Here is a 115,343-nt window from a genome sequence, read left to right as displayed (position 1 = left end):
ATTTTCAAAATTTTCACTGGTAGTTTTAAAATTAGATTTATTTAAAATATGGGTAAACATCTCTATCTCTTTTTTTTCTGTGTTATTTATTTTATTATCCTGACCTTGGCATGATATATTTAAAAAAATCAATAAAATATAAGTATACTTATTGAGCGTCATTTTTTTTGTTTTTTCTATTTATAAATTCCCTCGGCTAACAAAAGCATTACGTTTTTGCTAGCCGGGGCTTTTCTTTTCAATATGTCAAGGAGCTTAAATTATTAATAGACTTATAATTTATTCTTCACATTTTTTTAGAACTATTGGATTTTTTCCAGCATTTTCTTTAAGCATTACAAAATCATCTACAAAATCCCTCTTCTTTGTTTTATCATTATATAATCCATTCCAATAAAACAGAATATTATTATCCTTTAAAACAAGCCTACCTATATTTTGTGTTTTAGATATTTCACTGTCAACTGTATTCTTTTTATCCTCGTAATATTTTTGTTGAGATTCAGTTCCTTTGAATCTCACATAATATTCATTTAGTTTGTTCTCAATACCTACTAATTCCACATTAATAAAAATTGCATTATCAGAATATAATGACATATAACCCTCCATTCCAGAAATTTCAAATGTTGTTAAAGAATTTTCACAATTCAACCTCCAAATACCAGAAAGGTCAATTTTACTAGTAATTTGAGTTTCTTTAGATATACTTTTTCTTTCATTTAACTTATAAGTCTTAAATGATTTGCTATTTAATAGTACTTCAATATATATTTGATTATTATCTGTAGATATTTTAAAATCCTTTTTTTTTACTCCCGTTTTTTCTACGTTAGGTTGGCTGATAATAAAATTTCCTAAATAATATAAATTCTTATTTTCAAATAAATAGGCGAATATTGTAGAACTATAGTAATCATCTCCCTCAAATAAAAAGATCTTTTTAGCACTACATTTATAATAATAAAGATTTAAATCTGCACTTTCTAGAGTTAAATTTGAAAGATATTTTTCTCCATTAATCACGAAATCATTTGTAGAATTTTTACCAGATACAACTTCAACTATTTCATTTTGAAATTCATAAACAAAACCATTCAGATCATTTTTATTAATACATTTTTGATCAACAAAACATGAAGCATCACTATTGCTAATTTTCGCATCACTTTTTAAATCGTTCGCGACAAACTCTTCTTTATTGTTTCCCTTACAACAAAAAAGAGTATATAATAAACAGACAAAAAATATTTTTTTCCTATTAAACACTTCAATTAATTCCATTCTATTTCTTTTAAATTATTTTGAAATTCTATTTCTTTTTGTGACAATTCATCTTCAGTTTTGAAATTGAAATAAACAGATGGATTACATTTTCCATTTTTTTATCCCTCAGCTAACAAAAGTCTATAACTTCTGCTAGCTGGGGCTTTTCTTTTCAATATGTCAAGGAGCTTAAATATATATTCACTTAAAAACTATTCTTCACATTTTTTTAAACGATTGGATTTTATCATCGCTTTATAATTTTTCCATCATTTTTAATAGTAAAATTTTGCAATGCAGAAGAATTTCCTGTTTCAGTTTTAACAATCAAATTATAATCTTTATCAATTGAAAAAGTAGTCGTCTCTTTGTTTTCTTCATCTTCGGGTTCGTACCATTCTCCTTCTACATATAGATTATCAATTACCCTATTGTTCTTTATTGTGAGTAAATAATATCTATAATCAAAATCTCCACAATCTTGGGGCACTAAAACAACGTTCACGTCTTCTCTATTAGGTAATGAGATATATCTAAGTTTTTCAGAATTACAATTATATTTTTCAATTCCACTTATAGAATTACAATCGAGAAGATTATATTTCAAAATCTTGGTATCTCTAAATATATAAGGTAATTTAATTTTACTTTCTTTAAAACAGATTTCAGAAGACTTTATCTCTAAATTTTTATCCTTAATTAAATCAATACTAAATTTTTTAAAAGATTCTTGTGCATCGGGCAAAAGATTCTCTAAAACATTTTCATTTTTGCCTTCAGGTTGTATTTTTATTATATTATTTGAAGTATCATATTTAAAAACATAAACTTCATAATATGTGTCAGATACTTTTTCATTTAAATACATCTCAACCTTGAACTTAACTTTTATTGTAGGAGCTTCTGACTGAATACTTTCTGCTGTATAAGTCATAGCACATCCTGATCCACAACTTATAACAAAAGACTTATTTATGGTATTCTTTGTTTCCTTTGTATCAGATAGAATTTTGGAATTATTAACCTTAAGAGTATCTACTAAATTCTTAGAATCGTGTTTTGATGTATTCTCTTTGCATCCTAAAATTAAGATCAATAAGAGACCTAATACTAGATTTTTACTTATTTTCATTTTTTATTGATTGATTAACTTCTAACTTAATTTCTTTTGCTTGAGAATTGTATACACTAAAGCTTTACAATAAAAACCGTTAAAAATAGCATTTGTAAAATTTTCATAATTTTTTATTTTAAAATTCCCTCAGCTAACAAAAGCATTGCGCTTTTGCTAGCTAGGGCTTTTCTTTTCAATATATCAAAGAGCTTTATATCTATTTTTTGAATAAAATAATTTTTGAATCTAAACTAAAAATATTTACCAAATCTTATTTAATATTTTCTAAATGCGAATAGGTATTTTTCCATTTCCCGTTTGATTGAATCTGAAACTTAGATGTTTGAAACTGGCAACACCCCGAAGGATAAATTATTGTTAATATTTTTTTACCTTTATTAATTTCAGATGGAAAAAATCTAACATTTTCTGTTAGATATGAATCCAATACAAATTGCTTATTTGCTTTTTGAACATAATAAGCATATTGAGGTCCTCCATTACTTCCCTGATAATTTATTATTGCAAAATCTTCTAACCCATCAAAATTTACATCTAAAGCTATCAACATATGACCGCCTTCTATTTCTTGATAACTTTTTATAATTGATTGTTCTTTACCAAAATATGATATACTATTTGCTGAGCTTCCATCAAATTGTGTTACTAATAATTTAGGAGTGAAATCTATTACCTGAATTTTATTTGTTTCCTTGTTTTTAAGGTTTATTTTAACTTTTTGTATTTCGTTTCCATCTTCATTTTCAATTTTAGATATTGAGAACTCAAAAATAAAGTTTCTTAATAAAGTTATATTTTCTGTTTCACTAATATTCTTGTTATCATTTAATCTCAAATCTTTTTTTAAAGAAAATAATTCTGGAAACTGTTTGCTGAAAAAATCACGTTTTCCAATTAATGGTGCATTTGTTTGTGTTTTTTTTAGAAATTTCCATTTATTCTCTAATGCATCATATAGATAAAAATATAACTCTGTATTATTTTTAAAAAACATTGCCTCTTCTGATACTCCATTTGATATATCCAAATATTTTTTAGGTATATAAACTGCAAAAATGTTATATGAACTCAAATCTTTATTGATTATTTTTTCAATTGTTGAACTTTGTGTCGCTTCATTTGAGCTCGAACCCTGAAGATAGCTTGACCAGTATTTGTGTAAAGAAATGTTTTTTGGCACATAACTTATAGCAAACCACTGTATCTCTTTATTTTCATAATTATAATAATAGCGATATGGATGTTCTGATATATCTTCATCTCCAAAGGAAATCTTATAACCATTGAAATATTTTTGGTCAAAAAAATCAACAGGCGGCTGTTCTTTTATATTTTTAGTTTGTTCTTTATCCTCATTTAAAACCTGATTTTTCTTATTTGAAACTTGCCCATTACATGAAATAATCAATAAAAAGATTAGAATTACTTCTATAATTTGTTTTAGTTTACTATATTTTCTCACCATCAATATCAAATTTAGTTTTCATATAATCCTCAGGATTTACTCTTGAAGAAGCAACATTTTTAAAAGTAGCAGTCCCAGCAACATAGCTGGTTGAAGCCTCGATATGAATATGATAATTTTCTGGAGAAATACCATGTATCAATTTTCCATTTTCATACACTGAACCAGCATTACCTGTAGAGCCCGAAATCCCTATTACATCGTTATGCTTAACTTTATCATTCTTAGCTACTTTTACAGAGTCTAGATGACAATACATTATATAAACTACTTCATCATTTTTATCTTTCGATTTTACAACAACTAAATTACCTAGACTAGTTGAGTTGTATTCATTTGTAGCAAATGAGGTCACTGTAAAGACTACTTCACCACAAAGTAAAGAATGAACATCAACTTTATTATCTCCAGTATAAATATCGACACCTCTATGTGGGTTTTTCCTTCCTCCTGCTGAGTTAAATCTATTGTTTTTCTTTCCTCCATTATCAGTACTTATTTGAGGATTTGGAACTACATCAGCATACTGAGTACATTTTTCTTCAGTACAATCGCCTAAATCACAACTACATTTAATATCAAAATCTTTCAAAAACCCTTGTTTGATATGTAGATTACTTTTTCCTGCCAATTCATCTTTTAAAAACTCTTCATAATAATCCAATGTCTCTTGCATTTTTGCAGTGGGTTGTCCAGCTGTTGCTCCAGGAAGACTCACCCATATTCCGCTTGATTTTGAAATTGCTTCCTTAATATCTTTTTTTTGAAGAGCATTTATTACTTTGGCATCATCTTTTAATATAGCAACACACAACTTATCTTGTGCCTCTTTAGAAAATCCTTTTGCATCGTATTTTTTAGCTTTATCATACTTTTCAATATATTCTTCAGGGAGTTTTTTTTGAAAATATCCATCCTTAAATACTAATGTATATCCATTTAGGTTATCATATTTCCAACTCATAATTTGATAAGCACCAGCAGCTGATGATCTTATCGTATTTGTACTATTGCTGTTTATTACTCGTGGATGATCATCTGATAAAGTAAAGTTATTTCCAGCCCCACTAAACCAAGTTGTATATCCTAATTCGGGGTCTCTTGCTTGTTTAGTTCCTTTTATATATTCTCCTGTTCCTTCTGCAATGCGTATTACCCTCATGAATGCTCTTATTCTTGCTTCACACTCACACTTTTTCCCAATTATAAAATAAGCCCCATCCCTTTTCAAAAATTCCTTTTCGTGTTTTACTGACTCGCCTTGACATTCGGCTTTTAACCAAAGGCTTTCGGCTTGTGTTTTATAGGTATCAAAACTAATTTTGGTACCACTGCTGTAGGTTTGGCTTTCCAATACTTTTTCTACATCGTCTGCATAAGCCGTTTTTCCGGTTGCTATCTTTGTATTGCCATGTTTTCCTTCTTTTGCATTGTTTAGTATTATTGCTGCAAATTGCTTTTTGTTGTCATCACTAATTGCAGTTTCACTTTTAAATGTATACGTATAAGATTCTTCTTTTTTTCCTTTAAGCAATTTTTGTTTCCATTCTTTTAAATCTTCATCTGCTTTCGGGCGAAGCTTTATTTTTACTTTTGCCAAGCCTTTTTCAACCGTTGCTTTTAGTGTCGTAAGTTCTGCTCCATCTTCTTTAGCTTCCAAAACAGGTACGTTTGCATCTGCATCTATCAGAATGGTCTCTTTTTCTTTTATTGTAATAGATACTTCTTTGCCGTCCAATAAAAATGTTTTTGCTACGACATATACTTCCTCTTCCAAAGGAGCACTGTTTATTTTTATATAGTTTGCTCCTAACTTGTACAAATTGAAAGAAATAGAAGCCCCCTTTTCATAAGTCCTCTCTGTAAGCGCATTTTTAATATCATCAAGTTTGGCATATTTTTTATCTGCTTTTACTTGTGGGTCTACATTTTTCTTAATAATGGCAGCAATCTTGTCTTTGTCAATATTGGCATTTCTATTTTTAAATTTATATTCGAATTGGTCAGCAACCTCTGCTGTTTCCAACGAAAATTCTTCTTTAGCAAAATATGCCGTAATAATACCTTCTGTTTTTACTTCTTCCTCTTTAGGAGTGTTATCAACTGTTAAAGGAGTTGTATTTGTTGGTGGCTCAAATACAGGCATTACTCTCTTATTTTTTATAGTAAAAGAAACTATTTTATCATTCCCGCTTTCAGTTTTAAGGTACTCTCCTGTGATATCAAGTACTTTTATATAAAAATTTTCTAAATCGCTAGGCAAACCTGGAACTGCCATAAAACAAGACATTGTTGTAAACTTAGCCTTAAGTGATCCACTTATGCATTTTACATTTACAGTTTGTATAGGTGTTGCTGTTTTTTTTGCACTATATGATTCCAATGTTAATGTATCACCATTTACACCTTCAGTTTCTAATGAAATAAATAAATCATGTCCATAATTTATCTCGCTATTATCTGCTGTATTTTCTTTTTTACTCCAAGAAGAAGAAGTTATTTTTTTTTCACATTTTCCATATACATGCAGTCCAGTATTTGCATTGCGGTCATGGCTTCCATATAAACTGGCCTCCAGATAAAAAGCATACGAACCACATAGCTTTTTAGGCAAGTTGACACCGAAAGGAGTACCAGCAGATCTTATTTCTTTCTTGAAAATCTTTTTCTTTTTCTGATCCATCCATAGCCATGTGATGTTTCTTCTTTTTTCTTCCTCTGTGGTTTCACTATACCATTCGTCAACCATAAATGGAGCTGTTTGGTTTGGTTTTATGCAAAGTATTTTATTCTGCAAACTAAAATCTCTTAGCGCACCACTTTGACCAACCCACTTTATTTTTTTTACTCCCTTTGCCATTTTTATACTTTTAGAAAATAATGAAACTATTTCTTAACTATATATTATTCCTTCGTCTGTATGCTCAATTGCGAATAGCTCCTTTATATCTACCATTGGATTTATTTGCTTTAGAACTTCAGATTTAGCATTCTTCAAATTCTGTCTGTTCAATTCTGCTTTTTGCCCATGTTTATCCACTTCTATACAGTCAGTCCCACCAATAGGACAAGTTCCTTTACTATCTTCCAATAAAATTTTTCCTTTGTTAGATAATGTAACTTTTTCGTAAAAACCACTCCATTTAGTAATTACTGCTTGACATGGCAAGTAATCTCCACTTCCGTTAGGTTGCATTTTACATTTTCCAAAAGTATTTTTCTCAAGTGTCTGACCAATTTCTTTATCGGTTGCTATAAGTTTACTTTCAGCACCTTTATCATTAGCATAATGCTTACTATGCGTTTTAACCTTAAGCGTATCTAATTTAGGCTCTACGCTAAACTTACATTTTAAAGTTGCTCCTTGTACTACTACATGTTTTTCACTCATAACTTTACTTCATTTAATGTCAAACAATCCCTGATATTCCTTAATTTTTAAACTATTATCTTCCTTATCATTCTAAAAGCTCAATCTCAATAGTATTTTTTATATGCTCATCTGATAAAATATTGCATTCTACATTCATTTTCTCAATTGTATAAGTTTCCGAATTCAAGAAGTAAATAGCGCTATAATTCACTTTTGAAGGAGTATATCCATATAAAAAACCTAAACCCGAATCCATATAAGAACCTTTTTGATCTACTTTAATAAAACCATCATCCTCTAGAAGAGGAGTGATTTTTTGCATAACTTCAAAAATAGCTTCTACTTCTTCCTCTAAAGGGAAAGAAACTTCATTTTTAAAGGAATAATCTGCTGTATAACCAACATAAATTCCATTAAAAAATGTCCTGAAAAAATAATCTGAACGAAGCGATCTTAATAAAGTATCTGAATTTGTTAAGTTTTTTTCCGCATGATCAATATAAGCTTCCGTTAATTCGCCTTCGTAATAATCCAGAATTTCATTTTTTAAATTTTCCCACCGACTTTCAATTTCATCATAATTATAAATATCAACCCATTTACCAAATTTGTCTACCACAATTTTTAGAGGATAAAGCATTTCTGCGTTTTTTGCTCCAAGTTTTTCAATCAAAGATTGAGGAGGCAAACCATTGATATGAACAATTTTACTTCTGTTAATTTCAAAAAGATGGTATCTGTTTTTATCTGTGGCAAGCCATTTTACATTTATTGCCATTTCTGTGACATCTACCTGGTCTCCAACCTCAAATGTATATTTTACCTTATATCTTCCATTTAATCTTTCTGCTAAAAAGGGTAGCCCATAATCACTTCCCAAACTTATTTTTTGTCCCTTTTTCTCTTCTTTTTCTTTTCTTTCTTCAATATATTTTTCCGGAGCCAGAATCAAAAACTGAGAATAGCTTTTAAAATCAGCTTCAATTAAATCCTGAATCTCACAATACATATTATGATACCACCTAAGCTCATCAGCCTCAACACCAAGATCTTTGGCTACGCTTGCAAGTGTATCTCCTTTTTTGATCTTATAAGTACGGAACTTGTCGTATGTTGACTCTTCAGGTTTATCTATATGATACATATTGTCTCAAAAAATGTTAAACTTCAACCTCTTTTTCTTTATTTTCCATCTTAGGTTCAAACATAAAGTCTTTGCCTTTTTCTTCTTTTTTTGTTTGAGTAATTTCTTTTACTCTTTGTCTTTTACAAATAATTACTGAATTTTCAGTGATGCCATTCATCCCTAAAGTATATTTCGCATCGACATATTTCGCTGTCTGATACCATTTGGGCTGTAAAAAGAAAACCCAATTGTAATTTTCTCCATTATGCTTTAAATCAATTTTACTTTCTGCATTATGCTCATTATATCCTGAAACGGTATGATAAAATAGAGCCCCAAAATCAATTCTAACCGGACCTTTTGATCTAATTGAGGTATATTTTGTATCGCTTTCTTTTTTCTGAATCAATAATGTTATCAGTAATAAATCCTTCATTTGAACGTTTTCTATCTCAGGAAAAGGATTTTTTCTTTCTGGTATTCTCCAAGTAACATACTCTTTAGGAGGTATCTGCATCATATAGTTAAATACCGCATAAACTCCTGTTGGAACGATAAATACCAAGAAGTGAGAACACATTAAAAAAGTCAAGGCAATGCCGTTTAATGCCGTGTAGATAATGACAAATAATACGCTTGAGTAAAGTGTTATTAGTAAAGAAAACAACAATTCTATACCAACAGATCCTTTTTTATTGAATTCATTAAAGTACCATCTGTACAGGTAAACATTAAGGATTCCGAACAAAAGTGATGCTATTTGATAAAATCGAAATTCGTCTGATAACTCTGTGAATAATTTGTTATAACCCAAAAACCCAACAAGGGCGTATATCAATACAAATGAGAAAACATAGATGTAAAATTTTCTTTTATACTGTACTGCAAATTCTTTTATCTTATCGCTGAATACCATCGTAAGTATAAAACTCACTGCTATAATCGCTACTAAAAATACAATAAGCCTAATATCAATAAGGGCTAATAAATGCTTTTTTACCATTACTAAATTCGTGTTGTGTACCCTAACACAGGTTCTTTACTAAAATTAAACTCTTCGGTTTCTTCATTAATCAATAAAACTGTTTTTACTTCTACTTCCATCGGAAAGAAATGTTCGCAAAAACAATCTATAAATATTTTTATCTCGCCGTTTTTAAGATAATGCTGATACGGTTTATTCGCTATCGGACCTATTTTTATGGTTAAATTCATCGAATAATCCATGTAATTTTTCCCGGTAATAAAATCAACTCCTAATCTATTTTCACCTAACTTAATCTGCTCTCCTTCTTCACTGTATTCTTTCGAAGTAGTCGTTGTATAAGTTACTTTTTCTTCAATAATACTAGACAAACAATGACAAGCCAAGTCTATATCTCCCACTATTTTATACGCATAGGGTAAAAGCTGAATAAACTTTGAAACTAAAATTTCTGGATAAATGTGCGACAGTCCCCAAAAATCATAGAAAAACTCCAATGGCTTACTTCCGTTCAGCTGATACAGAAAATTTCTTTCAACACTTTCAATTTTAGTTCGATAATGAAAAATCTCATTTTCAAAAGGAGTAAAAAAAACACGAGCTTCTGCTTCTTGCTTTTTCTGGTGTTTATGCTCCTTAATCATCTGTTTTACAGATTTATCCGCATTATTTTCAGTCAAACTATGAACGAAACCCTCAGGTAACGCATCATACATACTATCTCGCGACAGCCTAATATTAAGATATTCCTGTTTGTCGTAATTATCGTCCTGAATTCCCGCTCCTAGAATATCACTTCTGTATGCTCGTGAAAACTGGCCATGGTTCGAAATCGTGATTTCGTCTTGTGCCACGGCTTTATTTTCAAGAAGTTCATTAGCAACAACTTCTGCCCTTATATCATAGGAAATACTCTCTATTTCGTATGCAAGCTCCTCAAGACTTTTTTTACTTTTTCTTTCCATCTTCGTTGATTCGTCCTGCGCCTATATATCGTAACTGAAAGTATTCATCATTGAAATTATATATTGCCAAACCCTTGTCTGTACAAGCCAGAATTCGGTCATTATGCAGATACAAGCCAACATCAGATATTGGATGATCTTTATCGTACCTAAAGAAAACTAGATCGCCTTCGGCAAGAAAACTCCTCCCTGTAAAAATCTGGATCGATTTAGATTTCCACATTCCAGCAGGATCTTTAGGAAGAGTAACCTTGTAAACATCACTGTATAGAGACTGTAGAAAATAAGAGCAATCGATTCCTTTTTTAGAAAAGCTTTTCTCTTTATACGGCGTGTTCAACCAAGGATCTATGTAGGAGTATAATTTGTAATTGGTGATTTTATTTGGCATTACAGCCAGAATAATAGAGTATTTCTCTTTGAGAGCCAATACTTCGTCGCTTAAATTCTCGGAGTTATCATTTACGACTGTTTTATTCTTTAAACCTGTTTCGGTCATTTGAGACTGTTTTTTTAACAGCTCCAGAGAATAATCATATTTGAAGGGAATTTGGGAAATATATTTTTGAGCATGGCATTCTGTAAATAAATGCATCATAAGAATCATTATAACAATTTGCCTCATAAAAAATAATATTAATACGCTCTTTTTAGATAATTAAAAAATAATTGACTTCCCAAAATGGGTCTTTTTTAAAATTTCAGCAACATTAAAAACAAACTTATCGCTCATTTTTCCTTTTTCAACCTTGAGAAAATTCTCATTTTTGGACGTAACTCGTTTATTATGAATTTATTTACATTTTGGAACGAGGTGGTTACAAACCTAACAAAATATTCTGTAAGAATACAAATCTTTTTTGTAAAATTTATAGTATAAAATATAAGTTTTTTAAAATAATAAAAACTACATTTGCTTCCGTTTTTTGTTAAAATTATCTTACATAGTAAAATATTCCAAAATTTAAAAATGAATCAAAAAAATATCGATATTAGGATTGTATTTTTTTTTACCATCCTGTTATTAGCTGGAATCATTGCCTTTATAGTTCAATTTTTTAATCATGTCGATTGTGAAGACGCAAAATTTTACATCTTTTCGGACCAATCGCAATCAGAAGAATCTATAGAATTTTATGACAAAACTCCTAATGCAAAATCATGGGTTTGGGACTTTGGAGACGGATCAGAAAAAGATGTCAGAAAACATACTTTTCACATTTACAAAAACCCAGGGAAATACTATGTAACACTAACAATAAACGGGGGTTGCACCCATACAAAAGAGCTGGTTATAAAAGACAAATTTGCTGCCGATAAAATAGGCACACCAAAGATTATTGTACCTAAAACGATCACCGTTGGACAGCCTGCCTATTTTAAGTCAATTTCTGAAGATGCTAAGACTTGGGAGTGGGCATTTGGTGAAAATAAAGGCATCGATGAGACTTCTTCAAACCCAGTCTACAACTTCATTACTCCTGGTGAAAAAACAATTACGCTGGTCATAAATGGCGATTTCAGCCGTGTCGCAAAAAAGATAATTTATGTGCATCCAAGAGTTATAAAAAAGACCAATCCGTTGGATGTTAGTTCGTATGAATTTGAGAAAAAAGCAGAAGCTTTTGCGCTTCCTCGCGGTTCTGTAAAAAAAGATCCTTTGGAAGAAATGTTGCAGTACGTACCAGTTGCTCCTAAAGCAAAAACAATAAAAGACAGCACTGCCACAGTCAAAAAAGCACCTAAAATGTCTGAAGATCAGTTTGAGATTTTATTTAAAAAAGTGGCAGAAGGCAGTAAAGCAAAAGATGATTTTGCCGAATTTTTATGTGACGATCTTGATATTCCAGTTGTAAAAAATGACGCAGATTTATTGACTTTTGCACAATTATGTGCCTCTGTTAAAGGGAAGAAGATTAAAATCGAATCAATACGCTTAAACAAAGACAAACAAACTAACTGCATTAAAGGACTAAATATCAGCTACAAAGTAAAAAAGTATTTGATATGGTCTAAAGATTAAATTGGGTATGGAAGAAGAAAAAAACATTTTCAGTACAGAGCTGTTAAGCGCATTAGAAATTGCTAAAAAGATTGCTAAAACCAATTCAAACAAGTATTACTCGGCTCCACATTTGCTAAAAGCCATTTTAAATAGAGATTTATCACTTTTAAAACGACTTGAAGCTATGGGTAAAGATGTGTATTATCTTGATGAATGGGCAGAAGTTCGAATTGAAGAAGAACCTAAAACTACTAATGTTTTTGATGCTGAACCACACGATCTCATTGACGAAATTATAAAGGAAGCCGAATCTGTTCGAATAGCATTAAATGAGGACGAAATTAGCCTTTATGGTGTTGTAATTGCCATCAGTTCGCCTGGTGTAGCTTTCAATTTTGACCAGATGAAATCTTATCCAATTTCTAGAAATGAATTATTGGAGGATCAGATTGTTATTCCACAAAATAATAACGCGGTCAAACAAGAAGTTAAAAAAGGCTTTTTGGGCAAATACAGCATTCATAAAAATCTTGAAAAGAACAAGAAAAGAATACCTGCAATAGGCCGTGAAGCCGAATTAAATACTATTAAAGAAATTTTATGCCGTTTCTCTAAACCCAATGTATTGCTAATTGGTGATCGTGGCATTGGAAAAACCATTTTAATTGATGCTCTGGTCGAAAATGTCATTAATAATAAAATTCCAGATGTATTAGACAAAGTGCAGTTATTCGAACTGGATTTATCTTCTTTAATTGCCGGCGCTTCGTACAAAGGAGAAATTGAAGACCGTTTAAAAAATTGTATTCAGGAGTTAAAACAGTATCCAAAAGCAATTTTAATTATAGAAGAAATACATACTCTTTTAGATAAAAATGGTGGAGATTCAGGAGTTTCAAATGTCTTAAAAGGTGAATTGGCAAAAGGTTTAAACATTATTGCAACTTCGACAATTGATGAATTTACAAAAAGAATCGAAAAAGAGCAAGGGCTTTCGGGCATGTTTGAAATTGTGAAACTGGAAGAATCGGATGATGAAACCTTGTTTCGAATGATTCGCGAATCAATAAAAACATATCAGGAACATCATAAAATACAAATTGATGACGAAACGATTTCTGAATCTATTCGATTATCTAAAAGGTATTTAAAAGAAAAAAGTCTACCCGAATCAGCTATAAATCTGATTGACCATACAATGTCTGTTCTAAAAACTTCTGGTGAAACTTTTCTAAAAGAAAAAGCTGCGCTTATTAGTAAATTGGAAGCTCTTAAACAAAATGAAAAGGGTTTATCTGAAGAACAATTAATTAAAGAATGTAATTGGTTTTTAACCGATTTAGCAAACAAAACTGCTTTTTTAATGATTGCTGATGAGGAGAATAATTCAAAAACATTTGAATCTTCTGATGCTATCGTCACTCATATTGAAAACCTCTTGCAAATAATCGAAAAGAGAGCTTTAGACAAACGTGTTCATATTGAGGCTTTTGATTTGTCTCTTATAATTGCACAAAAAACAGGAATTCCGGCAGGCAAGCTAAATGAAGAAGAAAAAAATAAACTTAACACAATTGAAGAGGTTTTAAGCAAAAGAGTGATCGGGCAAGATCATTGCATTGCCACGGTTGCTGGTTCCATCTTAGAATCAAGATCAGGTTTAAGCAAAGCAGGTCAGCCCATTGCATCTTTTTTCTTCTTAGGTCCAACAGGAACTGGAAAAACAGAATTAGCCAAAAGTTTAGCTGAATTTCTTTTTCAAGATGAAAATGCAATTATTAGATTTGACATGTCTGAATTTAAAGAGGAACATTCTGCTGCTCTTCTATACGGTGCGCCTCCAGGATATGTGGGCTATGAAGAAGGCGGTTTGCTAGTCAATAAAATTAGACAGAAGCCCTACTCTATTGTTTTATTTGATGAAATTGAAAAAGCGCATCCATCTGTTTTTGATGTCTTCCTGCAAGTTATGGACGAAGGTAAACTTCACGATCGTTTAGGAAAAGAAGGTGATTTTTCGAATGCTATTATACTCTTCACATCCAATATTGGAGCAGATCACATTGTAGAAACCTTTAACAGCGGCGAAATTCCGAGTTCGACTTCTTTAATGGAAATTATGGCAAATTATTTCAGACCTGAGTTTTTAGGAAGATTAACTGAAATTATTCCTTTTGCCCCACTTAGTAAAGAAAATGCTCTTAAAATATTTGAAATACATCTTAAAAAAGAATTTACTGACTTATTGAAAAACATCAATGTCGAAGTCGAAATTCCGATTGAGACTAAAACTTATCTCGCCGAAAACGGATTTAATGCTAAATATGGAGCAAGACCAATTAAAAGCATTATTAGAAGCCACTTGAGAAGACCTTTGGCAAAGAAGCTAATTTCTGGAGAAGTCAAAGATGGCGATATCGTTACGGTAATTATTGAGAATAACGAAGTCAAATGGATTAAAGAAGAAATTGTTCCCGTTGAAAATTAATCGAAGAATCCATCTATAAAAAAACGCTAAGAAATGAATCTTAGCGTTTTTTTTTATTCTAAAACCAAGCCTATCTGGCCATCGTCATCTAATTCTGTTTCGACTGGATCGTCTTCTGAAATTTCTGGTCTTTCAGGAACTTCTTCAATAGGTTCTTCATAAGGAAGCGGGTCTAATAAGTTTACCTGCTTTAGTTTATCTGTTGTCAATTGATTTCCTAAAGCTTTAAAACCTTTTACGGCTATAAAGTCTTCTACATCAATGTGTAAATCATCTTTTTGAACACCTTTTATTTTAGCAAAAACCAATTGTGCAACCGGACGATAATCTGTAGAAACAATCTCTAACTGCGAATTCGGGTGATCGGTAATAAAGCTTTCTTCCTTACCTTCATTTTCTACAAGGAAACGTTTCAAGAAATAACGTTCTTTTTCTCCATCATAATAAATTGCAGAAATTGGTTTTTTAGGTTTCCATTTTTCCAAAACGATCATATCTTCATCAAAATGAGTCGATAATTCAGGAATAATAACCTTCAATTTACCCGATTGACTAATTACCAATATTTTATCACTTGGTTTAAATTCGCCTAATAATTCTCCTCTTGCATCAACATTTAAACGTTTTACCGTATCATCAAACCAAACTTTTCTTGGCAGTAAAGTCGAAATTCCTTTTTCTTTTAATTCGATTTTCTTGATTGGATATTTGGTAACCAAGTTTCCTTTAGAACCACGTCCTTTAATCGCTAAATTAGCAAAATCAATATCGAATTTCAATTTCTTAATCGTTCCAACCTGACGAAGCAAAATAGTCACAACCTCAGCTTCTCCATTTGGATTATGTGAAAAATAAACCACCTGAGAACCGTTTGTTCCATTAGTTAAATCGTAAGCTTTATCACGTGTTACACCCGTAACATTAAAACGTTTTATATAAGACGGCCCCGATTTACCATCGCGGTACATCATATTATAAATGGTGCGTTTATCGTTTTTATCAAAAACTGCGGCGTGTATAATGTCTTTTCCTATAAATGTTTTGGCATCTACTTTTGTGATCATCAATGTTCCGTCTCTTAAAAACACGATAACATCATCAATATCAGAACAATCGCCCACATATTCGTCTTTCTTTAAACTCGTTCCTACGAAACCTTCTTCACGATTTACGTAAAGTTTTGTGTTTCTTAAAACAACTTTTGTAGCTTCAACGTTATCAAAAACACGAAGTTCTGTTTGGCGCTCACGGCCTTTTCCGTATTTCTCTTTTAATTTCGTAAAATAAGCAATGGCAAAATCTGTTAAATGTTCTAGATTATGCTCAACCTCTTTCATCTCATCTTCTAGCTTAGCGATTAAATCATCCGCTTTATCAGAGTCAAAACGCGTAATACGAATCATCGGAATTTGAGTCAGTCTTTGTAAATCGTCATCATTGATTTCTCTAACGAATGATTTTTTGAAAGGCTCAAAACGATCATATAAATATTTATAAAGTGATTCTCTATCTCCATATAATTTGAAGTCAATATACATTTCTTCACGAATGAAGATTTTCTCCAAAGTAGAAAAGTGCCACTTATTTTTTAATTCTTCTAACTGAATTTCTAATTCCTGACGAAGTAAATCGACTGTTCTTTCTGTTGAAATTTTCAACATTTGAGAAACACCGATAAACAACGGTTTATTATCTTCAATAACACACCCTAAAGGCGCTACAGATGTTTCACAAGCGGTAAAGGCAAATAAAGCGTCAATAGTTTTATCTGGCGAAACGCCTGGGAAAAGGTGAATTAAAATCTCAACATCAGCAGCTGTATTGTCTTCGATTTTCTTGATTTTGATTTTACCTTTTTCATTGGCTTTCAAAATACTATCAATTAAACTAGATGTATTGGTCGAAAACGGAATCTGTGTAATCACCAATGTATTTTTATCTAATTGCGAAATTTTAGCACGCACACGCACACGTCCGCCACGCATTCCGTCGTTGTAATTGGAAACGTCGGCAATACCTTGCGTCATAAAATCAGGATAAAGCGTAAACGGTTTTCCTTTTAAGATTTTAATCGAAGCATCAATTAACTCGTTGAAGTTATGAGGCAAAACTTTTGTTGATAAACCAACTGCGATACCTTCTGCTCCCTGCGCTAAAAGCAATGGAAATTTTACCGGAAGATTGTTGGGTTCTGCACGACGACCATCATACGAAACTCCCCAATCGGTAATTTTTGGAGAATATAAAACCTCCAAAGCAAATTTAGATAAACGTGCCTCAATATAACGCGAAGCTGCTGCTCCATCGCCTGTTAAAATATTACCCCAGTTTCCTTGACAGTCAATTAATAAATCTTTCTGACCAATTTGCACCATTGCATCACCAATACTCGCATCTCCGTGTGGGTGATACTGCATGGTGTGACCAACAACATTGGCAACTTTATTATAACGACCATCGTCCAACTCTTTTAAAGAGTGCATAATACGACGCTGAACAGGTTTGAATCCGTCCTCGATAGCAGGAACTGCACGTTCCAAAATTACATACGAAGCGTAATCCAAGAACCAGTCTTTATACATTCCGGTTACTTTTGTAATAACGTCTTCGCCTTCTTCATCCTGATTTTCGTAAAAATGCTGTCCTTCAAAATGTTTAGCATCTACGTCAATAATCTCATCATCATCTCCATTTTGATTGTCATCAATTTGGTTTTCATCCTGATTATTCTCGTCGTCGTTTGGAATTATGTTATCGTCTTCTTCGTCTTTCATATATTTTGTTCAGTATAAAACTACTAAAAAATTCTTCTTCTTTAATCTTAAACCTCCTCCAACTCATCAATTTCCACTTTCAAATTCTTGATAATAAACTCTTGTCTGTCTGGTGTATTTTTACCCATGTAGAAAGACAATAACTGCTCGATTGAAGTGTGTTTATCCATCATAACCGGATCAAGGCGAATGGTGTCTCCAATGAAGTTTTTAAACTCATCTGGCGAAATCTCTCCCAAACCTTTAAATCGAGTAATTTCTGGCTTTGGTTTCAGTTTCTCAATAGCATCTTTTCTTTCTTCCTCAGAATAACAATAAATCGTTTCTTTTTTATTACGAACCCTGAAAAGCGGTGTTTGTAAAATGTACAAATGCCCTTCTTTGATTAATTCTGGGAAAAATTGTAAAAAGAACGTAATTAAAAGCAAACGAATGTGCATTCCGTCGACATCGGCATCGGTTGCGATTACGATGTTGTTGTAACGTAATTTTTCTAATCCGTCCTCAATATCTAATGCTGCTTGCAGTAAATTGAATTCTTCGTTTTCATACACAATCTTTTTCGTCATTCCGTATGAATTCAAAGGCTTACCACGCAAACTGAAAACCGCTTGTGTATTCACGTCACGCGACTTTGTAATCGATCCAGAAGCCGAATCTCCCTCGGTAATAAAAAGCGTACTTTCTAAGTTTCTTGGGTTTTTTGTATCTGGAAGATGCGCACGGCAATCTCTTAATTTTTTATTGTGAAGATTGGCTTTTTTAGCACGATCTGTTGCCAGTTTTCTAATTCCAGATAATTCTTTACGCTCACGTTCTGCCTGAAGAATTTTACGCAATAAAGCTTCGGCAGTTGTTGGATTTTTATGAAGGTAATTATCCAGTTTCGTTTTAATAAAATCGTTAACGAAAGTACGAACAGAAACTGCTGGAGTTCCATCATCAGAACCCATATCGGTAGAACCTAATTTTGTTTTGGTCTGAGACTCAAAAACAGGTTCCATTACTTTAATACTAATCGCACTTACAATAGATTTACGAACATCTGATGCTTCGAAATTCTTGTTGTAAAACTCACGAATCGTTTTTACAACCGCTTCACGGTAAGCCGCTAAGTGCGTTCCTCCTTGTGTTGTATTCTGACCGTTTACAAAAGAATGATATTCTTCGCTGTATTGCGTTTTACTGTGTGTAAGCGCAACCTCGATATCATGCTCTTTTAAATGAATAATTGGGTATTCTAAATCGTCTTCATTGATCGTTTCTTCTAATAAATCACGAAGTCCGTTCTCTGAATAGTATTTTTCTCCGTTGAAAATAATAGTCAAACCATTGTTCAAATAACAATAGTTTTTGACCATTTTGATTACATATTCTAAACGGAATTTATAGTTTTTGAAAATCGTTTCGTCTGGCGTAAAAATTACTTTTGTTCCTTTACGTTTTGTTGTATCGATAACGTCTTCTTCTAGAACCAAATTTCCAGCAGAGAATTCAGCTGCTTTTTGTTTGTCATCACGAACCGATTCTACACGGAAATAATTAGACAAAGCATTTACCGCTTTTGTTCCGACACCATTCAAACCAACCGATTTCTGGAAAGCTTTAGAATCGTACTTTCCACCAGTATTCATTTTCGAAACTACATCGACCACTTTACCCAATGGAATTCCACGTCCGTAATCACGAACAGAAACTGTTTTGTCTTTAATACTTACCTCGATAGTTTTTCCGGCACCCATGACGAACTCATCGATACAGTTGTCTAAAACCTCTTTTAAAAGAATATAAATACCATCATCTGGTGATGATCCGTCCCCTAATTTCCCGATGTACATACCCGGACGCATACGAATATGTTCCTTCCAATCGAGTGAACGAATATTATCTTCGTTGTATTGATTTTGCTCTAGCATAAATGAATTTAGGATTTTTGGCTAATGTACCATTTATCGGTAAAAAATAAAAGCGTATTTCTTTTTTGTTATGAATAATAACAGTTTAAAATCTATTTAAATTGATTTTAAAATAAAACGAACACTAAAAATATAAAAAAACTGCTTTTTCAGCAAAAAAATACTATTTGATTCCCAGCACTTGTTTTGCCAACGCAATCATTTCGGGCGTTCCGGTGTTTTTATTTTTTTCGTCTGAAAGTTTTACAACTCCTTGCCAATGCGTATTATCGGGTTTTGTATCGGTCAATTTTATGACCATATTCATTGCAGGAAGACCAACATCGTTTGTAAAATTGGTTCCAATCCCGAATGACATTTTTATCTTGTCCTGACAGAAATCTACAATCGTTTTTACTTTTTCATAATTCAATGAATCTGAAAAAACAATGGCTTTAGATTTAGGGTCTATTCCCATTTTAGTATAGTGCGAAATTACTTTTTGAGCAAATTCTATCGGGTCACCACTATCATGTCGAACGCCGTCAAAAAGTTTAGAATATTTTTTATCAAATTGATTGAAAAATATTTCTGTAGTATAAGTATCGGTTAAAGCAATTCCGAGATCTCCACTATAAACTTGCGTCCAATGTTCGAGACTTATCGAATTAGCCATTTTAAAACCATATTGCGCGGCATGAAACATGAACCATTCGTGCGCATGTGTTCCTAAAGGACGCTTATTATTGACCATTGCAAAATGTACATTGCTTGTCCCAATAAAACTTTGTCCACCATAAGTGCTCAAGGTTTTATTTACTAAATCATGAACTTCGTAAGAATGGCGACGTCTGGTTCCAAATTCTAAAACTGAAACTCCTAGTTTATTATAGCTTTCAATTTTTTCTTTCGTAAGATTCTTTATGGCTTCATCATTTAAGCGAATGAGATGGCTCGCTTTATAAAACAATTCTGAAATCAATGCCATTAGTGGCACTTCCCACAAAATTGTTCGATACCAGAATCCTTCTACGGTAACACTGATTTCTGAGCCTTCTTGACTGATTTGCACCTCGGAAGGATCAAAACTATATCCTTGGAGAAAATCTAAATAAGTAGGGTCCAAATAAGGGCAATAATGGGCCAGATAATTTTTTTCTTCTTTTGTTAAACGAAGATCTGCCATTGCATCTACAGAAACGCGAAGTAGATCTGCAAAACCTTCTGGAAAAATATGTTTACCACGATTTATGAATCCGTAACGGACTTTTGCCTTTGGAAAAAGCTTTATTACAGCATGCTGCATTGTAAATTTGTAGAAATCATTATCTAAAATTGATTTCAAAAAAGTTGTTTCCATAGCATCAAATTCTTTTCATTTCCCGCTAAGATACGGCAATTTCAGAAAACATAAAATATTGATGAACTCTTATTTTCTAGACAATTTTAAAAGACACAATACTATCGGTGTCAACAAAAATCGTGATATAATTACCTACGTTGCTGTCAACAAGAATTTGAAACTCTAAACCTCCTCTTTTTTCCTTTGGATTTTGAACTTTAACCGGCTGATTCTTTTTGTTTAAATAAAAAACCTGATTGGATTTGGAAACATTTTTAATTTCGACAGTTATTTTATCTCCATTTTTTACTTCCATTATTCCTGAACTTGGCGTTTTGATTTTATAATCATTTTCGATCGTTTTATTATAAATCAATGGACCGTTTAAGAAATCATCTTTGCTTAATCGATCTCCTAAAAACGATCCAGAATCTGGAAAATGTTTGGCAAAAAAGTAGTCAGGATCGGTATCAAAATAAATCGGATTAAAATCATTAACCATTCTTCCTTTATTACTATCATAATAACCTTGACCCCAAGTAACATCGATCAAGCGCCATTTTTTGTTAATCAAAACCATATTCCAAGCATGGTTTGACGAAGTGTTTTTTCTTCCAATGTCAGCCAGTCTTGTTTTAGAATCTCCTTTAACAATTTCGCATTTCAAACCAACTTGTTCAGCCAAATTCTGATACAAAGCAGTAAAACCTTCACAAACCGCTTTTTTTGAGTTAAAAGTTTTTTGAATCAGATTGTCATTCAATTGTTTTATTTTTCGCTGTTTTTCGGCTTCGGTAGAATAACTGAAACCCTGCACTCTTGGCGGATTCAAATAGGCGTTGTAATCATATCTTATATTAAAAGCAATCCAGCTATAAATAGCGCGTGCACGCTCAGCATCCGAATCAAAATCTTTCTCGATTCTGTCGGCTAACTTTTCGGTGCTGTCAAAATTTTTTGGATATTTTGCAACTATTTTATCGACTTCGCTAATCTTTTGAGCGAAAGTAAAATTGATAGAAAAAATATTTAGTAAAAGGAAAATAAGGGCAATCTTTTTTTGTGGCATTTAGAAATTTGATTTAATAATGTTTTTCAGTTCATTATCTAACTCAACGTTAGAGATTTTATTTTCCTGTAAATCAAAATTCGAGCCAAATGCTGGTAATGAGAAACTTCCCTTAATTTCTGCGCCATAACGCGGGAAAAGATTCTGGGCAATTCCTAAAACAGATGCACCTCCTCTTCCTCCTGGAGAAGTTGCCAATAGTAACATTGGTTTATGCTGAAAAACATCTTTTTCAATTCTAGAACTCCAATCGAAAACATTTTTGAAAGCAACAGAATAGTTCCCGTTATTTTCTGCCATTGAAACAACCAGAATATCAGCTTCTTTAAGCTTATTTAGAAATGCTTGTGCCACATCATGCTGCCCAATTTCTTTTTCAAGATCTACACTAAATACAGGCATTGCAAAATCGTTAAGATCTAAAACCTCAACGTCTGCATTTTCAAACAAACTTGACGCGTAAGTCGCTAAATGTTTATTGATTGACTGTTTGCTGTTACTTCCTCCAAAGGCTATAATTTTCATGGTTTCTCGTTTAGTAATTTTTCTTCAATTAGTTCTTTTTTGGGTCCGTCGATTTCATAAATCTCTTTTGCAATTTCTACAGAATATTCGTTAGGATAAATTTTTCCTCCGTAGGATTTTGCATAGACCTTAGTAAATTCTGCTCCAAAATACAGAATTATTGCCGAATAATAAACCCAAACCAGAATAATAATCACAGAACCAGCTGCACCATATACAGAAGCTACTGTCGAACTACCTAAATAAAATCCAATGGCAAATTTACCAATCATAAAAAGTATTGCCGTAACTCCTGATCCTATAAAAGCATCTTTCCATTTTATTTTTCCATCTGGTAACGTTCTAAAAATTATGGCAAAGAGAAGTGTAATACTGGCTAAAACAATGACCACGTTCACAATGTAAAATAAGTAGACTGTACTTTCTGGAAAATAGACTTTTAAACGTGCACTAAGCAAATCTAAAGTTGTACTTATAAAAAGACTGACCAGCATTAAAAAACCAACTGAAGCAATCATCGAGAATGACATTAGGCGGTTTTGAATAAATTTCTTAATTCCTTTATCTGGTTTTGCACGAAGTCCCCAAATAAAATTAATAGAACTTTGTATTTCGGCAAAAACTCCTGAGGCTCCAATTAACAGCATTACGATTCCAAATACGGTTGCAAAAACATTATCGCCAGATAATTGCACATTTTTAATAGCTTCCTGAATTTGAGTTGCAGCGCCATTACCTACCAAACCATTAATTTGTCCGTATAATTCTCCAGTCACTGCTTCTTCTCCAAAAAAGAAACCACAAATTGTGATAATAATAATCAATAAAGGTGGTAACGCAAATATGGTATAGTACGCCAATGCAGCGCTTAACTTAATTGCATTATCATCGTTAAATTCTAAAAAGGTATTCTTTAAGAGAAACCAAGTTTTGGAGAATATATTTTTGATTTTCATGTGCTGCTTATTTGATATTCTCTCAAATTTAAGCAATCTTGAAAAATTTTAAATTCTTGCTTTTTAGCAGAATTTTATATTTTTACCATGTTTATTTTGAAACTTTTTTATATTCCTGATCATATCCTAGATTTCTAATTTTTAAAATATTTTTAAATTCTTTCTTTGTTGGTTTGATTAAATAAGAAAGTGAATCTAACATTTTTGATTTTATGACAGTAACCGAGTCGAATTTCTTCAAGTCTTCCGGTAAATAAATATTTTTAATTTTAAGAATATCCTTTTCTAACGTAATCGTTTTTATGTTCCAAAAAATAGAATCTCTTGTACTTAAAACCAACTGCCTATTAATACGCTTTAATTTCTGACTGTATGACAATCTGAATAATGTATCCGTATCTCTTTGAGACAATTCAATAGAATCACCTTTTTTAAGCACATCAAATTTATCCTTTCTATCTTTAGTAATTAATTTCCCATCGATGAGGTCATATTCAGATTTTAAAGAATCTAATTTTTGTCTGTGAACCTTGAATTTAAAATAATACTCTCTAAAGATTCCATTATCGTCAATTCTTAAAAAAGTAGAATCTGGATTCATATATAGCCCTCTAAATTTAGAAGGAAAGCTATTTAGTTCAGAATCATCAATCGGTTGAGGATTCTCAAAATAAAATGTCAAACCACCAGATTCTGCAACTGCATCAGCCTTTTTGCAGGAAACAATTAATACAGCTATTGCTATAACTAAAACTGCTTTCTTCATCCAAAGATCATTTATAATGACAAAAAATCCCCTTATCGTAAACCGTCCACAAACTTGCTTTTTGATTGGCCGCTTTTAAAGCATTATTTGCCCAAGTGTTGCAAGTATAGAAAAGGCTATAACTTCCTTTTGCTTCATAAAAAGCGTCTTTTTTGCCATAACTGTGGCCTTCAATCCATTGTGGACGAACTGGATCGCTGAAACTATTTGAAATATAGTAGACTAATTTTTGATAATTTTCTTTAGAAATCAAAATACGTTTGCAGTCGTCTCCTTCTCTTAATTGCTTAAAAAATGTAGCATGCACGGCAGATGAACTGATTCCGAAAGCGGCTTTGAAGGCTGTGCTGGCTTTTAAATCTGACCATTCTGGCGTTTCGAGATAAAATCCTTTATCGCCCCAGCCAAAAGCAATATAATTCATTAACGAATCTTTTGATTGAGTTTGATTAAACTGAATTTCGTTTCGCCAATCTTTAACTTCGTTTTTAATTGGAACTACAATATCGGTATGAACTCCGTTTGAAAGAATGTAAATTGGAATAGCATTTTGTTCTTCGACTTTTGCTATATCGGAGTTGACTGTAATTTTAGAAATAATAAAAACAGAAGTAATGTACAGAGCAAGAAAACTGAAAATTCCGAAAAGTGTCCAGCCTAGAATTTTAAATGATTTTTTTATCATTTTGATTGATTGATTTTAGATTAGTAATTGGTTAATTTTTCTCTAACCAATTTTTAAGCCAAAAATTTTGTTTCCTGAAAACGGTACACAGATTTTACGGATTCGCTTTCGCGAAAGCGCAGATTTAAACTGATTTTTTATTCTTGTTTTTGTCATCCTGAGTGCAATCGAAGGACACACAAAAAGCTCCGCAAAGTATAAGACAATCTTTGCGTGGGCTTCGACTTCGCTCTGCCTGACAAAACAGAACTTTGATTTTGAGTATAAAAAAAACTGCTGAATCTCTCCAGCAGTTTTAATCTATTCTTTTTATTCTTTACTCTATTTTCTAAAGAAAAAAAAATTAAACGTTAAAACGGAAATGCATTACATCACCATCTTTTACAATATATTCTTTTCCTTCAACTTTGAATTTTCCAGCTTCTTTTGCTTTTGCTTCAGAACCGTATTGAACGTAATCATCATATGAAATAACTTCGGCACGGATAAAACCTTTTTCGAAATCTGTGTGGATAACTCCAGCAGCTTGCGGTGCTGTAGCTCCGATATTGATTGTCCAAGCACGAACTTCTTTTACACCAGCTGTAAAGTAAGTCTGTTGTTTTAATAATTTGTAAGCTGCACGAATTAAAACAGAAGCTCCTGGCTCAGTTAATCCCATATCTTCTAAGAAAACTTGGCGTTCTTCGTAGCTTTCCAATTCTGTAATATCAGCCTCTGCTCCTACTGAAAGAATAATAACTTCAGCTTCTTCGTCTTTTACTAATTCACGAACCTGATCTACATATTTGTTTCCGTTTACTGCAGAACTTTCGTCTACGTTACAAACATATAAAACTGGTTTTGCTGTAATCAATTGGAAGCTTTCTAATAAAACTTCTTCATCATTATTTTGAGGAACAATTGTTCTTGCAGATTTTGCCTGTAATAAAGCCTCTCTAATTCTATTTAATAAAGCTTCTTCTGTTTGAGCTTCTTTATTTCCTGTTTTTGCAGCACGTTTTACTTTTTCTAAACGTTTTTCAACAGTTTCTAAATCTTTTAACTGCAATTCGATATCGATAGTTTCTTTATCACGAATTGGATTTACGTTTCCATCAACGTGTACGATATTATCATTATCAAAACAACGTAAAACGTGAATAATAGCATTACACTCTCTAATGTTTCCTAAAAACTGGTTTCCAAGACCCTCACCTTTACTTGCTCCTTTTACCAAACCTGCAATATCTACGATATCTACAGTTGCCATTTGAACGCGTTCTGGTTTTACCAATTCTTCCAATTTGTTGATTCTTGGATCTGGAACGTTTACAACACCAATATTTGGCTCGATTGTACAAAACGGAAAGTTAGCACTCTGCGCTTTTGCATTAGATAAACAATTAAATAATGTTGATTTTCCAACATTTGGCAATCCTACAATTCCTGCTTTCATCTGTTTGTTTCTATTTATTTATTCGACCTCTTAAAAAGGTCTTCAACATTAAACCCTGTTATTTAATGCATTATGATTTACGTGTTTTTCTTCATTTCTGCCAAAATGATATTTTTTGGCTTTAAAATTTTGCAAATATAAGATTTAATAGCTCTTGCACGAAGTAAAAATGTTCAATAATATAATTTTAGACCTAATCTTAAAAATTTTTAAACATTTCATTAATTTTTTGTTAAAAAAAATTACTTTTATAAGACTAATCAACAAAAAAACAAACCAAAAAACCAAATACCATGAAAAAGATTGCATTATTACTATTTCTGCTGAGTTCAGCGTTTCTTTTTGCACAAAAAGAAGTCTCAGGTGTTGTAAAAGACAAATCTGGCGCACCGCTTCCTGGTGTAAATATTGTCGAAAAAGGAACTTCAAATGGTGTTTCTACCGATTTTGAAGGTAGTTATAAAATAAAAGTAAAAGAAGGCGCTACTTTAATTTTCAGTTATGTAGGGTTCGGAACAGTCGAAAAACAAGCTTCTGCCGACAAGATAAACGTTGTTTTAGGCGAAAGTGAAGGTCAAGTTTTAAGTGACGTTGTTGTTACAGGATCCAGAAGCACCAAGAGAACTGTTGTAAATTCTGCTGTTCCCATTGATGTTATTAGTATAAAAGATGTTACAACTCAAAGTGGTAAAATTGAAATTAATCAATTACTTCAATATGTTGCTCCGTCTTTTAATGCCAACAAACAATCGGGCTCTGATGGTGCCGATCACGTAGATCCAGCTTCATTAAGAGGTATGGGACCTGACCAGACTTTGGTTTTAATAAACGGAAAAAGAAGGCATCAATCGTCTTTAATTAACTTATTTGGAACAAGAGGCCGTGGAAACACAGGAACAGATTTGAACGCAATTCCGGCTGCTTCTATTAAAAGGATCGAGATTTTGCGCGACGGCGCTTCGGCACAATACGGTTCTGATGCCATTGCAGGAGTAATCAATATCATTACAAACGATAATGTAAACGAATTAACGGGATCTGTAACCTACGGTGCTTTCAACACAAAGGCGAAAGGCGATTTTCTTCCTGGAACACCAAATACAAAAGGTTTTAGATTAGATCAAGATGGAAACGGAAATTCATACGGAAAAGATCAGGATTTTGATGGTGGTTCTGTGAGAGTTGCAGCCAATTATGGAGTTGCATTAGGCACCAAAGGTGGTTATGTAAACTTTACAGGTGAGTTTTTGAACAAAAATAAAACCTTAAGACCTGCTTATGATTTTAGAAAAGGTTTTGGTGACGCAAGTATGCATGGAGTAAATTTATTTGCCAATCTTTCTATTCCGATTGCAGACAAAACAGAATTCTACGCTTTTGGAGGAAGTAATTTCAGAGATACAGATGCTTATGCTTTTACCAGAAATGATGGCGAAAGAGTGGTAGAATCAGTTTATCCTGGAGGTTACACACCAAGAATTACATCAAAGATTAATGATAATTCAGTTGCTGCCGGAATCAAAACAGAATCTACTGGAGGATGGAAATTTGATTTGAGTAATACTTTCGGAAAAAATAAATTTCAATACGATATTAAAGGAACAATAAATGCTTCCCTAGAAGAAAAATCCCCTCTTGCGTTTGATGCTGGAGGACATAGTTTGCTTCAAAACACTACTAATTTTGATATTTCTAAAAGTTATGACAGTGTTTTAGAAGGCTTTAATATTGCTTTTGGAACCGAATTTAGAGTAGAAAAATTTGAAATCTTTGCTGGTGAAGAAGGATCATATACTACTTACGACACCAACGGGCAACCTATTACAGATCCTACCACCCAAAGTGCGCCAATTGATCCTATTTCGGGAAATCCTAGACCGGGAAGCTCTCAAGGTTTTCCCGGTTATAGCCCTGCGAATGAAGTAAATGAAAGCCGTACCAACTTCTCTTTATATGCTGATGGCGAATTGGATATAACCAAAGATTTGATGGTAAATGCAGCCATCCGTTTTGAAAACTATAGTGATTTTGGTAGTACTGTAAATGGAAAATTGGCCTCTAGATTAAAACTCGGCGATCACTTTAATTTAAGAGGTTCTGTAAGTACAGGTTTCCGTGCACCATCATTAGCACAGATTTATTACAATTTACGTTTCACCAACTTTAATGCAAGCGGTGCAACCGAAGTTTTATTAGCGCCAAACGACAGCGAAATCACAAGAGCTTTTGGAATTGGTAAATTAAACGAAGAAAAAGCAGTAAATGCATCTTTAGGTTTTACTGCATCTTTTGGAGATTTCACTGCAACAATTGACGGTTACTATATTCAGGTAAAAGATCGTATTGTACTTACTGGATATTTTGATGCAAGCGCTTTAAACCTTGGTGTTTCTGAAGCACAGTTTTTTGCCAATGGTGTAGACACGAGTACACATGGTCTTGATGTGGTTTTCTCTTGGAAAAAAGGATACGATTTTGGTCAGCTTAGCGCCACTTTGGTTGGAAATATCAACGATATGAAAATTGACAAAGTAAAAAACGGCACTCTTGATGAAGCTACTTTCTTCGGAAAACGTGAAAAAGCCTTTTTATTGGCTTCTGCTCCAGACAACAAATTCAGTTTAAACCTAAACTATGCTAAAAATAAATTTGACGCTGGACTAGCTTTTACTCGTTTCAGCAAAGTTGTTTTGGTAGATTATGCAGACGAAGATGATGTTTACAATCCGAGAGTGGTAACCGATTTAACTGCTGGATATCAATTTACTAAAAGTTTAAAACTAACTATCGGAAGCAACAACTTATTTAACGTATATCCGTCCAAACAAGATGAGCAAGGAAACACAGAAGCTGGAGGATATTGGGATGCTGTACAAATGGGATTCAGCGGTGCTTATTACTATGCAAGACTTGGTTTTACTTTTTAATAATTAACGTGGGGCTTCGACTCCGCTCAGCCTGACAATTGAATGAGTTCTTTTTTTGTCTTCCTGAGCGAAGTCGAAGGACACGCAAGAAACTCTACAAAGCAGATCAAAAATCATAATGGACTTCGACTTCACTCAGCCTGAAATAAAACAAAAAATCCTGAGCATAACGTTCAGGATTTTTCTTTTCTATTTATTTAATTACAATTTAAACTCTAATGATGCAATAATAGCTTTTTCTTGCTCTGTTGCTGTAAATCCCGAAATATCCCAATAATTGGTCAGGATTTTGTTTTTCTTATTAAAAAGCGATTTTTCTTTAAAAACATCACTTTCACTATAAGTGAAATTCTGTTTATTGAAACCTGTTGTCACAAAACTATTTCTTACCTGAACATTTTTAGTTTTATCTTTTAAAACAACATTATAGCCAATTTCTTCATTTGAACTCAATAAATAATAATCCGTGCCGTCCCATCTATAATCTACTTTGACAAACGATTTTGTAATATTCTTTTCGCCCTCTTTTGTCTTTTCTTCCACTTTATCCAGTGTTCCTGGCGTTACAGAAATTGTAAATTCTACTATAATTTTTTTCTCAGGATCGTAAATAATTTCAAAATTATCAATTGCCTCTTTTGCTTTATCCAGCGGAACAACTGACATTATATAATAATCTTTATTTTTTGAATGTCCTTTTGTTGTAAAATCATATTCCTTTTTCGCTTTGGGATCCAACAATGGATCCAAATACTTAAAGTTAGAGTAATTCTCCATGATATCATTCAAATTATACCCTTTCAAATCTGCACTAACATCTGTGTCTATCAAACCGTAAGAACGATTTTGTTCTACTAATAACGTAGTTGTATTGTTTTTATTGAATTGAAAGTTAACCAATCCATCATTATAATAAGAATATTGATTGTCTAGCATAAAAAATTCACGAACATATACTTTTAGTCGATGTGCAACGCTAATTTTTTGTTTCGAATTTGAAACTACTTTCTGAAGCATTTTTTGAGGATTTTCTTTTGAGACTACAACTTCGTCTAAGTTTTCTTTTTTATTTTTAAGATAAACTACAAATCCGCTTTCTTTTAAGGCGGCCCAACGAACAGTCAGATTTTCATAATTCATTTCTGAAACCTGTATGTTTGATCCTCCGCTCAAAACAAAAGTTATTTTACCATCTGCATTAGTCATTAAAACCTGTTTCGTTTTTAAGACCATTACAGTAGCATTCTCAATAGGCTGTAGGGTTTCAATGTCTTTTACATAAATAGAATATTCATCATTTTGTGCAAAAACATTCAAATTAAATAATACGACAAATAAAAGTAGCAGTTGCTTCATAGGCGTTGTTATATTTTCAACTAAATTATTGTTTTTTTAACAATAAAGCAACACCAAAAAAATAAAACATTAGTTATCAACAAACTAACTTTTAAAAATACCTGATATCAGGGGGCAAAAAAAATCCTGAGTTTTACAACTCAGGATCCTATTTTTTATAGATGTTCAGAAATAATTATTCGTTATGTAAAAACGCTTGTCTTTCTAACAAAGTTTCTTCGTCTTCAACATGATCATCATCTGGCACACAACAGTCAACAGGACAAACAGCAGCACACTGCGGCTCATCATGGAAACCTTTACATTCTGTACACTTTCCTGGTACTATATAGTAGATTTCGTCAGAAATTGGAGTTTGAGCGTCATCTGCGTCAACTTCAGTTCCGTCAGGTAATACAATTTTTCCAGAAAGACTTGTTCCGTCTTTATATCTCCAATCATCTGCTCCTTCATATATTGCTGTATTTGGGCACTCTGGTTCGCAAGCCCCACAATTGATGCATTCGTCAGTTATAATAATTGCCATCGTTTATTAGTCTTAAAGTTAAAAGTCTTAAAGTTCTAAAGTCAAAATAAAGACAAGAATCGCTTTTGACTTTATAGCTTTTGACTTTCGACTTAATTATGCTTATTTTTGTGCAAAATTACAATCAAAACAATTCATAAGCAAACATTATGACATTAGAAACAAAAAAAAGTGTTTTTGTTGAATTAGGAAAATTTTTAAGTCAGTTTTCTGAGGGCGCTTCTGCGCAAAAATCCGACGTCTTATATAATGATATCTTTTTTGATGATTTCGAAAATCTCATTAGCCTTTCACAATCTCATAACGGATGGTATACCCCTGAGCAGGTTTATTTCTCTATACAGTCATGGGCTGAAGCTTTAACCAATGAAAACATTGACAAATGGCTTTCGGCTTACAAAATAGATCAGAAAGGCGATGCAAAAACTGTTGCTTTGATTTTAGCTGGAAATATTCCGCTAGTAGGCTTTCATGATTTTTTATCGGTTTTAATTACAGGAAACAAAGCTTTAATTAAAACTTCGTCAAACGATCAGCATTTATTGCCATTTTTAGCTAAATATTTAATTGCTGTTGATGAAAATCTAAAAGATAACATCACTTTCGTGGAAGGAAAACTAGAAAATTTTGATGCTGTAATTGCCACTGGAAGCAATAATACTGCTCGTTATTTTGAATATTATTTCAAAGATAAGCCCTCGATTATTCGTAAAAACAGAAATTCGGCCGCTATTTTAACCGGAAAAGAAACCACTGAAGAATTGGAAGCGCTTGGTGAAGATATTTTTAGATATTTTGGTTTAGGATGCCGAAATGTTTCCAAACTTTTTATTCCGAAAGAGTATTCTTTTGACACTTTTTTCCAAGCAATGTTCAAATACCAAGACGTTATTCATTACGAAAAATACGCTAATAATTATGACTATAATAAAGCGGTATTTTTAATGAGTAATTTCAAATTATTGGACAACGGATTCTTGACTTTAAAGGAAGACTCAAGTTATGCCTCTCCTATTTCGAGTGTTTTTTATGAATATTATGAAAGCTTAGAAGAACTTAAAAAACGCCTTCAGGACGACACAGACCAAATTCAATGCATTGTTAGCAATAATATAACTGCAGATAGTATAGCATTTGGAGAAACCCAAAAACCGCAATTGTGGGATTACGCAGATAATGTCGATACTATAACGTTTTTGTTAACAACAAAGTAATAAATTGTTTAATTATTTCGAATATTTTAACGCTTTTTCGGCTCTTATTACCGAAATTTGCGTCTTTAAAATTTTCGACTATTAACAACAACCATGAAAAAACACAACTACAGCGCAGGACCAAGTATTTTACCTCAGGAAGTTTTTGAGAAGGCATCAAAAGCAATTTTAAATTTTAATGATTCAGGGTTATCGATCCTTGAAATCTCGCACCGAAGCAAAGATTTCGTTGCAGTTATGGAGGAAGCTCGTTCCCTTGCTTTAGAATTATTAGGACTTCAAGGAAAAGGTTATCAGGCTTTATTTTTACAAGGCGGTGCAAGTACAGCATTCTTAATGGCACCCTATAATTTAATGAAAGAAAACGGAAAAGCTGCTTATTTAGATTCAGGAACGTGGGCAACTGCGGCGATCAAAGAAGCTAAACTTTTCGGTGAGACTGTTGTCGTAGCTTCTTCAAAAGAAGACAATTATACTTATGTTCCTAAAGGTTACGAAATTCCAGCTGATGCTGATTATTTCCACTGCACAAGTAACAATACCATCTTTGGAACTCAAATGAAAGAATTCCCAGCAACAAATGTTCCTGTTGTTTGCGATATGAGTTCTGATATTTTTTCACGTGAATTAGATTTCTCTAAATTTGATTTAATCTACGCTGGTGCTCAAAAAAATATGGGACCTGCAGGAACTACTTTAGTAGTCGTTAAAGAAGAAATCTTAGGCAAAAACGGAAAAACTATTCCAAGTATGCTAGATTATGCTAAACACATTAAAGGAGAAAGTATGTACAATACTCCACCTGTATTTGCTGTTTACGTTTCTCTTTTAACTTTACAATGGATTAAAGAAAAAGGCGGAATTGCTGCTGTTGAAAAATTAAACAACGCAAAAGCAGAATTACTTTATGCTGAAATCGACAGAAACCCATTGTTTAAAGGTGCTGCTGCGGTAGAAGACCGTTCTAACATGAACGTAACTTTCTTATTGAACAATCCTGAACACACTGAAACTTTTGATGCTTTATGGAAAGCGGCAAATATTTCTGGATTGCCAGGACACCGTTCTGTAGGTGGTTACAGAGCTTCTATTTACAACGCTATGCCTATCGAAAGTATTCAGGTTTTAGTGGATGTAATGAAAGCATTGGAGTCTAAAGTTTAGTTTTTTTTCGGTTAATCGTTAATTTGTTTAACTGTTTAATCGTCAAAAAATACTTCCTTTAAAATATCAAAAAAGAAAAATCAAATAGCTGGTTTATCGATTAAACAATTAAACGATTAACCAAATAAACAATAAATACAATGAAAGTATTAGCAAATGACGGAATTTCTAAAAGCGGAATTCTAGCCTTAGAAAAAGGTGGTTTTGAAGTTATCACAACAAAAGTAGCTCAAGAACAAGTAGCTAACTATATAAATGAAAATAACATTGACGTAATTTTAGTTCGTAGCGCAACTAAAGTTCGTAAAGATATTATCGATGCTTGTCCTGGAATCAAAGTCATCGGTCGTGGTGGTGTTGGTATGGACAATATCGATGTGGATTATGCTAAAAGCAAAGGAATCCATGTAATTAATACTCCAGCTTCATCTTCAGAATCTGTTGCTGAGTTGGTTTTTGGACACTTATTTTCTGGTGTTCGTTTTTTACATGATTCTAACCGAAATATGCCTCTTGAAGGAGATTCAAACTTTGATGGTTTGAAAAAAGCTTACGCTAACGAAACTGAATTAAGAGGAAAAACTTTAGGTATTGTTGGTATTGGTCGTATCGGACAAGCTACAGCAAAAATGGCTCTTGGTTTAGGAATGAAAGTTATCGCTGCCGACAGTTTTATCCCAGAAGTAGATGTAAAAGTTGAGTTTTTTGACGGACAGTCTATCACAACTAAAATTGTTTCTCAATCTTTAGAATCTTTATTTAAAGAAGCAGATTTCATTACACTACACGTTCCTGCACAAGACGGATACATCATTGGAGAGAAAGAATTTGAAATCTTGAAAGATGGTGTTGGAATTGTAAACTGTGCTCGTGGTGGTGTTATTGATGAAGTGGCGTTAGTAAAAGCTTTAGATTCAGGAAAAGTTGCTTTTGCTGGTTTAGACGTTTTTGAAAGCGAGCCAAAACCAGAAATGGCAATCTTAATGCACTCTAAAATCTCTTTGACTCCACACATCGGAGCAGCTACTGGAGAAGCGCAAGATAGAATTGGCACTGAATTGGCTTCACAAATTATTACTTTGTTGAGCTAGTAAAAATAGATTAAATTCGATTAAAGGGATTTACTACTTATCTGTAGTAAATCCCTTTCTTTTTTATACTTTCGCCAATACTAAAAGTATACTATGAATACAAACAAAAAAACTAAACGCAAGTGGATCGTTCGTGTGATTCTATTTATAATTGCAATTGCTTTGTTCTTCACCTCTATCTTTGGCAATATATTTTCGCTTATTATTGAGAAGGAATATTTTATTCCAAAACAATCTTCCATTTTTACTTTTAATGAAACAGTTGGCAATGAAGGCTCTAGCGATGTGTGGAGATATGGAGAAGATTACAGCAACTATTATTTCAATTTGAGCACATTTGATAATGATGTTTTGTTTTTTCCTAAAAAGAACGTTAATAATTGTCCTGGATTTAATCCTGAAGATGTTACAACCTGGTGCAAAGTAAAAACTCTAAAGCACTAAATCTTAACACTGACTTTAATTTAAGGCAATATAAATAAGTTTTATGTAGAATTTATTGAAGTTGTCGACCCTACTAAGTAAAAAATAGAGTATCTTTAAATGTATTTTTTACTAATTTGTAGTAAATACCTTTCTTTTTTTATTAATTTTGGCGTATAATTTTAAACCTTAAATATCATGTTTGAACAATTAACCCAATTAGTACAGCAATACGGAGGCAACGCTGTGGTAAACAATAACGCTGTCCCAAACGAACATAATGAAGCCGTAATAAACGAAACAAGCAGTTCTATTTTTGAAGGACTAAAAAAGATTGTTTCTGAAGGCAATACAGATCAGATTGCCGGATTATTCAACGGAAATACACCCATTGACAGCTCAAACCCTGTTGTACAGCAAATTCAACAGCAATTAAGCGGAAGTCTTGGTCAAAAATTCGGATTAAGCAGTTCCGATTCAAGCGGAGTTGCTTCCAATTTGATTCCACAGATTTTAGGCTCTTTAGTAAATAAAGCAAAAGATCCAAATGATAGCAGTTTTCAAATTTCTGATATTATAAATTCCATTTCAGGAAACAGCGGACAAGCTTCTGGAATAATGGATACTATTTCTAAATACGGAATGCAATTTGGCCTTGATCAAAACAACGACGGAAAAGTTGATGTGGCTGATGTATTAGTAGTTACCAAAAGCAAAGGAGGAATCGCAGGATTTATTGGAAAGTTGTTTGGGAGCAAGTAAAGATGTAAGACACTAAGACATTAAGATTCTAAGATGCTAAGTTTTTTATAGATATTCTAAAGTGGTTTGCTATGCAAACCACTTTTTTTTCACAAGAAAATAAAAACTTAATATCTTAGAATCTTAGCATCTTACTATCTTAACAAGTTAGAATCATGTTAAACTCCATCCTCATCTCGTCATTTATTCGTAAATTTAATTCATGAAAAAATGCATTTCCATATTAATTGTGCTACTTACCATTGTTGCATGTTCTACAGCTTCGCAGAATATTGCCAGCACTGATACTGTATCTGCATCAAACAAAAAAGTAAACGATACCGTTAGAATTGCAAACGATTCATTAGAATACGAAGTCATTATAATCGACAACGGATTCTCAACCTGGCTCGCTTCTCGAGCTTATCCACGAAACTATTACTCTTTACAATACCTTGAAAACAAAAACTATCTGTATGTAACAGAATGGAATAATCGTGTTCTACAGCCACAACGTTATAGCCCAAGATTATACGAAATGTCTATTGATTATCGCCCAGATATTCATTATGGCTACGAAGTAAATTACTTAATTTACAATTACATGATTTATTTTCAAAATACTTACAAACAAAAGCTTTGGGGCTATGTTCCCTCAAGATAATATACTATATTTGTAATCATTACAAATAGCAATGAACAGATTAAAAAAACGCTGGGGAATTACATCGAATTTACAAGCCATAATTATATTTATCGTTTTTGCCATCACAGGATCGGCATCTGCGTGGCTTTCTAAACCTTTCTGTGTTTTGCTGGGTATTACTAAAGAAGATTTTGGTGGCTGGTTTACACTCATTCGCCTTATTATTATCTTCCCTATCTATCAAGTTTTACTAGTTGCTATTGGAACTATTTTTGGACAGTTTAAATTCTTTTGGAACTTCGAAAAGAAAATGCTTAAAAATATGGGACTAGGATTTTTATTCAAAGAATAACTCCGCTTTTACCCACTTAATAAAAAAACCGTTCTGGTTAAGATCGTCTCTTAAGCTAAAATTTTATTTAATTTCATTTTTTAGACCGTTTACTATTTTTGAAACTGCAGTTTAATCAATCCCTGCATTTATCAAACATTACATATTTAAAAAATTGGCATAAAAAAAATACATAACATTTTTTTTATGCCAATTTTTTATTTAATCACTATACAGAACAGGATGGTGCAGGATAGTTATATTTTAAGTAATAACAAACTTTACAATAGTTAGAAGCATTTATTAAACTTGATAATCAAACAATTAATATTTCTAACAAAAATTATTACTTACTAACCAAACCACAATTTGACATGCTGAAAAATTACTTTAAATCCTCCCTTATGGTGGTGATGATTTGTCTCATTGCACCCGTAAACAAGGTTTTTGCTCAAAATCCGATTGTAAAAATCGACTTTGACCAATCAGGAAGACCGAAAGCCGAAGTAAATGATCCCGATTACACCGCTTGGGTAATTGCTTCTGGAAACACTAGTTCTTATACCGAAAATGGAGTTACTTTTACAATTAGTCGCACCGGAACTAATGGAGACAACTTAGGAACCAATTGGTACAAAGCAGGAATTCAAGCCCCTTATTACGCAAGATTGGTCTGTGATGGACTTACAGTAAAAGGCACAACAGCAAATCTTGGCGCTCAAATCGAACTCAAAATAAGCGGTTTAGCCACAGGAGAACATACCTTATTAGCTTTCTTCAACAATGTAGACAGCCCAACCACAAATACCTTTAGTCCAATTGATATTTCTGTAGATGGAAATGTAGTGGTCAATAATTTAATTCCAACTGTAAGAGCAACTAAAACAGCTGACGCAGCGTCTTCTTATTTAAGATTTCAAGCTACAGCAGGAACCGATGTCGTAATTTTAATCGCTGCAGAAACTTCGGGAACAGAAAATGTTAAAAACTTCATTTTTAATGGTTTTGAATTAAACACACCCAATATTTCTCATCAAGCTATAAATCCAGATCCAAAACAAAACAACGAACATGTAGAATTAACATCGGGCGGAAAATTGTTGCAATGGACTGCTGGGTCGGGAGCTGTTTCACATAATATCTATTTTGGAACAGATCCAACAGCGGTTGATAACGCAACGACAGCTTCACCAGAATATAAAGGAAATCAAGCTTTAGCCAACAATTCTTATCAGGTAAACGGATTGTATACGGGAGCAACTTATTATTGGCGTGTTGATGAAGTTTTATCAAATGGAATTGAAAAAGGAAATGTTTGGCGCTTTCGTCCCGCACAGCTTGCTTTTCCTGACGCTGAAGGATACGGCCGTTTTGCACGTGGAGGACGTGGCGGAAAAGTTGTTGCCGTTACTAATCTAAACGACAGCGGACCAGGAAGTTTTCGTGAAGCCGTTACAAACGATATTGGACCGAGAACAATTGTCTTTAATACTTCTGGTGTAATTCAATTGCAATCACGTCTGGTTTTAAGCCAGCCTTACGTAACAGTTGCCGGACAAACCGCTCCAGGAAAAGGAATCTGCATTCGTTCTGCTCCTTTTGGCGTAACAGGAAACGATGCTGTTGTACAAAATCTGCGTGTTAGAGTTGGTGCAGGACCTACTTTTGACGGAATGGGATTAACTGGCGCAGACAATAGCATTATCGACCACTGCTCTATCAGCTGGACTATTGACGAATCTTTCAGTTCTCGATCTGGAAAAAATATCACCCTTCAGAGAACACTTATTTCTGAGGCTTTAAATGCAGCAAATCATCAAAATTATCCAACAGGAACAGAACATGGATATGCTGCTACAATTGGTGGAGATATTGGAAGTTTCCATCATAATCTATTAGCCCATTGCTACGGCAGAAATTGGAGTCTTGGCGGCGGATTGGACGGAAACGGTGCTTATGCAGGAAAAATGGATATTACGAACAATGTCGTTTATAACTGGGGAGGAAGAACCACAGATGGAGGAACCAAAGAAGTTAACTTTGTAAACAACTATTACAAACCTGGGGCTGGTTCAAAAATATTTGTTGCTTTTAATCAGCAAAATGAAGGTGTTGGAACCGGAATGCAGCAATGTTATTTTAGCGGAAATGTAATGCCTGGCTATTTCGACGAAAGCAATCAGACTGCTGGAAGAAAAGCATCAGGAAATACGGTTCCTTATGATAACTTCGTAAATACACCTTTTTTCCCTTCTTATGTAACAACTCAATCGGCTAAAAATGCTTACAAAATTGTTCTTTCTGATGTTGGATGTACCCCGCCAGAATTTGACGAACATGACCAAAGAATTATTTCAGAGACATTAAATGGAACGTATTCTGCAGTTGGAAGTGTAACAGGCAAACCTGGATTTCCAGATAATGAAGCAGATGTTGGTGGTTTCGAAAACTATCCGACTGTAGTGAGAGATGCTAATTGGGATAGCGATCAAGATGGATTGCCAAACTGGTGGGAAAATATCATAGGAACCAATGTAAACTCTGCAATTGGAGATTTTTCAGATGCAAATGCCGATCCTAATTTAGATGGCTATACTCATTTAGACGAGTATTTACAATGGATGTCACTGCCACATTACGAATCTCCAGACGGAACTAAAATTGACATTAATATTCAAAAATTGTCAAGAGGATTTACAAGTGGCGTTTCTTATGCCATTTCGAATGTAGTAAACGGAAATGCAATTCTAAATACAGATGTGGTTGCATTTACACCAACTTCAAACGGATTATGCTCTTTTGAATTTAACGTAACAGATTCTGAAGGTGGTACAATGAAAAGAAAAGTGAATGTTATAAGCGGGCAAAGCTTGACATTAGGAACAGACGATAGTATTAAAGAAATTAAAAACAATGCTTTTAATGTCTGGCCAATTCCAAGCAACGGATCTTTCTCTGTTTTTATTGATAATGAAGAAGCAGAAATTTTAGATCTTAAGATCTACGATATTTATGGAAAAGAATTAGTAAAGCAAAAAATTAAAGGAGGCACACAAGAAACAATCCAATTGCATTCAAAAGGCGTTTTCTTGATTAAAGTCGTAAATCCGCAGACTAAGAAAACACAATACGTAAAAAAAATAATCATTCAATAGTTAAAACTAAAGCAATTAAAAAAGACGGCCTAAAACCGTCTTTTTTTTATTTTTTCTGAAAGAAATAAGTATAAATCCAAGTCAAGGTAAAAGACGGAATCACATCTGTAAAAGGCAGTATTTCCTCAAGAAAAGTCAAAACACCAGCAACCTTCCCTACTCTTCCTTTATACATTCTTGCCATAATTATGGCAGCGATAGGAGCCCAAACCACATCTGAAAACTCACCCAGAAACGGAATCGAAAAAGAAATCATACCAATTCCATCCAAAACCAGCCCTATAAGTAGTTTTGACATTCTGCTATCTTCTGCAACTTCTAAATCTTGCATAACACATTCATTTTTAAGTTAATCGAAATTAAAAATAATTCACGAAATTCTATTATCTCTTTTCTAAATTTAATTTCCATTATTCCCATATCAATTTATGTACCGATTTTAGATTTTAGATTTTAGATTTTAGATTTTAGATTTTAGATTTTAGATTTTAGATTTTAGATTTTAGATTTTAGATTTTAGATTTTAGATTTTAGATTTTAGATTTTAGATTTTAGATTTTAGATTTTAGATTTTAGATTTTAGATTTTAGATTTTAGATTTTCTAAAAGTCGCTTCGCTCCTTTTGGAATTGGGGTTTTGAAATTTGGAATTTGATTTTCACATATTGGAATTTGATTTTGACCATAATCTTCGTTTCTTTGTAAAAACAGTTTCACTACATGATACACGCAAAAAACATACATAAATTTTACGACAAACTTGAAGTTTTAAAAGGAGTTGATTTACATATTAAAAAAGGCGAAATTGTTTCTATCGTTGGTGCTTCGGGCGCTGGTAAAACTACATTACTGCAAATTTTAGGAACACTAGACAAACCAGATCATAATCCCGATTCATCTTTAACCATTAATGGTAAAAATGTACTCGAGTTACAAAACATTAAAAACAATAGCTCAAATCAAGAAAAAGCATTCAAAATCATCACTTGGTTAGGTTCTTTCTATATTATTCTGCTTGCAGGTTTTTTATTGTTTTTTAGAAATAAAATAGAGAATGATATTTTGGGTTATATCAATTGGGGAATATTACTTATGCCCATTATTTTACTATTAGGGTATTACAATCGTTACTTTAAAAAGAAAAGCAGACAAGACAAAATTTTATCCGATTTTAGAAACTTAAATCTTGGTTTCATTTTTCAGTTTCATCAGCTCCTACCTGAGTTTACAGCGCTAGAAAATGTATGTATTCCAGCTCATATTGCAGGCAAAAAAACCGCTGAAACCGAAGAAGAAGCAAAAAAACTGTTGAACTATCTTGGTCTTTCACACAGAATTAACCATAAACCTAGCGAACTTTCGGGCGGAGAACAACAGCGTGTAGCAGTTGCAAGAGCCTTAATCAATAAACCAGATGTCATTTTTGCCGACGAGCCTTCTGGAAATCTGGACACACATTCTGCCGAAAACCTGCACCAATTATTTTTTCAGCTTCGAGACGAGTTCGGACAGACTTTTGTCATTGTAACGCACAACGAAGAATTGGCCAATATGGCTGATAGAAAATTAGTAATGGTCGACGGACAAATTAGCAATTAAGTTAATTAGGAGCTTTTTCCTGCTGTCCTTCCAATCTTTTATGCCGAACCCCGGCATAAAAGGATTTTCCCTCCCATCAGGGCTAGGGCACTCGAACATAAAAGAATATTTCATTTAAAATGAACCAAAAAGAACTCAAAGAATTTCTAGACGAAAAAGTCATTCAATATAACAATCAGGATTTTATAGAAAGTGATCCTGTACAGATTCCGCATCTCTTTACTCAAAAAGAAGATATCGAAATTGCGGGTTTTCTTAGCGCTTCTATTGCTTGGGGAAACCGCAAAATGATTATCAAGAATTCGCATAAAATGATGGAATTAATGGGCAACACACCTTACGATTTCGTTATGTCACATTCTGACGAAGACTTGGCAAGACTAGAAACCTTTGTGCACAGAACTTTCAACGGACATGATTTTGCTGGCTTTATAAAAGGCTTAAAAAATATCTATCAAAACCATAACGGACTGGAAAATGTATTTGCTAAAAATCAGGAAAAAGACAGTTTGCAGAAAAGCATCAGCGAATTTAAAAAGATATTCTTTGAAACCGATCATTTGGCGCGAACTCAAAAACACATTTCAGATCCGTTAAACAATTCGGCCGCAAAAAGAATTAACATGTATCTACGATGGATGGTTCGTCAAGATGCAAAAGGTGTCGATTTAGGAATCTGGAAAAGCATTTCTCCTGCCGTTTTATCTTGTCCGCTAGACGTTCACTCGGGTAATGTTGCCCGCAAACTTGGCATTCTTTCGCGAAAGCAAAATGATGCTAAAGCTTTATTGGAATTAGATACCAAATTAAGAAAAATGGACGCGCAAGATCCTGTAAAATACGATTTTGCCTTGTTTGGATTAGGGGTTTTTGAAGGGTTTTAATATTGAAAATTAAACAGTTAGACTAATAAATTATTAGATGATTTTAAGAATTTGCTAAACAAACCACGAATTTAACGTACATTTGCACAAAATTAAAAGCAAATGAGCACTTTCGAAAAATTTAATCTTCCAAAATCATTACAAAAAGCAGTTGACGAATTAGGATTTGTTACGCCTACTCCTATTCAAGAAAAATCTTTTTCTGTAATCATGTCTGGACGTGATATGATGGGAATTGCACAAACCGGAACCGGTAAAACATTTGCTTATTTACTACCTCTTTTAAAGCTTTATAAATTTACTCATACCAATACGCCAAAAATTGTAATTCTAGTTCCAACTCGTGAGCTAGTGGTTCAAGTAGTTGAAGAAGTAGAAAAACTGACTACCTATATGTCGGTTAAAACGTTGGGTATTTACGGAGGCGTAAACATCAATACGCAGAAAAAGGCCGTTTACGAAGGTGTTGATATTTTAGTTGGAACGCCGGGACGTACAATGGACTTAGCACTTGATGCTGTTGTTCGTTTTGACGAAACACAAAAATTAGTGATCGACGAGTTTGACGAAATGCTGAATTTAGGTTTCAGACCGCAGCTGACTTCTCTTTTTGCGATGATGAAAACCAAACGTCAGAACATTTTGTTCTCTGCAACGATGACAGATGAAGTCGATGATTTATTAAATGATTATTTCGATTTTCCTGAAGAAGTTACATTGGCACCATCAGGAACTCCGCTTGAAAAAATTACGCAGCTTACTTATAATGTTCCGAATTTCAATACCAAAGTAAATCTTTTAAAACATTTACTGGAAAACGATGAAAGTATGAGTCGTATTTTGGTTTTCGTAAACAACAAAAAGATTTCGGATATGCTTTTCAATCGTATTGATGAGCTTTTTGAAGGACAATTTGGTGTAATTCACTCGAACAAATCTCAAAACTACCGTTTGAGCACCATGGCCGAATTTCAAGAAGGAAATCTTCGCGGCTTAATTACAACCGACGTTATGGCAAGAGGTTTGGATATTTCTAACATCACGCACGTAATTAACTTTGAACTTCCAGAAGAGCCAGAATTGTACATGCACAGAATTGGTCGTACGGGTCGTGCAGACGCAACGGGAACTGCAATTAGTTTTGTTACTCCAAGAGAAGAAGAATTCAAAATTGAAACGGAACTTTTAATGGATCAGGAGCTTAAAATCGCTGATTTCCCTGAAGAAGTCGAAATTTCAGCAAAACTGATCGAAGCTGAAAAAGACAAATTGCCAAGAAAGTTTTTAATGAAAAAACCAAAACTAGAAGGTGATGGCGCTTTCCATGAAAAATCTAAAAAGAACCAAAAAGTAAATCTTGGTGGTCCTTCAAAAACCAAAAAGAAAACTCACGGTTCTGTTAACAGAAATATGTTGAAGACAAGAAACGAGAAGAAGAAGAAAAAATAATTTTTTTAGATGCTAAGGTACTAAGTTGCTAAGGTTCTAAGTTTTTTTTATTCACAAGTAAGAGAAAAGGCTCAAAAGATTAAAATTTAATCTTTTGAGCCTTTTCTCTTAGTATCTTAGCAACTTAGAACCTTAGAACCTTTTTTCTAAATTTTCGTGAATAGAAGTCCTACTGGAGAACATAATTGGATTCTTCTTCCAGTATCTGTCAGTTTTCCTGTTGCGATATCTCTTTTAAAAATAACAATATCATTAGTATATTGATGTCCTACTAAAAGGTAATTTCCTGTTGGATCAATCGCAAAATCTCTTGGTCCTTTTCCTAAAGTGCTTTGCTGTTCAACCAATTCTAAAGCTCCTGTTTTAAGAATTTTGTAAACTGAAATTGCATTTGCGTCTACACGATCGGTAAGATATAAAAAGTTTCCGTCTGGCGAAAGCTTAATTGCCGCTGCTCCCGTTCCTCCTTTAAAGTCTTTTGGAAGAATGCTTGTTTCTGCAACTACCTTCAGACTTCCTGTTTTATCCCAGCTTAATGTTGTCAAAGTTCCATCCAATTCCTGAACTAAATACACAAATTTTCCATCTTTACTGAAAGTCAAATGTCTTGGACCACTTCCTGGTTTTACATCAACACTTCCTTTTAATGTCAAGATTTCGTTTTTAGCTGCTGGATTATATTTATAAATAAATACTTTATCTAAACCCAAATCGTTCGAAAGCACAAACTTTTTATCTGGAGAAAAAACAACCATATGGACATGCGCTTTTTCTTGACGCGCTGCGTTTGGTCCTTTTCCTTCATGCTGGATTAACTGCTGTACTTCAGTAATACTTCCGTCTGTGTTTTTCTTAAAAACCGCGATACTACCGCCAGAATAATTGGCTGCAATTACATGCTTATCATCATTTATTAAATGACACGGATCTGCTCCTAAAGCATCATTTTTATTCAACAAATTGGTCTTTCCAGATGCTGAATCATATGAAAATGAACTTACTGTACTTTGTGTTCCATTTTCGTTCACTGCGTAGATAAACTTATTATCTGCAGAGACAGATAAATAACTTGGGCTTACCACATTCTCAGAAGAACTTTTTAATTTATATTCGCCAGTAGAAGCATCAAATTCATAAACATAAATACCATTGCTTTGGCAGGTATTGGTGTAAGTTCCAACTAATAAATTGAACTTATTTTGAGCTTTAACAGCTGTTATAGATAAAGCGGAAAACAAGATTAAATATATTTTTTTCATAATTTGTTTTTTTTTGAATTAGCTAAAATAAACAATATATCTATTTGAAACAGTCTCTTTATTACAAGAAATTACAAAAGTTACATTTTTTTCATGTACATAAGAAATATAAGCTTTAGACTTTACCAATAATCTCTTAAATGAACTTATATGGTTTAATAATTTTTAATTCGTATTTTTGACCAGCATCTTCGCGAAAAACAAAACGTAGTGAAGTAAATCGAAGCCAGAATGCATTTTAAACATCCCGAAATTCTATACTTTCTGTTTTTATTGATTGTTCCAATTTTGGTTCATTTATTTCAATTAAGACGATTTAAAACTTCTTTTTTCACCAATGTTCGATTTTTAAAAGAACTTGCCATTCAGACTCGAAAGAGTTCTAAAATCAAAAAACGTCTTTTATTAGCCACACGTTTATTATTGCTTGCTTGCGCGATTATTGCGTTTGCGCAACCTTTTTTTGAAGCTGCCGACAGCAAAAATGCTTCAAACGAAATGTATATCATTTTAGATAATTCGTTTAGTATGCAGGCTAAAGGCAAAAAGGGCGAATTATTAAAAAGAGCTGTTCAGGAATTACTCGAAAATACTCCTGAAAACACTCAATTTTCGCTTTTAACAAACACAGAAAACTTTTGGAATACGGATATAAAATCATCTAAAAGCGCTTTACAAAATCTAAAATACAGTGCAACTTCTTTTGATCTTTCAGCAATTACAGCTAAAATTAAGGCACATAAATCGGCGCATAAAAAAGATATTGTCATTATTACCGATGCCGTTGGTTTAAAAGAAAAAGATATTGCAACTATAGATTTTGAAGAAAAACCTTATTTCATAGTTCCAGAAGCAGAACAGAAAAACAATGTCTCTATTGACAGCGTTTATATTAACCAGACTTTAGAAAACTTCTACGAAATTGGCATTAATTTGTCTGCTTATGGCGAAGATTTTAAACCGGTTTCTACAGCCTTATACAATCAAAATAAACTGATCGCCAAAACGATTATCAATTTTGACACGAAGAAAAAGAAAATCAATTTCACCATTCCAAAAGAAGCTTTTCATGGATATGTTGCAATTGAAGATAACGGTTTAAGTTATGACAACAAATTGTTTTTCAGCATTTCTAAAAACAAAAAAACAAACGTTATCAGCATTGGTGAACCTGAAAAAAGCAATTTCTTATCGAGAATTTATACCTCGGCAGAATTCAATTACAACAATTACCCAATTGGCTCTTTAGATTATAATAGTTTAGAAAAACAAAATACGATTATTCTAAACGAATTAATTGATATTCCGCAGGCATTGCAGACGACTTTAAAAGCTTTTGTTTCTAAAGGTGGAAATTTGGTTGTAATTCCGTCTGAGAAAACTTCTCTTTCGAGCTTAAATGCATTATTAGGGAATTTTGGAAAAATTCAATTCGGAAATTTAGAAACTATCAGCAAATTAATCACTAAAATTAATTTCGACCATCCTTTATTTTCGGGCGTTTTCGAAAACAAAATAACCAATTTTCAATATCCAAAAGTAAATAGTTCGTTTGCTGTTTCGAGTTCTTATCCAGCTGTACTTTCATTTGAAGACCAAACTGCTTTTGTAACTGCTGTTCAAAATCAAGTTTCTGGAATAACGGTTTTTACCGCGCCAATAAATAGTACAAATTCCAATTTTCAGCAATCGCCTTTAATTGTTCCGTTATTTTATAAAATCGCTCAGAACAATCAGAAAACGGGCGTAAATGCTTTAACAATAGGAAATAATCAGCCTTATTTTGTGGATGTTTTATTGACTAAAGATGCGATTTTGGAAGTTAAAGGAACAGACGATTCTTTTATTCCGATTCAGCAGATTTTAAATAATAAAGTCAAATTAACATTCAATGATTTTCCGGAAACCGCTGGAAATTATAGTGTTTTTGACAAAAAAGAATGGGTTGAAAATATCAGTTTTAATTACAAAAGAACGGAAAGCGATTTGAGTCAAGTAAACACGAATGTAGTTTCTGATTTCAAAACTGCCGATACCATTTCAACCATTTTTAATACACTACAAACAGAACGAACAGACAGCCAAATTTGGAAATGGTTTGTTATCTTTGCACTGTTATTTTTAGCATTAGAAATGGCAATTATAAAATTTGTGAAATAGAATTCGCGTTTGTTTTAAAGGCATTTTATTTTTTACAAAAATCATTTTACGACAAAAAATTATCTACATATGAAACTAATCATCAAAAGCGCCAAAATTATCGACTCAAAAAGTCCGTTTCACAATCAGACCGTTGATCTTTTAATTGCAGATGGTGTAATAGAAAAAATAGGCGTTTCTCTTCCAAATGACGATGCAGAAGTAGTACGATTTGATGATCTTCATGTTTCTCAAGGTTGGTTTGATAGCAGCGTCTCGCTGGGCGAGCCAGGTTACGAAGACAGAGAAACGATAGCAAACGGATTGAATGTTGCTGCCAAAAGCGGATTCACAGCAATTGCATTACAGCCCAACTCTTTACCAATTATTGACAATCAATCTCAGGTAAATTTTGTAAAAAATAAAGCAAATGGTTTTGCTACAGAAATTTTCCCAATCGGCGCTTTAACTAAAGCCAGCGAAGGAAAAGATATGGCAGAACTTTTTGATATGAAAAATTCTGGAGCAGTTGCTTTTGGAGATTACAATAAAAGTATCGACAATGCTAATATCCTGAAAATCGCTTTACAATATGTTCAAGATTTCGACGGATTGGTAATCGCTTATTCGCAAGATCCAAACATTAAAGGAAATGGTGTAGCAAACGAAGGGATTGTTTCAACAAGATTAGGCTTAAAAGGAATTCCGAATCTGGCAGAAGAACTGCAAATTTCAAGAAATTTATTTTTGTTGGAATATACGGGCGGAAAACTTCACATTCCAACTATTTCTACAGCAAAATCGGTTGAATTAATTAGAGAAGCTAAAGCTAAAGGTCTACAAGTAACTTGTAGCGCATCTGTACATCATTTGGTTTTAACGGATGAAAAACTGGACGGATTCGATACTCGATTTAAAGTAACGCCACCACTAAGAACAGAAGTTGACAGACAAGCTTTGCTTAACGGAGTTGCTGACGGGACTATCGACTTGATTACTTCAGACCATAATCCGATTGATATTGAATTCAAAAAAATGGAATTTGATACAGCCAAAAACGGAACCATAGGTTTAGAAAGCGCTTTTGGAGCTTTACTAACGGTTTTACCGGTAGAAACTATAGTTGCAAAACTTACTGCTGCAAGAACTGTTTTTGGTCTTGAAAACAATACAATTCAAGAAGGTGTAAAAGCTAATATTACTTTGTTTGCAACAGAAGGAAAATCAACTTTTACGAAAGAAAACATTCTTTCAAAATCTAAAAATTCTGCTTTTTTAGGAACTGAACTTAAAGGTTCTGTGTACGGAATTTTAAATCAAAATAAACTAGTTACAAAATAATACAAATGAATAATTCAGTCGAAGAAGGAAAACCAATTGCTATAACGAGTTACATTCTAATCATTGGTGTTTTGATCGCTATGAGCATGAATTCTGAAAACAAAAACAGTTTTGCTTCTTTTCATATCCGTCAAGCTTTAGGTTTGTCTTTATCTTTTATTTCTTTAGGAGCAATAATCAGTAATTTCGATAGTTTTTTTATCACTTTCCCAATGTGGATCTGTATTTCAATTCTATGGACTTTCGGAATTTTTAACGCCATTCAAGGACAAACAAGACCTATTCCGTTAGTTGGGGAATTATTTCAGAAATGGTTTAAAAAAATTGGTTAATTTTTAAAATCTCAAGTTTTAAAAATCCAAATTCCAAAACTGGAATCTGAAATTTGGAACCTTAAAAAACTTTGTCAAAGTTTGAAACTTTGACAAAGATCAAGCTGAACACTGAATACTAAAACCTGAACACTAAAAAAATGAATCTATCTTTAGAATATAAAATAAGAGAACCAAAAGTAATTTTAGATAAAAATCCGTTATTGCTTCTATTACACGGATACGGCAGCAATGAAGCCGATTTATTTTCTTTTGCTTCTGAACTTCCAGATAACTATTACATTATTTCTGCTAGAGCACCTTACGATTTACAATATGGTGCTTACGCTTGGTACGCGATTAATTTCGATGCCGATCAAAATAAATTTTCTGATAATGAACAAGCAAAAACTTCTCGTGATATAATTGCTAATTTCATTGACGAATTGGTTGCCAATTACCCAATTGATGCTAATAATGTAACTTTAATCGGATTTAGCCAAGGGTCTATTTTAAGTTATGCAACGGCACTTTCTTATCCAGAAAAAATTCAAAGAGTGGTAGCAATGAGTGGTTATTTTAATGAAGAAATCATCAAAGAAGGTTTTGAAAACAATGATTTCAAAAACTTAAAATTCTTCGCTTCACACGGAACTGTAGATCAAGTTATTCCGATTGAATGGGCGAGAAAAACTCCAGCGATTTTAGAGAAACTAGAGATCCCAGTTGTTTACAAAGAATATCCAGTTGGACATGGAGTAGCACCTCAGAATTTCTTTGATTTTAAGAATTGGCTGATTGGTTAGTGACCAGTGTTCAGTATTTTAGTTTTCAGCCAATCTAACTTTCTAAATCTAAAAAAATGAGTATTTCAAAACTTGACAATCCCGCATTGATTTTAATTGACATTCAAAAAGGATTTAACGATGTTGCCTATTGGGGCGGAGACCGAAATAATGTTGACGCAGAAGAAAAAGCGGGTGAACTTTTAAAAATTTGGAGAGCTAAAAAACTGCCTATTTTTCACGTTCAGCATTGTTCTTCAAATCCAAATTCGATTTTAAACGAAACAAATCCTGGAAATGAATTTCAGGATATTGTGAAACCTCTTGAGGGAGAAACAATAATCAAAAAGAATGTCAATAGTGCTTTTATAGGAACGAACCTAAAAGAACTAATTGACAATGCTAATATCACGAATCTTGTTATTGTTGGTTTAACTACAGATCATTGTGTTTCTACAACAACTAGAATGGCTGGTAATTTTGGTTAACAGTATATTTAGTTTCGGATGCAACCGCAACTTTCAATAAAAAAGGTCTAAACGGAGAAGAATTCTCTGCCGAATTAATACATCAGACTGCTTTAGCAAGTTTAAACGAAGAATTTGCTCGGGTTGTTGCTTCTGATTTTATTAAAGAAATTATTTAAATATGTAAAAAGTGAAATGTAAAATGATTGAACAAATTTACATTTCACTTTTTACATGTTACTTTTATTCTCCTGTATAAAGAATCTTCTCTCCTTTTTTCAGAACATATCCTTTCCAAGGAATTAACTGCCAATCGCCGTTAACCCAAGAATCACCTTCCGATTTTCTTTCCAGAATGATAGATTCTTTCTGAGTATCTAAGAAAAGTTCTGCTTTATTTCCGTCAAAAATTACATAGGAAACCGTAGAATAGGTTTTTCCATCTTCAGCATGGTTCAGTTTTGTGCTATTTTCAAAAACCCTGATACACTCTTTCTTAAGCGTTGACCAAGTATAGCCTGCTGAAGCTTTACAGCCATGCGAATCCGAATCTCCTCCAACCACAGCTTCTTTTTGTGACTCTTTTGGAGTTGCAGTAGTTGTGCTGGTATTTTCTTGAGAAACTTTCTTTCCGCAAGAAAGTGCACTTGCCATAATCAAAAACAAAAATATCTTTTTCATAATCCTAAATTTATTTAAAGGTCAAAAAAAATAGGATTATAAAATCCTATTTTTGATATAACCAAGTTTGATTTACTTCAAAGGTAATATTATCATCGTTATCAACAAAGTATTTTAACAAGACTTCTCCCCATAATTCTCCATTGCTATAATCTGCAATGATCCAACGGTGGTTTAAAATTTTTACTTTATTGATGATAAATTTGTTTGGACCTATTTGATCTTGCCCTGTATAAGGATTCCCTTTTGGATTTGCATTGAAATCTAACAGCTTTTCAGTTACAACCGGAATCAGTTTTTCATACAAAATTACTTTTCCGCCAGAAGCACTATTATCAAAGTAGTTTTGTGCATTTTCGTTATGCTCTAAAGAAAAATAATCAGCTTCTGCCAATTGAGTTTTTACTAGACTAATACTATCTCTTAGTTTCTTAGTTGTTTTATCATATCTATTCTGCGCAAATTTTACTTCACCGCTGTAGAACGCATAAGTAAAGACATTCATTAAAATGGCTAGAATAAAAAGATAAAGCATTAAGGATTTTTTCATTGTGTGGTATAATTAAATTGTAATTTCTAAATTATCGTAAGCCAAGAAAACATTTTCAGGAAGGCTTTGCTGCACTTCTTCATGAAATCCTAAAACATGGCTAATATGCGTTAAATACGCTTTTTCGGGCTTAACAAGATTAATAAAATCAAGTGCTTCTTGCAGATTGAAATGAGTATTGTGAGGTTCGACACGCAAAGCATTTACAACCAAAACTTTCAGTCCTTTTAGTTTTTCAATTTCAGCTTGTTCGATGGTTTTTACATCTGTCAGATAAGCAAAATCATCTATTCTATATCCAAAAACCTGCAAATCACCGTGCATAGCATTTATCGGAATTGCCACTTTATCGCCAACTGCAAAAGGTGCATTGTTTTGCACTTCGATTGTTTTTACACTTGGTGCGCCTGGGTATTTGTTTACCGTTTCAAAAACATAATCAAAACGACGTTTCAGATTATCTAAAACGCGTTGATGTCCATAAATTGGAATTTCTCCCTGTCTAAAATTAAATGGGCGGATATCATCTAAACCTGCAGTATGATCTGCATGTTCGTGAGTAAAGAGAATTGCATCCAATTTTTGGCATCCGCAAGAAAGCATTTGCTGTCTGAAATCGGGGCCGCAATCTATTACATAAGAATGCTCGCCCCATGTTATCCAAATGGATACACGAAGCCTTTTATCCTTAGCATCAGTGCTTTTGCAAACGGGATGATCGATTCCGATAATTGGAATACCTTGAGAAGTACCTGTACCTAAAAAATAAACCTTCAATTGAACTTAATTTTTTTACAAAAATAGGATTATTTCTCTTTCATTAGAAGCCTAATTTACTAACTTTGTAACAAATCTATTTAAAACAAAATGGGTACAGAAATAAAACTCAAGGGTGACAAGGTCATCGAACAGATTCCTTCTATAAAAGACAAAGCGTTACGCATTAATTTAAACGAAAATATTTACGGAACATTTGCTGAGATTGGTGCTGGACAAGAGACCGTTAGACACTTTTTCAGATCGGGAGGTTCGTCGGGAACTATTGCAAAAGCGATGTCTGCCTATGATAAAGATTTTAGTGATGCCATTTATGGGACTGAAAGCGACGGAAGATATGTTACTGAAGAGCGACTGAAAAAAATGCTTACACATGAAGGACAAATCATCGAAGAGCGTTTAAGTCGTGAAAAACACCCTACAAAACTTTTTTTTAGCTACGCTAATACTGTTGCCACAATAGATTTTGCCAAACAATTTAAAGGTCACGGCTGGGTCGGAATTAGATACCAAATTGAACCAGACGAAGCGTATAACGAAATTATCCTACATATTCGTTTTAAAGAAACCGACGCTAGATTACAACAGGAAACACTGGGAATTTTAGGAGTTAACTTAATTTACGGTGCTTTTTACAAATATAACGATCCAAAACGATTACTTCGTTACTTATACGATCACTTAGATAAAGATCAATTAGAGATCGACACCATTAACTTTTCTGGACCTCGTTTTGCCGATGTAGACAATCGTTTAATAAGTTTGCAATTGGTTAAAAATGGAATGACAGATGCCGTAATGTTTAACCCTGAAGGAAAAAACATTTTGCCAGCAGCTATCTTATACAAAAAGAACCTTTTAGCTTTAAGAGGAAGTTTCCGTCCAGTTACTAAAGTAAATATGGACATGTATGAGAAATCATTAGAAATGTTTCTAAAAGAAAATAAAGTTGAAAAAAATAACACTCTGGTTGTTTTCGAAATCACTCTTTCGAATTTACGTTCTGACGGTGAGATTGACGAGCGTGACTTTATGGACAGAGCCGAATTACTTTGTTCTCTTGGCCAAACAGTTATGATTTCGAATTTTCAAGAGTATTATAAAGTTGTAGAATACTTCGCCAATTACACCAAAGCTCGTATGGGATTAGCAATGGGCGTAAACAACCTGGTTGATATTTTTGACGAGAAGTATTACCGTCATTTAAGTGGTGGAATTCTAGAAGCTTTCGGTAAATTATTCTATCGTGATATGAAAGTATTCTTATATCCTATGTTAGATGAAGATGGCTCATTAATGAATTCGAACAACTTAAAGGTTCATCCTAGAATGAAAGAATTGTATAAATTCTTTAAATTCAACGGAAAAGTGGTTGATATTGAAGATTACGATCCGAATATCTTGGATGTTTTCTCTAGAGAAATCCTAAAAATGATCAATCAAGGCATACCTGGATGGGAACCAATGCTTCCTCCTGGAATTCCTGAAATTATAAAAGAACATCACCTTTTTGGATATCATCCACAGAAAGAATTAGAACAAAATACATAATAAAAAAAGTCCCTTTATTGGGACTTTTTTTTATGTTTCAAGTTTCAGGTTTCAGGTTATTGTTGGAGCGGGTATTTTTTTTACGGCAAAGTTCACAAAGTTTTTCGCAAAGCTCGCAGAGAAATTATATAAAGCTTTGTAAAAGCTTTTTAAGTTCTTAAAGTAATATAATCTATATTTCTAAGCTTTGAGGACTTAAAAAAAAACTTTAAGTCAAACTGTAAACCTTGGCGAGCTTTGCGAAAAAACTTAGCGAACTTTGCGTTAAAATTAGGTCCCAACAGGCAACTTGAAACCTGAAACTTGAAACTTGAAACAAAATCTCTATTTCAAAATCTGCGAAGCGTGTTCTTTTGTTTTTACTTTTTCGATTACTTCTTCTATAATTCCTTTTTCGTCGATTACGAAAGTTGTTCTATGAATTCCGTCGTATTCTTTTCCCATGAATTTCTTTGGTCCCCAAACTCCAAATGCATTAATAACCGATTTGTCTTCGTCTGCAAGTAAAGGAAATGGCAATTCATATTTTTCTTTGAATTTTATCTGTGCTTTCTCACTGTCGGCACTAACACCAAGAAGTTCATAATTATTTGCTTGAAAACGATGAAAATTATCTCTTAAATCGCAAGCTTCAGCCGTACAGCCTGGCGTACTTGCTTTTGGATAAAAGAAAACAACTAATTTTTTTCCAGCATAATCTGCCAGCTTATGTGTTTTTCCGTCTTGATCTGTTCCTGAAAAATTTGGCGCTTTATCTCCTGCTTTTAATGTTGTCATACCTTTTTTTTATTTTAGATTGTTGATTTTAGAATTTAGATTACTGATTCTGTAGTTTTGATTTTAGATTATTCACAAAGATAAATTATAACTTACAACTCACGGCTCATAATTTGCAACTTCTTTTTGCCCCAGATTGAAGTGAAAACCCCGGAATTATGATAGTCTACATTTTTTGTATTTAAAAAGCGACCGAAGGAAGCTCTTTTAAATACTTAAAAATGTGACTAGCATAATGAGGAGTTGAAACGGAAAGCTGGATTAGGCACATCATTAAAATTATACTATTTTTACAACATTAAAAATACGGAAATGAATAAAGAAGCTCGCGTACAATTTGTTATTGATAAATTAAAAGAACTCTACCCTACTATACCTGTTCCGCTTGATCATAAAGATCCTTATACGCTTTTGATCGCTGTTTTATTATCTGCACAATGTACCGATGTTCGTGTAAACCAAATTACACCTTTATTATTTGCAAAAGCTGATAACCCGTATGATATGGTTAAAATGTCGGTGGAAGAAATCAAAGAAATTATTCGTCCCTGCGGTTTATCCCCTATGAAATCTAAAGGCATTTATGGTTTATCTGAAATTTTAATTGAAAAGTATAATGGCGAGGTTCCACAGAGTTTTGAGGCACTTGAAGCCTTACCTGCTGTTGGACATAAAACGGCAAGTGTGGTAATGTCCCAAGCTTTTGGCGTGCCCGCTTTTCCTGTAGACACACATATTCACCGCTTGATGTACAGATGGAATTTATCTAACGGCAAAAATGTAGCGCAGACCGAAAAAGATGCTAAAAGATTATTTCCTAGAGATTTATGGAATGATTTGCACTTACAAATTATTTGGTACGGCCGAGAATATTCGCCCGCTAGAGGCTGGAATCTTGAAAAAGATATTATAACGAAAACCGTTGGTAAAAAATCTCTAATTGAAGAGATGGAAAAAAGCACAAATAAGGTTAAAAAATAAAAGGCGCAGATAAAAACATCTGCACCTTTGTTATTTTTCAACTTTATATCTTTTTAAGAAAATTACATTCCCGCTTTTAAAGCATTATATTCTGCATTCATATCAAGCGATCTGTAAACGCCCAATAATGTTTTGGTAGCATCTGGATTTTTCGGTTCAAGAACCAATACTTTTTTCAAATACGGAATTGCGCTTCGAATAATATCATCTTTCTGAGCGTTCAGTTTGTCATATTTCTTCATTTCGGCTGGAGTAGTTCCTAATGATGCTATTTCATCAGCCAAATCTTTTTTCATTTGCAATTTCAAATAAGCCAAATTAATATAGGCATCAACATAATTCGGGTCTAATTCCAGAACATAATTATAAATAGATTCTGCTCTTGGATAATCCTTTTTTTCAAGATACGCATAAGCTAGGTTATTGTTGACTTCTGTTCTTTTAGAAGGCACAGACTCTGTTCTGGGTTTTTCGTAAAGACCTTGCTGTATTGCCGACTCTCTAGCTTTTGGCGAAATAAAAACGTCTTCTTCTTTTGTTTTCTTATTTGTCGCATAGTACAAAACTCCTTTTCCTGAATAATTAATCTTTTTCAGAAGTTCGTAGTAAGTCACAGCTGCATTGAAATCTTTGGCATTTAGAGATGAAGATGCTGCATTGTATAAGTTTATGGTATCTTTTTTATCAAACAAATATACCTTATAGCTTTTTTCGGCACTTTCTTTGTATTTTTCGGCTTTAAAATCTGCCATTGCACCATTTACAAGACTAGCTTTCATGTCTTTTAAAGCCATATTAGCTTTAATGGTCCACTTAAATTTTCCTGATTCGTTCTCGTATAAGAAAACGTCTTGATACGATTGCGATGCCAATGTAAAATTGTTTGCTGCATCTATGTTTTTTACAGCCAAATCTTTTAAGACATTACCTTTTAAGAAATAGTAATCAGATTTGTCTTCATCAGAAGCATTAAGAATAAGGTATTCTGTTTTAGTTAAAATAGTCAAAGCGTCTTGACTATTTCCTTTATCAAATAAAGACTGCGCTTCCTTAATTTTGTCTTTTTGGGCAAATGCGCCAATGCTCATCAATAATAAGCACGACAACACTTTAATGTTCTCTTTCATTTTTACGGTTAAGTTTTGGTGATTAAATGATTTTTCTTAGTTCTTTTGAGGCACAGTAAAGAGATAATTAAACTGGTTTAAAAATTATCTTTATTACCATTTGTGAGTAAACATTTTCTGGTCCAAATATTTTCTCAAAAATCAAATGAGCATCAAACTTAACAAAATAAAGCAGGGTAGTTTTTCTTCATAAACGATCTGTTTTTTGGGGTTATATTTAATTTTTAATGTATTGTTTTTCTAATTCTTATCTTAATCAACTTTTCAATACGAATAACACTTTATAAAAGTATTTTATTCGAGTAAAAAGTTAGTTTTTTAACTAAAATAGAATTAAAAACCAAATAAACATATAAATTCTCATCAAATTTTTAAATTTTAACAAAACAAGAGAAAAATGATGTAAAAACCTTATGTTTTTTAAATCAGAAAAAGTAGAAATAAAAAAACTCACTACTTGTATATTAAATATACAAACAGTGAGCTCTTAAACCAAAACGACCATTTGGTTTATTTTTGATAAACATCCGACAGGAGCAGTGGGCTGTTTAGTTAGCTATAATCTCAAAATTTTTATCCTCAATCTTAACTACAGTCAAGGCTCTTGAATAATTCAATAAAAAAGAAACAACTTCTTTTTTAGGTTTAAGATTTTTAGAAGCTAATGCTTTTTTTGAGTAAATTTTCCCCATACTATCAGAATATTTTATACTAATATAACGGGCTTATTATCAAAATAGTATTAGTTGGTTAAAATAATTTGATGTTTATCTATTATTTTTCTCAAATTCATTAGCGCATAACGCATTCTTCCTAATGCTGTATTGATGCTAACGCCTGTTATTTCAGAGATTTCTTTGAAGCTCATATCTTGATACATACGCATCACCAGTACTTCCTTTTGGTCTTCTGGCAGCTCTTCTATTAGCTTTTTCAAATCAAGTTCTACTTGATCTACAATCATTTTGCCTTCAATTGTCAAGGTATCGTCTGACATAATAGAGAAAATAGAAAACTCTTCTGTCTCTCTGTACATTGGCATTTTCTTTGTTTTGCGAAAATGATCTACAATTAAATTATGAGAAATACGCATAACCCAAGGCAAAAATTTACCCTCTTCGTTGTACGAATTACTTTTTAAAGTTTTAATTACTTTAATAAATGTATCTTGAAAAATATCATTTGAAATATCTCTATCAGCTATCTTAGAATATATAAATCCATATATCTTAGACTCGTGCCTTTTTATTAATGTTGCAAGTGCAGCTTCACTACCGTCAACATAATTTTTTACTAATAGAGCGTCTGGAGTATGCAGATCAGCCATAATAACTACTTTTTTTAGTTTTAATTTTAAAATTTGGAGTATTTTCTAAAAAGTAGTTTTTTTATATAGGCGTTTCTTTTTTATAGGTTATGTTAATATTGTGACCAAATTTAACAAATTTTAGTTTTAAAAAGCAAATAAAATCATTAATAATTATTAGTAAAACTTTTATTAATGTACAATAAACATAAAATTTACGTACAAACAGCTAAAAATTCACAAAACAAAAGAGGCTTAAAAGCGTTAAAAAATACATCTAAATACCTCAATATTAACGAGATAATATTTACTTATTCATTCAAATCAAAATTCAAATTACAATTTTTTCTCGGAATAAGCAGACAATTGTTTAATATTTTTTTCGCAGAACAATTTATTTCCATGCAAAAAGCATCTTTTTTAAGTTAAAATGCAGTTCAAAAAAGAATCCTAAAAGATTAAAATAGTTAAGATTTGGAACTAAATCCTTAACTAAATCCAATTCAAAATTGATTACTTTTGTAAAAATTGACTTTTTTATGCAAATTGACCTTTCTAAAATAGATCCAAAATCAAATATTATAATTAAAGGAGCACAGGTACATAATTTAAAAAATGTAGATGTTGTAATTCCGAGAAATAAACTGGTTGTCATTACAGGTCTTTCAGGATCAGGAAAATCGAGTTTAGCTTTTGATACTTTATATGCCGAAGGACAAAGACGTTACGTAGAAAGTTTATCCTCTTATGCGCGTCAGTTTTTAGGCCGTTTAGACAAACCAAAGGTAGAATACATTAAAGGCATTGCACCTGCAATTGCTATTGAGCAAAAGGTTAACACAACCAACGCCCGTTCGACTGTAGGAACTTCTACAGAAATTTACGACTACATCAAACTTTTGTTTGCGAGAATTGGACGCACGTACTCTCCTATTTCTGGGCAGGAAGTCAAAAAAAATACCGTTACAGATGTTATTTCCGACGTTAAAAATCTTCCACTCGATAGCAGATGGTTACTTCTTGCTCCTATTCATCTTGAAGAAGGCAGACAATTAGAAGATAAACTAAAAGTGCTTTTACAGCAAGGTTTTGCCCGTATCTTGGTTGATAATGAAATGGTTCGTTTAGACGAGTTTTCTGCTTCAGATTTACATCAATTAGACAATAAAGATATTTTATTGATCATTGACCGTATTGTTGTAAAAGAGGAAGAAGAATTTTATAACCGTCTGGCTGATGCTGTACAAACTGCTTTTTTTGAAGGAAAAGGAATTTGTTATCTTCAAGAATTAAATGCCGAAAAGAGATTTTCTTATTCGAATAATTTTGAGCTTGATGGAATAACTTTTCTAGAGCCAAATGTGCATTTATTCAGTTTCAATAATCCGTATGGAGCTTGCCCTGTTTGTGAAGGTTATGGAAATATAATTGGCATTGATGCTGATCTGGTTGTTCCGAACACTTCATTATCCATTTATGAAAGCGCTATTTATCCATGGCGTGGCGAGAGCATGAGCTGGTACAAAGATGAATTGGTCAAACATGCTTATAAATTTGATTTCCCAATTCACAAACCCTATTTTCAATTAACACACGAACAGAAAGATTTAATTTGGACTGGAAATCAGTATTTTCAAGGACTTAATGATTTCTTCAGAGAATTGGAAGAAAAAAATTATAAGATTCAAAATCGTGTAATGCTTTCGCGTTACCGCGGAAAAACAAAATGTCATATTTGTAAAGGCAAACGTCTGCGCGAAGAAGCATCTTACGTAAAAATAAACGGAAAAACGGTTTCTGACTTGGTAGATTTACCAATTAAGCATTTGGTTACTTTCTTCAAAAACATTGAATTAAATCAGTACGAACAGCAGATTGCTAAACGTTTGATGGTTGAAATTAATAATCGTTTATCTTTTTTAACCGAAGTTGGATTGGATTATCTTACTTTAAATAGAAATTCTGCTACACTTTCTGGAGGAGAATCTCAGCGTATTAATCTAGCAACTTCGCTTGGAAGCAGTTTGGTTGGATCGATGTATATTTTGGATGAGCCAAGTATAGGTCTGCATCCCAAAGATTCTGAAAGACTAATTAAAGTATTGCTTTCTCTTCGTGATCTTGGCAACACCGTAATTGTGGTCGAGCATGACGAAGATATTATGAAAGCTGCCGATATGATTATTGATATTGGTCCCGAAGCTGGAACTTTTGGAGGGAAATTGGTTGCACAAGGAACTTATGATGAAATTTTGAAATCTGATTCTTTGACCGCAAAATATTTAAATGGCGATTTAGAAATTTCTGTTCCAAAGAAAAGAAGAAAATTCAAAAATCATATTGATATTATTGGCGCACGCGAAAATAACTTAAAGAATATTAATGTTACTTTTCCATTAGATGTTCTAACTGTTGTTACAGGAGTTTCTGGAAGCGGAAAAAGTACTTTAATTAAGAAGATTTTGTTTCCTGCGGTACAGAAAAAACTGGAAAGCGCCTCTGAAAAAGCAGGACAATTTACTGAAATTTCTGGATCTTTTTCGCAAATTAAGCATATTGAGTATGTAGATCAAAATCCGATTGGAAGAAGTTCAAGATCAAATCCAGTTACCTATATCAAAGCATATGATGATATTCGTGATTTGTATGCTAAAGAAAAATTATCAAAAATAAGAGGTTATCAGGCGAAACACTTCTCTTTTAATGTTGACGGAGGACGATGCGAAACTTGTAAAGGAGAAGGTTCTATCAATGTCGAAATGGTCTTTATGGCCGATGTTTCGCTACCTTGTGAAACTTGTGGTGGAAAGCGATTTAAAAAAGAAATTCTAGAGGTTACTTTTGACAATCAGAATATCAATGACATTCTTACCATGACAATTGACGATGCGATTGCCTTTTTCGAAAAAAACAAACAGGCTAAAATCACTCAAAAATTGCAGCCTCTTCAAGATGTAGGTTTAGGATATGTTCAATTAGGGCAATCTTCTTCTACACTTTCTGGTGGAGAAGCACAGCGTATTAAATTGGCTTCCTTTTTAGTTAAAGGAGCAACAAAAGATAAAGCATTATTTGTTTTTGATGAGCCTACGACTGGACTTCATTTTCATGATATTAAAAAGCTTTTGGCTTCGTTTGATGCATTAATAGATAAAGGACACTCGATCATTGTAATCGAACATAACCTAGATTTAATAAAATGCGCCGATTGGATACTCGATTTAGGTCCAGAAGGCGGAGAAAATGGAGGTCATTTATTGGCATCTGGAACCCCAGAAGATATTGTAAAAGTAAAAGAATCGGTAACGGGAGTTTACTTAAAAGACAAACTATAAATCTTACTCGTTTTTAAATAACAAAGCCATAAATGCAATTGATTAATTTGCATTTATGGCTTTATTTATTTCTCGTTTTTTAGCTTTCTTATGCTACCAAACATCTTTCCTCAAAAGGAAGACCATCTTCGTCAATAGCTACTAAAATCTTTTTTTGTTTTGAAGCTTCAAAGGTTAAGTACAGCCATGCAAATGACCATAAACCTAGAGTTAAACAAAAAATCAAAAAATTCAAACTGTGATTAACCACTTTACCACCTTTAGATAAAACTGCGAAAAGCAATTCATCATTTCTTTCTTCTAAAGTAAATCCATTATGAACTTTGGTTGATATCATATTAGAAAATACTTGCATGCTTTGTTCATGGCTGAGATGATTGTACTTCATAATTTCTAATCTACAATTAATTCTGGTTACACTTTATTCGTAATTTCCTTCAAAACTATTTAATTCCTAACAATAAATAAACACCTACATCTAGTCGTTTTATTAGAAAAAAAACTGAATTTTGAGCAAAGTACTGACAAACATTCATGATAAAGTTAATTTTTATTCAATTAATTACAAAGTATCCATGTGTTAAAGTTTTAAATTTAATTACTCGTTATCAATTATTTAACCTTTGCTTTTAATATTAAAAACGGGAGATTCATAATCTTCTTTTAAATAATTAGGCGGAATTGTTGTTGTGTTTCCATCTCGTAAAGCACTGTAATGAGGCGACATAATCTCTATACCTGCAGCATTAAAAGAATCTTGAATATTTTGATGAAGTGAAGAATAAATCCTAGGTTGTTTGGTTGGTTCTTTGGTATAAACATTTATTTGATACGAAACATAAAAATCATCTAAACTGGTTTGCAATACAAATGGTTTAGGTTCTTTTTCTGTCATTTCCGTTTTTAAAGCGGCATCAATCAAGGCGGCATAAATGTCTTTCCAAGGAACATCATATCCAATTGTCACTGTGGTATGTATTAATAATCCGTTTGTAGACTGATTTGTATTTGCCGAATAATTGGTTGAAGTACTTGACAAAACGGTAGCATTTGGAATTGTTATATCTTCAAATTTTGGTGTTCTGATTCTGGTGACCAAGGCCGTTTTTTCAATTACTTCTCCGCTTACATCACCAATTTTTATAAAATCCCCTATTTTAAACGGACGCATATAGGTAATAACCAAACCTGCAACCATATTGGCAATGGCATTAGAAGAACCAAGTGAGAATAAAACTCCGACAAATACAGAAACTCCCTTAAAAATAGGTGAATCTGAACCTGGCAAATACGGAAAAATAATCACCAGCATAAAAGCGTACATTAAAAGTCTGATCACGTTGAATGTCGGTAATGCCCAATCACTATAAAAGCCATCAATTTTAATGTTTTCTGATTTTATTTCATAAAAGAAAAACTTAATTACCTTAAGAGAGTATTTAAAAATAATGATGATTACAATTATGGTAAACAAGCTTGGCAAAAAGCTGATAAATCCCATAAAAGCCAATTTAGCTGGCGTTAAAATCCATTTGAGCAATGTTGTTGTATAGTCTTTTGTGGCAGGAAATATGCTGAACAAAACAGGAAGCGAAAGATATACGATTAAAATAAGCGTAATTATTTTTATAATCCCAAAAAATCGAAGGAACAAAAACAACTGTTTGTCTGGAGATAATATATTAATTGAATTGTAACTGACTCCTTTAAAATACCTAGCTCTATTTTTTACGATATATCTTTTTATGAAATTGAAAACTTTCAATATCAAAAATAAGACTAATCCAATTATAAGAGTTAATAATACTGTATATCCAATTCGTTTAGGAAGCTGCGAATAATTTTCATTCTGATAGATTATTGCACTTTTAATTTTAGCCAAATTGCGATTGGCAATAGCGCTTACCGTGCTGTTTTCGGCTTTTGCATCGGCTTCCAAAACAGACATAATCACCAAATCGCTTTGATATACAATATCCATAGAAACATCAGAAGGAATAACTTTTATAGAATCTTTTTCAAAAAAAGACTCATTGTACAATCTCTTAATTTTATTAGTAATGTATTGAGCCCGTTCTTTTGCAGAAAAGGAGCCAACATTATGGTAAATAAAAAAAATTGTATCATTAAAAGGCTTAACAGGATAACCTTTTAGTTTTACTGTTGCAGATTCTTTTTCTTGGTTTTTCAGATTATTATTCTGGGCGATTACCGAAAAAGAAAACAAGACAAAAAACAAAGCTAATAACCTAAGTACTTTTATTTTCATATTCTATTAGAAATAAATTAGTTATCCTTTCTAACAAATATAAAAACAAAAAAGCTACGATTTTTAAATTACTTTCTTTTTTACAGAAAAATCAGATCAAATTTTAAAACCTAATTTTTTAAAAATTGAATCTATAACATTATTGATATCTGGTGAAATCTTAAATTTATAATTCAAATACAGATATAAAATAGTTACTAATATCGATTTTAAAGCAATACTGATTAATTGAAAAAACGGGAATTCCCAAAAATAAAACAATAAAAACAATGCAAAAGTTAAGAGCATCGAATGAATAGTCTGTTTTGTAAAAGGGTATAAATGAAGTTTTTTTACCACAAAAAGCAGTTTTGCCAAACTATATAAAGTAATAGACAAAAGTGTTGCAAAGGCAGAACCAAAAATCCCGAAAATCGGAATAAATATCATGTTTAAAATTACGGTCAGAACAACAAGCATTAATCCTAAATACAATACCATACGGTAATATTTGGTATTAAAAATAATAGCATTATTATTTCCTAAAATCAAGTCAAAATACTTAGAAAGACCAATCATAAATACAACTGAAATACCTCCGCTGTATTCTTTTGGAACCAATTCATACAATTGATGAATGTTCACAAAAATACACAGCATTACAAATCCACCGACAATCTGTAAGTTAATTGACGTTTTTTTGTATAGCTGATTCAATTCGTCGTGTTTGTTTTCATGCATTAACTTTGCCGTAATCGGATACACAATCTGATGCATGGCACGACTTGGCACCGAAATAACCAAAGCGATGTAAGTAGCAACTGAATAATAAGCAATATTTTCAATCTTCATGTATTGATTCAGCATCAGCTTATCTCCATCTAGAAGCAAATTGGCAACGCTTCCTGACAAGATAATATAAAAAGTATACTCCATTACACTTTTTACATTTTGTGGTATTGTAATCTGGAAATTAGGCTTTTTTATGTAAAATGCATAAAACATGGTGACAATAAAAGCCAGAAAATAAATACCCGCCGTTACATAAACAAACTCAACCAGACTGATCCAATTGAAATACAATCCGATCAAGGCAAATGTAGAAAGCAGTCTTAAACCGACTTCTTTAATAAAGTTTCCGAAAACAGAATGCATGTGTACTCTCGCCCAAGCGTAAAATATTTCAAAATAGGCCATGCAGATTCCAATAAACGGAATAAGGAGCATAAACTCACGAACAACCGGGTTCTCTTTAGAAACAAAATCGGTTATATCGTCGTAGAAGAAGATTCCGATAAGTCCTAACGGAATACACATTAAAATGGGAAACAGTGCTGTAAAAGACAAAAACTGCTCTCTTTCTTCTTCTGTTTCATATTGCGAATAAAACTTTACAAGCGTATTCTGCATTCCGATTGCAAACAAAGGCATAATTACGTTTGCAGCAGAAGTAACGTAATTGGTTAATGCGTAATAAGTTGCCCCAAGAAATACGGGATAAAGATATAATGTATTAATGGCTCCGATACCAAAACCAATGTATGTAATTATAGTGTTTTTAAAAGACTGATTTAAGACAATACCCATTTCTTGAGTTTAGATTGTATTTTATTTTTAAATGATTATCCTCTAATCAGCTGTGCTAATTGTTTGGTTAGGTTTTTTCTCGAATATTGCTGTAAACCAATCCCATGCGATTGTAATTTCCCCTCCAAAAACTGATTAAAAAAGTCCAAAATTACACTTTTTAATTTCGCTTTCTCAGAATAATCAAAAAATACTCCTGTATTGGTCTGCGTAACGATATCGGCAAAGTCTGAACCTTGAGGCCCGATAGCGATTATCGGACGGTTTGAGACCATATATTCGAACAATTTTCCTGGAATAATGCTTTTAGTATCTTCAGAATTAATTTCTATTAAAAGTAAAACTTGAGATTTTCGTTGATGCGAAACGGCTTCTTTGTGAGAAACGTACCCCACCAAATTCAAATAATCATTTAATTGATGTTCTTGAATAGCATCTAGAACTTCTTGACTTACTGCTCCAATTAATTTTATTTCTAAATGCGTCTTAAATTCTGGAACTTCTTGCAATAATTCAACTAAAACTTCCCATAAAAATGGTGGATTTCTATCAGATAAGAATGAACCAATATGGGCTAAAGTGAATTTAGTGTCTAGCGTCTGTTTTTCGACAGTTTCAACATCGTAACCGTTTGTGATTACCGTAATTGGCTTATCAGTAATAGCCTCAAATTCAGCTTTTGTAGTTTTACTTGTTACAATGATTTCGTCTGCAGAATTAAGCACTTTGTATTCTAAGTTTTTATGCTTTTTTTCGGCATAAGAAGATAATCTAAGCGCTTTATGATATCCAATTGTTGTCCAAGGATCACGGAAATCGGCAAACCACTTCACTTTTAATTTCTGCTGTAATTCTAAACCAATTAAGTGCAAACTGTGTGGAGGTCCAGAAGTTACAATCGTATCAATATTATTTTCCTGAATGTATTTTTCTAAATAAGAAACTGATGGTTTTACCCAAAACACACGAGCATCTGGAATAAAAAGATTTCCTCGAACCCAAAGAAATGTTTTATCCAAGAAAGTCTGTTTTTTCTTTTGTGGAAAAATTCCCGAACTGATTTTCTTGGTTTTATTTTTCGAAAAAATGGAAGCCAATTGGTAAGGCTCCCAAATTTTATTCTTTAAAACAATTACTTTATCTGATATTTCACTTACCAAACCTTCATCAACAATTGGATAAGTTGGGTTCTCTGGAACATAAACTATTGGTTGTACATCAAATTCAGGCAGATATTTTACAAATTTCAGCCAACGCTGTACTCCAGGCCCTCCCGCAGGTGGAAAATAATAGGTAATTATTAAAAGTTTTTTTTGTTCCATATTTAAATTACACAGAGATTCACAAAGTCAACACTAAGTATAGCAAAGATTTTTTTAATTATTTTGAGTATCTCTGTGACTTTTTTGCGAATCTTTGCGGTAGAATTTTTCAAAATAAATCCCTCCAACTAAAAGCAACAACATTCCAATTGAACTTATTAAAGTAATTGTTCCTCCAGTTTTAATAATCTGAGGCTCAAATTTAAATTCAATAGTGTGTTTTCCAGCAGGAACTTCCATTGCTCTTAGAACATAATCAACTGGAAAATGATCTGTTAATTTACCGTCTATATAAGCGTTCCAGCCATTTTTATAATACATTTCAGAGAAAACAGCTAAACCTTCTCCGTTATTTTCAGATTTGTATTTGATATAATTTGGCTTATAAGTAACAACTTTAATTGTTCCTGTTGTGTCAAAAGCTTTCTTTAATCTCGCGTTTTGGAATTTACTTTCATGCTCGTGAACATTGAAAACTGCTACTTTTTTAGTGTCTAAAGTATTCAACGCTTTCATTACATCATCTGGTTTATTTACCAGTTTTACTGCACCCACAAACCAAGCATTTCCGTTAGCATCTGGATTAACAGCAGGAATTTGATTTCCTTCTTTATCTGCTTGAATTACATACTTAACATTAAGCATATTAAGCACTTCAAGATTATTTTTAGCAATTTGATAATCGTACAATTGCTGCATTCTTCTTGGTCTTACAGCACTATATCCACCAATTGTTTTATGGAAATAAGAAGATCTTCCTTGTAATTGTCCCTGAAGATCAAATACACGGTAAATCGATGTGTCTTTTAAAATCTGACTGTCTGCAGGTGTTTCTTGAAATGGTGCCGCAATCTGAACTGGACTCACAAAATCTTTAGCCGAAACATATTTTTTATCCACAAAGAATAAGTCAAAAATCAATAGAATACCTATTAAAACAATTCCTAGTTGATTATTTTCCTTTATAGAAATTAATCTCCAAACAAAATAAGCTAATAAAAATGAAATTAAAGGAACAAATGCTTTTATAGTCAATAAAGTTTTTTCTCCAATCACTATAAAAACAAAGAATACTCCCAACAATGCAAGTCCTAATAATAATATATAACTTAAGAGGATAATTATTTTTTCATATTTTAAAGAGCAATATAAAAGTCCGAAAGTGATTAAAATTAAAAATCCAGATCGCAATAAATCTGCATAATACATCGTAATTCTATCTTCTTTTAAAGCATCAACGAAATCTGGCCCGTAGCTTTCTAAGAAATATTGATCGCTTGTTCCTGTAAAATGGAAGAAACTTTTTGCTATTAATAAAATAACAAGTACACCTAAACCAAAAACTCCGGTCTGAACTAATGCCTTCTGCTGTAATTTTGGTTCGTCTTTAGCTTTAAAGAATGACTGTAATCCCATAACAGCTAAAACAGGGAAACATAATTCTAAAATAACTTGAATTGAAGATACCGCTCTAAATTTATCATACAACGGAACATATTCAATAAAAAAGTTCGTCAATAAAGAGAAGTTTTTACCCCAAGAAAGCACTAAAGTAAAAAGTGCTCCGGTAAGAAAAACATATTTAATTTTTCTTTCGTCTATAAATAAAGCTAAAACTGCTAAAAAGAAAACTACAGCTCCAATATAAGCTGGTGCAGAAACGATTGGCTGATCTCCCCAATACGTTGGCATTCCAGAAACAAAATCCTGAGCTTGAGATGCAGGAACTCCTTGCTCAAGCATAAATGCATACATACGGCTGTCTGTACCCACGTTTTCGTGACTTGAACCTCCAAAAATTCTTGGTGCAATTAAATTTAAACTTTCCGCAATACCATAACTATATTCTGTAATATAATCTGTCGTCATAGAAGCAGTCGTTTCATTTTTAGATCCGTCTGGATTAAAAGTCAACTCGCTTTTATCTCTGATACTGTATTTAGCATATTCGTTGGTTGCCATTAAATTACCTGCATTGGCACCTAAGGCAAAAATCCCTGCAACTAGTAAAACTCCACAAGAAATTAAAAGTCCTTTAAAATCTTTTTCTTTGATAAAATTAAAAGCAAAATAACCTGAAAGTATCAATAAGAATATCAATAAATAATAGGTCATTTGGAAGTGATTAGCACTAATTTCAAGTGCCACAGCAAACATGGTGAGCAAACCTCCCCAAATATATTTTTTCTGAAAGACGAGTATAAATCCTGCAATTACCAAAGGCATATAAGCAATAGCGTGCGCTTTGGCATTATGCCCAACCCCTAAAATAATGATCATATAAGTGGAGAAACCAAAGGCAATTGAACCTATAAAGGCTTTCAAAGGATCTGTTTTTAAAACCAATAATAAGCCATAAAAACCAAGGAAATATAAAAATAAGTAATCTGCTGGACGCGGAAGAAAACGTAGTACGTCATCGACTTTGCCTATAAAATCGTTTGGATAATTTGCTCCGAGCTGATAGGTTGGCATACCTCCAAAAGCAGAGTTTGTCCAATAAGGTTCAGCATTTTCCGTTGCTCTAAAATCGTTTTGCTCTTTTGCCATTCCGGTGTATTGAGCAATATCAGACTGGAAGATTTGTTTTCCTTGCAGAACTGGATAAAAATAAATTAACGAAACAAAAATAAAGCCCAAGATAACAAGGGCATGCGGATAGAACTTATTTACTATTTTCAATTTTGGCTAGTTTGGGTTAAAATGAATCCTAAATTTTCAGGACACAAATCTAATCTATTTCTTCGTAATCGACATACTCTCCCACTTTTTTGGTTTCGCGCGGGTTTTTAGCATTAGCGGTATTAATGATTATTTCATCATTATTACTTGTATGTTGATTGTTCTGATACGTATTGCCTTGATTATACTGCTGTTGCTGTCTTTGAAAATTTTCACTAGCATTTTCTACCGCCTTTTTAACCAATACTGGCAAAAAGATTCTAGCTAAAAATTTAAAAATGTAATAAAAAGCTATAACCCACATGATGGTCTTAAACAAACCTGAAAATGATGCTTCTTGCATAACTATATATTTTTTTCCAAAATTAATAAATCCATTCCTTAAAAATAAAATATGAATCTTAAATAAATAATAAAATATGTACATTTGAAATGCGTTATTATTTTTTAATCCAAAAAAAATTATATGTCCAAAATTAAAAACTTACTTGCCCCGGTACTTTTTTTTATTCCACAACTGTTTTTTGCACAATATACTGATGTTATTAATTCCAACCGCCCAGGAGAAACCATGTCAGCATATGCTGTCGGAAAATCTGTAATTCAAGCTGAACTTGGTGTTTATGGAATTAAAGAAAAGCACGATTTATTAGATTATGATGCCAGCGGATTTGGTACAGATTTAACCCTAAGATATGGAGCTTTTTTAGAACAACTAGAATTTATTGTTGATTTACAATACCAAACAGAAAACTTTGACACTCCGTATACTAGCTATAAAAAGAACAATTTCAGACAAACGGTTTTAGGAGCTAAATATCTTATTTATGATCCATACAAAAACTATAAGAGAGAAGTAAACATTTACAGCTATAAAGCCAATCGTAATTTTCAATGGCGCGAATTAATTCCAGCGGTTTCGGTTTTTGCTGGAGCTAATTTTGTTGGCGCAAATAATCCTTACTATTTTTCTCCAGATGGCGAAATTTCACCTAAAGTTTCATTGATCACGCAAAACTTGTTAGGAGGCGGATCTTGGGTGTTTGTAACTAATATTTTTGCAGATTATATCAGTACAGACTATCCAAGTTACGGATATATCTTAACTTTGACGCACGGATTTAATGATAGATGGTCTGGTTTTATTGAAAACCAAGGACATAAAAGTGATTTTTATAGTGATTCAATCCTTCGTGCAGGAGCTGCTTTTTTGCTGTCTTCAAATATGCAGGTTGATGCTTCTATAAGTACTAATTTCAAAAACACCCCATCTATTGTATATGGAGGCGTTGGAGTATCATGGCGTTATGACGGATGGTACAAAGAAAAACAAATTGAAAATAAAGCCGCAGATAGAGCTAAAAAGAATCCTGACAACGAGAAAAAAGTTGATTATCAGGAAAAAGAAAGAAAACGTAAAGCAAAATACGAATAAAAACATAATAACTAGATCCTTTTTAAGGACTCTCAATACCACCTAATGATTACAATTAAAGAAGCCAAAAGCAAGAAAGAATTAACCGAATACATTAAATTTCCTTTCTCATTATACAAGGATAATCCGTATTGGGTGCCACCTATCATTTCAGACGAGTTGGAATCTTTTGATAAAACTAAAAATCCTGCGTTTGATAATGCTGAAGCTTATTTTTATCTAGCATACAGAGACAATAAAATTGTTGGACGTATTACTGCCATTATTAATTGGTCTGAAGTTAATAATCAGCACAAGAGAAAAGTTCGTTTTGGATGGTTTGATGTAATTGATGATATTGAAGTTACAAAAGCACTTCTAGAAAAAGTTTATGAATTAGGAAGAAAACACAACTTAGAGCATGCTGAAGGCCCAATGGGATTCTCAAATCTAGATAAAGTTGGTGTTCTTACCGAAGGTTATGATCAGGTTGGGACTATGATTACTTGGTATAATCATCCTTATTATGTAACTCATTTTGAACAATTAGGATTTCAGGTTGAAAAACAATATATCGAAAGTATCTTCCCTTTTTCAAACGTAAAACCAGAGTTCTTTCAGAAAGCTGTGGCTTTAATCAAAAAACGTTACGAAGTAAGATCTCTAACTTTTACCAAAACAAAAGACATTATGCCTCACGTAGACAAAATGTTTGATTTGTTTAATGAATCTTACGAAAAACTTGCTTCGTTTGTAGCGATTTCTGATATACAGAAAGAATATTTCAAAAAGAAATATATCAGTTTCATCAATCCAGAATATATTAAGTTTGTTGTTGATAAAGATGATAATTTAGTCGCTTTTAGCATTGTAATGCCAAGTTTTACAGAAGCATTGCAAAAAATAAAAGGAAAATTATTTCCGTTTGGTTTTCTACAATTGTTAAAGGCTAAAAAACACAGTAAAGATGTTGTTTTTTATTTAATTGGTGTCCATCCAGATTATCAGAACAAAGGTGTAACGGCATTAATTTTTGATGAATATTACAAAACTTTTTCAGAAAAAGGAATTAGAAATTGCATTAGAACTCCAGAATTATTAGAAAATAATGCAATCCATTTGCTTTGGAAAAACTTTGACCCTACTATTCACTGTCAGAGAAAAACTTATTTGAAGGATCTTTAATTTTAGTTTTTAGTCACGGTCACAGTTTTCAGTTTTAGAAAATTAACTATAAAAAAAATCCATTCGCCCCCAAACGAATGGATTTTTCACTTTTATAAAACACATCATTATTCTACTTTGCAATCTACTTTTACCAAACTATTTTTTGCATCAAATTTCAGTTTTGATTTATCTTTAAATGAAACCTTATCATTTGCGGTTACCACATCGCCGTACCCTTCAATAAAAGTTCCGTCTTTTTGCAGAAAAGCAACCTCTCTTACAGATGAAACTCCTTCCGAATTAAATGTATAATCAGCAATTAAAGTATCGCCTTTCATGTTCCCTATTAAGGTTCCTTCATTTTTATCTTTTCCAACCAGATTATAGCTTAGCTTTCCATTTACTTCCTGATGGGAATTAACGTTAAAACTCATCTCTATAATACTTCCGTTAAGTCGCCAAGCATAACATTGATCTCCCGCAGGCTCTACAAGTTCAGCTTCTTTTGGCGGACTTGGTGTAATTTGTACCGGCTCTATCGTCGTTGTTTCTTTTTTACAAGAAGCAAAAACTGACAGGGAAAGTACAGCTATTAGTGTTAGTACTTTTTTCATAATTCTTTATTTTTATTTTGTGATTATGATATAAAGTTACCTCAAATAAAAAAAAATCCATTCGTAGAACGAATGGATTTTTTTACATAATTCCCACTTAAGGAAATCTATTTTTATGAGAATTTACGAAACGTCAACAGTTGTACGTTCAGCAATTTCTTTATAAGTTCCGTTAACCAATTTCTCACGGATCGCTTCAAATGCTGTTAAAGTCTCTTCGATATCGGCTAAAGTGTGAGAGGCAGTTGGAATCATTCTTAACAAAATAATTCCTTTTGGAATAACTGGATAAACCACAATAGAAAGGAAAATTCCGTAATTTTCTCTTAAATCGTTTACCATTACCATTGCTTCCGGAATACTTCCTTCTAAGTAAACTGGCGTAATACAAGTATTAGTATCTCCAATGTTAAATCCTTTTTCTTTAAGACCGCTTTGCAATGCATTTACGTTTTCCCAAAGTTTGTCTTTAATTGCAGAAGATTTACGCAATAACTCTAAACGTTTTAAAGAACCAATTGTTTGAATCATTGGTAAAGCTTTAGCAAACATTTGAGAACGTAAATTATATTTCAAGTAATCAATAACTGTTTTATCAGCCGCTACGAAAGCACCGATGTTAGCCATAGATTTTGCAAAAGTAGAGAAGTAAACATCAATTTGATCTTGAACTCCTTGCTCCTCACCTGCTCCAGCACCAGTTTTACCTAAAGTACCAAAACCGTGAGCATCATCTACTAATAATCTGAAATTGTATTTTTTCTTTAATTCAGCAATTTCTTTTAATTTTCCTTGCTGTCCGCGCATTCCAAAAACACCTTCAGTAATAAATAAAATACCTCCGCCTGTTTCTTCTGCCATTTTAGTAGCACGCTGCAGGTTTTTCTCCATACTTTCCAAATCATTGTGTTTGTATGTGAAACGTTTACCCATATGCAAACGAACACCATCAATGATACAAGCATGTGAATCTACATCATAAACAATAATGTCATTTTTAGTAACCAAAGCATCAATAATAGACACCATTCCTTGGTAACCAAAATTTAATAAATAAGCAGATTCTTTCATTACGAATTCTGCTAATTCATTCTCTAATTGTTCGTGGTACGTAGTGTGTCCAGACATCATACGAGCTCCCATCGGATACGCTGCACCAAATTGAATCGCTGCATCAGTATCTGCCTGACGAACTTCTGGATGATTGGCTAAACCTAAATAATCATTTAAACTCCAGTTTAAAATATTTTTTCCGTGAAATTGCATTCTAGGACCCAACTCTCCTTCTAACTTTGGGAAAACATAATAACCTTCTGCTTGAGAAGCCCATTTTCCTAAAGGTCCTTTATTGTCCTGAATTCTTTCGAATAAATCTTTTACCATAATATATGTAGTAATTTTTTTTACTTAATCAGCGAGCAAAAATAATCATTATTAATTTAAAATGAAGAGCCTCAATTATTTTTATTAAAAAATATTCGGTCACAAAAGAAATATAAGATTTTACATCTATTTATTTAATCCCCAAAAAGTCCCTTAACTCTGTAATTGTGTAAAAACATGATTAATATCATAATAAAAGACAAAGAAGTCTTTTATTTTTGTTTAGAAATTTAACGCAAAACTAAATCTAAATATATCATGAAAAGAACTATCAAAATCTGGATTAAAACGAGCTTTCTTATCTGCACGTTATTTATGTTGCTCATTTTAGGAAGCTGCAAAAAAAATGAAGACAAGTCGTATGCAAATATTATGACTGAAGGAGAAATGGATGCCGAACTTACCGCTCCTCCTCATGTTCCTAAACCAGTCGGAAGCAGAACAGCGATGAAACTGAAACTAAACATGGAAATTAAAGAACAAGAAGGAACAATGACTGATGGAGTAAAATATACGTATTGGACATTTGGAGGTTCTGTTCCAGGAAGCTTTATTAGAACTCGTGTTGGCGATGAAGTTGAATTTCACTTAAAAAACCATCCTGATAACAAATTGCCTCACAATATCGATTTACACGCTGTAACTGGTCCAGGCGGTGGAGCAACCTCATCTCTTGTAGCTCCAGGACACGAAAAAGTATTCAGCTTTAAAGTTATAAATCCTGGATTATACGTTTATCATTGTGCTACTGCTCCTGTGGGAATGCATATTGCAAATGGTATGTACGGATTAATTTTGGTTGAACCAGAAGGCGGACTTCCTCCTGTTGATAAAGAATACTATGTAATGCAGGGTGATTTTTATACTCAAGGCGAATATGGTGCAAAAGGTCTTCAGCCGTTTGACATGAACAAAGCGGTAAAAGAAACTCCTGATTATGTTGTCTTTAATGGAAAAGTTGGTGCTTTAACAAATGGTGGTGAATTAACCGCAAAAGTAGGCGAAACTGTTCGTTTGTTTGTTGGAAATGGCGGACCTAATTTAGTTTCTTCTTTTCACGTTATTGGAGAAATATTTGACAATGTGCATGTTGAAGGAGGAAGTACAGTAAATAAAAATGTTCAGACTACTTTAATTCCTGCTGGTGGTGCGGCAATTGTAGATTTTAAAGTAGAAACTCCGGGAACTTTCATTTTAGTTGATCACTCTATTTTTAGAGCATTTAATAAAGGGGCTTTGGGAATGCTTAAAGTTGAAGGAAAAGAAAATAAAAACATTTACTCAGGAACCATTCAAGAGGGTATTTACTTGCCTGAGGGCGGAACAATACAAAAAATGCCAGGAACCTCAACTGCAAAAGTTGCAGTTCCGAAACGTACCGTTGAAGAGAAAGTTAAAATTGGTAAAGAAATCTTTGGAACAACATGTTTCGCTTGCCATCAATCTGAAGGACAAGGAATTCCAAGTACTTTTCCTCCTCTAGCAAAATCAGATTATTTAAATGCTGATTCTAAACGTGCAATTAAAACAATTCTTCATGGTTTAACTGGAGAAGTAACCGTTAACGGTAAAAAATACAACAACGTAATGCCTGCTCAGAATTTATCTGATGATGAAATCGCAAATGTATTGACTTACATTTATAATAGCTGGGGTAACAATAAAACAGAAGTCACACCAGAAATGGTTAAAGCTTTAAGATAACAGTAAAACTCCTAGAATGAAAAAATACATTTTCATACTTACAATTTTCTTTTTCTCTGCGGTTAGTGTCATGAAGGCTCAGGAAAAAGGGATGGCATTCATAAAAGAGGGATCTTATGTCCCTCTTTATGGAGCTGTTTCTCAAAAACCTGTTATAGTAAAACCTTTTTACATAGACATTTATCCTGTAACCAATAGTGAGTTTTTAGAATTCGTCAAAAAAAATCCTTCTTATCAAAAATCTAAGATTAAAGGAATTTTCGCTGATAAAAGCTATTTGTCTTATTGGACAAATGATTTTCATTTTGGAAATGCCAATCCTAAATCGCCAGTAACAAGTGTATCTTGGTTTGCAGCAAAAAAGTACTGTGAATGTCAAGGAAAACGATTAGCGACAATGGATGAATGGGAATATGTAGCAATGGCCGACACCAGAAAAATCGATGCACGGACCAAAAAAGAATTCAACGAATATATTTTGTCTTGGTATGAGAAATCGAGAACGTATGAAAATGAAATTGGAAAAACTTTTAAAAATTATTGGGGAGTTTACGATATGCACGGTTTAGTTTGGGAATGGACCTCTGATTTCAATAGTATCTTTTTATCGGGAGAATCAAGAAAAGATAAAAGCACCGATAAAAATCTTTTCTGCGGAAGCGCTTCTGTAAATGCATCCGATTTAATGGATTATGCCGCATTTATGCGCTATGCATTCAGAGGAAGCTTGAAAGCACAGTATTCTACGCGAAATCTTGGATTTAGATGTGCCAGCACGACAAAACCGAAAATCTAATTTAAAATTATTTTATAATGAAAAAAATAGCAGTTGCTTTTCTTCTCTTATTCTCGCTTTACAGTTGCAAAGAGTCTGATAAAAAAGAAGTAAAAGCAGAAACAAAAAAGGAAATCAGCGATTTATCAATTTACAATCTGCCTTCTAAATGGACAACACAAGATGGAAAAGATATTGAATTAAAATCACTTAGAGGAAATGTTTTGGTAATGGTGATGATTTATACCAGTTGCAAATCGGCTTGCCCAAGATTAGTTGCCGATATGCGGGATATAGAATCAAAACTGGAGAAAAAGACGAAACAACATGTCAAATTGATTTTGGTTAGTATTGATCCGAATACAGATACACCCGAAAGATTAAAATCGTTTGCAAGTGAAAATAAAATGAATCAAGATCCTTGGATTTTCCTTCGTTCAACTGAAGAAAACACTCGTGAATTTGCAGCTGTCTTAGCAGTAAATTACAAAAAAATTTCTCCAATAGATTTTTCGCATTCAAATATTATAAGTGTCTTTAATCCAGAAGGAGAATTGGTATTTCAACAAGAAGGTTTAGGCGTAAATAATGAAAAAACAATTGAAGCAATAAATTTGGAAGCAGGAAAAATATAGACACTCAATTTTTAAACACATAGAAACATAGATTAAAAAAATACAAAAAGATGATTTAAAAAAATCTAGATTTTTAACACATAGCTATGTGTATTTATGCAAGTGAAACGCCTTTTTTTTTAGGTTTCAAAATCTATGTTTCTATGTGTTTAAATTAAAATTTCAATAGATAAATAGGTTAATTAGTAAGAAACAAGAGTACGATTTCTATGCAGAAATTGCCTCTTGTTTTTTATTTAAAAGCTAAGTTAAGCTTCGGAGAAGCGAAATGTTTATAAAAAAATCTAAATTACCTACATAGAAAGCTCCAGCGGAGCGACATATTTATACAATCATATTAGGATTATAATTTGTTAACCTGATAAATATGTCGCTCCGCTGGAGCTTTTTGTCTTAGCCAAACGTTTTCTATAAATATTTCGCTTCTCCGAATCTTTAAAAATATGTTATAAATATATTGTCCTTTCAGGGGGTTAATTACTGTGACAATATGAATATCGCTTAATTATTGAACTCATCATTAAAACCAATCCCAAAACCAAAAGAATACTAAAAATCAAAATATTTTGAAAATATCCTGGAATACTTCCTTCTCCAAAAAAGAAAAACCAGCCTTGAAGAAATAGTAACACTTCTGTCAAAATATATCCCAAAATAAAAACCTTCACTCCTATTTTTAATAGGACAGAATTGGAAGAAAGTATTTTATTCTGAAGCAGAATTCCAAACAAAAATCCAGTTATGATTCCCAAAGTTGTTAAATGAATAAATCCAATAACAAAATTTCTAATTTGATGTGAAACTTCAGCTAAGTTTGGGAAAATAGTCAGCATTTGAATTCCAACTTTCAAAAATAAAGAACACAAAGCCAAACTATAAACCATTTTAGTCGTTTTATCTAAAGTACTTTTGAAATGATTTATTTGCGGTTGCAACATTTTATAGAAATAAATAAAAGCGCACAATTGAATTATAACTCCACAAACATTAATATAACTCAAAATATCATTTTCTATAAACCAGCGAACTGGAAAACAAAGCGTTAATAGTGTAGAAGCAATCATTAGAAAGTAAAACTTCTTAAATTTTACCTCATCAATCTTTTCTTGAAATTGTTTTAAAAACAAAGCTAAAATCGCTAAAATAAACCAGCCATTGAACTGAAAATGCAGGAAAAACTGAATGGCAATCTGATAAAATGCACTCTGTTTTCCTAAAGTGCTTACCGCAGGACCAAGACACCAAACTCCGCAAGTGGATAAAATCATAAATAGAATCGAAACCAACAAAAGTCTTTGCGATGGAGATTTATCTCTTAAACTGTCTTTCCAAACCAAACGGCAGAAAATATAACTGAGTACAATATGCATTGTCGAAAATACAATCGAAAACAACGCGTAGCCCTGAATAGGAAAAGCGATCATCATTCCGATAACAGAAAATTCAGTCAGCCAAAATAACCGATTGTAAATAGGTTTCTGCCTTTTTTCTTTCGGAATAAAAAAATGAACAATCAAAACATAAACGATCAAATAAACCCAGCCTAACATAGCAACATGTGAATGTGCGTGAAGCAAAAAACTATAGTTTAAAAAATCTAAGGGAAAGAGATACATAAAGCGCATTAATAATCCGAAAACGCAGGCAATCAGAAAATTAAAAAAACAGCAAAGTATCCAGCTCTTTTGTGAATTCATAGTTTTTTATTTTTAAACACATAGAAACTTAGATTTTGCAAATGCTTAAAAGGCGTTTCACTTGCATAAATACACATAGCTATGTGTGAAAATCTAGATTTTCTAAAATCATCTTTTTTGAGTTTTATAAATCTATGCTTCTATGTGTTTAATTTGAATTAAAAATAACATTTCTCAAAATAAAAAACACCGATAACTATCATCTTTAGATATTCTATCGGTGCTTTTTCCACTATTAAAATTAACCTTTTATTCTACTTCAACAAAGTCTTTTTCTAAAGCCACAGCTTTTGGAAACAAAATATTATTTTCCAAATGAATGTGTTTATGCAAATCTGCTTCAAATTCTTTCAGCATTGCAAAAGTTACTCTGTAAGTTGTGCAAGCATCTGCTGGCGGAGTGTAATTATCTGTCAACGCAGCTATTTCTCTAAAACGCTCGCCTTCATTATCGTGTTCATGCATCATCATCGCAATCGGATTTGAAACTGTCCCGAAAGAAGGTTGAGATAAAATTCCGTCAGATTCTTTTGTTTTCACCATTCTTTTCACAAATGGAAATAAAACCAATTCTTCTTTTTTCATGTGTTGAGATAATTCTCCTGCACAGCCAATAAACAGTTCGTTTATTTTAAATAATTCTGGATGATTTGCACCGTGCACTTTGCATAATTTATCTAAAAACGGAAGTAAAACGTTTGTTTTTTCTTCTACATAACGGTGATGCGTTTTCTCAATATAATCTGCCAATAAATCTAAGGGCCATGAATTAAAATCAATTGTTCCGCTGTTTTCTGATTGTACAACTTGCAACACATTTTCCAATAAAGTATCGGCATCAATATTTTGTTTTTCGCATACTTCAGTAACTGTTCGGTTTCCTTTGCAGCAAAAATCTATTCTATATTTTGAAAATACTGCAGCCGTTCTAAAATCTTCAGCTACAAACGATCCTATTGTTTTGTTTTTTAAATTTTCCATGATAATCAATATTATATTTTGTGTATTTTATTTTTTGTTTTTTAATGTCAGTTCAAATACAAACCAAGCCATTGTAATAAATCCGATTCCGAAAATAGAATCTCCAATAGCACGAAGCCATTTTAAAGTAATCATTGTTGGCTGCTGCATTAATTCTGATGAACGAGCGTACCACATTCCGTGATTGATGCTCTCAATTGCCTGCCAAACTCCAATTGGTAATAAACTTAGAATTGCCATTAGGAATAAACCAATATTTAGAGACCAGAAAGTAATTTTTAACAGCTTATTATTCCAGCTTACATTTCGGTATAAACTTCTTAGTACAAATAGTACCAGACCTATTCCCAGCATTCCGTACACCCCAAACAATGCGGTATGTCCGTGTAAAGGCGTTGTATTTAAGCCTTGAACATAATACAATGCAATTGGCGGATTAATAATGAATCCGAAGATTCCGGCTCCAAGGAAATTCCAAAAGGCCACAGAAATCATGAAATAAATTGGCCATTTATAATCGGCAATCCATTGCGTTGATTTTGATATTTTATAGTTTTGATATGCTTCAAATCCGATTAAAGTCAACGGAACCACTTCTAAAGCACTGAATGTTGCCCCCAAAGCCATAATTGCTGTTGGTGTTCCAGAGAAATATAAGTGATGGAATGTTCCTAAAATACCTCCAGACATGAAAATAATGGTTGCAAAAAGCACATTTAAAGTCGCCGTTTTCGTTTTTAATAATCCTAAACGAACAAACAAGAAGGCGATTACAACTGTTGCAAATACTTCAAAGAATCCTTCAACCCAAAGGTGCACTACCCACCATCTCCAATATTCTGCAATTGCTAGATTGGTTTGTCTTCCCCACATTAATCCTGCTCCGTAGAACATGGCAATTGCCGAACAAGAAACTAAGAACAAAATAATTAAGTTTTTTTCTTCTGTCTTTTTCTTTAAAACCGGAATCAAAGGACGAACCATTAAAGCCAGCCACAAGAACAATCCCACTAAAAGGAAAATCTGCCAGAAACGACCTAAATCAACATATTCGTAACCTTGATGTCCGAACCAGAAGTTTTGCACTAAATTTAGTTTTTGCATTACTCCAAACCATTGTCCAGCCATTGATCCTAAAACAATAATCAATAAAGCAATAAACAGAAAGTTGATACCAAAACACTGAAATTTAGGATCTTTACCCGAAACTGCTGGCGCAATATATAATCCTGTTGCCAACCAAGCCGTTGCAATCCAGAAAATGGCCAATTGTGTGTGCCATGTACGTGTTACAGCATAAGGCAGAATTTTGTCAATCGGAATTCCGTATAAACCATTTCCTTCCACTCCGTAATGCGCGGTAATAATTCCGAAAACCATTTGTAAAACCATCAGCAGACTCACAATCCAGAAATATTTGGTTACCAATCCCATAGATTTGGTTTTGCCCTGCTTGATAAGCGGATCTTCTTTTGGCAGCGGAAATTCTTCCTCTTCACCAGATTTTGCATGATAGAAAACTAAGATTCCAACACTTAAAATCAATAAAATAATACTTACTCCAGACCAAGCTAAAAGCTCTGTAGTAGCGGTATTTCCAACCAATTCATCTGACGGCCAGTTGTGTGTGTAAGAAATATCTCCATTAGGACGATTGGTAACTGTTGCCCAAGTTGCCCAGAAGAAAAAAGCATTCATTTTATGCATTCTTTCAACATCTTTAATAGAGTTTTTCGGAATCGCATATTCTTGTCTCAACTTATCAAATTGAGGATCATTTGTAAAAAGACCTTTATAATACTCGCTTAAATACTCAATTGCCGCTAAACGGTTTTCAGAAATGGTCAGCACTCCTGTTTCAGCATTATATCTATTGGTTCTTAAATCTTTCTGAAGACGAACTTTTAGAGCCGATTGTTTTTCGGCATCCAATTCATCATATTTTTGATTAAAATCTTTCTTTGCATAGATATCCAATATAAAAACGGCTTCTCTGTGTAGCCAATCTGCGGTCCAGTCTGGGGCCACATAGGCGCCGTGCCCCCAGATAGATCCCACTTCCTGGCCTCCTATACTTTGCCAGATATTTTGTCCGTCTTTAATTTCGCTTTCGCTAAAGACAGCTTTACCAGAATCGGTTACAATTTCTTTTGGAACTGGCGGTGCCTGCTGATAAATCTCGTAACCGTAATAACCAAGCACGGCAAATGACATACTCATTACCAATGCAAAAACTATCCATAATTTTTTTTCTCTTTTCATTTCTTTTGGGGGAAATTGATTAATAAAAGATAAAAATGTCTTTTATTTGTTTTTAAAAAAACTCCAAACCTATTTACAGCATTTGGAGTTTATGTTATTTACTCAACAATTAATACACCTTTCATCATGGCTACGTGACCAGGGAAAGAGCAAATAAATGGGTATGATCCTTTTTTATCAATTGTAAACTCGATTGTATCTTCTTCTCCACCACCAATTAATTTAGTGTGTGCAATGATCGAAGCTTTTTCAGATTCTGGAATATAATCAGTTGCTTTGGCATCATTAGCTTTTAAAGCAAAAGCAGCTTGATCTGTCCCTTCTTGTAAAATCACTAAATTGTGTCCCATTGCTTCTTTCGGAATTTTACCAACATGCTTTAAAGTCAATTTGATTGGTTTTCCAGCAACAGCTTTCAATTCACTTGTATTAAACTGCATTTGGTCATTTCCTTCAATAACTAAAACATTTTCCTCTGTCGGAGCAGCTGTTGGAGCTGGTTCACCTTCGGTAGATGTTTCGGTTGTTTCTGTTGATTCAGCTGGAGCTGTTTCTTTTTTACCACAAGAAGTAACTGCTAAAAATCCCATTAGGATTAATACTGAAATTTTGGTTTTTGTATTCATTTTTAAGATATTTAATAATATTAATTGTTCGCATTTGTCGCTTTGAGAAAGAAATCTCCCGATTTTACATCAGAAGCTAGCTGTTCTAAAGTTGTATTTTTAAGCATTTCTAACAGCAATCCTCGTATTTTCTTAAACTCGTGATGAACCGGGCAAGGATGTTCTTCTGAGCATTCTTTTAATCCAATTCCGCAGCCGCTGTAAATTTTGTTTCCATCAATAGCATCTACAATCTGAATTAATTTAATCGATTTTGCTGCCTCTGGCGAAACTTCAAATCCGCCTCCTACTCCTTTTGTCGAATTAATTATGCCGTTTTTGGTTAAAATCTGCATAATCTTGGCTGTAAAGGGTTCTGGCGAATCAATCTCTTTCGCGACATCTTTTATCCCAACTCTAATCCCTTTTGAAGATTTGGTTGCAATAAATATTGAAGCCCTTATTCCATATTCACACGCTTTTGAAAACATACATCCTTAATTAATTCCTGACAAAGATAGAAAGGTTTTATATAAAAGACAAATTTATCTTTAATTAATTTCCCTAGTATTAAATATTATTTATAATGAAACTAATTAGTACTAATAATTACACATATTCATCATTGAATTCTTATAAAACCCAATTTTAATTTTAACTTTGAGAGTATTAAATTTTAAATATTTAACAAATGCCTTTAAGCAATTCAAAAGATTTAAAACTGGCAGTCCTTATTGATGCAGACAATGTGCCCTACAGCAATGTAAAAGGCATGATGGAAGAAATTGCAAAATTGGGAACGCCCACTACGAAAAGGATTTATGCCGACTGGACAAAACCTAATGCAAATGGCTGGAAAGGTGTTTTATTAGAACATGCTATTACCCCTATTCAACAATATAGTTATACCGTTGGAAAAAATTCTTCAGATTCTGCTTTGATTATTGATGCAATGGATTTGCTTTATTCTGGAAAACTAGATGGTTTCTGTATCGTTTCTAGCGACAGCGATTTTACACGTCTTGCCATTCGCCTTCGCGAATCGGGAATGAAAGTAATTGGTATAGGAGAAAAGAAAACGCCAAACTCCTTTATTGTAGCTTGCGACCGATTTATTTATATTGAAGTTTTGGATGGTGCAACTCAAAAGAAAAAACCTAAAACTGCTGCTGCAGATACCAAAAAACCAATTGAAAAACCGGCTGAAAAAGCACTTCATAAAATTGACAAACAGACTATTGAACTGATTGAAGCTACCATCGAAGATATTGAAGATGATGATGGTTGGGCATTTTTAGGAGATGTCGGAAATCTGATTGTGAAGAAAAAACCAGAATTTGATCCTCGAAATTATGGTTTCTCTAAATTGACACCAATGCTTAAATCATTAACTGATATTTTGGAAATCGACGAAAGAGAATCAGATAAAAAAGGAATCAAACACGTTTATGTACGTTTAAGATTCAACTAATTATCGCATTTATTACCTATTTAATTTTTTAAAAACATGAGAAAAAAATTCTTTATTTACGGATTCTTATTGTTTCTAATTGTTCTTGCAATTTATTATTACACTGGACGAGGTTACTTACTCGTATTTATTATTCCGCTTTTGCTAATTGTCGGAGCTTACAATGCCTCTCAGGAAAAACACGCCATTTTAAGGAACTTTCCTGTTCTGGGTTATTTCAGATATTTATTTGAAATGATCGCACCTGAGATTCAGCAATATTTTATTGAAAGATCTACAGACGGAAAACCTTTTTCTAGAAACCAGCGCTCATTAGTTTACCAAAGAGCAAAAAATATTGATTCGAGTACTCCGTTCGGAACGCAATTAAACTTAAATACAGAAAGTTATGAAGGAATAAAACACTCTATTTTCCCTGCTAAAGTAAACGAAGAATTGCCTCGTGTTTTGGTTGGAGGAAAAGATTGTAAACAGCCTTATTCGGCTTCTTTATTTAATGTTTCCGCAATGAGTTTTGGTTCATTGAGCGAACATGCAGTTCGTGCCATCAATATTGGAGCAAAAAAAGGAAATTTCTACCAAAATACCGGAGAAGGCGGATTAACCGAATTTCATCTTGCAGGCGGCGGAGATATTACCTGGCAGATTGGAACAGGTTATTTTGGCTGTCGAGACGCCGAAGGTAATTTCAGTCCTGAAAACTTCTCAGAAAAAGCCAATCTTCCAAACGTAAAAATGATCGAGATCAAACTTTCTCAAGGTGCAAAACCAGGTCACGGAGGTGTTCTTCCGGCAAAGAAAAACACCGAACAGATTGCTAAAATTAGAGGTGTTGTACCGCACACCATGATTCTTTCTCCTCCTGGTCATCATGCTTTTTCTGATGCTAACGGACTAATTCAGTTTATTAAACAGTTACGTAATCTATCTAATGGAAAGCCTATCGGATTTAAATTATGTATTGGAAATACAGCCGAATTTGAAGCTATCTGTCAGGAAATGATTAATGAAGACACTTATCCAGATTTTATAACTGTTGACGGTGCAGAAGGCGGAACTGGTGCTGCCCCACTTGAGTTTGCAGATGGTGTCGGAATGCCTTTTGAACCTGCATTAATTTTTGTAAATAAAACCTTGGTGCGTTTAGGTATTCGCGATAAAATGCGCATTATTGGAAGCGGGAAAATTATTTCTGGATATTCTATTTTACACGCGATTGCTTTGGGTGCAGATATGTGTAACAGTGCGAGAGGATTTATGTTTTCTTTAGGCTGTATTCAGGCTCTACGCTGTCATAATAATGAATGTCCAACCGGAGTAGCAACTCAAAACAAAATGCTCATGAAAGGTTTGGTTGTTACAGATAAATCAGAAAGGGTATTTCACTTTCATAAAAATACACTTCATTCTGCAAATGAGCTCTTAGCTGCCGCTGGAAAAACATCATTTGCCGATGTTGATATCAACATTTTTATGCGTGGAGATGAGTTTACCAATTTATCTGAACTCTATTTCCCTGATAATTTGAAAAACGTTACTCAATTCTCATAAAAAAAATCCTCTTCAATTGAAGAGGATTTTTTTTATATCCTATTTTGGTTATAATTTCGCTGTTTCTTTACCTGCGCTGGTATTTCCTTATAAAGCCGCTAATTCTTCTTGATCTACTACTTCTTGGGCCAAAATAGCATTATTATAAGCTAAGAAGTAGACGTCGAACTTTACACCTTCAGCAATAAGAGAAGATGAAATTTGGTCATTCTTGATCATCTCTTTTAACAAATCTGGAAAAGATTCTTTGTAGGCTAATTTGTTTGCATCATTTTCTTCCAAATTGGTTTCAATTCTAATTTCGATTTTATTGTCATTTAGAAAAGCTTTTGCAGATGTGCTCGTAATTCCACTTCCTTTTATAGAAGAAGAATTATTGTAATTACTTACATGCTCCTGGATTTTCTGCTTGGTATTTTTACAGCTTACTAAAAATAATGCAAAAGCAATTGCAAATGCGATTTGGGTAATTTTTTTCATAATTTTTTGGTTTAATAGTTGTTTTTTAACTCAAACATAATTAATTCATAACATAAAAACAACATTCAACTACAAAAAGAACACACATAATTCTTTGAATACAAACCCATTATCTCCTCAAAAGAAAAATATTTGTAAGAATAGAAACTTTCCTTTTATACTTAACTTCTAGTATTAAACATAAAAAAGTCTCTTTAAATAAATTTCAAAGAGACTTTCAATATGTAAGAATTAGAATGAGTTGTATTTTCTACAAACGTAATTTATTATTTCAATAAATATTTTAGAGATTCTCCTGTCAGCACTTCCTTACCCAAAACGGTATTATCATTTGCCAGAAAATAAACATCAAACTGAACACCTTCTTCTATTAATTGCCTTGGAATCTCATCTTTTTCAATCATCGATTTTAGCATTCTTGTAAATGCTATAGAAGTAGCAATTTTATTTTTTTCATTTTGTTCTAAATTGGTTTCAAATCGCAATTCAATTTTATCGTCATTAATGTAACCTCTTGCCGTAGTAAGCGTTACATTTTCGGCTCTAAAACTTGGAGCAATACTTTTGTTGTACGTAACAACATATTCTTGAAGTTTCTGTTTGGTATTTTTACAGCTTACAAGTGTTAATACCATCATTATTGCAAAGGCAATCTGGCTTATTTTCTTTAGCATAATATTCTATTTTAATTTTTGAAGTCTTAATAATGCCTCAAGATAGTAATAATCTGCGTAATTTATAGAACAATCTATTTCGCTTCCTGCAGGTTTATGTCCGGTTGAATGCAGTAAAAATGCCGAATTGACATCGTGACTCTGATAATCGTTTGAAAGCGAAACAATCATCTTTTTAGCTTTTGTCAAATATTCAGCTTTTAAATTCTTGTCTTTGGTGTACGAACTTAATTCTAAAAGTGCAGACGAAACAATGGCGGCTGCCGAAGCATCACGAGGTTCGTTAGGAATATTTGGCGCATTAAAATCCCAATATGGAACTAAATCTTCGGTAGTTAATTTATCTAAATAAACACGCGCCAATTTATGGGCAAAATCTAAAAACTTAGCGTCTTTTGTTTCTCTATACGTCATCGTAAAACCATAAATAGCCCAAGCCTGACCACGTGCCCACATACTGTCATCGCTATATCCTTGTGCTGTTCTTCCTTTTATCTTTTTTCCAGTTTCGAAATCGTAAATTATAACATGATACGAAGTATTATCTGGTCTAAAATGATTGGCCATTGTGGTTTCGGCATGTTTAACTGCTATATCGTATAATTTTTTACTTCCTCCATTTTTTGAAGCCCAAAACAAAAGCTCCAAATTCATCATATTATCAATAATAGTATTATGCCCTCCCATTTTGTTATGAGGCCAAGATTGAATGGTTCCCACTTTCGGATTAAAAAGCGTTGCCAATGTATCGGCAGTTCTTAAAATAATTTGTTTGTATTCTGGATTTTTAGCCAATCTATATCCGTTTCCAAAACTATTAAAAACCTGAAAACCTAAATCATGATCACCTGCTTTGCTCACAGATAATGGCGTTAAAAAACGACTGAATTTATCGGCTTCTTTTTCCCATTTTTTATCTTTAGTTGCTTCATACAAAAACCATAATTCTCCAGGCCAGAATCCGCTTGTCCAATCTTTATATCCAACAAATTTCCATTCTTTGCTTCCGTTTGGAACTGTTCGCGGAGAAGTCCCATCGTTTGGAATTACTTGTAGTGTTTTAGAAGCTTGCTCTGCGCAATAATCTAACTGTTTTTTAATATTAAACGTTTTGTCTTTCTGAGAATAACCTTGATTTCCTAGAAAAAACAAAGCTGCAATCAGAGTAAAAAATTTTGCATTCATGTGGTTGATAGTTTGTTTAATCGATAAATTTATGAAATAAAGTGAATCTAATTAGGTTTTGTATTTTTGTTCGACCTAATATGTACAATTAATACCGTAATTTCTATTTTGAACAAAACCAGAATTACCTATTTCGCTGCTTTTCTAAGCATAATTTTCTTCGGAATCCTTTCTAGAAAAATCTCTTTTATCCCCTTATGGATTGGCGATTTTCTATATGCTGTCATGATTTATTTTCTGGTTCGAATATTTCTTCCTTTCAAAAATGCTTTCGCAATTGCGTGCCTTTCTCTATTGATTTGTTATGGAATTGAATTTCTACAATTATATCAAGCGGATTGGATTGTAGCACTTAGAAAAACACTTTTTGGAAGATATGTTTTAGGCCAGGGATTTCTTTGGGAAGATATTCTGGCTTATACTTTTGGAATTCTTGTAGTTTTTGCTTTTGAAAAAATAACCTTGAATTATTTCAGTCAAAAGTCTGTGTAATTTTTTCGATGTTTAAACTGTTCGCCATTGCCATGAATATTTGATGATACGTTCCTTTATTATCATACAATTCGTCATGAGTTCCTTTTTCGACACATCTACCTTTTTCTAAAACGATAATATTAGAAGCGTCGATAATCTGGGAAATACTATGCGATATTATAATTACGGTTCTATCTTTTTTGATAGCATCCAGAGACTTTTTAATTTGTTCTGTTGCAATGGCATCCAAACTTGCTGTTGGTTCATCAAGGAAAATAATTGGCGGATTTTTGAGAAATAATCTAGCAATCGCAATACGCTGCTGTTGGCCGCCTGAAAGCAAATGCGCATCAGAATCGTAACCTTTTGGCAATTGAATAACCTGCTCGTGAATATAGGCTTGCTTTGCTGCTTCGATAACTTCATCTTTTGAAGCTTCAGGTTTTCCGTATAAAATATTCTCAGCAATTGTTCCTTTAAAAATATGATTTTTCTGAAGCACCAAACCAATATTTTTACGCAGAAAATCGGTATTGTATTCAAGCAAATCAACTCCATCCAAAAATATCTGACCAGAAGAAGGCAAGTAGAATTTATCCAGCAAATTAATAATGGTACTTTTTCCAGCACCGCTTAATCCGACCAAAGCAGTGGTTTCATTTGGTTTTACAGTAAAATTTATATCATAAAGTGCCTGAGTTCCGTTTGGATATACAAAATCTACATTTTTCACTTCTATTAATCCAACAATTTTTTCTGGGATGTAATTACCGCTAGTTTCTGTCTCATGCTCTGCTTCTAAAATATCAAAGAACCCTTCAGAATAAATTAATGCATCATTTACCTCGTCATAAATTCGGTGTAATTGTCTAATTGGCGATGAAACATTATTAAAGAGCATAATATGAAACATAATCGCACCAATTGTCATTTGATTATTCAAAACAAAATAAGCCGTTAGAATAATTATAATTACTACTCCTATCTGTTCAACAAAGCTTTTAATACTTTCAAAAATAAAACTGGTTTTTCGGGTTTGCAGCTGATTTTCGGTCATTTCAAATTGTATCTTTTCATGACGATCTGCTTCTGTAGATTCACGCACAAAAGACTTAATTACTGTTATCGATTCAATTAAACTAATGATTCCGTTGTTTTTAGTTTCACGGTAATTACGCATTCTACGTCGAAATCCGCTCAATCTTGTTGCTTGCAATTGACTGATGTAAAAATAAATCGGGATAATACACAAACTTACCAAACCCACATAAACATTGGCATAGAACATAATTACCAAAGCCACAAAAGCGTTGGCAAACAAAGGCAAAATATCAATAAAGAAATTTTGCACCAAACGCGTTAAACTGCTAATTCCGGCATCAATTCTAGTCTGAAGTTTCCCGCTTTCGTTTTCATCCGAAGTATAAAATTCCATTCTGTAACTTAGAATTTTTTCTACTATGGTTTGAGAAATATCGCGCGTAATAAAAATACGGAGTTTCTCTCCGTAGAATTTCTGTCCAAATTGAACTACAGAATTCACCAATTCTTTAGTTAACAAAACAACACTAATTATACCGAGTAAATGAAATCCTTTAGATAATGGTTCGTGAGCCACCATTAAATTGTTTATGGTATCGACAGTATATTTTAAAATTACAGCATTTACCTGTGCCGCAAAAGACCCCAAGAAAGTTAATAGTAAAGTTGCAATCACCATTTTTCTGTACGGCTTTACAAAAGGCAGGATTTTTTTATAAAGTACTGATAATTGCATTTATTTGAATTTTAGCTAACATATCAAATATAAGAATTCTAAATTTGTGTTGAAAATCATTTAAACACATAATGCTATGAAACTCGTTTTCGCTTCAAACAACAAAAATAAAATCGCAGAAATTCAAAGTATGCTTCCAGAAAGCATCAAAATATTAAGTTTAGAAGATGTTAATTGTTTTGAAGACATTCCAGAAACTGCAGATACCATTGAAGGAAATGCGATTTTAAAAGCAGATTATGTAACCCAGAAATATGGTTATGATTGTTTTGCAGATGATACAGGTCTAGAAGTAAATGCTTTAAATGGTGAACCTGGAGTATATTCTGCGCGATATGCAGGCGAGCAAAAAAATGCAGACGACAACATGAACAAGCTTTTAGATGCTTTAAAAAATGAAGAAAATCGCAACGCTCAGTTCAAAACTGTTATAACTTTAAACCTAAATGGAAAACAATATTTGTTTACTGGGATTGCAAAAGGAGAAATTACTTTAACCAAAACAGGTACAAATGGTTTTGGATACGACCCCATTTTTAAACCCGAAAATTTTAACGAGACCTTTGCAGAACTGCCTTTGGAAACCAAAAATACGATTGGTCACCGCGGAAAAGCGGTTAAGCAACTCATTGATTTTCTGAACACCACAAAATAATTGTTTAAAATACAACATTTTAGTAGCTAAATTTTACATTTTACGACGTGTTTTTTGGCATTTTTCTTCATTTGACGCAAAAATTTATTTCAACAAAAATGTAACTTTTTGATAATCAAATCTTAACAAATACATAATTCTTAAAATTGCATTAGTTTATCTGAATAATTAGCAGTAATTTTGCACCCTATTTTAAAACACATATGAATAAATTTGAACAATTAGGATTGAATGAATCGTTACTGAAGGCGATTTTAGATCTAGGATTTGAAAATCCGTCAGAGGTACAGGAAAAGGCGATTCCCCTATTATTGGAAAAAGACACGGATATGGTTGCGTTGGCTCAAACAGGGACAGGGAAAACGGCAGCTTTCGGTTTTCCGCTAATTCAAAAAATTGATGCCGACAACAGAAATACACAAGCATTAGTTTTATCGCCAACACGCGAGTTATGTTTACAGATTACTAACGAACTTAAAAACTACTCAAAATACGAAAAAGGTATTAATGTGGTAGCAGTTTACGGAGGAGCTAGTATAACAGAGCAAGCAAGAGAAATAAAGAGAGGTGCGCAAATTATTGTGGCAACTCCAGGAAGAATGCAAGACATGATTAACAGAGGTTTAGTAAACATTAAAAATATAGATTACTGTATTTTGGATGAGGCTGACGAAATGTTAAACATGGGATTCTATGAGGATATCGTATCTATTTTATCAGATACTCCAGATGAAAAAAGCACATGGTTGTTCTCTGCAACTATGCCGCAAGAGGTTGCTAGAATTGCAAAACAATTTATGAGCGAACCGGTTGAGATTACAGTTGGAGCTAAAAATTCAGGTTCATCTACAGTTTCTCACGAATTTTATTTAGTAAATGCTCGTGACCGTTACGAAGCTTTAAAACGTTTAGCTGATGCTAATCCAGACATTTTCTCTGTAGTTTTCTGTCGTACAAAAAGAGACACGCAAGCTATCGCTGAGAAATTAATTGAAGATGGATATAGCGCCGCTGCGTTACACGGAGATTTATCTCAAGCACAACGTGATGGTGTAATGAAATCGTTCCGTGGAAGACAAATTCAGATGCTTGTTGCTACTGACGTTGCCGCACGTGGTATTGACGTTGATAACGTAACACACGTTGTAAACTATCAATTACCTGACGAAATTGAAACATACAACCACCGTTCGGGCCGTACTGGTAGAGCTGGAAAATTAGGTACTTCTATTGTAATTGTTACAAAAAGCGAGTTACGTAAAATTTCTTCTATCGAGAGAATCATCAAACAGAAATTCGAAGAAAAAACGATCCCATCTGGAATTGAAATCTGCGAAATTCAGTTGTTACACTTAGCAAACAAAATTAAAGATACTGAAGTTGATCACGAAATTGACAACTATTTACCAGCAATTAACAATGTTCTTGAAGATTTATCTAAAGAAGAATTGATCAAAAAAATGGTATCAGTAGAATTTAACCGTTTCATCGCATACTACAAAAAGAACAGAGATATTTCTACTCAATCTTCAGACAGACGTGAAAGAGGCGATTCTGAACCAAGAGAATTCAGCAATAATGGAGCAGTTCGTTATTTCGTGAACATTGGTTCTAGAGACAACTTCGACTGGATGTCATTAAAAGATTACTTGAAAGAAACATTAGACTTAGGTCGTGATGATATCTTTAAAGTTGACGTAAAAGAAGGATTCTCATTCTTTAATACTGATCCTCAATTTACTGATAAAGTAATGGATGTTTTAAACAACGTTCAATTAGAAGGTCGTCGTATTAATGTTGAGATTTCTAAAAATGATGGTGGCGGAAGACGTGATCACAACAACCGTGGTGGCGGAAGACGCGATTCTGGAAGAAGAGACGGAAACTTCGCTCCAAGACGTGAAGGCGGATTTAGAAGCGATAGAAATTCTTCTAGAGACGGTGGATCACGCGAAGGCGGATCACGTGACGGAGGTTTTAGAGGTGACAGAAATTCTGCTCCAAGAAGAGAAGGCGGCTTTAGAAGCTCTGCTCCAAGAAGTGAAGGTGGTTCTGACAGAGCACCAAGACGTTCTGAAAACTTCGGCGACAGCTCAAGACCAAGAAGATCTAGAAGAGATTAATAATTTAATTTCTTAAAATACAAAATCCCAAATTCCAGACATACTTGGAAGTTGGGATTTTTTTTATATCCATAATTTTATACTTTATAAATAGTTTTACAATCCAAAACAATAGGATACAATCTTCTCTTTCCCATTTTATTTAACACAAAAAAAGCAATACTGTTGCCTTTGTTAATTTTCTTATAATTAAATTCCAAGACTGCGAGATATTTAATCCCGATTTACTACTTTTAGTGCTTTAAATCAGGATATGAAATATTTCGCAGTTTTCTTTTTTACATTTCTCGCCAACATTGGTTTTGCACAAGATACGCAAGATGCACAGCCAACAGTTCCACAAAGAGTTTCAGGTTATGTTATTAATGACGACAGCAAACAACCGCTGGCTGGCGTAAATATCATTAACACCAACAAAGTGCGTGGTGCAAAATCTGACGAAAAAGGGTATTTTGAAATTGACGTGCAAGTAAACGATACACTTCATTTTTCTATTCTAGGATTTCAATCGCTAAGAATTAGAGTTACAAATGACTGGATTAAGAATAAAGTGACTAGAATTCAGCTTACAGAAAAAGCAATTGCTTTGGAAGAAGTTGTTATTGCTCCTTTCTCTTTGACAGGATATCTTGAAATTGATTCTAAATTAATTCCAACAAAAGAAAACTATCGTTACAGTATTTCGGGACTTACACAAGGTTATGAAGCTGGAGAATATGCTCCAAATGCTTTTGGAAAAGTCCTCGGTTCGATCTTTAACCCTGCCGATATGCTCTATAATTTCTTTGGCAAGAACGGTAAAGAACTCAAGAAACTAAAGGAAATGAAAAAAGATGATACGGTAAGAACGCTCTTAGAATCAAAATACGATCGTGAAACAGTTGCCGTATTATTAGGAGTCAGCAAAGATGAAATCCCTGAAATTATGCATCGCTGTAACTATTCCGATTCTTTCATCCAGACCGCAAATGATCTTCAGATTATGGATGCGATAAGCGCTTGTTATGAACAATATAAAGTATTAAAACGTAATTAATTCTTAATACAAAAAAAGAACATCTAAATCCTCAATTTTAAAAATTGGGGATTTTTTTTGGCCTTTCAGATTTTAAAAACCTTACATTTACTTACAAAACAGTAAAATCAATATTATGGCAAAAGGTCAAGATGCTAAAAAAACAGCAAAAAAAGAACCGTTAAAAACGGCTAAAGAAAAGAAAGAAGAAAAGAGAGAAAAGAAAAATACTCCTAAGAGAGATTAAAAAAAGTGATCAATGATCAGTTTTTTTTTAGTGTTCAGTCTTTAGCATCATATTTACTGATTACTAAAAACTGAACACTGAATACTTTTATTTAACTGGAATATTAGAAAGGATTTCTAACACAAATTTCCAATATTTCTGTGCAGAAGAAATACTTGCTCTTTCGTCTGGAGAGTGCGCTCCGTGAATTGTTGGACCGAAAGAAATCATGTCCATATCAGGGTAATTTGTTCCTAAAATTCCGCATTCTAAACCTGCATGGCAAGCCACAACTTTAGGCTGTTCTCCATTTTGTTTTTCGTAGATCTCTTTTAAGACTTCTAAAATTTCCGAATTTACATTTGGTGTCCATCCTGGATAAGAACCAGAAAGCTCCACTTCACACCCTACCAATTCAAAAGCAGAACGTAAAGAATTTGCCAAATCAAATTTCGAAGATTCAACAGAAGAACGTGTTAAACATCCTACCAAGATTTCTCCATCTTTAATAACTACACGAGCAATATTATTTGAAGTTTCAACCAAATCGGCCATATCAGCGCTCATTTTGTAAACTCCATTCTGAGCTGCATAAATCGCTCTGATAATTCCTTCCTGTACACCTAAATCCATCACTTTTTCAGGCAAATCACCTTTTACGATTTCAATAGTCAAATTAGGCTCGGTTGTTTTATATTCAGCTTTGATATCAGAAATAATTTCCTGCATATCATAAACATAAGCTTCATCAAACATTTGAGAAATAACTACTTTAGCAACACTTTCTCTCGGAATTGCATTTCTAAGGCTTCCTCCGTTGATTTCTACAACCTGTAAACCAAAGTTTTCAAATGCGTCAAACAACAAACGGTTCATAATTTTATTAGCGTTTCCTAAACCTTTATGAATATCCATTCCTGAATGCCCGCCATTTAAACCTTTTACCGTAATTGTATATCCAACAGAACCTTCTGGAACCTCTTCTTCATGATAGGTTCTAGTTGCGGTTACATCAATTCCACCTGCACATCCAATATCAATTTCATCATCCTCTTCCGTATCCAAATTCAATAAAATCTGACCTTGCAAGATTCCTCCTTTTAGGTTTAAAGCACCAGTCATTCCTGTTTCTTCATCAATTGTAAATAAAGCTTCAATTGCAGGATGCGGAATGTCTTTGCTTTCAAGAATTGCCATAATAGTCGCCACTCCTAGCCCATTATCAGCTCCAAGTGTTGTGCCACGCGCGCGAACCCAGTCACCATCCACATACATGTCGATTCCTTGTGTATCAAAATCAAAAACTGTATCAGCATTTTTTTGATGCACCATATCTAAATGCCCTTGCATTACGATTGGTTTACGATTTTCCATTCCTGGAGTTGCCGGTTTTCTGATGATTACATTTCTGATTTCATCTTCGAAAGTTTCCAAACCTAAGCTGTTTCCAAAGTTCTTCATAAACTCAATTACACGTTCTTCCTTTTTAGAAGGACGCGGAACAGCATTTAAATCTGCGAATTTATTCCAAAGTGCTTTTGGCTCCAGATTTCTAATTTCTTGACTCATTATATTTTGTTTGATGTTTAACAATTAAGAGCTTCAAAGTTACAAAGTTTAATTGCTTTTTTGCCAAGAATTACACGAATTAGCACAAATTAAAACGACTCTAAAACTAGATTAAAAAAATCTAGCTTAAAAAACTTCAAAACAGATTAAAACTTTTCTAAAAAGGATATTTTGAAGGATTTAATGATGTATTAAAAACGGACAATACAAATACTTTTTTTATTTCTTCATCAAGAAAATAAAAGATGATAAAAGGAAATTTCTTAGTAGGAAGACCACGATAATCTTTATATCTAATCTCAAAAAATGGATTTCTAGATATTGTATCTAAATGTTCATCAATAACTTGATAAAAATATTCACCTAAACCAATTTGTTTAGACTCATAATAATCAATCGCATCTTGTATATCAACAAGCGCTCTTGGCTCTATTACAACTTCAAAAATCATTTTTCAGATTTAAAACGTAGCTGCTTTTTTGCTTCATTCCAAGGAAGAAAATCATCTGCTTTTGAAGTTGATCTCCTTTCGTCTAACAAATTTTTCATTTCTTCGCTTACAGAAAATTCATTAATTACGGTTTCATAATTAAATTTCTCTATCAACTGCATAAAGAATGACAATTCATTATCGGGAATATTTAAAGTGATTTGTGTCATTTTTATTGTTATTGAATAACAAATTTACAAAAAAGAAAACGAACTACTATTTTAATTATTATTTTTAACCAAAAAGTAAAACCGTGACACGAAAATATATCCTTCCTTTATTTCTCTTAGTTCAAATTATTTTTTATAAAATCCTGCCATTCTTTCCTGACTTTGTGGAGGGGTTTTATAGCAAAAATTTATTCGTTAGAATTTCTCATTTTTCAAGAACAATCTTAGGTAAAATTCCTTTTTCTGTCGGCGATATTATTTATGCTCTTTTAATGATTTCTATAATTAGTTGGTTTTGGGAAATTAGAAAAACTTGGAAAATAGATTGGAAGGATCATCTTCTTAAAATCTTAGGCAAGATCTCTGTCTTTTACTTTTTCTTTCACCTGCTTTGGGCTTTCAATTACTATCGTAAACCTCTTTTTGAAAAAATGGAAATCAAGAGAGAATATACTGATGCTGATCTTTTGGCTTTCACTAAAAGATTAATTGCAAAGACGAATGAAGCTCAGTTTCAAATTACAAAAAATGAAAGCTCTAAAATTGTTTTTCCATATTCACAGAAAGAGTCATTTAACATGATATTAAACGGTTATGATAATTTAGCAAAAGAACATCCTTATTTTAAATACAAAACATTAAGCGTAAAAAAATCACTGTTTAGCGTTCCTTTAACTTATATGGGATTTGGCGGTTATTTAAATCCATTTACAAACGAAGCGCAAATTAACGACTTATTGCCAATGTACACTTTTCCACTAACTACATCTCATGAAATGGCACATCAGATTGGTTTTGCAAGTGAAAGTGAATGTAATTTTATTGGCCTTTTAGCTTCTGTTAAAAATGACAATTTATATTATCAATATGCAGGATATAGTTTTGCATTACGCTATTGTCTAGGAATCTGGCAATTTAAAAACGAGAAAATTTTTGAAATACTAAAGAAACAAGTAAATACTGGAATTTTAAAAAACTATCAAGAAGACCAAGATTTCTGGAAAAAATATGACACCTTTATAGATAAAGGTTTTCATTTTCTATGGGATAGTTTTTTAAAAACAAATAACCAAAAAGATGGAATGAAAAGCTATAGTAAGTTTATCGATTTGACGATTAATTACTATAAAACAAGAAAATTATAATCCAACTGTAACAAAAATGATTTCATAACTACTAATACATTATGAGTGAAAATCTAGAACAGTCATTTGTTGCGCAGCTTCAGGCAAATCAGAATATAATCCACAAGATTTGTAGATTATATACTGCTGGCGAAGATGCTCATAAAGATTTGTTTCAAGAAATCACCATTCAGCTTTGGAAAGCTTATCCAAAATTTAGAGGCGACAGTAAATTTTCGACTTGGACCTATCGTGTTGCCTTAAACACAGCCATTACCTTATACCGAAAAACCAAAAGAACTATATCGACGGTAGATTATGAAAATCATCAGCATTTTGTAAAAGATGTTGACTACAATTATGAAGAAGAGGAGCAGATAAAACTGATGTATAAGGCAGTTTATCAATTAAATGACATCGAAAAGGCATTAGTTTTTATGTATTTAGAAGACAAAGATTATCAAGAAATAGCTGAAACTTTAGGAATCAGCGAAGTGAATGCGCGCGTGAAAATGAACAGAATTAAAGGGAAACTTAAAAAAATACTAAATCCTTAAAAATTATTATGAAAGAACTGGATTTACTAAAAAAAGACTGGCAAAAGAACTCTGATTCTTTTCAACAAATTTCTGAAAATGAAATCTATAAGATGATTCATAGAAAATCATCTTCAATTGTAAAATGGATTTTAATCATCAGTATTTTGGAGATTTCGTTTTGGACTTTTTCCAACTTGTTTATCAATACAGATGATGTATTGCGAAAAATGAATCATCCTGAAATAGTAATAGCTTTAGAGTTTCTAACCTACTTTAATTATGTTGTTGTATTGATTTTTGTTTACATTTTCTACAAAAACTATAGAACAATTTCGACCACAATAGCTACAAAATCATTGATGAGCGCTATTTTAAAGACCCGAAAAACAGTACAGTATTATGTTTGGTATAATCTCGGAATGATTGTAATTACAGCAATTTTAAGCTTCTTTATTGCTTTTGTCTACAATCCAGATATGGAGTTTCTTAGAGAAAAATTAGCGATGAACGGAAAAGCCATGTTTGTTACTATAGGAATATTATTCCTTGTAATTTTAGGTTTCTTTGGATTATTCTGGTGTTTTTACCGAATTATTTACGGAACACTTTTACGCAGATTATACGCTAATTACAAAGAGTTGAAGAAGATAGATTTTTGAAAAAGTTTTTAAGGTTCTGAGATGATGCTAAGGTTCTAAGTTTTTTGAATTAAAAACTCTTACGCTACGGAACAAATAGATTTGTCACCCTGAGCGAAGTCGAAGGGCACAAAGTTAGGCTTCGACTTCCCTCAGCCAGACAAAAACTTTAAACAAAAAAACTATTCTAATAATCCCAACGTCTTAATTTATTCAGTTCTTCTTGCGCTTTGATTTCTTCAGCAGGAATAACTTTTAAAAATGAAGGATGCTGTTCGATTGCGTATTCTACTTTTTCTACAATTTGTTCGATGGTATCGTTTTCATAATCAATATCAAGAGGCTCTTTTATAATGAAGGATTGTAGAATTCCTTTTTTCTTCATTCGAAGTCCTTTTTTGTCAAACGAACGACGGAAACCGTCAATTACAATAGGAATAACGATTGGTTTGTGTTGTTTGATAATATGAGCCGTTCCTTTACGAACTGGTTTAAACGATTTTGTTGTTCCTTGCGGGAAAGTAATAACCCAGCCGTCTTCTAACGCAATTCTGATGTTTTCTGTATCGTTTGGATTTACATCACGCTTTTCTGTAACATCAACACCTTTAGCACGCCAAGTTCTCTCAACGGTAATTGCGCCAACATAAGCTAAGATTCTTGGCAGTAATCCAGCCTGCATGGTTTCTTTGGCTGCTACGTAATAAATATTCATTTTGGGCTGCCACAAATAGCCAATATTCTTAATAGTGTCTTGACGCCCCGATAAACTGGCGTTAAAAACATGAAACATCGCCACAACATCTGCAAAATAAGTCTGGTGATTGGATATAAATAAAACATTAGTATCTGGGAGCGTTTTAATAATTTCAGATCCTTCAATCTGTAATTCATTAAAACCTCTATACCTCCTATGAGTCATGGCACCGAGAACTCGGATTAACCATTTCTTGATGAATAATATATGCCCAAAAGGATTTCGTTTAAACAATCCCATAACTAATTTATCTTATTTTTTTGTTAGGTCGCAAACATACAAAAATTATTCTTTTAGCAACACTTTAAAACAATTTCTCCAAATAACAGTTATCCAAATGAATATCAAATCATTAAATAAACTTTATCAAATTTCTTTTGCAATAGCGACATTCAAAACATCGCGCAATTCACTCAAAATCATTGCTGTGGCACCCCAAACAACGTGATTTTGAATATTAAAGGCAGGAACTAAAATATTTGCTCCGTAAGAAGTTGATAATCTGGCTTCAATAATTATATCATCATTTAAAAAAACAGACAAAGGCAGTTCGATAATTCCAGCCACTTCTCTTATATCGGGATAAAAAGAAAGTTCTTCTGTGGCAATTCCTAAAAAAGGATGCACCAAAAAATTACTTGGCGGAATATACATCGGAGAAAAATGTTTAATTATATTTATTTTATCTCTCGTTACTCCAACCTCTTCATGCGTTTCTCTAAGTGCAGTGGTTTCAAAATTAATATCTTCCTTTTCATATTTTCCTCCTGGAAATGCTATCTGAGCAGAATGAACGCCATCATAAGCATTTCTAACAATCAAAACCAAATGTGTTTTTTCCTGTTTTGGATAAAACAGCATCATTACTCCCGCCATTCTGGCGTTTAATGCATCAATATCAAGATTTTTTAATCCCTCTATACGCTCTTTTGGAGCCATTTTTAAGTGTGACGTCACTGCTGGTAATTCTAGCGGAATTATATTGGGAACATATTTCAAAAAGTCTTGAAAATTCATAATCAAAGCTTATTTTTGTATTTTCAAATAAAACATAAATATACTCCAGAAAACGCAGTACCGCAAGTTTTCTAATCTTAAAGCCAAAAAAAATGTACAGCAGAGAAGAATCGCAAAGAATAAAAAGAGAATTTTGGGTAGCTTTTGCCGAAAAATACCCTCGCAAATGGGTGCTTTACGACACTAAAATCAAAGATTTTTCTTTTAAATTTTATGTAGATAATAAGAAAGCGCAGGTTTTAATTGATATCGAACACAGAAGCGATGAAAAACGTATTGCCTATTTTGAAAAACTTGAGGCTTTAAAAAATATCCTAGAGGAAGAATTTATCAAAGATTTGGTTTTTGAAAAAAATTACACTCTTGAAAGTGGTAAAAATATCAGCCGAATTTGGGTAGAAAAACTTGGCGTTGGTTTCAGTAATAAAAATACTTGGGATACTATTTTTGATTTCTTTAACGAAAACATGCACGCTCTAGAAATGTTCTATTTAGAATATGATGAGTTTATTAAGGATGTAGATTCTTTGTAGTTTCTAAGGTTCTGAGATACTAAGATTCTAAGACATTGAACTTTTTTATATAGCAAACCCGACAGTTTTTAAAAATCTGTCGGGTTTATTATTTTATTTAAATCCAAAAAAATTAGCGACTTAGAATCTTAGAAACTCAGACCGTAATAATATTATAAACAATAATATGATCGTCGTAATTGATATAAAGCTGTTTTCTATAATCTTGTTTTTTTCGTGTAATAATTGACAGCTTGCATTCTTTCCCATCATTATCTTTGCACATAAAAGAATATACAATATCTGTGTCGTTTTCTTCTCTTTCAATATAATCTAAAATACTGTAAAGCTGGATTTCTTGAGAATAAACTACAATTCTATGTTTATTGGTATCTAAAACAACCGAAAGATTTACTAAATCTAGATTGGACCACTCGCCCCATTTTCCTCTTTCATTTTTTTGTAGAACGCTAAATCCTGAAGTTTTAAAATGATATGACTGACTTTTAGCTTGTTGAAGGCCTAACACTAAAAAAAGTAATAGTATATATGTGCGTATAGAATTCATAGATTATTTCTTGCAGTCAATTAAAACTCAAATGTAGTCTTTTCTTTGGATGCGACTTCAAATTCGGCTATCATTTGTCGAATAATTTCTTCAACCGGCAAAATTTCATGAATCAGACCTGCAACCTGTCCAATCTCCAATTCTCCCTCATCCAAATCCCCTTCAAACATTCCTTTTTTGGCTCTTGCGCGTCCTAAAAGATGAACCAATTCTTCTTTAGAAGGACATTTTTGATACAAATCCTGAACATCCTGATAGAACTTATTTTTTACTAATCTTACAGGAGCCAATTCTTTCAAAGTCAACTGAGTACCTCCTTCTATAGTATTAACTATCGTATCTTTAAAATTATTGTGTGCCGAAGATTCAAAAGATGCTGCAAAACGGCTTCCGACCTGAACACCATCTGCGCCTAAAACCATTGCCGCAAGCATTCCTCTTCCTGTTGCAATTCCGCCCGCTGCAATTAAAGGAATTTTTATTTTTTCTTTCACCATCGGAATCAAAGTCAAAGTAGTAGTTTCTTCGCGTCCGTTATGTCCGCCCGCTTCAAAACCTTCAGCCACTACAGCATCAACACCAGCATCTTGCGCTTTTAAAGCAAAAACACTGCTACTTACCACGTGAACAACTGTAATACCTCTTTCTTTCAAAAAAGAAGTCCAAGTTTTCGGATTTCCTGCAGAAGTAAAAACAATTTTAACACCTTCATCAACCACAATATTCATAATCTCTTCGATGTTAGGATATAACATCGGAATATTGACACCAAAAGGTTTATCTGTGGCTTTTTTACATTTTTGAATGTGTTCTCTAAGAACTTCTGGATACATAGAACCTGCACCAATAAGTCCTAAACCTCCTGCATTACTTACCGCCGAAGTCAATTTGTAGCCACTATTCCAGATCATTCCACCTTGAATGATTGGGTATTTTATATTAAAGAGTTGGGTAATTTTATTCATTAAAACTATTGCTTGATTATTTTTCCTGTCTTATGCAGATTATCACCATCAAAACTATAAATGTAAAGTCCGCTTTGAAGTGATTGCAAGGAAAGAACTGGATTTGAATTATTAATTTTTTCTTCGATTAATTTTTGCCCTAAAATAGAATAAATAGTTACCGATGCGGTATTGCTTTCATTTAAAAAAGAAAACCAAACTTCACTCTTTGCTGGATTTGGATAGACCAAAAATGAGGTTTCAGCTATAAAATCATCTACCCCTAATGCCGTACCAAAATTCGGAATTCCATATCCATAATTATTATCAGGATTCGCATATTTATCGGCAGAAGCCAAAATCATCTGTCTAATTTCTTGGTTTGTTTTTGATGGAAAAGCTTGCCACAACGAAGCCGCCATTCCTGCCATAATCGGACATGAAAATGAAGTTCCGCTTGCTGTACCAATAGTTCCATTTGCATCAGAAACCACAGTCGATGATCCTTGTGCCATTACATCAGGTTTTATACGCCCATCAGAACTTGGTCCGATCGAACTGAAACTAGATCGTACTTTGTTAGCTGTAACTGATCCAATTGCCAAAACAGATACTGCATCGGCTGGAGCACCAATGTGCTTTTCAGGTTGAGTTCCTTCATTTCCAGCAGAAGCCAAAACTAATATTCCTTTACTAAAAGCGATTTCGGCACCACGCGAAATAAAAGTGGTAATTCCGTTCATATCGCTGTATGTATGATTGTACCTAACTTCATCTCGATCAAGGAAATATCCAAGCGAAGTCGTAATAATATCTACTCCCAAAGCGTCCGCTTTCTCCGCCGCTTCAACCCAAATTGATTCTTCAAGAGGATTCTCATCAGCAACAATTTCAGTTATAAAAAGATAGTAGGAAGCGTTTGGAGCCGTCCCTATTAAAGCATTTTCTTTGTAACCGCCCATTGTAGAAAGCACTTTCGTTCCATGATCTCCTCCTGTATAGAAATTAGCATTTCGAGTGGTAAAATCGTATCCTCCTAGAATTTTATTATTATTTCTAAGATTTTCAAATGGCTGAGCGGTATTGACACCTGGAAATCCAGCATCTAAAACAGCAATAATTTTACCTTCTCCTGTGTAGTTCTGTTGATGCAAAACCTGCCCATTCAACGTCTGAATTTGATTGGCAGAATTACCATAAGCATAATCAATAGCGGTTTGTATTTGTTTTTTCGTCTGATTGATTGCAGTTTCTGAAACTTTTTTTCCCGTAGTATTTAAAGTTCTATCTGCAAATTCTACTTTCTGAACAAAAGCTAACGCTTTTAAAGCATTGATATTAGCCTGAGTTCCCTGAATATGAAGTGCATTCAGCCATTTCGACTGTGCTTTTACCGTAATTCCTGTACTTGCGGAAATTTGATTAACATACGAGGTCTCTAACGGAGCATCAGTAATATCCAAAACGATATTTTGGTTCGTTCTTCGATCCAGAGCTCTTTGCGAAAGTACAGCTTGAGGATTGTCATAAAAAGCCTGTACATTAGGTTTTCCATTAAAATAAACCCATGCATCTTCTTGTGCAAATACTGTAAACGAAAGAAGTATTAAAAGAAAAGTAAAGTTACATCTCATTCATCTATACTTTTTAGGGATCTTCTCCCAAATAAAGTATAAAGCTAAGAAATTACTCCCGAACCAACTAATTCATTTTCTAAATACCAAGCAACAAACTGTCCTTCTGTAATAGCAGACTGTGGTTCTTCAAACTCTACGTACATTCCGTCTTCAAATTGATGTAAAACAGCTTTTTGAAGAGGCTGACGGTAACGAATTCTAGCCATCACTTCCATTTTCTCACCAGCTTTCAAAGTCATATCTTCTCTAATCCAATGAACTTCAGATTTTCCAACAAAAAGTGCTTTTTTAAATAATCCAGGATGTTGGCTTGATAAACCTGTATAGATAGTATTAGTTTCTACATCGGTTGCAATTACAAATAAAGGATCTGTTGTTCCTCCTACATTTAGACCTTTTCTTTGTCCAACTGTAAAATAATGAGCCCCTTGGTGTTTTCCAACCACTTTTCCCATTGTTGGAAGATAGTCTAGTTTTTGAGATTCTAACTTTAATCTTTCTTCCAAAGAAAGTTCAGCTGATTTTTCAGAAGTATAAATCGGATCATTTTTATCTACTTGAACAATTTTACCATCTTTTGGCTGTAATTTTTGCTGTAAAAATTCTGGAAGACGAACTTTTCCAATAAAACATAAACCTTGTGAATCTTTCTTTTCTGCTGTAACCAATTCCATTTCAGCAGCAATTTCGCGCACTTCTGGTTTTGTTAAAGCTCCAATAGGAAACAAAGCTTTAGATAATTGTTCTTGTGACAATTGGCATAAGAAGTACGATTGATCTTTATTATTGTCAACTCCAGCAACTAGTTGGTAAACTGGTTTTCCGTCTACCTCAATTTCGCTTTTTTGACAATAATGTCCCGTTGCCACATAATCCGCTCCAAGACTTAAAGCGATTTTCATAAACACATCAAATTTGATTTCGCGGTTACAAAGCACGTCAGGATTTGGAGTTCTTCCTTTTTCGTATTCGTTGAACATATAATCAACAATTTTTTCTTTGTATTCCTCGCTTAAATCAACAGTTTGAAACGGTATGCCTAATTTTTCAGCCACAAGCAAAGCATCATTACTGTCTTCCAGCCAAGGACATTCGTTAGAAATAGTAACAGAGTCATCGTGCCAGTTTTTCATAAAAAGGCCAATAACTTCGTATCCCTGCTGTTGCAATAAATACGCTGCAACACTAGAATCTACTCCACCTGAAAGTCCAACAACTACTCGTTTCATTTTGAAAAGTTTAATTTTTTAAGGTTGCAAAGGTACGCCAAATAATAGAAAATTTCACCATGGTTTTCATTACTTTAAGCAATCCCGCAGTAGATAAAACTTATTACTTTTTTAAGTACATTTAATCATCCATTTTTATTCTATGAAAAAATACATTTATAGCTTGTTTTTCCTTTTCGTATTAACTTCGTTAAGTGCGCAGCGATTCAGCGCATCTTTGCCAAATTATGAAGCTTACAAAGCATTTAGAGGAAAACCTTTGTCTGATAAATTTTCGAATATTGAATCAGTAAAAGTCATTTACGATCTCAGAAAACAAAAAATGTATTATTTCAACAGCAGTATTATTTTGCTTCATTACGATTTTGTAGTTAATTATTTGGGATACAGCCATGATTTAGAAGTCTTCAATAATGAGAACTATAGCAACACTGAAAAGAATAGAGATTTTCTTCTCGGAAATTTAAATCACATTAAAGGAACAGACAAATGGATTTTTGAACTCGCTGCATCCGATCATATGCCTCTACCACTGATTGAACGTTTTTTTACTATGGTCAAAAATTCTACTTTTATTGGAGAAAAACTGAAATTTTATCTGAACAATCCAGAAATGATGAATTGGTTCCAACGTGAAGAATTCAAAATTCCATGCGTGAAATCTGATTATATTTTTGGCGAATTAAAATATCAGGAAGTTGTTCGCGGAAGTAGTATTGGGATTTTGCAGCAATACAAAATCAAAGATTTAGAAACTGTAAAACCTAGTTCTGACGAGATTATCATTCTGGACGGAACGCCTGATATTCTCCCAAATGTGCGAGGAATTATTGTAAATGAACTTCAAACTCCATTAAGCCATTTGGTTCTCTTAGGAAAAAACAGAAAGATTCCGATAATGGCATATACGGATATTGAAAAAGACAACAACATCAAAAGGCTGCTTTCTAAAAAAGTAGAAATAAAAATTGAAGTCGATACTTTTTTTATTAAAGAAACCACTAAAAAAATTCCAACAAAGTCTCCTGGAAAAAAGAAAAAGCTATTTATAGACAATAGCGTTACAGAATTGGTCAATTTATCTGAAATTCCAAAAAAGGGAATTAACTATATCGGTTCAAAAGCACAAAACATGGCCTATTTAATTGCCATTTCTAAAGAGATTTCCTTTAAAGTTCCCGAAAATGCACATGCTATTCCGTTTTACTATTATACAAAACATATTCAGACCCCTGCTATTTCTCCATTAATTGCAGAGCTTTTAGCTTTCCCACAAAAAGATTCTGCGATTTGGATAAATAAACAGCTTAAAAAAATTAGAGACGCTATCAAAAAAGAACCTATTGATCCTGAATTAATATCTAAATTGAATATTGCTTTTAAAGACGCCAAATTTAAAAACTTCAGATTTCGTTCGTCTACGAATGCAGAAGATTTAGATGATTTTAATGGCGCTGGATTGTACGATTCTAAAACCGGAATTTTAGGCGATTCAATCAAAACTTTCGAAAAAGCCATAAAACAAGTCTGGGCAAGTGTCTGGAATGAAGCCTCGTATAACGAACGAGAACTTTTTGGAATTGATCAGCAAAATATTGCAATGGGCGTTTTGGTGCATCGCTCTTTTCCTGATGAATTGGCAAATGGCGTAATTATTACCAAAAATATATTTAGAGAAAACTTTGCTGGAATTACGGTCAATGTTCAAAAGGGAGAAAACTCGGTTGTGAAACCCGAAAAAGGAGAAATCTGCGAACAGTTTGTAGCCTATCATTTCAATGACGGTAAAGATGAAACCGATTTTGATATTGATTATACTTCCAATTCCAATTTGAATGATAATGAACCTTTATTGACTCGAAAAGAAATGAGTAAGCTATACGATGTCAGCAAAAAAATTGAAACTAAAATGTATCGTTATTGGCGCAAAAACCAATTTCATCCGGTAGATATTGAATTTAAAATTGTGGGCGAAAAAAGAGATTTGTACATCAAACAAGTCCGTCCATTCAACGATTAATAGAATACTAATAAATCTATTTCATTACTTGCCGTATTGATTAATACAATTCTAAAGTCGAAATCTTCAATCTTAATTTTCTGCTGAATTGATTTTCGAATTACTTCTGAGTTTAAAGAAAAATTATCGTCAAGCGGAATTTTCACATCTACAGAATTCAGATATTTTGAAGCTTTTTTGTTGACAATAACCGAAGCTGCAATATAAAATCCGATAATAATAATTTGAAAAAACAGCAATAATTCAATCTTTTCAAACGGATACATAATGTCCAGAATTGACAATGTAATTGTGGCGAAAAGAAAGATTATAGCATTTACCGTGAAAGATTGTGTTCTAAATCGAAGTATCGAAAAAATAGCAAAAAGACCAAAACCAATTCCGACTCCAATTTCTATTTTGGTAAAAAGATAACAAAGGGAAAAAGTACAAAGTCCCACAATAACCATCAACGGATTTATAGTAGCATTATCTTTTCTGTTGGAGAAAAAATACAAAACCAAAATCGAAAAAAACAACAGTAAAAATCGTCCTAAAAGCTCTTGTAAATCCATTGGTTAGAATAAATTGGTTACTCAAAAGTAAACAATTTATTCTTTACCTATTTTATTTTTAAGGAATGAATTCTGAGCTTTTCAAACTATTATTTTTTTGGCGCTGGTCCTTTTTCAGAAGCTTTATTCGTGTTTTTAGGATCGCTCATATTTACTTCCTTCACTAATTTTCCTTTTTGGTAAAACTGCCAGATTCCAGCTTTTTTACCATTTATAAACTTTCCTTTAGAAGCAACAGACTTATCTGAATCATAAAAAACAGCTGCACCATTGTATTCATTATTTACAAAGTTCGATTCTTCAAGAAGCGTTCCGTCCTGCCCTATTTTTTTATAGGGCCCTTCCTTTAAACCATTTTTATAAGTCATCTCTTCCGCAATTTGCGCATTGGGATAATAAACAGTTTTTAAACCTTCTAATTTTCCATTTTTATAATTCTCAACCGCCATTAAAACTTTAGAAGCTTTATGGTAATATTTCCATTCCCCTTCGCGAGCTTTTCCTATCTCTTTTCCTTCGCTTACTTTGTTTTTATTTTGATCAAAAAAGACAGTATACGAACTTCCATCATTGGCACTAAAATCTCTTGTTGCTAAGACATCACCTTTTTTAGTATCATCAAAAAATTTAAAAACACCAGTTTCTTTTCCATGATCAAAAGTTCCTTCGTAGCGAGGGCGTTTAGATTCAGTATAAGTGCCTTTCCAAAGTCCGTCTTTTTTTCCAGATGTGTCAACTTTATTGGTTTCTTGAGAAAAAGCTGCTGTACTAATTAGAAATAAGATCCAAATTTTTTTCATAAACTGTTTTTCTTTATAACATTAAAAAGCGTGTTTTATTATTGCAAAAGTATAACCAATTTTACTTTTTTACCGATTTTTAAAGTCTTAAATACTATTTAAAATTTTGTTAAACAAAATTTAGACCTACGAATAATAAAACCAGAACTAAACCAACATAAACAACTAAAAATCAACACTATAAAAACAACAAATAACGCAAGTAAAACATGTAATGAATATAACTTTTGTTTAACATTATGTAAATAAAGTTAAACAAAAACTCGTAATTTAGCCTAACAAACTAAAAACTATATTATGAAAACATTCAAAATTAAATTAATTGCTTTTTTAGCATTAATTGCTTTCGTCAGCATTTCATGTAATAATGATGACGATGACTCGCAACAGACCTCACAAACGATTCTATCTATTGCGAAAGCAAATCCTGATCTTAGCAGTTTAGTTGCTGCTTTAGAAAAAGCAGATCTAGCTGCTACATTGAACTCTTCTGGCTCTTATACAGTATTTGCGCCAAATAATAAAGCTTTTAGCGCTTTTCTCTCTGCAAACGGTTATGCTAATCTTAACGCAGTTCCTGTTGCTGCTTTAAAAGAAATACTACTCAACCACGTTTTAAGCACAAAAGTAAAATCTAGCGAGATTACTACCGGATATGTAAAAACTCTGGCCAAAGGAAATGCTTCGGCTTCAAACACCATAAGTATGTATCTTGAAAAAAACACAGGAGTTGATATTAACGGCGGAAAAGCAAACGGTGGTGCAACAGTAACAACTGCAGATATTGAAGCTTCAAATGGCGTTATTCATTTGGTTGATGGTGTAATAGGATTACCTACTATTGTTAACCATGCTGTGGCTAACAAAAATTTCACCACTCTTGTAACAGCATTGAGCTACAACTCTGCATCTGGTTTTGTTGGAATATTATCTGGAACTGCAAATTCACCTTTTACTGTTTTTGCACCCACAAATGCTGCATTTGCAAGCTTCTTAACTGAAACTGGATTTTCTGGTCTTTCTGCGATTCCTGCTAATGTTTTAGAAACTACCCTAAAATATCACGTAGTTGCTGGTGCGAATGTACAATCGAGTTCTTTAACAAACGGACAGGTGGTTAATACTTTTGCGAGTCAAAGTTTCACAATTGGTCTTACTGGGGGCGCAAAAATTACGGACACCAATAATAGAGTGAGTAATATTATTGTAACAGATGTTCAATGTTCAAACGGTATAATCCATGCTATTGATAAGGTTTTATTGCCTAAGTTTTAAATACAACTAATTGCAAATAAAAAACCGTCTCGCTTTTAACGAGACGGTTTTTTGTTTTTATTTATAAAGAATTATTTCTTTTTCTTATTCTGAGATTTTGCTGCTTCCTGTTGTTCCATTACTTCTTGAAGACGCTGTTGGAACTTACTTGGCTTTTTAGGCTCTCTTTGTTTGTTTTCTTGAATCTGAGCGTGAATTTTATCACTGTCTACAATATAATTCTTGATTACAAACATGATTCCGATTGTAATTAAGTTTGAAATAAAGTTATACAAACTCAATCCTGAACCGTAGTTATTGAAGAAAATTAACATCATTAATGGTGAAACATAAATCATGATTTTCATCATTTTTGCCATATCTGGCATACCTTCCTGCTGAGGAGCTGCCATTTGCTGATCTCCAGAAGTCATTTTCATGTAGAAGAAAATCGCAATTGCAGCCAAGATTGGAAACAAACTAATGTGATCTCCGTACATCGGAATAGTAAATGGTAATTTTACAACAGAGTCAAAAGATGATAAATCGTCTGCCCAAAGGAAACTTTTTTGTCTTAATTCAAATGCCGCAGGGAAAAACTGGAACGATGCGTACATAAATGGCAACTGAATCAATGCCGGAATACATCCTGCCATTGGGTTTACACCTGCTTTGTTGTACAGCTTCATTGTTTCCTGTTGTTTCTTCATTGGGTCTTTTTTGAATTTCTCTCCCAACTCAGCAATATCAGGTCTTAAAACTTTCATTTTAGCCTGAGACAAGAATGATTTATACGTAATTGGCGACATGGCCAATTTGATGATAATTGTAAAAATAATGATTGCAATACCTAACGACAATCCCATTGTCGAACTTAAGAACCCGAATAATGGAATGAAAATCCATTTGTTGATCCATCCAAAAATCCCCCATCCTAATGGAATAATTTTTTCGAAGTTTTTATCGTAAGCTTTTAATGTTTTATAATCTGCAGGACCCATGTACAAATTCATTTTGTAATCGATCTCTCCGTTTGAAAACGCTAAAGGCAAATTAGCTCTAAACTGTTTTGTAAAAACAGTATCGATTTTTTCGTCTTTAACCAAATCATCAGATTGTAACTTTGAAGTTTCAAAAGGTTTTTCTGTAGATAAAATAGTCGTAAAGAAATGCTGTTTAAAAGCTATATAACTTACTTTTTCAGGAGTTTCTTCTTTTCCTTGTCCGTGCGAACTAACGTTATTGTATTTTGATTCGTTGTATTTGTAATCAATTTGTGCATAACGGTTTTCGTAAGCTACACTTTTCTCATTTCTATATGTTTTTAAATCCCATTGCAAATCAATTGGTTTTGCAGAATTTAAAACTCTGTTCAAACCTTGAGAACGGATATCAAAACCAACTAAATAATCGTTTGGTTTTAAAACATATTTGTACTCTAAAAATTCATTAGCTCCAGCTTTCAAACGCATAGATAAAACTTGGTCTGCACCAATTTTTTCTAATGTTGGCTCGAAATACAAATCTTTAGAATTTAATGTTCTATTATCTGTAGTAAGAAGCTGTAAATTTAAATTTGAGTTGTTATTTTTGATTAACTCAACTAACTGTCCAGAACCTTTTTTTAATCTTTCGAATTCTTTTAAAGTAGCTTCAACAATATAACCACCTTTATTAGCAATCTTTAATTTTAATTTTTCATTTTCGATTGTAGTAAAAGCTTCTTTTGCAGAAGGAAGTGTTGCAGAATAAGCAAATCCTCCTAAAGTTTTTTGCAATTGAGCCAATTGAACTGTATCTCCAGGAGTTACAGCTGCAGCTGGTAATGACGCAGTTTTAGCTTTGTCTGCTTTTGCTTGTGCTTCTTGTTTAGCAACTAATTCTTTCTTGGCTTTTTCAGCAGCGATTTCTTTTTCAGAAGGCTGATTTTGATACATTATCCAAATCAAAATTCCGAATATCAATACAAAACCAATGATTGAATTGAGGTCTAATTTTTTTTCTTCCATTATAATTTAAAAAAGTTATTCGTTGAAGTCTATTAGTACTGAGTTTATCCCAAAAGTTACAAACTTCTCAAAATATTAATTACTGTTTTTTATGTGCATTTACTGCAGCAGCCACAAAGTTTACAAAGATTGGGTGCGGATTTGCAACCGTACTTTTGTATTCTGGGTGATATTGAACACCGATAAAAAATGGGTGATTTTCAAGCTCAACGATTTCCACTAAACCTGTATCAGGATTAACTCCAGAAGCTTTTAAACCTGCTTTTTGCAATTCATCAGCATATTTATTATTGTACTCATAACGGTGGCGGTGACGCTCCGAAATAGTTTTTTCTCCGTAAATTCTGTGTGCTAAAGTGTTTGGTTTAATATCACATTTCCAAGCACCCAAACGCATTGTTCCTCCTTTATCGGTTACATTTTTCTGTTCTTCCATTAAATTCACAACTGGATGAGGCGTTTTATCGTTCATCTCTGTAGAATTCGCATCAGCATAACCTAAAATATTTCTAGAATATTCGATAACAGACATCTGCATTCCTAAACAAATTCCGAAGAAAGGAATGTTGTTTTCACGTACAAAACGAACTGCTTCGATTTTTCCTTCAATACCTCTTTCACCAAAACCTGGAGCAACTAAAACTCCGTCAAGAGAACCTAATTTCTCTTCCACATTATCAGCATTAATATGCTCTGAGTGAATAGAAATTACGTTTACTTTTGTTTCGTTTGCAGCTCCTGCATGAATGAACGCCTCTAAAATAGATTTGTAACAATCTTGCATTTCTACATATTTTCCAACTAAACCAATGTTTACAGTTTGTTTTGGATTTTTTAATCTTTTTAAGAAAGTATTCCAGTTTTTAAGATCTGGAGATGCTTTTTTAGGCAAATCTAATTTCTTTAAAGCCACAACATCTAATCCTTCTTCAAGCATTAAATTTGGAACTTCATATATAGTAGAAGCATCAATTGACTGAATAACCGCTTCTTTCTTAACATTACAGAATAAAGCTAATTTCTGGCGCAATTCCTGAGACAATTCGTGCTCCGTTCTACAAACCAAAATATCTGCTTTAATACCGCTCTCCATTAAAGTTTTAACAGAGTGCTGAGTTGGTTTTGTTTTCAATTCACCTGCAGCTGCCAAATATGGAACTAATGTTAAATGAATCACGATTCCGTTATTTTCACCTAACTCCCAAACTAATTGACGAACAGATTCTATATAAGGTAAAGATTCGATATCACCAACAGTCCCACCAATTTCAGTAATTACAATATCATAGTCGCCAGATTTACCTAGCAATTGCATTCTGTCTTTGATTTCGTTTGTGATATGAGGAACAACCTGAACCGTTTTTCCTAAAAACTCTCCTCTTCTTTCTTTTTCAATAACCGAAAGATAAACTCTTCCTGTAGTAACGTTATTAGCCTGAGAAGTAGGAACGTTCAAGAAACGCTCGTAGTGCCCTAAGTCTAAGTCTGTTTCAGCTCCATCATCTGTCACATAACATTCTCCGTGCTCATACGGGTTTAGTGTCCCCGGATCTACGTTAATATATGGATCAAATTTTTGAATAGTCGTGCGATATCCTCTTCCTTGTAACAATTTTGCCAAAGATGCCGCGATAATCCCTTTTCCTAATGAAGAGGTCACACCTCCTGTAACAAAAATATATTTTGTTTGATTCATTCTGTTGTTGTTTGTAAGTAGTTGTGTAAAAAACTTGGCAAAAGTACAAATTTAATTAGACAATTTATACAATAGACTTCTTAGATTTTTAGAATTTTAGAATGCTGATTTTTTATCTTTTTCAAATCAAAAGAAAACCTTCCTATATATTAATTTTTATCTATTGTTTAAAAGATTTTCAGTCATTATAATGAAAATTTCATCTAATTATATAAAAATCCCATAATCATAAAAAGCATATTATATTGGCTTGGGATATTGCTTCTTAATATTTCGAATTAATTCTTCTAAACCATTCAATTTCAATTCATAAATAAGCTGCAATTGCTGACCAAGCTCTCCTTTTGGAAATCCTTTATTATGATACCAAACTACATAATACTCCGGCAAATCAATTAAAAATTTCCCCTCGTATTTCCCGAAAGGCATTTTGGTGTGCGCTAATTTTATGAGTTGTTTTTTGTCTTGATCCATAGTTTTTTGTTGTAGAAAAAAGAAGCAAGATGAAAGACGAATGCTTTCTTCTTGCTTCAATTAGTTGCAAAGCTATTATTTATTTACCACAGATTAAAAAATAGTTTACAGTTAAAATAAAACCGAATATAAAAACTAAAACCACAAATTAAAAGGACTCTCACAGATTACTAAATCAAAGACTAGAAAATCAATAGCCTTAGCATCTTAAAAAAAAACTTAGAACCTTAGTACCTCAGAACCTTAGCCTCTTAAAAAAAAAAAGAAGCAAGAAAAAAGAACTTATTTGCGTTCCCTCTTCCTGCTTCAAAAATATCATTTAAGACTTATTACTAATTTCTAAAAACGCTAAAAAAACTTAGCATCTTAGCATCTCAGAACCTTAGCATCTTAGTAGTGCCATCTCACGAAAGCTTCCATTGCAGCATACGTTGCTAAACCTAATTGGTGGTACAATTCTGCTGTTTCGCGGTTTCTGTCTTCTGCTCTCTGCCAGAACTCTCTTGCATCTGTTCCTTGGAAAACAACTCCATCTTTTTGAGATTGGTGCTTGAAGATTCCGTGACGTTTTTCTAGAACCTGATCCGGACTCATTGGAACAGCCATCTCAACCTCATCAATTCCCCATTCTTGCCAAGCTCCACGATATAACCATAACCAACAATCGTTCATAAACTCTTTTGGTTTTAAAACTTTTACTGCCTCAAAAATTGCATCCAAACAAACTTTGTGAGTTCCGTGTGGATCTGCTAAATCTCCCGCTGCGTAAATCTGATGTGGTTTAATTTTCTCAATTAAATCAACTGTCAACTGAACATCTTCTGGTCCAATTGGTTTTTTCTCGATTGTCCCTGTTTCATAAAAAGGCAATTCCATAAAGTGAATCTGCTCATCTGGAAGACCAACAAAATGACTTGTAGCTCTCGCCTCTCCTTTTCTGATTAAACCTTTAATGTAACGAACTTCTGGAATATCAATTTCGCTGTTCTTTTTGTTCTGCAAGAATGCTTCTGCCTTTTTGTAAATACTATCTGCCTCAGCGCTTTTGATTCCAAATTTCTCATTGTAATCAATCACAAATCTTGCAAAACGAAGCGCTTCATCATCAGCAACCGCAATGTTTCCAGAAGTTTGATAAGCAACGTGCACCTCATGTCCTTGCTCTTGCAGACGCATGAAAGTACCTCCCATACTAATAATATCATCATCTGGGTGCGGACTGAAAATCAACACACGTTTTTTAGCTGGCTCCGCTCTTTCGGGACGATTTGAGTCGTCTGCATTTGGTTTTCCACCTGGCCAACCTGTAATTGTATTTTGTAATTTATTAAATATCTTAATGTTAGTATCGTAAGCTGGACCAGAATCTGCCAACAAATCACTCATACCGTTTTCGATATAATCTGCATCAGTAAGCATTAAAATTGGTTTTTTAAGATCTAATGCCAATCCTAAAACTGCTTTACGAGTTAATTTATCTGTCC

99 protein-coding genes and 3 pseudogenes (2 of these 102 only partly in view) are annotated in these 115,343 nt (G+C 33.0%); 40 read left to right on the top strand and 62 right to left on the bottom strand.

The window, feature by feature from the left end; translation table 11 throughout:
* From QLQ95_RS16305 to QLQ95_RS16260, 10 genes are all read right to left on the bottom strand, one after another.
* Positions 1-162, bottom strand: the start of a protein-coding gene (locus QLQ95_RS16305; RefSeq protein WP_482500636.1) for an SH3 domain-containing protein. Its footprint begins 954 nt before the window's first position; the window shows 162 of its 1,116 coding nt (coding positions 1-162); the start codon lies at positions 160-162; its stop codon lies beyond the left edge, outside the window.
* 117 nt (positions 163-279) lie between these two features.
* Positions 280-1,284 (bottom strand): hypothetical protein, encoded by a 1,005-nt coding sequence (locus QLQ95_RS16300; RefSeq protein ID WP_095931715.1) that lies wholly within the window; start codon positions 1,282-1,284, stop codon positions 280-282.
* Between the two features lie 229 nt (positions 1,285-1,513).
* Entirely contained in the window at positions 1,514-2,398 is an 885-nt protein-coding gene (locus QLQ95_RS16295) for a hypothetical protein (protein WP_428237594.1), read from the bottom strand.
* Positions 2,399-2,651: 253 nt separating this feature from the next.
* Positions 2,652-3,866: an XAC2610-related protein gene (locus QLQ95_RS16290; RefSeq protein WP_379797814.1), complete on the bottom strand. Its 1,215-nt coding sequence runs from the start codon at positions 3,864-3,866 to the stop codon at positions 2,652-2,654.
* Positions 3,850-6,726: a peptidoglycan DD-metalloendopeptidase family protein gene (locus QLQ95_RS16285; protein ID WP_428237592.1), complete on the bottom strand. Its 2,877-nt coding sequence runs from the start codon at positions 6,724-6,726 to the stop codon at positions 3,850-3,852. The genes QLQ95_RS16290 and QLQ95_RS16285 overlap by 17 nt, the downstream gene beginning before the upstream one ends.
* Positions 6,727-6,759: 33 nt before the next feature.
* Positions 6,760-7,257 (bottom strand): DUF4280 domain-containing protein, encoded by a 498-nt coding sequence (locus QLQ95_RS16280; RefSeq protein WP_428237591.1) that lies wholly within the window; start codon positions 7,255-7,257, stop codon positions 6,760-6,762.
* A 67-nt stretch (positions 7,258-7,324) separates the two neighbouring features.
* On the bottom strand, positions 7,325-8,383 hold the full coding sequence (locus tag QLQ95_RS16275; protein WP_482500634.1) for a LysM peptidoglycan-binding domain-containing protein: 1,059 nt from the start codon (positions 8,381-8,383) through the stop codon (positions 7,325-7,327).
* A gap of 16 nt (positions 8,384-8,399) precedes the next feature.
* Entirely contained in the window at positions 8,400-9,368 is a 969-nt protein-coding gene (locus tag QLQ95_RS16270; RefSeq protein ID WP_428237589.1) for a TssN family type VI secretion system protein, read from the bottom strand.
* A 2-nt stretch (positions 9,369-9,370) separates the two neighbouring features.
* A complete protein-coding gene (locus QLQ95_RS16265; protein ID WP_379797824.1) occupies positions 9,371-10,315 on the bottom strand; it encodes a type VI secretion system baseplate subunit TssG in 945 nt (314 codons plus the stop codon).
* On the bottom strand, positions 10,299-10,940 hold the full coding sequence (locus QLQ95_RS16260; protein ID WP_253251878.1) for a C40 family peptidase: 642 nt from the start codon (positions 10,938-10,940) through the stop codon (positions 10,299-10,301). The genes QLQ95_RS16265 and QLQ95_RS16260 overlap by 17 nt, the downstream gene beginning before the upstream one ends.
* 345 nt (positions 10,941-11,285) lie before the next feature.
* Here QLQ95_RS16260 and QLQ95_RS16255 point away from each other — a divergent pair, with 345 nt between their 5' ends.
* Positions 11,286-12,338: a PKD domain-containing protein gene (locus QLQ95_RS16255; RefSeq protein ID WP_482500632.1), complete on the top strand. Its 1,053-nt coding sequence runs from the start codon at positions 11,286-11,288 to the stop codon at positions 12,336-12,338.
* Positions 12,339-12,345: 7 nt separating this feature from the next.
* Positions 12,346-14,808, top strand: a complete 2,463-nt coding sequence (locus QLQ95_RS16250; protein ID WP_482500630.1) for an AAA family ATPase — start codon at positions 12,346-12,348, stop codon at positions 14,806-14,808.
* Positions 14,809-14,861: 53 nt separating this feature from the next.
* Here QLQ95_RS16250 and QLQ95_RS16245 read toward each other — a convergent pair whose 3' ends face one another.
* From QLQ95_RS16245 to ychF, 9 genes are all read right to left on the bottom strand, one after another.
* A complete protein-coding gene (locus QLQ95_RS16245) occupies positions 14,862-17,582 on the bottom strand; it encodes a DNA gyrase/topoisomerase IV subunit A (protein WP_320495181.1) in 2,721 nt (906 codons plus the stop codon).
* A gap of 47 nt (positions 17,583-17,629) precedes the next feature.
* Complete coding sequence (locus QLQ95_RS16240; protein ID WP_095931725.1) at positions 17,630-19,498, bottom strand: DNA topoisomerase IV subunit B; 1,869 nt, start codon at positions 19,496-19,498, stop codon at positions 17,630-17,632.
* A 163-nt stretch (positions 19,499-19,661) separates the two neighbouring features.
* Positions 19,662-20,837, bottom strand: a complete 1,176-nt coding sequence (gene pncB, locus QLQ95_RS16235) for a nicotinate phosphoribosyltransferase (RefSeq protein WP_482500628.1) — start codon at positions 20,835-20,837, stop codon at positions 19,662-19,664.
* A gap of 76 nt (positions 20,838-20,913) precedes the next feature.
* The gene (locus QLQ95_RS16230) at positions 20,914-21,888 is read right to left on the bottom strand and encodes a transglutaminase domain-containing protein (protein WP_095931727.1); all 975 of its coding nucleotides are present in this window, start codon (positions 21,886-21,888) and stop codon (positions 20,914-20,916) included.
* Entirely contained in the window at positions 21,889-22,413 is a 525-nt protein-coding gene (locus tag QLQ95_RS16225) for an NADPH-dependent FMN reductase (protein ID WP_320495183.1), read from the bottom strand.
* Complete coding sequence (locus QLQ95_RS16220; RefSeq protein WP_095931729.1) at positions 22,410-23,369, bottom strand: YihY/virulence factor BrkB family protein; 960 nt, start codon at positions 23,367-23,369, stop codon at positions 22,410-22,412. The genes QLQ95_RS16225 and QLQ95_RS16220 overlap by 4 nt, the downstream gene beginning before the upstream one ends.
* Positions 23,370-23,460: 91 nt before the next feature.
* On the bottom strand, positions 23,461-24,135 hold the full coding sequence (locus QLQ95_RS16215) for a hypothetical protein (protein WP_095931730.1): 675 nt from the start codon (positions 24,133-24,135) through the stop codon (positions 23,461-23,463).
* Positions 24,136-24,142: 7 nt separating this feature from the next.
* A complete protein-coding gene (locus tag QLQ95_RS16210) occupies positions 24,143-24,820 on the bottom strand; it encodes a TIGR02117 family protein (protein WP_320495186.1) in 678 nt (225 codons plus the stop codon).
* A gap of 343 nt (positions 24,821-25,163) precedes the next feature.
* Complete coding sequence (ychF, locus tag QLQ95_RS16205) at positions 25,164-26,258, bottom strand: redox-regulated ATPase YchF (RefSeq protein ID WP_320495187.1); 1,095 nt, start codon at positions 26,256-26,258, stop codon at positions 25,164-25,166.
* Positions 26,259-26,551: 293 nt separating this feature from the next.
* Here ychF and QLQ95_RS16200 point away from each other — a divergent pair, with 293 nt between their 5' ends.
* A complete protein-coding gene (locus QLQ95_RS16200) occupies positions 26,552-29,185 on the top strand; it encodes a TonB-dependent receptor (RefSeq protein ID WP_482500622.1) in 2,634 nt (877 codons plus the stop codon).
* Between the two features lie 201 nt (positions 29,186-29,386).
* Here QLQ95_RS16200 and QLQ95_RS16195 read toward each other — a convergent pair whose 3' ends face one another.
* Positions 29,387-30,541, bottom strand: coding sequence for a peptidase associated/transthyretin-like domain-containing protein (locus QLQ95_RS16195; protein ID WP_320495189.1), 1,155 nt, complete (start codon positions 30,539-30,541; stop codon positions 29,387-29,389).
* A gap of 175 nt (positions 30,542-30,716) precedes the next feature.
* Positions 30,717-31,067, bottom strand: a complete 351-nt coding sequence (locus QLQ95_RS16190; RefSeq protein ID WP_095931734.1) for a 4Fe-4S dicluster domain-containing protein — start codon at positions 31,065-31,067, stop codon at positions 30,717-30,719.
* A 149-nt stretch (positions 31,068-31,216) separates the two neighbouring features.
* On the opposite strand from QLQ95_RS16190, the gene QLQ95_RS16185 reads away from it, so the two are divergent.
* From QLQ95_RS16185 to QLQ95_RS16150, 8 genes are all read left to right on the top strand, one after another.
* Positions 31,217-32,281 (top strand): acyl-CoA reductase, encoded by a 1,065-nt coding sequence (locus tag QLQ95_RS16185; protein ID WP_095931735.1) that lies wholly within the window; start codon positions 31,217-31,219, stop codon positions 32,279-32,281.
* A gap of 93 nt (positions 32,282-32,374) precedes the next feature.
* Positions 32,375-33,445, top strand: coding sequence for a 3-phosphoserine/phosphohydroxythreonine transaminase (gene serC, locus QLQ95_RS16180; protein ID WP_482500620.1), 1,071 nt, complete (start codon positions 32,375-32,377; stop codon positions 33,443-33,445).
* A 140-nt stretch (positions 33,446-33,585) separates the two neighbouring features.
* Positions 33,586-34,536 carry a D-2-hydroxyacid dehydrogenase gene (locus QLQ95_RS16175; RefSeq protein ID WP_482500619.1) on the top strand — a complete coding sequence of 317 codons (951 nt, stop codon included), beginning with the start codon at positions 33,586-33,588 and terminating at the stop codon, positions 34,534-34,536.
* Between the two features lie 93 nt (positions 34,537-34,629).
* Positions 34,630-34,980 carry a hypothetical protein gene (locus QLQ95_RS16170; RefSeq protein WP_320495196.1) on the top strand — a complete coding sequence of 117 codons (351 nt, stop codon included), beginning with the start codon at positions 34,630-34,632 and terminating at the stop codon, positions 34,978-34,980.
* A 177-nt stretch (positions 34,981-35,157) separates the two neighbouring features.
* Complete coding sequence (locus QLQ95_RS16165; RefSeq protein WP_482500617.1) at positions 35,158-35,721, top strand: DUF937 domain-containing protein; 564 nt, start codon at positions 35,158-35,160, stop codon at positions 35,719-35,721.
* Between the two features lie 202 nt (positions 35,722-35,923).
* Positions 35,924-36,364, top strand: coding sequence for a DUF6146 family protein (locus tag QLQ95_RS16160; RefSeq protein ID WP_482500615.1), 441 nt, complete (start codon positions 35,924-35,926; stop codon positions 36,362-36,364).
* Between the two features lie 31 nt (positions 36,365-36,395).
* The gene (locus QLQ95_RS16155; RefSeq protein WP_095931741.1) at positions 36,396-36,698 is read left to right on the top strand and encodes a DUF6787 family protein; all 303 of its coding nucleotides are present in this window, start codon (positions 36,396-36,398) and stop codon (positions 36,696-36,698) included.
* 353 nt (positions 36,699-37,051) lie between these two features.
* Positions 37,052-39,832 (top strand): T9SS type A sorting domain-containing protein, encoded by a 2,781-nt coding sequence (locus QLQ95_RS16150; RefSeq protein ID WP_482500613.1) that lies wholly within the window; start codon positions 37,052-37,054, stop codon positions 39,830-39,832.
* A gap of 46 nt (positions 39,833-39,878) precedes the next feature.
* Here QLQ95_RS16150 and QLQ95_RS16145 read toward each other — a convergent pair whose 3' ends face one another.
* Complete coding sequence (locus QLQ95_RS16145; RefSeq protein ID WP_095931743.1) at positions 39,879-40,163, bottom strand: hypothetical protein; 285 nt, start codon at positions 40,161-40,163, stop codon at positions 39,879-39,881.
* Between the two features lie 389 nt (positions 40,164-40,552).
* On the opposite strand from QLQ95_RS16145, the pseudogene QLQ95_RS16140 reads away from it, so the two are divergent.
* The 4 genes and pseudogenes from QLQ95_RS16140 to QLQ95_RS16125 form a co-directional block, all read left to right on the top strand.
* Positions 40,553-40,765 (top strand): annotated as a pseudogene (locus QLQ95_RS16140) (ATP-binding cassette domain-containing protein); the annotation flags it as partial.
* Positions 40,766-40,981: 216 nt separating this feature from the next.
* Positions 40,982-41,431: pseudogene (locus QLQ95_RS16135) on the top strand (ABC transporter ATP-binding protein); the annotation flags it as partial.
* Between the two features lie 119 nt (positions 41,432-41,550).
* Entirely contained in the window at positions 41,551-42,315 is a 765-nt protein-coding gene (locus tag QLQ95_RS16130; protein WP_095929984.1) for a TIGR02757 family protein, read from the top strand.
* Between the two features lie 102 nt (positions 42,316-42,417).
* Entirely contained in the window at positions 42,418-43,764 is a 1,347-nt protein-coding gene (locus tag QLQ95_RS16125; RefSeq protein WP_320495202.1) for a DEAD/DEAH box helicase, read from the top strand.
* A 146-nt stretch (positions 43,765-43,910) separates the two neighbouring features.
* On the opposite strand, the gene QLQ95_RS16120 is transcribed toward QLQ95_RS16125, so the two are convergent.
* The gene (locus QLQ95_RS16120; protein WP_482500610.1) at positions 43,911-45,023 is read right to left on the bottom strand and encodes a lactonase family protein; all 1,113 of its coding nucleotides are present in this window, start codon (positions 45,021-45,023) and stop codon (positions 43,911-43,913) included.
* A gap of 231 nt (positions 45,024-45,254) precedes the next feature.
* Here QLQ95_RS16120 and QLQ95_RS16115 point away from each other — a divergent pair, with 231 nt between their 5' ends.
* The 5 genes and pseudogenes from QLQ95_RS16115 to QLQ95_RS16095 all read left to right on the top strand — a co-directional run bounded on the left by QLQ95_RS16115 (position 45,255) and on the right by QLQ95_RS16095 (position 50,245).
* The gene (locus QLQ95_RS16115; protein ID WP_482500608.1) at positions 45,255-47,183 is read left to right on the top strand and encodes a BatA domain-containing protein; all 1,929 of its coding nucleotides are present in this window, start codon (positions 45,255-45,257) and stop codon (positions 47,181-47,183) included.
* A gap of 69 nt (positions 47,184-47,252) precedes the next feature.
* Entirely contained in the window at positions 47,253-48,503 is a 1,251-nt protein-coding gene (locus tag QLQ95_RS16110; RefSeq protein ID WP_482500607.1) for a dihydroorotase, read from the top strand.
* A gap of 5 nt (positions 48,504-48,508) precedes the next feature.
* Positions 48,509-48,835, top strand: coding sequence for a hypothetical protein (locus tag QLQ95_RS16105; protein ID WP_095929979.1), 327 nt, complete (start codon positions 48,509-48,511; stop codon positions 48,833-48,835).
* A gap of 140 nt (positions 48,836-48,975) precedes the next feature.
* Positions 48,976-49,620 carry an alpha/beta hydrolase gene (locus tag QLQ95_RS16100; RefSeq protein ID WP_095929978.1) on the top strand — a complete coding sequence of 215 codons (645 nt, stop codon included), beginning with the start codon at positions 48,976-48,978 and terminating at the stop codon, positions 49,618-49,620.
* 56 nt (positions 49,621-49,676) lie between these two features.
* Positions 49,677-50,245, top strand: a pseudogene (locus QLQ95_RS16095) (cysteine hydrolase family protein).
* 64 nt (positions 50,246-50,309) lie between these two features.
* Here QLQ95_RS16095 and QLQ95_RS16090 read toward each other — a convergent pair.
* The 3 genes from QLQ95_RS16090 to QLQ95_RS16080 are packed head-to-tail and all read right to left on the bottom strand — an operon-like array spanning position 50,310 to position 52,074.
* On the bottom strand, positions 50,310-50,747 hold the full coding sequence (locus tag QLQ95_RS16090) for a hypothetical protein (RefSeq protein ID WP_428237169.1): 438 nt from the start codon (positions 50,745-50,747) through the stop codon (positions 50,310-50,312).
* Between the two features lie 46 nt (positions 50,748-50,793).
* Complete coding sequence (locus QLQ95_RS16085; RefSeq protein WP_095929976.1) at positions 50,794-51,297, bottom strand: hypothetical protein; 504 nt, start codon at positions 51,295-51,297, stop codon at positions 50,794-50,796.
* A gap of 12 nt (positions 51,298-51,309) precedes the next feature.
* The gene (locus QLQ95_RS16080) at positions 51,310-52,074 is read right to left on the bottom strand and encodes an MBL fold metallo-hydrolase (RefSeq protein ID WP_482500604.1); all 765 of its coding nucleotides are present in this window, start codon (positions 52,072-52,074) and stop codon (positions 51,310-51,312) included.
* A gap of 90 nt (positions 52,075-52,164) precedes the next feature.
* Between QLQ95_RS16080 and QLQ95_RS16075 the strand changes: the two genes are divergently transcribed.
* The gene (locus QLQ95_RS16075) at positions 52,165-53,625 is read left to right on the top strand and encodes a TonB-dependent receptor (protein ID WP_095929974.1); all 1,461 of its coding nucleotides are present in this window, start codon (positions 52,165-52,167) and stop codon (positions 53,623-53,625) included.
* 324 nt (positions 53,626-53,949) lie between these two features.
* On the opposite strand, the gene bcp is transcribed toward QLQ95_RS16075, so the two are convergent.
* Positions 53,950-54,402, bottom strand: coding sequence for a thioredoxin-dependent thiol peroxidase (bcp, locus tag QLQ95_RS16070; RefSeq protein WP_428237167.1), 453 nt, complete (start codon positions 54,400-54,402; stop codon positions 53,950-53,952).
* Positions 54,403-54,714: 312 nt separating this feature from the next.
* On the opposite strand from bcp, the gene QLQ95_RS16065 reads away from it, so the two are divergent.
* Positions 54,715-55,383 carry an endonuclease III domain-containing protein gene (locus QLQ95_RS16065; RefSeq protein ID WP_482500603.1) on the top strand — a complete coding sequence of 223 codons (669 nt, stop codon included), beginning with the start codon at positions 54,715-54,717 and terminating at the stop codon, positions 55,381-55,383.
* A 62-nt stretch (positions 55,384-55,445) separates the two neighbouring features.
* Here QLQ95_RS16065 and QLQ95_RS16060 read toward each other — a convergent pair whose 3' ends face one another.
* The 3 genes from QLQ95_RS16060 to QLQ95_RS16050 all read right to left on the bottom strand — a co-directional run bounded on the left by QLQ95_RS16060 (position 55,446) and on the right by QLQ95_RS16050 (position 57,837).
* A complete protein-coding gene (locus tag QLQ95_RS16060; protein ID WP_095929971.1) occupies positions 55,446-56,510 on the bottom strand; it encodes a tetratricopeptide repeat protein in 1,065 nt (354 codons plus the stop codon).
* A 548-nt stretch (positions 56,511-57,058) separates the two neighbouring features.
* Positions 57,059-57,202 (bottom strand): hypothetical protein, encoded by a 144-nt coding sequence (locus QLQ95_RS16055; protein ID WP_248726141.1) that lies wholly within the window; start codon positions 57,200-57,202, stop codon positions 57,059-57,061.
* Positions 57,203-57,252: 50 nt separating this feature from the next.
* Positions 57,253-57,837, bottom strand: a complete 585-nt coding sequence (locus QLQ95_RS16050) for an RNA polymerase sigma factor (RefSeq protein WP_095929970.1) — start codon at positions 57,835-57,837, stop codon at positions 57,253-57,255.
* Positions 57,838-58,355: 518 nt separating this feature from the next.
* Here QLQ95_RS16050 and uvrA point away from each other — a divergent pair.
* The gene (uvrA, locus tag QLQ95_RS16045) at positions 58,356-61,151 is read left to right on the top strand and encodes an excinuclease ABC subunit UvrA (RefSeq protein ID WP_482500600.1); all 2,796 of its coding nucleotides are present in this window, start codon (positions 58,356-58,358) and stop codon (positions 61,149-61,151) included.
* A gap of 88 nt (positions 61,152-61,239) precedes the next feature.
* On the opposite strand, the gene QLQ95_RS16040 is transcribed toward uvrA, so the two are convergent.
* The 6 genes from QLQ95_RS16040 to QLQ95_RS16015 all read right to left on the bottom strand — a co-directional run bounded on the left by QLQ95_RS16040 (position 61,240) and on the right by QLQ95_RS16015 (position 69,333).
* Complete coding sequence (locus tag QLQ95_RS16040) at positions 61,240-61,539, bottom strand: hypothetical protein (RefSeq protein WP_172426902.1); 300 nt, start codon at positions 61,537-61,539, stop codon at positions 61,240-61,242.
* A 228-nt stretch (positions 61,540-61,767) separates the two neighbouring features.
* Positions 61,768-63,420 (bottom strand): mechanosensitive ion channel family protein, encoded by a 1,653-nt coding sequence (locus QLQ95_RS16035; protein WP_482500598.1) that lies wholly within the window; start codon positions 63,418-63,420, stop codon positions 61,768-61,770.
* Positions 63,421-63,516: 96 nt separating this feature from the next.
* Positions 63,517-64,986, bottom strand: coding sequence for an oligosaccharide flippase family protein (locus QLQ95_RS16030; RefSeq protein ID WP_482500596.1), 1,470 nt, complete (start codon positions 64,984-64,986; stop codon positions 63,517-63,519).
* Positions 64,987-65,021: 35 nt separating this feature from the next.
* The gene (locus QLQ95_RS16025) at positions 65,022-66,308 is read right to left on the bottom strand and encodes a glycosyltransferase family 4 protein (protein WP_482500594.1); all 1,287 of its coding nucleotides are present in this window, start codon (positions 66,306-66,308) and stop codon (positions 65,022-65,024) included.
* Positions 66,309-66,362: 54 nt separating this feature from the next.
* Entirely contained in the window at positions 66,363-68,990 is a 2,628-nt protein-coding gene (locus QLQ95_RS16020) for a YfhO family protein (protein ID WP_482500592.1), read from the bottom strand.
* 49 nt (positions 68,991-69,039) lie between these two features.
* A complete protein-coding gene (locus QLQ95_RS16015; RefSeq protein WP_095929994.1) occupies positions 69,040-69,333 on the bottom strand; it encodes a DUF4834 family protein in 294 nt (97 codons plus the stop codon).
* A gap of 123 nt (positions 69,334-69,456) precedes the next feature.
* Here QLQ95_RS16015 and QLQ95_RS16010 point away from each other — a divergent pair, with 123 nt between their 5' ends.
* Both QLQ95_RS16010 and QLQ95_RS16005 read left to right on the top strand, forming a co-directional pair.
* Positions 69,457-70,425 (top strand): transporter, encoded by a 969-nt coding sequence (locus QLQ95_RS16010; RefSeq protein WP_320495228.1) that lies wholly within the window; start codon positions 69,457-69,459, stop codon positions 70,423-70,425.
* Positions 70,426-70,470: 45 nt separating this feature from the next.
* A complete protein-coding gene (locus QLQ95_RS16005) occupies positions 70,471-71,589 on the top strand; it encodes a GNAT family N-acetyltransferase (protein WP_320495229.1) in 1,119 nt (372 codons plus the stop codon).
* A gap of 107 nt (positions 71,590-71,696) precedes the next feature.
* Here QLQ95_RS16005 and QLQ95_RS16000 read toward each other — a convergent pair whose 3' ends face one another.
* Positions 71,697-72,185 carry a hypothetical protein gene (locus tag QLQ95_RS16000; RefSeq protein ID WP_320495230.1) on the bottom strand — a complete coding sequence of 163 codons (489 nt, stop codon included), beginning with the start codon at positions 72,183-72,185 and terminating at the stop codon, positions 71,697-71,699.
* A gap of 123 nt (positions 72,186-72,308) precedes the next feature.
* Positions 72,309-73,568, bottom strand: coding sequence for a cysteate-C-fatty acyltransferase (capB, locus tag QLQ95_RS15995; protein WP_095929960.1), 1,260 nt, complete (start codon positions 73,566-73,568; stop codon positions 72,309-72,311).
* 258 nt (positions 73,569-73,826) lie between these two features.
* Between capB and nirK the strand changes: the two genes are divergently transcribed.
* From nirK to QLQ95_RS15980, 3 genes are read left to right on the top strand one after another with little or no spacing between them, the layout of a single operon-like run.
* A complete protein-coding gene (gene nirK, locus QLQ95_RS15990; protein ID WP_095929959.1) occupies positions 73,827-75,272 on the top strand; it encodes a copper-containing nitrite reductase in 1,446 nt (481 codons plus the stop codon).
* Between the two features lie 16 nt (positions 75,273-75,288).
* Entirely contained in the window at positions 75,289-76,068 is a 780-nt protein-coding gene (locus QLQ95_RS15985) for a formylglycine-generating enzyme family protein (protein ID WP_095929958.1), read from the top strand.
* Between the two features lie 17 nt (positions 76,069-76,085).
* Positions 76,086-76,682: an SCO family protein gene (locus tag QLQ95_RS15980; protein ID WP_428237619.1), complete on the top strand. Its 597-nt coding sequence runs from the start codon at positions 76,086-76,088 to the stop codon at positions 76,680-76,682.
* Positions 76,683-77,155: 473 nt separating this feature from the next.
* Here the strand turns inward: QLQ95_RS15980 and QLQ95_RS15975 are convergent, their stop codons facing one another.
* The 5 genes from QLQ95_RS15975 to QLQ95_RS15955 all read right to left on the bottom strand — a co-directional run bounded on the left by QLQ95_RS15975 (position 77,156) and on the right by QLQ95_RS15955 (position 82,718).
* Positions 77,156-78,379 (bottom strand): hypothetical protein, encoded by a 1,224-nt coding sequence (locus QLQ95_RS15975; RefSeq protein WP_320495233.1) that lies wholly within the window; start codon positions 78,377-78,379, stop codon positions 77,156-77,158.
* A 249-nt stretch (positions 78,380-78,628) separates the two neighbouring features.
* Positions 78,629-79,360: an iron-sulfur cluster repair di-iron protein gene (ric, locus tag QLQ95_RS15970; RefSeq protein WP_095929955.1), complete on the bottom strand. Its 732-nt coding sequence runs from the start codon at positions 79,358-79,360 to the stop codon at positions 78,629-78,631.
* 27 nt (positions 79,361-79,387) lie between these two features.
* Positions 79,388-81,622, bottom strand: a complete 2,235-nt coding sequence (locus QLQ95_RS15965) for a nitric-oxide reductase large subunit (RefSeq protein WP_482500588.1) — start codon at positions 81,620-81,622, stop codon at positions 79,388-79,390.
* 98 nt (positions 81,623-81,720) lie between these two features.
* A complete protein-coding gene (azu, locus tag QLQ95_RS15960; RefSeq protein ID WP_095929953.1) occupies positions 81,721-82,248 on the bottom strand; it encodes an azurin in 528 nt (175 codons plus the stop codon).
* A 20-nt stretch (positions 82,249-82,268) separates the two neighbouring features.
* Positions 82,269-82,718 carry an RrF2 family transcriptional regulator gene (locus QLQ95_RS15955; protein WP_250835402.1) on the bottom strand — a complete coding sequence of 150 codons (450 nt, stop codon included), beginning with the start codon at positions 82,716-82,718 and terminating at the stop codon, positions 82,269-82,271.
* A gap of 200 nt (positions 82,719-82,918) precedes the next feature.
* Between QLQ95_RS15955 and QLQ95_RS15950 the strand changes: the two genes are divergently transcribed.
* On the top strand, positions 82,919-83,698 hold the full coding sequence (locus QLQ95_RS15950) for an NYN domain-containing protein (RefSeq protein ID WP_320495238.1): 780 nt from the start codon (positions 82,919-82,921) through the stop codon (positions 83,696-83,698).
* 36 nt (positions 83,699-83,734) lie between these two features.
* On the top strand, positions 83,735-85,249 hold the full coding sequence (locus QLQ95_RS15945; RefSeq protein WP_428237616.1) for an FMN-binding glutamate synthase family protein: 1,515 nt from the start codon (positions 83,735-83,737) through the stop codon (positions 85,247-85,249).
* 87 nt (positions 85,250-85,336) lie between these two features.
* Here the strand turns inward: QLQ95_RS15945 and QLQ95_RS15940 are convergent, their stop codons facing one another.
* The 3 genes from QLQ95_RS15940 to QLQ95_RS15930 form a co-directional block, all read right to left on the bottom strand.
* Positions 85,337-85,729: a hypothetical protein gene (locus QLQ95_RS15940; protein WP_320495241.1), complete on the bottom strand. Its 393-nt coding sequence runs from the start codon at positions 85,727-85,729 to the stop codon at positions 85,337-85,339.
* 266 nt (positions 85,730-85,995) lie between these two features.
* Complete coding sequence (locus tag QLQ95_RS15935; protein ID WP_320495242.1) at positions 85,996-86,403, bottom strand: hypothetical protein; 408 nt, start codon at positions 86,401-86,403, stop codon at positions 85,996-85,998.
* Positions 86,404-86,409: 6 nt separating this feature from the next.
* Positions 86,410-87,588, bottom strand: a complete 1,179-nt coding sequence (locus QLQ95_RS15930) for a glycoside hydrolase family 88 protein (protein ID WP_482500584.1) — start codon at positions 87,586-87,588, stop codon at positions 86,410-86,412.
* 108 nt (positions 87,589-87,696) lie between these two features.
* On the opposite strand from QLQ95_RS15930, the gene QLQ95_RS15925 reads away from it, so the two are divergent.
* Positions 87,697-88,080, top strand: coding sequence for a ribosomal maturation YjgA family protein (locus tag QLQ95_RS15925; RefSeq protein ID WP_482500582.1), 384 nt, complete (start codon positions 87,697-87,699; stop codon positions 88,078-88,080).
* Here QLQ95_RS15925 and QLQ95_RS15920 read toward each other — a convergent pair.
* Positions 88,061-89,839, bottom strand: a complete 1,779-nt coding sequence (locus tag QLQ95_RS15920) for an ABC transporter ATP-binding protein (RefSeq protein WP_320495246.1) — start codon at positions 89,837-89,839, stop codon at positions 88,061-88,063. The genes QLQ95_RS15925 and QLQ95_RS15920 overlap by 20 nt on opposite strands.
* A gap of 76 nt (positions 89,840-89,915) precedes the next feature.
* Here QLQ95_RS15920 and QLQ95_RS15915 point away from each other — a divergent pair, with 76 nt between their 5' ends.
* From QLQ95_RS15915 to QLQ95_RS15905, 3 genes are all read left to right on the top strand, one after another.
* Positions 89,916-90,494 (top strand): non-canonical purine NTP diphosphatase, encoded by a 579-nt coding sequence (locus QLQ95_RS15915; protein WP_320495247.1) that lies wholly within the window; start codon positions 89,916-89,918, stop codon positions 90,492-90,494.
* A 203-nt stretch (positions 90,495-90,697) separates the two neighbouring features.
* Positions 90,698-92,617 (top strand): DEAD/DEAH box helicase, encoded by a 1,920-nt coding sequence (locus tag QLQ95_RS15910; RefSeq protein ID WP_250835393.1) that lies wholly within the window; start codon positions 90,698-90,700, stop codon positions 92,615-92,617.
* 253 nt (positions 92,618-92,870) lie between these two features.
* Entirely contained in the window at positions 92,871-93,653 is a 783-nt protein-coding gene (locus QLQ95_RS15905) for a carboxypeptidase-like regulatory domain-containing protein (RefSeq protein WP_482500580.1), read from the top strand.
* A 313-nt stretch (positions 93,654-93,966) separates the two neighbouring features.
* Here QLQ95_RS15905 and QLQ95_RS15900 read toward each other — a convergent pair whose 3' ends face one another.
* The 3 genes from QLQ95_RS15900 to QLQ95_RS15890 form a co-directional block, all read right to left on the bottom strand.
* The gene (locus tag QLQ95_RS15900; RefSeq protein WP_095929941.1) at positions 93,967-95,427 is read right to left on the bottom strand and encodes an aminoacyl-histidine dipeptidase; all 1,461 of its coding nucleotides are present in this window, start codon (positions 95,425-95,427) and stop codon (positions 93,967-93,969) included.
* Between the two features lie 157 nt (positions 95,428-95,584).
* The gene (locus QLQ95_RS15895; protein WP_428237612.1) at positions 95,585-95,878 is read right to left on the bottom strand and encodes a type II toxin-antitoxin system RelE/ParE family toxin; all 294 of its coding nucleotides are present in this window, start codon (positions 95,876-95,878) and stop codon (positions 95,585-95,587) included.
* Positions 95,875-96,087 (bottom strand): hypothetical protein, encoded by a 213-nt coding sequence (locus QLQ95_RS15890; protein ID WP_320495251.1) that lies wholly within the window; start codon positions 96,085-96,087, stop codon positions 95,875-95,877. The genes QLQ95_RS15895 and QLQ95_RS15890 overlap by 4 nt, the downstream gene beginning before the upstream one ends.
* An 83-nt stretch (positions 96,088-96,170) precedes the next feature.
* Here QLQ95_RS15890 and QLQ95_RS15885 point away from each other — a divergent pair, with 83 nt between their 5' ends.
* The 3 genes from QLQ95_RS15885 to QLQ95_RS15875 are packed head-to-tail and all read left to right on the top strand — an operon-like array spanning position 96,171 to position 98,409.
* Complete coding sequence (locus tag QLQ95_RS15885) at positions 96,171-97,232, top strand: DUF3810 domain-containing protein (RefSeq protein ID WP_482500578.1); 1,062 nt, start codon at positions 96,171-96,173, stop codon at positions 97,230-97,232.
* A gap of 41 nt (positions 97,233-97,273) precedes the next feature.
* A complete protein-coding gene (locus tag QLQ95_RS15880; RefSeq protein ID WP_008462500.1) occupies positions 97,274-97,768 on the top strand; it encodes an RNA polymerase sigma factor in 495 nt (164 codons plus the stop codon).
* 8 nt (positions 97,769-97,776) lie between these two features.
* The gene (locus tag QLQ95_RS15875) at positions 97,777-98,409 is read left to right on the top strand and encodes a hypothetical protein (RefSeq protein WP_482500576.1); all 633 of its coding nucleotides are present in this window, start codon (positions 97,777-97,779) and stop codon (positions 98,407-98,409) included.
* Between the two features lie 166 nt (positions 98,410-98,575).
* Here the strand turns inward: QLQ95_RS15875 and QLQ95_RS15870 are convergent, their stop codons facing one another.
* Both QLQ95_RS15870 and QLQ95_RS15865 read right to left on the bottom strand, forming a co-directional pair.
* On the bottom strand, positions 98,576-99,385 hold the full coding sequence (locus tag QLQ95_RS15870) for a lysophospholipid acyltransferase family protein (protein ID WP_095929938.1): 810 nt from the start codon (positions 99,383-99,385) through the stop codon (positions 98,576-98,578).
* A 126-nt stretch (positions 99,386-99,511) separates the two neighbouring features.
* Positions 99,512-100,162: an NUDIX hydrolase gene (locus tag QLQ95_RS15865; protein WP_320495257.1), complete on the bottom strand. Its 651-nt coding sequence runs from the start codon at positions 100,160-100,162 to the stop codon at positions 99,512-99,514.
* A 92-nt stretch (positions 100,163-100,254) separates the two neighbouring features.
* On the opposite strand from QLQ95_RS15865, the gene QLQ95_RS15860 reads away from it, so the two are divergent.
* On the top strand, positions 100,255-100,695 hold the full coding sequence (locus QLQ95_RS15860) for a DUF4268 domain-containing protein (RefSeq protein ID WP_095929936.1): 441 nt from the start codon (positions 100,255-100,257) through the stop codon (positions 100,693-100,695).
* A 136-nt stretch (positions 100,696-100,831) separates the two neighbouring features.
* Here QLQ95_RS15860 and QLQ95_RS15855 read toward each other — a convergent pair whose 3' ends face one another.
* From QLQ95_RS15855 to mnmA, 4 genes are read right to left on the bottom strand one after another with little or no spacing between them, the layout of a single operon-like run.
* Positions 100,832-101,242 carry a hypothetical protein gene (locus QLQ95_RS15855; protein WP_095929935.1) on the bottom strand — a complete coding sequence of 137 codons (411 nt, stop codon included), beginning with the start codon at positions 101,240-101,242 and terminating at the stop codon, positions 100,832-100,834.
* A 20-nt stretch (positions 101,243-101,262) separates the two neighbouring features.
* Complete coding sequence (locus QLQ95_RS15850) at positions 101,263-102,207, bottom strand: NAD(P)H-dependent flavin oxidoreductase (protein WP_482500573.1); 945 nt, start codon at positions 102,205-102,207, stop codon at positions 101,263-101,265.
* A gap of 5 nt (positions 102,208-102,212) precedes the next feature.
* A complete protein-coding gene (locus QLQ95_RS15845; RefSeq protein WP_482500572.1) occupies positions 102,213-103,820 on the bottom strand; it encodes a S8 family serine peptidase in 1,608 nt (535 codons plus the stop codon).
* 44 nt (positions 103,821-103,864) lie between these two features.
* The gene (gene mnmA, locus QLQ95_RS15840; RefSeq protein ID WP_320495263.1) at positions 103,865-105,052 is read right to left on the bottom strand and encodes a tRNA 2-thiouridine(34) synthase MnmA; all 1,188 of its coding nucleotides are present in this window, start codon (positions 105,050-105,052) and stop codon (positions 103,865-103,867) included.
* Between the two features lie 142 nt (positions 105,053-105,194).
* Here mnmA and QLQ95_RS15835 point away from each other — a divergent pair, with 142 nt between their 5' ends.
* Complete coding sequence (locus QLQ95_RS15835; protein WP_482500570.1) at positions 105,195-107,072, top strand: PEP/pyruvate-binding domain-containing protein; 1,878 nt, start codon at positions 105,195-105,197, stop codon at positions 107,070-107,072.
* On the opposite strand, the gene QLQ95_RS15830 is transcribed toward QLQ95_RS15835, so the two are convergent.
* Both QLQ95_RS15830 and QLQ95_RS15825 read right to left on the bottom strand, forming a co-directional pair.
* On the bottom strand, positions 107,069-107,626 hold the full coding sequence (locus tag QLQ95_RS15830) for a DUF4956 domain-containing protein (protein ID WP_250835384.1): 558 nt from the start codon (positions 107,624-107,626) through the stop codon (positions 107,069-107,071). The two genes, QLQ95_RS15835 and QLQ95_RS15830, sit on opposite strands and share 4 nt — an antisense overlap.
* A gap of 89 nt (positions 107,627-107,715) precedes the next feature.
* A complete protein-coding gene (locus QLQ95_RS15825; protein ID WP_482500568.1) occupies positions 107,716-108,426 on the bottom strand; it encodes a toxin-antitoxin system YwqK family antitoxin in 711 nt (236 codons plus the stop codon).
* A 297-nt stretch (positions 108,427-108,723) separates the two neighbouring features.
* Between QLQ95_RS15825 and QLQ95_RS15820 the strand changes: the two genes are divergently transcribed.
* A complete protein-coding gene (locus QLQ95_RS15820) occupies positions 108,724-109,701 on the top strand; it encodes a fasciclin domain-containing protein (RefSeq protein ID WP_320495266.1) in 978 nt (325 codons plus the stop codon).
* Positions 109,702-109,772: 71 nt separating this feature from the next.
* Here the strand turns inward: QLQ95_RS15820 and yidC are convergent, their stop codons facing one another.
* The 4 genes from yidC to nagB form a co-directional block, all read right to left on the bottom strand.
* The gene (gene yidC / locus QLQ95_RS15815) at positions 109,773-111,689 is read right to left on the bottom strand and encodes a membrane protein insertase YidC (RefSeq protein ID WP_482500566.1); all 1,917 of its coding nucleotides are present in this window, start codon (positions 111,687-111,689) and stop codon (positions 109,773-109,775) included.
* Positions 111,690-111,768: 79 nt separating this feature from the next.
* A complete protein-coding gene (locus QLQ95_RS15810; RefSeq protein WP_095929926.1) occupies positions 111,769-113,385 on the bottom strand; it encodes a CTP synthase in 1,617 nt (538 codons plus the stop codon).
* A gap of 240 nt (positions 113,386-113,625) precedes the next feature.
* A complete protein-coding gene (locus QLQ95_RS15805; RefSeq protein ID WP_320495268.1) occupies positions 113,626-113,859 on the bottom strand; it encodes a DUF3820 family protein in 234 nt (77 codons plus the stop codon).
* Positions 113,860-114,249: 390 nt separating this feature from the next.
* Positions 114,250-115,343: the 3' portion of a glucosamine-6-phosphate deaminase gene (nagB, locus tag QLQ95_RS15800; RefSeq protein WP_320495269.1), read on the bottom strand. The gene runs 835 nt beyond the window's last position; 1,094 of the gene's 1,929 nt are visible here — the last part of the coding sequence; its start codon lies beyond the right edge, outside the window; the stop codon is at positions 114,250-114,252.

It is taken from the genome of Flavobacterium sp. B330r, assembly GCF_056824325.1.
Note: the sequence above shows the minus strand (reverse complement) of the source record. Positions and strands in the feature narration are given on the sequence as shown.

Coding starts and splice junctions, on each gene's coding strand:
- QLQ95_RS16030 (WP_482500596.1), bottom strand. CDS start 64,986: ATGGGTATTGTCTTAAATCAGTCTTTTAAAAACACTATAATTACATAC.
- QLQ95_RS16060 (WP_095929971.1), bottom strand. CDS start 56,510: ATGAAAGAGAACATTAAAGTGTTGTCGTGCTTATTATTGATGAGCATT.
- QLQ95_RS16145 (WP_095931743.1), bottom strand. CDS start 40,163: ATGCAAGATTTAGAAGTTGCAGAAGATAGCAGAATGTCAAAACTACTT.
- QLQ95_RS16075 (WP_095929974.1), top strand. CDS start 52,165: ATGGGTACAGAAATAAAACTCAAGGGTGACAAGGTCATCGAACAGATT.
- QLQ95_RS16110 (WP_482500607.1), top strand. CDS start 47,253: ATGAAACTAATCATCAAAAGCGCCAAAATTATCGACTCAAAAAGTCCG.
- QLQ95_RS16280 (WP_428237591.1), bottom strand. CDS start 7,257: ATGAGTGAAAAACATGTAGTAGTACAAGGAGCAACTTTAAAATGTAAG.
- QLQ95_RS15950 (WP_320495238.1), top strand. CDS start 82,919: ATGCCTTTAAGCAATTCAAAAGATTTAAAACTGGCAGTCCTTATTGAT.
- QLQ95_RS16230 (WP_095931727.1), bottom strand. CDS start 21,888: ATGCCACAAAAAAAGATTGCCCTTATTTTCCTTTTACTAAATATTTTT.
- QLQ95_RS15985 (WP_095929958.1), top strand. CDS start 75,289: ATGAAAAAATACATTTTCATACTTACAATTTTCTTTTTCTCTGCGGTT.
- QLQ95_RS15980 (WP_428237619.1), top strand. CDS start 76,086: ATGAAAAAAATAGCAGTTGCTTTTCTTCTCTTATTCTCGCTTTACAGT.
- QLQ95_RS16055 (WP_248726141.1), bottom strand. CDS start 57,202: ATGGGGAAAATTTACTCAAAAAAAGCATTAGCTTCTAAAAATCTTAAA.
- QLQ95_RS16250 (WP_482500630.1), top strand. CDS start 12,346: ATGGAAGAAGAAAAAAACATTTTCAGTACAGAGCTGTTAAGCGCATTA.
- QLQ95_RS16125 (WP_320495202.1), top strand. CDS start 42,418: ATGAGCACTTTCGAAAAATTTAATCTTCCAAAATCATTACAAAAAGCA.
- serC (WP_482500620.1), top strand. CDS start 32,375: ATGAAAAAACACAACTACAGCGCAGGACCAAGTATTTTACCTCAGGAA.
- nirK (WP_095929959.1), top strand. CDS start 73,827: ATGAAAAGAACTATCAAAATCTGGATTAAAACGAGCTTTCTTATCTGC.
- QLQ95_RS16215 (WP_095931730.1), bottom strand. CDS start 24,135: ATGAAGAAAGCAGTTTTAGTTATAGCAATAGCTGTATTAATTGTTTCC.
- QLQ95_RS16015 (WP_095929994.1), bottom strand. CDS start 69,333: ATGCAAGAAGCATCATTTTCAGGTTTGTTTAAGACCATCATGTGGGTT.
- yidC (WP_482500566.1), bottom strand. CDS start 111,689: ATGGAAGAAAAAAAATTAGACCTCAATTCAATCATTGGTTTTGTATTG.
- QLQ95_RS15870 (WP_095929938.1), bottom strand. CDS start 99,385: ATGGGATTGTTTAAACGAAATCCTTTTGGGCATATATTATTCATCAAG.
- QLQ95_RS16175 (WP_482500619.1), top strand. CDS start 33,586: ATGAAAGTATTAGCAAATGACGGAATTTCTAAAAGCGGAATTCTAGCC.
- QLQ95_RS15900 (WP_095929941.1), bottom strand. CDS start 95,427: ATGAGTCAAGAAATTAGAAATCTGGAGCCAAAAGCACTTTGGAATAAA.
- QLQ95_RS16105 (WP_095929979.1), top strand. CDS start 48,509: ATGAATAATTCAGTCGAAGAAGGAAAACCAATTGCTATAACGAGTTAC.
- QLQ95_RS16240 (WP_095931725.1), bottom strand. CDS start 19,498: ATGCTAGAGCAAAATCAATACAACGAAGATAATATTCGTTCACTCGAT.
- QLQ95_RS16170 (WP_320495196.1), top strand. CDS start 34,630: ATGAATACAAACAAAAAAACTAAACGCAAGTGGATCGTTCGTGTGATT.
- QLQ95_RS15975 (WP_320495233.1), bottom strand. CDS start 78,379: ATGAATTCACAAAAGAGCTGGATACTTTGCTGTTTTTTTAATTTTCTG.
- QLQ95_RS15920 (WP_320495246.1), bottom strand. CDS start 89,839: ATGCAATTATCAGTACTTTATAAAAAAATCCTGCCTTTTGTAAAGCCG.
- QLQ95_RS16270 (WP_428237589.1), bottom strand. CDS start 9,368: ATGGTAAAAAAGCATTTATTAGCCCTTATTGATATTAGGCTTATTGTA.
- bcp (WP_428237167.1), bottom strand. CDS start 54,402: ATGACAACATTAAAAGCAGGAGATAAAGCGCCAAATTTTTCAGGAACA.
- QLQ95_RS16285 (WP_428237592.1), bottom strand. CDS start 6,726: ATGGCAAAGGGAGTAAAAAAAATAAAGTGGGTTGGTCAAAGTGGTGCG.
- QLQ95_RS16260 (WP_253251878.1), bottom strand. CDS start 10,940: ATGAGGCAAATTGTTATAATGATTCTTATGATGCATTTATTTACAGAA.
- QLQ95_RS15820 (WP_320495266.1), top strand. CDS start 108,724: ATGAAAACATTCAAAATTAAATTAATTGCTTTTTTAGCATTAATTGCT.
- QLQ95_RS16200 (WP_482500622.1), top strand. CDS start 26,552: ATGAAAAAGATTGCATTATTACTATTTCTGCTGAGTTCAGCGTTTCTT.
- QLQ95_RS15810 (WP_095929926.1), bottom strand. CDS start 113,385: ATGAATCAAACAAAATATATTTTTGTTACAGGAGGTGTGACCTCTTCA.
- QLQ95_RS16185 (WP_095931735.1), top strand. CDS start 31,217: ATGACATTAGAAACAAAAAAAAGTGTTTTTGTTGAATTAGGAAAATTT.
- QLQ95_RS16100 (WP_095929978.1), top strand. CDS start 48,976: ATGAATCTATCTTTAGAATATAAAATAAGAGAACCAAAAGTAATTTTA.
- QLQ95_RS15895 (WP_428237612.1), bottom strand. CDS start 95,878: ATGATTTTTGAAGTTGTAATAGAGCCAAGAGCGCTTGTTGATATACAA.
- QLQ95_RS16165 (WP_482500617.1), top strand. CDS start 35,158: ATGTTTGAACAATTAACCCAATTAGTACAGCAATACGGAGGCAACGCT.
- QLQ95_RS16255 (WP_482500632.1), top strand. CDS start 11,286: ATGAATCAAAAAAATATCGATATTAGGATTGTATTTTTTTTTACCATC.
- QLQ95_RS16275 (WP_482500634.1), bottom strand. CDS start 8,383: ATGTATCATATAGATAAACCTGAAGAGTCAACATACGACAAGTTCCGT.
- QLQ95_RS16090 (WP_428237169.1), bottom strand. CDS start 50,747: ATGAAAAAGATATTTTTGTTTTTGATTATGGCAAGTGCACTTTCTTGC.
- capB (WP_095929960.1), bottom strand. CDS start 73,568: ATGGTAAAAGATTTATTCGAAAGAATTCAGGACAATAAAGGACCTTTA.
- QLQ95_RS15865 (WP_320495257.1), bottom strand. CDS start 100,162: ATGAATTTTCAAGACTTTTTGAAATATGTTCCCAATATAATTCCGCTA.
- azu (WP_095929953.1), bottom strand. CDS start 82,248: ATGAATACAAAAACCAAAATTTCAGTATTAATCCTAATGGGATTTTTA.
- QLQ95_RS15830 (WP_250835384.1), bottom strand. CDS start 107,626: ATGGATTTACAAGAGCTTTTAGGACGATTTTTACTGTTGTTTTTTTCG.
- QLQ95_RS16220 (WP_095931729.1), bottom strand. CDS start 23,369: ATGAAAATCAAAAATATATTCTCCAAAACTTGGTTTCTCTTAAAGAAT.
- uvrA (WP_482500600.1), top strand. CDS start 58,356: ATGCAAATTGACCTTTCTAAAATAGATCCAAAATCAAATATTATAATT.
- QLQ95_RS15880 (WP_008462500.1), top strand. CDS start 97,274: ATGAGTGAAAATCTAGAACAGTCATTTGTTGCGCAGCTTCAGGCAAAT.
- QLQ95_RS16150 (WP_482500613.1), top strand. CDS start 37,052: ATGCTGAAAAATTACTTTAAATCCTCCCTTATGGTGGTGATGATTTGT.
- QLQ95_RS15850 (WP_482500573.1), bottom strand. CDS start 102,207: ATGAATAAAATTACCCAACTCTTTAATATAAAATACCCAATCATTCAA.
- QLQ95_RS16050 (WP_095929970.1), bottom strand. CDS start 57,837: ATGGCTGATCTGCATACTCCAGACGCTCTATTAGTAAAAAATTATGTT.
- QLQ95_RS16155 (WP_095931741.1), top strand. CDS start 36,396: ATGAACAGATTAAAAAAACGCTGGGGAATTACATCGAATTTACAAGCC.
- QLQ95_RS16005 (WP_320495229.1), top strand. CDS start 70,471: ATGATTACAATTAAAGAAGCCAAAAGCAAGAAAGAATTAACCGAATAC.
- QLQ95_RS15965 (WP_482500588.1), bottom strand. CDS start 81,622: ATGAAAAGAGAAAAAAAATTATGGATAGTTTTTGCATTGGTAATGAGT.
- QLQ95_RS16245 (WP_320495181.1), bottom strand. CDS start 17,582: ATGAAAGACGAAGAAGACGATAACATAATTCCAAACGACGACGAGAAT.
- QLQ95_RS16065 (WP_482500603.1), top strand. CDS start 54,715: ATGAATAAAGAAGCTCGCGTACAATTTGTTATTGATAAATTAAAAGAA.
- QLQ95_RS16295 (WP_428237594.1), bottom strand. CDS start 2,398: ATGAAAATAAGTAAAAATCTAGTATTAGGTCTCTTATTGATCTTAATT.
- QLQ95_RS15910 (WP_250835393.1), top strand. CDS start 90,698: ATGAATAAATTTGAACAATTAGGATTGAATGAATCGTTACTGAAGGCG.
- QLQ95_RS16195 (WP_320495189.1), bottom strand. CDS start 30,541: ATGAAGCAACTGCTACTTTTATTTGTCGTATTATTTAATTTGAATGTT.
- QLQ95_RS16210 (WP_320495186.1), bottom strand. CDS start 24,820: ATGATAAAAAAATCATTTAAAATTCTAGGCTGGACACTTTTCGGAATT.
- pncB (WP_482500628.1), bottom strand. CDS start 20,837: ATGGAAACAACTTTTTTGAAATCAATTTTAGATAATGATTTCTACAAA.
- QLQ95_RS15915 (WP_320495247.1), top strand. CDS start 89,916: ATGAAACTCGTTTTCGCTTCAAACAACAAAAATAAAATCGCAGAAATT.
- QLQ95_RS16290 (WP_379797814.1), bottom strand. CDS start 3,866: ATGGTGAGAAAATATAGTAAACTAAAACAAATTATAGAAGTAATTCTA.
- ric (WP_095929955.1), bottom strand. CDS start 79,360: ATGGAAAATTTAAAAAACAAAACAATAGGATCGTTTGTAGCTGAAGAT.
- QLQ95_RS15890 (WP_320495251.1), bottom strand. CDS start 96,087: ATGACACAAATCACTTTAAATATTCCCGATAATGAATTGTCATTCTTT.
- mnmA (WP_320495263.1), bottom strand. CDS start 105,052: ATGAAACGAGTAGTTGTTGGACTTTCAGGTGGAGTAGATTCTAGTGTT.
- QLQ95_RS15860 (WP_095929936.1), top strand. CDS start 100,255: ATGTACAGCAGAGAAGAATCGCAAAGAATAAAAAGAGAATTTTGGGTA.
- QLQ95_RS16120 (WP_482500610.1), bottom strand. CDS start 45,023: ATGAAAAAAATATATTTAATCTTGTTTTCCGCTTTATCTATAACAGCT.
- QLQ95_RS15945 (WP_428237616.1), top strand. CDS start 83,735: ATGAGAAAAAAATTCTTTATTTACGGATTCTTATTGTTTCTAATTGTT.
- QLQ95_RS15845 (WP_482500572.1), bottom strand. CDS start 103,820: ATGAGATGTAACTTTACTTTTCTTTTAATACTTCTTTCGTTTACAGTA.
- QLQ95_RS15805 (WP_320495268.1), bottom strand. CDS start 113,859: ATGGATCAAGACAAAAAACAACTCATAAAATTAGCGCACACCAAAATG.
- QLQ95_RS16190 (WP_095931734.1), bottom strand. CDS start 31,067: ATGGCAATTATTATAACTGACGAATGCATCAATTGTGGGGCTTGCGAA.
- QLQ95_RS16000 (WP_320495230.1), bottom strand. CDS start 72,185: ATGAAAAAAGTACTAACACTAATAGCTGTACTTTCCCTGTCAGTTTTT.
- QLQ95_RS16130 (WP_095929984.1), top strand. CDS start 41,551: ATGAACCAAAAAGAACTCAAAGAATTTCTAGACGAAAAAGTCATTCAA.
- ychF (WP_320495187.1), bottom strand. CDS start 26,258: ATGAAAGCAGGAATTGTAGGATTGCCAAATGTTGGAAAATCAACATTA.
- QLQ95_RS16160 (WP_482500615.1), top strand. CDS start 35,924: ATGAAAAAATGCATTTCCATATTAATTGTGCTACTTACCATTGTTGCA.
- QLQ95_RS16040 (WP_172426902.1), bottom strand. CDS start 61,539: ATGAAGTACAATCATCTCAGCCATGAACAAAGCATGCAAGTATTTTCT.
- QLQ95_RS15835 (WP_482500570.1), top strand. CDS start 105,195: ATGAAAAAATACATTTATAGCTTGTTTTTCCTTTTCGTATTAACTTCG.
- QLQ95_RS15825 (WP_482500568.1), bottom strand. CDS start 108,426: ATGAAAAAAATTTGGATCTTATTTCTAATTAGTACAGCAGCTTTTTCT.
- QLQ95_RS16115 (WP_482500608.1), top strand. CDS start 45,255: ATGCATTTTAAACATCCCGAAATTCTATACTTTCTGTTTTTATTGATT.
- QLQ95_RS15930 (WP_482500584.1), bottom strand. CDS start 87,588: ATGAATGCAAAATTTTTTACTCTGATTGCAGCTTTGTTTTTTCTAGGA.
- QLQ95_RS15935 (WP_320495242.1), bottom strand. CDS start 86,403: ATGCTAAAGAAAATAAGCCAGATTGCCTTTGCAATAATGATGGTATTA.
- QLQ95_RS16010 (WP_320495228.1), top strand. CDS start 69,457: ATGTCCAAAATTAAAAACTTACTTGCCCCGGTACTTTTTTTTATTCCA.
- QLQ95_RS15940 (WP_320495241.1), bottom strand. CDS start 85,729: ATGAAAAAAATTACCCAAATCGCATTTGCAATTGCTTTTGCATTATTT.
- QLQ95_RS15905 (WP_482500580.1), top strand. CDS start 92,871: ATGAAATATTTCGCAGTTTTCTTTTTTACATTTCTCGCCAACATTGGT.
- QLQ95_RS16025 (WP_482500594.1), bottom strand. CDS start 66,308: ATGGAACAAAAAAAACTTTTAATAATTACCTATTATTTTCCACCTGCG.
- QLQ95_RS16265 (WP_379797824.1), bottom strand. CDS start 10,315: ATGGAAAGAAAAAGTAAAAAAAGTCTTGAGGAGCTTGCATACGAAATA.
- QLQ95_RS15855 (WP_095929935.1), bottom strand. CDS start 101,242: ATGAATTCTATACGCACATATATACTATTACTTTTTTTAGTGTTAGGC.
- QLQ95_RS16085 (WP_095929976.1), bottom strand. CDS start 51,297: ATGAAAAAATCCTTAATGCTTTATCTTTTTATTCTAGCCATTTTAATG.
- QLQ95_RS15875 (WP_482500576.1), top strand. CDS start 97,777: ATGAAAGAACTGGATTTACTAAAAAAAGACTGGCAAAAGAACTCTGAT.
- QLQ95_RS16225 (WP_320495183.1), bottom strand. CDS start 22,413: ATGAAAATTATAGCCTTTGGAGGAAGTAACAGCAAACAGTCAATCAAT.
- QLQ95_RS16035 (WP_482500598.1), bottom strand. CDS start 63,420: ATGAAAATAAAAGTACTTAGGTTATTAGCTTTGTTTTTTGTCTTGTTT.
- QLQ95_RS16300 (WP_095931715.1), bottom strand. CDS start 1,284: ATGGAATTAATTGAAGTGTTTAATAGGAAAAAAATATTTTTTGTCTGT.
- QLQ95_RS15955 (WP_250835402.1), bottom strand. CDS start 82,718: ATGTTTTCAAAAGCGTGTGAATATGGAATAAGGGCTTCAATATTTATT.